The 111173-nt window shown below is 68.8% G+C and carries 116 protein-coding genes and 1 pseudogene (1 of these 117 running past the window's edge); 87 read left to right on the forward strand and 30 right to left on the reverse strand.

Annotated elements, in window-relative coordinates:
- From rpoB to AB0B61_RS13005, 40 genes are all read left to right on the forward strand, one after another.
- On the forward strand, positions 1-3058 hold a 3058-nt coding region (rpoB, locus tag AB0B61_RS12810; protein WP_358431402.1), incomplete at its 5' end, for a DNA-directed RNA polymerase subunit beta.
- A gap of 17 nt (positions 3059-3075) precedes the next feature.
- Positions 3076-6951, forward strand: a complete 3876-nt coding sequence (locus AB0B61_RS12815; protein ID WP_358431403.1) for a DNA-directed RNA polymerase subunit beta' — start codon at positions 3076-3078, stop codon at positions 6949-6951.
- Positions 6952-7512: 561 nt separating this feature from the next.
- Positions 7513-7887: a 30S ribosomal protein S12 gene (rpsL, locus tag AB0B61_RS12820; protein WP_214633169.1), complete on the forward strand. Its 375-nt coding sequence runs from the start codon at positions 7513-7515 to the stop codon at positions 7885-7887.
- Positions 7888-7889: 2 nt separating this feature from the next.
- On the forward strand, positions 7890-8360 hold the full coding sequence (rpsG, locus tag AB0B61_RS12825) for a 30S ribosomal protein S7 (RefSeq protein ID WP_138670613.1): 471 nt from the start codon (positions 7890-7892) through the stop codon (positions 8358-8360).
- Positions 8361-8399: 39 nt separating this feature from the next.
- Positions 8400-10499 (forward strand): elongation factor G, encoded by a 2100-nt coding sequence (gene fusA / locus AB0B61_RS12830; RefSeq protein WP_358431405.1) that lies wholly within the window; start codon positions 8400-8402, stop codon positions 10497-10499.
- A 150-nt stretch (positions 10500-10649) separates the two neighbouring features.
- Complete coding sequence (tuf, locus tag AB0B61_RS12835) at positions 10650-11843, forward strand: elongation factor Tu (protein ID WP_358431407.1); 1194 nt, start codon at positions 10650-10652, stop codon at positions 11841-11843.
- Between the two features lie 271 nt (positions 11844-12114).
- Positions 12115-12423, forward strand: coding sequence for a 30S ribosomal protein S10 (gene rpsJ, locus AB0B61_RS12840; RefSeq protein ID WP_012887830.1), 309 nt, complete (start codon positions 12115-12117; stop codon positions 12421-12423).
- Positions 12424-12437: 14 nt separating this feature from the next.
- The gene (gene rplC, locus AB0B61_RS12845) at positions 12438-13091 is read left to right on the forward strand and encodes a 50S ribosomal protein L3 (RefSeq protein ID WP_225293952.1); all 654 of its coding nucleotides are present in this window, start codon (positions 12438-12440) and stop codon (positions 13089-13091) included.
- Complete coding sequence (gene rplD / locus AB0B61_RS12850; protein ID WP_225293950.1) at positions 13088-13765, forward strand: 50S ribosomal protein L4; 678 nt, start codon at positions 13088-13090, stop codon at positions 13763-13765. The genes rplC and rplD overlap by 4 nt, the downstream gene beginning before the upstream one ends.
- Positions 13765-14067 carry a 50S ribosomal protein L23 gene (gene rplW, locus AB0B61_RS12855; protein ID WP_221519391.1) on the forward strand — a complete coding sequence of 101 codons (303 nt, stop codon included), beginning with the start codon at positions 13765-13767 and terminating at the stop codon, positions 14065-14067. Before rplD ends, rplW begins: the two co-directional genes overlap by 1 nt.
- 104 nt (positions 14068-14171) lie before the next feature.
- On the forward strand, positions 14172-15008 hold the full coding sequence (gene rplB, locus AB0B61_RS12860) for a 50S ribosomal protein L2 (protein ID WP_225293948.1): 837 nt from the start codon (positions 14172-14174) through the stop codon (positions 15006-15008).
- An 11-nt stretch (positions 15009-15019) separates the two neighbouring features.
- Positions 15020-15298, forward strand: a complete 279-nt coding sequence (gene rpsS / locus AB0B61_RS12865) for a 30S ribosomal protein S19 (protein WP_357650645.1) — start codon at positions 15020-15022, stop codon at positions 15296-15298.
- A 32-nt stretch (positions 15299-15330) separates the two neighbouring features.
- Complete coding sequence (gene rplV, locus AB0B61_RS12870) at positions 15331-15684, forward strand: 50S ribosomal protein L22 (RefSeq protein ID WP_219539598.1); 354 nt, start codon at positions 15331-15333, stop codon at positions 15682-15684.
- Positions 15684-16541 carry a 30S ribosomal protein S3 gene (gene rpsC / locus AB0B61_RS12875; protein WP_358431409.1) on the forward strand — a complete coding sequence of 286 codons (858 nt, stop codon included), beginning with the start codon at positions 15684-15686 and terminating at the stop codon, positions 16539-16541. Before rplV ends, rpsC begins: the two co-directional genes overlap by 1 nt.
- 2 nt (positions 16542-16543) lie before the next feature.
- Positions 16544-16963 (forward strand): 50S ribosomal protein L16, encoded by a 420-nt coding sequence (rplP, locus tag AB0B61_RS12880; protein ID WP_214633179.1) that lies wholly within the window; start codon positions 16544-16546, stop codon positions 16961-16963.
- Positions 16963-17199, forward strand: a complete 237-nt coding sequence (rpmC, locus tag AB0B61_RS12885) for a 50S ribosomal protein L29 (protein WP_214633180.1) — start codon at positions 16963-16965, stop codon at positions 17197-17199. The genes rplP and rpmC overlap by 1 nt, the downstream gene beginning before the upstream one ends.
- Positions 17192-17488 (forward strand): 30S ribosomal protein S17, encoded by a 297-nt coding sequence (gene rpsQ / locus AB0B61_RS12890; RefSeq protein ID WP_219539595.1) that lies wholly within the window; start codon positions 17192-17194, stop codon positions 17486-17488. The genes rpmC and rpsQ overlap by 8 nt, the downstream gene beginning before the upstream one ends.
- A 192-nt stretch (positions 17489-17680) precedes the next feature.
- On the forward strand, positions 17681-18052 hold the full coding sequence (gene rplN / locus AB0B61_RS12895; RefSeq protein WP_225293942.1) for a 50S ribosomal protein L14: 372 nt from the start codon (positions 17681-17683) through the stop codon (positions 18050-18052).
- 8 nt (positions 18053-18060) lie between these two features.
- Positions 18061-18363 carry a 50S ribosomal protein L24 gene (gene rplX / locus AB0B61_RS12900; RefSeq protein WP_225293984.1) on the forward strand — a complete coding sequence of 101 codons (303 nt, stop codon included), beginning with the start codon at positions 18061-18063 and terminating at the stop codon, positions 18361-18363.
- Positions 18363-18938 (forward strand): 50S ribosomal protein L5, encoded by a 576-nt coding sequence (gene rplE, locus AB0B61_RS12905; protein WP_225293940.1) that lies wholly within the window; start codon positions 18363-18365, stop codon positions 18936-18938. Before rplX ends, rplE begins: the two co-directional genes overlap by 1 nt.
- A 2-nt stretch (positions 18939-18940) precedes the next feature.
- On the forward strand, positions 18941-19126 hold the full coding sequence (locus AB0B61_RS12910; RefSeq protein WP_090769707.1) for a type Z 30S ribosomal protein S14: 186 nt from the start codon (positions 18941-18943) through the stop codon (positions 19124-19126).
- A gap of 168 nt (positions 19127-19294) precedes the next feature.
- The gene (gene rpsH, locus AB0B61_RS12915; RefSeq protein ID WP_192789898.1) at positions 19295-19693 is read left to right on the forward strand and encodes a 30S ribosomal protein S8; all 399 of its coding nucleotides are present in this window, start codon (positions 19295-19297) and stop codon (positions 19691-19693) included.
- Positions 19694-19709: 16 nt separating this feature from the next.
- Complete coding sequence (gene rplF, locus AB0B61_RS12920; protein ID WP_225293938.1) at positions 19710-20252, forward strand: 50S ribosomal protein L6; 543 nt, start codon at positions 19710-19712, stop codon at positions 20250-20252.
- A 2-nt stretch (positions 20253-20254) separates the two neighbouring features.
- Entirely contained in the window at positions 20255-20638 is a 384-nt protein-coding gene (rplR, locus tag AB0B61_RS12925) for a 50S ribosomal protein L18 (protein WP_225293936.1), read from the forward strand.
- 27 nt (positions 20639-20665) lie between these two features.
- Positions 20666-21295: a 30S ribosomal protein S5 gene (gene rpsE / locus AB0B61_RS12930; protein ID WP_049572667.1), complete on the forward strand. Its 630-nt coding sequence runs from the start codon at positions 20666-20668 to the stop codon at positions 21293-21295.
- A 2-nt stretch (positions 21296-21297) separates the two neighbouring features.
- On the forward strand, positions 21298-21480 hold the full coding sequence (rpmD, locus tag AB0B61_RS12935) for a 50S ribosomal protein L30 (RefSeq protein WP_080043226.1): 183 nt from the start codon (positions 21298-21300) through the stop codon (positions 21478-21480).
- A gap of 2 nt (positions 21481-21482) precedes the next feature.
- Positions 21483-21938, forward strand: coding sequence for a 50S ribosomal protein L15 (gene rplO / locus AB0B61_RS12940; RefSeq protein ID WP_358431411.1), 456 nt, complete (start codon positions 21483-21485; stop codon positions 21936-21938).
- A gap of 169 nt (positions 21939-22107) precedes the next feature.
- Positions 22108-23418, forward strand: a complete 1311-nt coding sequence (gene secY / locus AB0B61_RS12945; RefSeq protein WP_225293931.1) for a preprotein translocase subunit SecY — start codon at positions 22108-22110, stop codon at positions 23416-23418.
- Positions 23418-24068 carry an adenylate kinase gene (locus AB0B61_RS12950; protein WP_225293929.1) on the forward strand — a complete coding sequence of 217 codons (651 nt, stop codon included), beginning with the start codon at positions 23418-23420 and terminating at the stop codon, positions 24066-24068. Before secY ends, AB0B61_RS12950 begins: the two co-directional genes overlap by 1 nt.
- A gap of 109 nt (positions 24069-24177) precedes the next feature.
- On the forward strand, positions 24178-24981 hold the full coding sequence (gene map / locus AB0B61_RS12955) for a type I methionyl aminopeptidase (RefSeq protein ID WP_357948177.1): 804 nt from the start codon (positions 24178-24180) through the stop codon (positions 24979-24981).
- Between the two features lie 20 nt (positions 24982-25001).
- Positions 25002-25430, forward strand: a complete 429-nt coding sequence (locus AB0B61_RS12960; protein WP_358431413.1) for a DUF1707 domain-containing protein — start codon at positions 25002-25004, stop codon at positions 25428-25430.
- Between the two features lie 138 nt (positions 25431-25568).
- Positions 25569-26018 (forward strand): hypothetical protein, encoded by a 450-nt coding sequence (locus AB0B61_RS12965; RefSeq protein ID WP_358431415.1) that lies wholly within the window; start codon positions 25569-25571, stop codon positions 26016-26018.
- A gap of 362 nt (positions 26019-26380) precedes the next feature.
- Positions 26381-26602, forward strand: coding sequence for a translation initiation factor IF-1 (gene infA, locus AB0B61_RS12970; protein WP_012887858.1), 222 nt, complete (start codon positions 26381-26383; stop codon positions 26600-26602).
- Between the two features lie 24 nt (positions 26603-26626).
- The gene (gene rpmJ / locus AB0B61_RS12975) at positions 26627-26740 is read left to right on the forward strand and encodes a 50S ribosomal protein L36 (protein WP_003956441.1); all 114 of its coding nucleotides are present in this window, start codon (positions 26627-26629) and stop codon (positions 26738-26740) included.
- 219 nt (positions 26741-26959) lie between these two features.
- Positions 26960-27340 (forward strand): 30S ribosomal protein S13, encoded by a 381-nt coding sequence (gene rpsM, locus AB0B61_RS12980; protein WP_214633192.1) that lies wholly within the window; start codon positions 26960-26962, stop codon positions 27338-27340.
- Between the two features lie 45 nt (positions 27341-27385).
- Positions 27386-27790 carry a 30S ribosomal protein S11 gene (gene rpsK, locus AB0B61_RS12985; protein ID WP_020542285.1) on the forward strand — a complete coding sequence of 135 codons (405 nt, stop codon included), beginning with the start codon at positions 27386-27388 and terminating at the stop codon, positions 27788-27790.
- A gap of 20 nt (positions 27791-27810) precedes the next feature.
- Positions 27811-28437 (forward strand): 30S ribosomal protein S4, encoded by a 627-nt coding sequence (gene rpsD / locus AB0B61_RS12990; RefSeq protein ID WP_219539586.1) that lies wholly within the window; start codon positions 27811-27813, stop codon positions 28435-28437.
- Positions 28438-28530: 93 nt separating this feature from the next.
- Complete coding sequence (locus AB0B61_RS12995) at positions 28531-29547, forward strand: DNA-directed RNA polymerase subunit alpha (RefSeq protein ID WP_214633194.1); 1017 nt, start codon at positions 28531-28533, stop codon at positions 29545-29547.
- A 157-nt stretch (positions 29548-29704) separates the two neighbouring features.
- Positions 29705-30256, forward strand: a complete 552-nt coding sequence (rplQ, locus tag AB0B61_RS13000; protein ID WP_358431417.1) for a 50S ribosomal protein L17 — start codon at positions 29705-29707, stop codon at positions 30254-30256.
- A gap of 129 nt (positions 30257-30385) precedes the next feature.
- The gene (locus AB0B61_RS13005; protein WP_358431418.1) at positions 30386-31387 is read left to right on the forward strand and encodes a tRNA pseudouridine synthase A; all 1002 of its coding nucleotides are present in this window, start codon (positions 30386-30388) and stop codon (positions 31385-31387) included.
- A 134-nt stretch (positions 31388-31521) separates the two neighbouring features.
- Here the strand turns inward: AB0B61_RS13005 and AB0B61_RS13010 are convergent, their stop codons facing one another.
- The 3 genes from AB0B61_RS13010 to AB0B61_RS13020 all read right to left on the reverse strand — a co-directional run bounded on the left by AB0B61_RS13010 (position 31522) and on the right by AB0B61_RS13020 (position 35874).
- Positions 31522-33912 (reverse strand): hypothetical protein, encoded by a 2391-nt coding sequence (locus AB0B61_RS13010; RefSeq protein WP_358431419.1) that lies wholly within the window; start codon positions 33910-33912, stop codon positions 31522-31524.
- A gap of 336 nt (positions 33913-34248) precedes the next feature.
- A complete protein-coding gene (locus AB0B61_RS13015; RefSeq protein ID WP_358431420.1) occupies positions 34249-35172 on the reverse strand; it encodes a hypothetical protein in 924 nt (307 codons plus the stop codon).
- A 24-nt stretch (positions 35173-35196) separates the two neighbouring features.
- Positions 35197-35874: a CAP domain-containing protein gene (locus AB0B61_RS13020; RefSeq protein ID WP_358431421.1), complete on the reverse strand. Its 678-nt coding sequence runs from the start codon at positions 35872-35874 to the stop codon at positions 35197-35199.
- Positions 35875-36273: 399 nt separating this feature from the next.
- Between AB0B61_RS13020 and rplM the strand changes: the two genes are divergently transcribed.
- Genes rplM through AB0B61_RS13050 form a run of 6 tightly spaced genes read left to right on the forward strand, consistent with a single transcriptional unit; the run spans position 36274 to position 42436 of the window.
- Complete coding sequence (rplM, locus tag AB0B61_RS13025) at positions 36274-36717, forward strand: 50S ribosomal protein L13 (RefSeq protein ID WP_225293910.1); 444 nt, start codon at positions 36274-36276, stop codon at positions 36715-36717.
- 26 nt (positions 36718-36743) lie between these two features.
- Positions 36744-37265: a 30S ribosomal protein S9 gene (gene rpsI / locus AB0B61_RS13030; protein WP_358431422.1), complete on the forward strand. Its 522-nt coding sequence runs from the start codon at positions 36744-36746 to the stop codon at positions 37263-37265.
- A gap of 1 nt (position 37266) precedes the next feature.
- Positions 37267-38613 carry a phosphoglucosamine mutase gene (gene glmM, locus AB0B61_RS13035; protein ID WP_358431424.1) on the forward strand — a complete coding sequence of 449 codons (1347 nt, stop codon included), beginning with the start codon at positions 37267-37269 and terminating at the stop codon, positions 38611-38613.
- Between the two features lie 57 nt (positions 38614-38670).
- Positions 38671-39780 (forward strand): ATP-grasp domain-containing protein, encoded by a 1110-nt coding sequence (locus tag AB0B61_RS13040; RefSeq protein ID WP_358431426.1) that lies wholly within the window; start codon positions 38671-38673, stop codon positions 39778-39780.
- Complete coding sequence (locus AB0B61_RS13045; protein WP_358431427.1) at positions 39696-40880, forward strand: GNAT family N-acetyltransferase; 1185 nt, start codon at positions 39696-39698, stop codon at positions 40878-40880. The genes AB0B61_RS13040 and AB0B61_RS13045 overlap by 85 nt, the downstream gene beginning before the upstream one ends.
- Positions 40881-40900: 20 nt before the next feature.
- Positions 40901-42436: a class I adenylate-forming enzyme family protein gene (locus tag AB0B61_RS13050; protein ID WP_358431429.1), complete on the forward strand. Its 1536-nt coding sequence runs from the start codon at positions 40901-40903 to the stop codon at positions 42434-42436.
- 54 nt (positions 42437-42490) lie between these two features.
- Here AB0B61_RS13050 and AB0B61_RS13055 read toward each other — a convergent pair whose 3' ends face one another.
- From AB0B61_RS13055 to AB0B61_RS13075, 5 genes are all read right to left on the reverse strand, one after another.
- Positions 42491-43207, reverse strand: a complete 717-nt coding sequence (locus AB0B61_RS13055; protein ID WP_358431431.1) for an ABC transporter permease subunit — start codon at positions 43205-43207, stop codon at positions 42491-42493.
- Between the two features lie 115 nt (positions 43208-43322).
- Positions 43323-44237, reverse strand: a complete 915-nt coding sequence (locus tag AB0B61_RS13060; RefSeq protein ID WP_358431432.1) for an ABC transporter ATP-binding protein — start codon at positions 44235-44237, stop codon at positions 43323-43325.
- Positions 44234-45091, reverse strand: coding sequence for an ABC transporter permease subunit (locus tag AB0B61_RS13065; protein ID WP_358431433.1), 858 nt, complete (start codon positions 45089-45091; stop codon positions 44234-44236). Before AB0B61_RS13065 ends, AB0B61_RS13060 begins: the two co-directional genes overlap by 4 nt.
- Positions 45084-45995, reverse strand: coding sequence for an ABC transporter ATP-binding protein (locus tag AB0B61_RS13070; protein ID WP_357948223.1), 912 nt, complete (start codon positions 45993-45995; stop codon positions 45084-45086). Before AB0B61_RS13070 ends, AB0B61_RS13065 begins: the two co-directional genes overlap by 8 nt.
- Positions 45996-46035: 40 nt before the next feature.
- Positions 46036-46962 (reverse strand): DUF389 domain-containing protein, encoded by a 927-nt coding sequence (locus tag AB0B61_RS13075; RefSeq protein ID WP_358431434.1) that lies wholly within the window; start codon positions 46960-46962, stop codon positions 46036-46038.
- 63 nt (positions 46963-47025) lie between these two features.
- Between AB0B61_RS13075 and AB0B61_RS13080 the strand changes: the two genes are divergently transcribed.
- A complete protein-coding gene (locus tag AB0B61_RS13080; protein WP_225293890.1) occupies positions 47026-47163 on the forward strand; it encodes a hypothetical protein in 138 nt (45 codons plus the stop codon).
- On the opposite strand, the gene coaA is transcribed toward AB0B61_RS13080, so the two are convergent.
- Positions 47135-48052 (reverse strand): type I pantothenate kinase, encoded by a 918-nt coding sequence (coaA, locus tag AB0B61_RS13085; RefSeq protein ID WP_358431435.1) that lies wholly within the window; start codon positions 48050-48052, stop codon positions 47135-47137. The genes AB0B61_RS13080 and coaA overlap by 29 nt on opposite strands.
- Before the next feature lie 199 nt (positions 48053-48251).
- Between coaA and AB0B61_RS13090 the strand changes: the two genes are divergently transcribed.
- Entirely contained in the window at positions 48252-49670 is a 1419-nt protein-coding gene (locus AB0B61_RS13090) for an alkaline phosphatase PhoX (protein ID WP_358431437.1), read from the forward strand.
- On the opposite strand, the gene AB0B61_RS13095 is transcribed toward AB0B61_RS13090, so the two are convergent.
- A complete protein-coding gene (locus AB0B61_RS13095; protein ID WP_358431438.1) occupies positions 49667-50890 on the reverse strand; it encodes an aminotransferase class V-fold PLP-dependent enzyme in 1224 nt (407 codons plus the stop codon). The genes AB0B61_RS13090 and AB0B61_RS13095 overlap by 4 nt on opposite strands.
- Between AB0B61_RS13095 and AB0B61_RS13100 the strand changes: the two genes are divergently transcribed.
- The 13 genes from AB0B61_RS13100 to tsaD all read left to right on the forward strand — a co-directional run bounded on the left by AB0B61_RS13100 (position 50889) and on the right by tsaD (position 61979).
- On the forward strand, positions 50889-52277 hold the full coding sequence (locus AB0B61_RS13100) for a PLP-dependent aminotransferase family protein (RefSeq protein WP_358431439.1): 1389 nt from the start codon (positions 50889-50891) through the stop codon (positions 52275-52277). The genes AB0B61_RS13095 and AB0B61_RS13100 overlap by 2 nt on opposite strands.
- Positions 52278-52405: 128 nt before the next feature.
- Entirely contained in the window at positions 52406-52945 is a 540-nt protein-coding gene (locus AB0B61_RS13105) for a hypothetical protein (RefSeq protein WP_358431440.1), read from the forward strand.
- A 25-nt stretch (positions 52946-52970) separates the two neighbouring features.
- Positions 52971-53321 carry a holo-ACP synthase gene (locus tag AB0B61_RS13110; protein WP_225293879.1) on the forward strand — a complete coding sequence of 117 codons (351 nt, stop codon included), beginning with the start codon at positions 52971-52973 and terminating at the stop codon, positions 53319-53321.
- Positions 53322-53330: 9 nt separating this feature from the next.
- A complete protein-coding gene (locus AB0B61_RS13115; protein WP_358431441.1) occupies positions 53331-54782 on the forward strand; it encodes an NAD(P)H-hydrate dehydratase in 1452 nt (483 codons plus the stop codon).
- Positions 54783-54867: 85 nt separating this feature from the next.
- Entirely contained in the window at positions 54868-56010 is a 1143-nt protein-coding gene (alr, locus tag AB0B61_RS13120; protein ID WP_358431442.1) for an alanine racemase, read from the forward strand.
- Positions 56007-57056, forward strand: a complete 1050-nt coding sequence (locus AB0B61_RS13125) for an alpha/beta hydrolase (protein ID WP_358431444.1) — start codon at positions 56007-56009, stop codon at positions 57054-57056. Before alr ends, AB0B61_RS13125 begins: the two co-directional genes overlap by 4 nt.
- A complete protein-coding gene (gene tsaE / locus AB0B61_RS13130; protein WP_358431446.1) occupies positions 57056-57520 on the forward strand; it encodes a tRNA (adenosine(37)-N6)-threonylcarbamoyltransferase complex ATPase subunit type 1 TsaE in 465 nt (154 codons plus the stop codon). The genes AB0B61_RS13125 and tsaE overlap by 1 nt, the downstream gene beginning before the upstream one ends.
- 137 nt (positions 57521-57657) lie before the next feature.
- A complete protein-coding gene (locus AB0B61_RS13135) occupies positions 57658-58353 on the forward strand; it encodes a hypothetical protein (RefSeq protein WP_358431448.1) in 696 nt (231 codons plus the stop codon).
- Between the two features lie 3 nt (positions 58354-58356).
- Positions 58357-58893: a class F sortase gene (locus AB0B61_RS13140; RefSeq protein ID WP_358431450.1), complete on the forward strand. Its 537-nt coding sequence runs from the start codon at positions 58357-58359 to the stop codon at positions 58891-58893.
- Entirely contained in the window at positions 58890-59819 is a 930-nt protein-coding gene (locus tag AB0B61_RS13145) for an aminoglycoside phosphotransferase family protein (RefSeq protein WP_358431452.1), read from the forward strand. Before AB0B61_RS13140 ends, AB0B61_RS13145 begins: the two co-directional genes overlap by 4 nt.
- 27 nt (positions 59820-59846) lie before the next feature.
- Complete coding sequence (gene tsaB, locus AB0B61_RS13150) at positions 59847-60491, forward strand: tRNA (adenosine(37)-N6)-threonylcarbamoyltransferase complex dimerization subunit type 1 TsaB (protein ID WP_358431454.1); 645 nt, start codon at positions 59847-59849, stop codon at positions 60489-60491.
- Positions 60488-60955 carry a ribosomal protein S18-alanine N-acetyltransferase gene (gene rimI, locus AB0B61_RS13155; protein ID WP_358431456.1) on the forward strand — a complete coding sequence of 156 codons (468 nt, stop codon included), beginning with the start codon at positions 60488-60490 and terminating at the stop codon, positions 60953-60955. The genes tsaB and rimI overlap by 4 nt, the downstream gene beginning before the upstream one ends.
- Entirely contained in the window at positions 60948-61979 is a 1032-nt protein-coding gene (tsaD, locus tag AB0B61_RS13160) for a tRNA (adenosine(37)-N6)-threonylcarbamoyltransferase complex transferase subunit TsaD (RefSeq protein WP_358431457.1), read from the forward strand. The genes rimI and tsaD overlap by 8 nt, the downstream gene beginning before the upstream one ends.
- Here tsaD and AB0B61_RS13165 read toward each other — a convergent pair.
- A complete protein-coding gene (locus tag AB0B61_RS13165) occupies positions 61960-62883 on the reverse strand; it encodes an NAD(P)-dependent oxidoreductase (RefSeq protein WP_358431458.1) in 924 nt (307 codons plus the stop codon). The two genes, tsaD and AB0B61_RS13165, sit on opposite strands and share 20 nt — an antisense overlap.
- A gap of 196 nt (positions 62884-63079) precedes the next feature.
- Between AB0B61_RS13165 and sigJ the strand changes: the two genes are divergently transcribed.
- Positions 63080-63949, forward strand: coding sequence for an RNA polymerase sigma factor SigJ (gene sigJ / locus AB0B61_RS13170; RefSeq protein ID WP_358431460.1), 870 nt, complete (start codon positions 63080-63082; stop codon positions 63947-63949).
- Positions 63950-63982: 33 nt separating this feature from the next.
- Here the strand turns inward: sigJ and AB0B61_RS13175 are convergent, their stop codons facing one another.
- Both AB0B61_RS13175 and AB0B61_RS13180 read right to left on the reverse strand, forming a co-directional pair.
- On the reverse strand, positions 63983-65794 hold the full coding sequence (locus tag AB0B61_RS13175) for a hypothetical protein (protein WP_358431461.1): 1812 nt from the start codon (positions 65792-65794) through the stop codon (positions 63983-63985).
- Positions 65795-65973: 179 nt separating this feature from the next.
- Positions 65974-67161 carry a methyltransferase domain-containing protein gene (locus AB0B61_RS13180; RefSeq protein ID WP_358431463.1) on the reverse strand — a complete coding sequence of 396 codons (1188 nt, stop codon included), beginning with the start codon at positions 67159-67161 and terminating at the stop codon, positions 65974-65976.
- Between the two features lie 314 nt (positions 67162-67475).
- Here AB0B61_RS13180 and groES point away from each other — a divergent pair, with 314 nt between their 5' ends.
- From groES to AB0B61_RS13200, 4 genes are all read left to right on the forward strand, one after another.
- The gene (gene groES / locus AB0B61_RS13185) at positions 67476-67790 is read left to right on the forward strand and encodes a co-chaperone GroES (protein ID WP_214633886.1); all 315 of its coding nucleotides are present in this window, start codon (positions 67476-67478) and stop codon (positions 67788-67790) included.
- A gap of 82 nt (positions 67791-67872) precedes the next feature.
- Entirely contained in the window at positions 67873-69492 is a 1620-nt protein-coding gene (gene groL / locus AB0B61_RS13190) for a chaperonin GroEL (RefSeq protein WP_358431465.1), read from the forward strand.
- Positions 69493-69860: 368 nt separating this feature from the next.
- A complete protein-coding gene (locus tag AB0B61_RS13195; protein WP_358431912.1) occupies positions 69861-70496 on the forward strand; it encodes a sigma-70 family RNA polymerase sigma factor in 636 nt (211 codons plus the stop codon).
- Positions 70493-70645, forward strand: coding sequence for a hypothetical protein (locus AB0B61_RS13200; protein WP_357650738.1), 153 nt, complete (start codon positions 70493-70495; stop codon positions 70643-70645). The genes AB0B61_RS13195 and AB0B61_RS13200 overlap by 4 nt, the downstream gene beginning before the upstream one ends.
- Here the strand turns inward: AB0B61_RS13200 and AB0B61_RS13205 are convergent.
- Positions 70606-70983, reverse strand: coding sequence for a DUF5319 domain-containing protein (locus AB0B61_RS13205; protein ID WP_225293853.1), 378 nt, complete (start codon positions 70981-70983; stop codon positions 70606-70608). The two genes, AB0B61_RS13200 and AB0B61_RS13205, sit on opposite strands and share 40 nt — an antisense overlap.
- A gap of 39 nt (positions 70984-71022) precedes the next feature.
- Positions 71023-72039, reverse strand: coding sequence for a LuxR C-terminal-related transcriptional regulator (locus AB0B61_RS13210; protein WP_358431466.1), 1017 nt, complete (start codon positions 72037-72039; stop codon positions 71023-71025).
- Positions 72040-72449: 410 nt separating this feature from the next.
- On the opposite strand from AB0B61_RS13210, the gene guaB reads away from it, so the two are divergent.
- Both guaB and AB0B61_RS13220 read left to right on the forward strand, forming a co-directional pair.
- Complete coding sequence (gene guaB, locus AB0B61_RS13215) at positions 72450-73931, forward strand: IMP dehydrogenase (RefSeq protein ID WP_358431467.1); 1482 nt, start codon at positions 72450-72452, stop codon at positions 73929-73931.
- Between the two features lie 3 nt (positions 73932-73934).
- A complete protein-coding gene (locus tag AB0B61_RS13220) occupies positions 73935-75056 on the forward strand; it encodes a GuaB3 family IMP dehydrogenase-related protein (RefSeq protein ID WP_358431468.1) in 1122 nt (373 codons plus the stop codon).
- Positions 75057-75559: 503 nt separating this feature from the next.
- Here the strand turns inward: AB0B61_RS13220 and AB0B61_RS13225 are convergent.
- The gene (locus tag AB0B61_RS13225) at positions 75560-76198 is read right to left on the reverse strand and encodes a TetR/AcrR family transcriptional regulator (protein ID WP_358431469.1); all 639 of its coding nucleotides are present in this window, start codon (positions 76196-76198) and stop codon (positions 75560-75562) included.
- 61 nt (positions 76199-76259) lie between these two features.
- Here AB0B61_RS13225 and AB0B61_RS13230 point away from each other — a divergent pair, with 61 nt between their 5' ends.
- From AB0B61_RS13230 to AB0B61_RS13245, 4 genes are all read left to right on the forward strand, one after another.
- Positions 76260-76928: a class I SAM-dependent methyltransferase gene (locus tag AB0B61_RS13230; protein WP_358431471.1), complete on the forward strand. Its 669-nt coding sequence runs from the start codon at positions 76260-76262 to the stop codon at positions 76926-76928.
- 193 nt (positions 76929-77121) lie between these two features.
- Complete coding sequence (locus AB0B61_RS13235) at positions 77122-77442, forward strand: nuclear transport factor 2 family protein (protein ID WP_358431913.1); 321 nt, start codon at positions 77122-77124, stop codon at positions 77440-77442.
- A gap of 6 nt (positions 77443-77448) precedes the next feature.
- Positions 77449-78030, forward strand: coding sequence for a TetR/AcrR family transcriptional regulator (locus AB0B61_RS13240; protein WP_358431472.1), 582 nt, complete (start codon positions 77449-77451; stop codon positions 78028-78030).
- Positions 78031-78855: 825 nt separating this feature from the next.
- Complete coding sequence (locus AB0B61_RS13245; RefSeq protein ID WP_358431474.1) at positions 78856-80289, forward strand: serine hydrolase; 1434 nt, start codon at positions 78856-78858, stop codon at positions 80287-80289.
- 306 nt (positions 80290-80595) lie between these two features.
- Here AB0B61_RS13245 and pip read toward each other — a convergent pair whose 3' ends face one another.
- Together pip and AB0B61_RS13255 are read right to left on the reverse strand one after the other, a co-directional pair.
- Positions 80596-81558, reverse strand: coding sequence for a prolyl aminopeptidase (gene pip / locus AB0B61_RS13250; RefSeq protein ID WP_358431476.1), 963 nt, complete (start codon positions 81556-81558; stop codon positions 80596-80598).
- 104 nt (positions 81559-81662) lie between these two features.
- Positions 81663-82940 carry a S1 family peptidase gene (locus AB0B61_RS13255; RefSeq protein WP_358431478.1) on the reverse strand — a complete coding sequence of 426 codons (1278 nt, stop codon included), beginning with the start codon at positions 82938-82940 and terminating at the stop codon, positions 81663-81665.
- Positions 82941-83096: 156 nt separating this feature from the next.
- Here AB0B61_RS13255 and AB0B61_RS13260 point away from each other — a divergent pair, with 156 nt between their 5' ends.
- Positions 83097-83777 (forward strand): SDR family oxidoreductase, encoded by a 681-nt coding sequence (locus AB0B61_RS13260; protein ID WP_358431480.1) that lies wholly within the window; start codon positions 83097-83099, stop codon positions 83775-83777.
- Positions 83778-83785: 8 nt separating this feature from the next.
- Here the strand turns inward: AB0B61_RS13260 and AB0B61_RS13265 are convergent, their stop codons facing one another.
- Positions 83786-84520, reverse strand: coding sequence for a TetR/AcrR family transcriptional regulator (locus AB0B61_RS13265; RefSeq protein WP_358431482.1), 735 nt, complete (start codon positions 84518-84520; stop codon positions 83786-83788).
- A gap of 107 nt (positions 84521-84627) precedes the next feature.
- Here AB0B61_RS13265 and AB0B61_RS13270 point away from each other — a divergent pair, with 107 nt between their 5' ends.
- Positions 84628-85053 carry a nuclear transport factor 2 family protein gene (locus tag AB0B61_RS13270; protein ID WP_358431484.1) on the forward strand — a complete coding sequence of 142 codons (426 nt, stop codon included), beginning with the start codon at positions 84628-84630 and terminating at the stop codon, positions 85051-85053.
- Here the strand turns inward: AB0B61_RS13270 and AB0B61_RS13275 are convergent.
- Positions 85050-85619 (reverse strand): dihydrofolate reductase family protein, encoded by a 570-nt coding sequence (locus AB0B61_RS13275; protein WP_358431914.1) that lies wholly within the window; start codon positions 85617-85619, stop codon positions 85050-85052. The genes AB0B61_RS13270 and AB0B61_RS13275 overlap by 4 nt on opposite strands.
- Before the next feature lie 90 nt (positions 85620-85709).
- On the opposite strand from AB0B61_RS13275, the gene AB0B61_RS13280 reads away from it, so the two are divergent.
- A complete protein-coding gene (locus tag AB0B61_RS13280) occupies positions 85710-86144 on the forward strand; it encodes a GNAT family N-acetyltransferase (protein ID WP_358431486.1) in 435 nt (144 codons plus the stop codon).
- Between the two features lie 7 nt (positions 86145-86151).
- Here the strand turns inward: AB0B61_RS13280 and AB0B61_RS13285 are convergent, their stop codons facing one another.
- The 4 genes from AB0B61_RS13285 to AB0B61_RS13300 all read right to left on the reverse strand — a co-directional run bounded on the left by AB0B61_RS13285 (position 86152) and on the right by AB0B61_RS13300 (position 90016).
- Positions 86152-86976 carry a class II fructose-bisphosphate aldolase gene (locus AB0B61_RS13285; RefSeq protein ID WP_358431488.1) on the reverse strand — a complete coding sequence of 275 codons (825 nt, stop codon included), beginning with the start codon at positions 86974-86976 and terminating at the stop codon, positions 86152-86154.
- A 99-nt stretch (positions 86977-87075) separates the two neighbouring features.
- Positions 87076-88014, reverse strand: a complete 939-nt coding sequence (locus AB0B61_RS13290) for a 1-phosphofructokinase family hexose kinase (protein WP_358431490.1) — start codon at positions 88012-88014, stop codon at positions 87076-87078.
- A complete protein-coding gene (gene nagA, locus AB0B61_RS13295; RefSeq protein WP_358431492.1) occupies positions 88014-89147 on the reverse strand; it encodes an N-acetylglucosamine-6-phosphate deacetylase in 1134 nt (377 codons plus the stop codon). The genes AB0B61_RS13290 and nagA overlap by 1 nt, the downstream gene beginning before the upstream one ends.
- Positions 89144-90016 carry a sugar isomerase gene (locus tag AB0B61_RS13300; RefSeq protein ID WP_358431494.1) on the reverse strand — a complete coding sequence of 291 codons (873 nt, stop codon included), beginning with the start codon at positions 90014-90016 and terminating at the stop codon, positions 89144-89146. Before AB0B61_RS13300 ends, nagA begins: the two co-directional genes overlap by 4 nt.
- A gap of 128 nt (positions 90017-90144) precedes the next feature.
- On the opposite strand from AB0B61_RS13300, the gene AB0B61_RS13305 reads away from it, so the two are divergent.
- Entirely contained in the window at positions 90145-90915 is a 771-nt protein-coding gene (locus AB0B61_RS13305) for a DeoR/GlpR family DNA-binding transcription regulator (RefSeq protein ID WP_358431496.1), read from the forward strand.
- A 225-nt stretch (positions 90916-91140) separates the two neighbouring features.
- Entirely contained in the window at positions 91141-92877 is a 1737-nt protein-coding gene (locus tag AB0B61_RS13310) for a glycerol-3-phosphate dehydrogenase/oxidase (protein ID WP_358431498.1), read from the forward strand.
- A gap of 53 nt (positions 92878-92930) precedes the next feature.
- On the opposite strand, the gene AB0B61_RS13315 is transcribed toward AB0B61_RS13310, so the two are convergent.
- Both AB0B61_RS13315 and AB0B61_RS13320 read right to left on the reverse strand, forming a co-directional pair.
- Positions 92931-94934, reverse strand: a complete 2004-nt coding sequence (locus AB0B61_RS13315) for a beta-propeller domain-containing protein (RefSeq protein WP_358431500.1) — start codon at positions 94932-94934, stop codon at positions 92931-92933.
- Positions 94935-94972: 38 nt separating this feature from the next.
- Positions 94973-97105 carry a serine/threonine-protein kinase gene (locus tag AB0B61_RS13320; protein ID WP_358431502.1) on the reverse strand — a complete coding sequence of 711 codons (2133 nt, stop codon included), beginning with the start codon at positions 97103-97105 and terminating at the stop codon, positions 94973-94975.
- A gap of 73 nt (positions 97106-97178) precedes the next feature.
- Here AB0B61_RS13320 and AB0B61_RS13325 point away from each other — a divergent pair, with 73 nt between their 5' ends.
- The 3 genes and pseudogenes from AB0B61_RS13325 to AB0B61_RS13335 all read left to right on the forward strand — a co-directional run bounded on the left by AB0B61_RS13325 (position 97179) and on the right by AB0B61_RS13335 (position 98723).
- Positions 97179-97382 (forward strand): aldehyde dehydrogenase family protein, encoded by a 204-nt coding sequence (locus AB0B61_RS13325; RefSeq protein WP_358431504.1) that lies wholly within the window; start codon positions 97179-97181, stop codon positions 97380-97382.
- A 123-nt stretch (positions 97383-97505) separates the two neighbouring features.
- Positions 97506-97925 (forward strand): annotated as a pseudogene (locus tag AB0B61_RS13330) (aldehyde dehydrogenase family protein); the annotation flags it as partial.
- A 39-nt stretch (positions 97926-97964) separates the two neighbouring features.
- Positions 97965-98723 carry an MBL fold metallo-hydrolase gene (locus AB0B61_RS13335; RefSeq protein WP_358431505.1) on the forward strand — a complete coding sequence of 253 codons (759 nt, stop codon included), beginning with the start codon at positions 97965-97967 and terminating at the stop codon, positions 98721-98723.
- Positions 98724-98731: 8 nt separating this feature from the next.
- Here AB0B61_RS13335 and AB0B61_RS13340 read toward each other — a convergent pair whose 3' ends face one another.
- Both AB0B61_RS13340 and AB0B61_RS13345 read right to left on the reverse strand, forming a co-directional pair.
- Complete coding sequence (locus AB0B61_RS13340; RefSeq protein ID WP_358431506.1) at positions 98732-99475, reverse strand: N-acetyltransferase; 744 nt, start codon at positions 99473-99475, stop codon at positions 98732-98734.
- A gap of 33 nt (positions 99476-99508) precedes the next feature.
- A complete protein-coding gene (locus tag AB0B61_RS13345) occupies positions 99509-99985 on the reverse strand; it encodes an Lrp/AsnC family transcriptional regulator (protein WP_357948368.1) in 477 nt (158 codons plus the stop codon).
- Positions 99986-100049: 64 nt separating this feature from the next.
- On the opposite strand from AB0B61_RS13345, the gene AB0B61_RS13350 reads away from it, so the two are divergent.
- The 6 genes from AB0B61_RS13350 to AB0B61_RS13375 all read left to right on the forward strand — a co-directional run bounded on the left by AB0B61_RS13350 (position 100050) and on the right by AB0B61_RS13375 (position 106540).
- Positions 100050-101408, forward strand: coding sequence for a pyridoxal-dependent decarboxylase (locus AB0B61_RS13350; protein ID WP_358431508.1), 1359 nt, complete (start codon positions 100050-100052; stop codon positions 101406-101408).
- Positions 101409-101451: 43 nt separating this feature from the next.
- Positions 101452-102945 (forward strand): DUF885 family protein, encoded by a 1494-nt coding sequence (locus AB0B61_RS13355; RefSeq protein WP_358431509.1) that lies wholly within the window; start codon positions 101452-101454, stop codon positions 102943-102945.
- Positions 102946-103037: 92 nt separating this feature from the next.
- Positions 103038-104585: a glutamine-hydrolyzing GMP synthase gene (gene guaA, locus AB0B61_RS13360; protein ID WP_358431510.1), complete on the forward strand. Its 1548-nt coding sequence runs from the start codon at positions 103038-103040 to the stop codon at positions 104583-104585.
- Between the two features lie 131 nt (positions 104586-104716).
- Positions 104717-105622: a DNA-processing protein DprA gene (locus AB0B61_RS13365; protein WP_358431511.1), complete on the forward strand. Its 906-nt coding sequence runs from the start codon at positions 104717-104719 to the stop codon at positions 105620-105622.
- 238 nt (positions 105623-105860) lie between these two features.
- Entirely contained in the window at positions 105861-106430 is a 570-nt protein-coding gene (locus AB0B61_RS13370; protein WP_358431512.1) for a hypothetical protein, read from the forward strand.
- A gap of 17 nt (positions 106431-106447) precedes the next feature.
- On the forward strand, positions 106448-106540 hold the full coding sequence (locus tag AB0B61_RS13375) for a hypothetical protein (protein WP_358431513.1): 93 nt from the start codon (positions 106448-106450) through the stop codon (positions 106538-106540).
- A 27-nt stretch (positions 106541-106567) separates the two neighbouring features.
- Here the strand turns inward: AB0B61_RS13375 and AB0B61_RS13380 are convergent, their stop codons facing one another.
- Together AB0B61_RS13380 and AB0B61_RS13385 are read right to left on the reverse strand one after the other, a co-directional pair.
- A complete protein-coding gene (locus AB0B61_RS13380; protein ID WP_358431514.1) occupies positions 106568-107062 on the reverse strand; it encodes an RICIN domain-containing protein in 495 nt (164 codons plus the stop codon).
- Positions 107063-107494: 432 nt separating this feature from the next.
- Positions 107495-110332, reverse strand: coding sequence for a hypothetical protein (locus tag AB0B61_RS13385; RefSeq protein WP_358431515.1), 2838 nt, complete (start codon positions 110330-110332; stop codon positions 107495-107497).
- Positions 110333-110635: 303 nt separating this feature from the next.
- Between AB0B61_RS13385 and AB0B61_RS13390 the strand changes: the two genes are divergently transcribed.
- A protein-coding gene (locus tag AB0B61_RS13390) for a hypothetical protein (protein ID WP_358431516.1) crosses the window boundary here: on the forward strand, positions 110636-111173 show its 5' portion. 332 nt of this gene lie beyond the right edge of the window; 538 of the gene's 870 nt are visible here — the first part of the coding sequence; the start codon lies at positions 110636-110638; the stop codon falls past the right edge of the window.

Below are 111173 nucleotides of genomic sequence, written 5' to 3' on the forward strand. Positions count from 1 at the left end.
GCTCATGACGCCGAAGGGCACCTTCATCATCAACGGCACCGAGCGTGTCGTGGTCTCGCAGCTCGTCCGCTCCCCCGGCGTCTACTTCGAACGCAACGTCGACAAGACCTCGGACAAGGACCTGTACGGCTGCAAGGTCATCCCGTCGCGGGGTGCCTGGCTGGAGTTCGAGATCGACAAGCGCGACAGCGTCGGTGTGCGCATCGACCGTAAGCGCAAGCAGGCCGTCACCGTGCTTCTCAAGGCACTGGGATGGACCAGTGAGGCGATTCTGGAGCGGTTCGGCCAGTACGAGTCGATGCGCGCCACCCTGGAGAAGGACCACACGGCCGGCCAGGACGACGCGCTGCTGGACATCTATCGCAAGCTGCGGCCGGGTGAGCCGCCGACCAAGGAGTCGGCGCAGACCCTGCTGGAGAACTTGTACTTCAACCCCAAGCGCTACGACCTGGCCAAGGTCGGCCGCTACAAGATCAACAAGAAGCTCGGGGTCGGCAGTGAGATCCAGCAGGGGACGCTGACCGAAGAGGACGTCGTCGCCACGATCGAATACATCGTCCGGCTGCACGCGGGCGAGGAGTCGATGCCGGCCGCCGCCGAGGCGCCGATCGACACCGTGATCGTCGAGGTCGACGACATCGACCACTTCGGCAACCGCCGCCTGCGCAGCGTCGGCGAGCTCATCCAGAACCAGGTCCGCCTGGGCCTGGCCCGTATGGAGCGCGTCGTGCGCGAGCGGATGACGACTCAGGACGTCGAGGCGATCACGCCGCAGACCCTGATCAACATCCGCCCGGTCGTCGCGTCGATCAAGGAGTTCTTCGGCACCTCGCAGCTGTCGCAGTTCATGGACCAGACCAACCCGCTGGCCGGCTTGACGCACAAGAGGCGTCTGTCCGCGCTGGGTCCGGGTGGTCTGTCGCGTGAGCGGGCCGGCTTCGAGGTTCGTGACGTGCACCCGTCCCACTACGGCCGGATGTGCCCGATCGAGACGCCGGAAGGCCCGAACATCGGCCTGATCGGCTCGCTGGCCTCTTATGGCCGGATCAACGCCTTCGGTTTCGTCGAGACGCCGTACCGCAAGGTCGTCGACGGCAAGGTGACCGAGCAGATCGACTACCTGACCGCCGATGAGGAAGACCGTTTCGTCAAGGCGCAGGCCAACACGATCCTCAACCCGGACGGCACGTTCGCCGACGCGCGGGTCCTGGTCCGCACCAAGGGCGGCGAGACCGAGCTGGCGCGGGCCGACGAGGTCGACTACATCGACGTGTCGCCGCGTCAGATGGTGTCGGTCGCCACCGCGATGATCCCGTTCCTGGAGCACGACGACGCCAACCGCGCGCTCATGGGCTCCAACATGCAGAGGCAGTCCGTGCCGCTGCTCAAGAGCGAGGCGCCGCTGGTCGGCACCGGCATGGAATACCGTGCCGCGACCGACGCGGGCGACGTCATCAGCGCCGAGAAGGCGGGTGTGGTCGAGGAGGTCTCCGCCGACTACGTCACCGTGATGAACGACGACGGCACCCGTACGACTTACCGAGTCGCCAAGTTCAAGCGTTCCAACCAGGGCACGAGCTTCAACCAGAAGCCCATCGTGGCCGAAGGCGACCGGGTCGAGGTCAACCAGGTCATCGCCGACGGTCCCTGCACCGACAGCGGTGAGATGGCCCTCGGTAAGAACCTGCTCGTGGCGTTCATGCCATGGGAAGGCCACAACTACGAAGACGCGATCATCCTGTCCCAGCGACTGGTCCAGGACGACGTCCTGTCCTCGATTCACATCGAGGAGCACGAGGTCGACGCCCGCGACACCAAGCTGGGCCCGGAGGAGATCACCCGGGACATCCCCAACGTCTCCGAAGAGGTCCTGGCCGACCTGGACGAGCGCGGCATCATCCGCATCGGCGCCGAGGTCGTACCCGGCGACATCCTGGTCGGCAAGGTCACGCCCAAGGGCGAGACCGAGCTGACCCCGGAAGAGCGGCTGCTGCGCGCGATCTTCGGTGAGAAGGCCCGCGAAGTCCGCGACACCTCGCTGAAGGTGCCGCACGGCGAGCAGGGCAAGGTCATCGGCGTCCGCGTCTTCTCCCGCGAGGAGGGCGACGAGCTGCCGCCGGGTGTGAACGAGCTGGTCCGTGTCTATGTGGCCCAGAAGCGTAAGATCACCGACGGCGACAAGCTGGCCGGCCGGCACGGCAACAAGGGCGTCATCTCCAAGATCCTGCCGGTCGAGGACATGCCGTTCCTGGAGGACGGCACCCCGGTCGACATCATCCTCAACCCGCTGGGCGTGCCCGGCCGGATGAACGTCGGCCAGGTGCTGGAGACCCACCTCGGCTGGATCGCCGCCCGCGGCTGGGACATCTCCGGCGTCCAGGAGGCCTGGGCCGAACGGCTGCGTGACAAGGGCTTCGACAAGGTCGCCCCGCGCACCAACATGGCCACCCCGGTCTTCGACGGCGCCCACGAAGAAGAAATCGTCGGGCTGCTCGACAACACCATCGCCAACCGCGACGGGGACCGCATGGTCCAGCAGAGCGGTAAGGCCAAGCTGTTCGACGGCCGCTCCGGCGAGCCGTTCCCGTACCCGATCTCGGTCGGCTACATCTACATCCTCAAGCTGCTCCACCTGGTCGACGACAAGATCCACGCACGTTCGACCGGCCCCTACTCCATGATCACCCAGCAGCCGCTCGGCGGTAAGGCCCAGTTCGGTGGCCAGCGCTTCGGTGAGATGGAGGTGTGGGCTCTGGAGGCCTACGGCGCCGCCTACGCCCTCCAGGAGCTGCTGACGATCAAGTCCGACGACGTCCTCGGCCGCGTGAAGGTCTACGAGGCGATCGTCAAGGGCGAGAACATCCCCGAGCCGGGAATCCCCGAGTCCTTCAAGGTCCTCATCAAGGAAATGCAGTCGCTGTGCCTCAACGTCGAGGTGCTCTCCAGCGACGGCATGTCCATCGAGATGCGCGACACCGACGAGGACGTCTTCCGCGCCGCGGAAGAGCTCGGCATCGATCTGTCCCGGCGTGAGCCGAGCAGCGTGGAAGAAGTCTGAGGGGGAGATCGCACAAAATGCTAGACGTCAACTTCTTCGACGAGCTCAGGATCGGCCTCGCGACGGCCGACGACATCCGTCAGTGGTCGCACGGCGAGGTGAAGAAGCCAGAGACCATCAACTACCGCACCCTCAAGCCGGAAAAGGACGGGCTCTTCTGCGAGAAGATCTTCGGTCCGACCCGCGACTGGGAGTGCTACTGCGGCAAGTACAAGCGCGTCCGGTTCAAGGGCATCATCTGTGAGCGCTGTGGCGTCGAGGTGACTCGCGCCAAGGTGCGTCGTGAGCGGATGGGCCACATCGAGCTGGCCGCGCCCGTCACGCACATCTGGTACTTCAAGGGCGTCCCGTCGCGCCTTGGCTACCTGCTCGACCTCGCCCCGAAGGACCTGGAGAAGGTCATCTACTTCGCGGCGTACATGATCACGCATGTCGACACCGAGATGCGTGAGCGTGACCTGCCGTCGCTGGAGGCGAAGATCTCCGTCGAGCGGCAGCACATCGAGCAGCGCCGTGACGCCGACGTCGAGGCCCGGCAGAAGAAGCTCGAAGGCGACCTGGGCGAGCTTGAGGCCGCGGGCGCCAAGGGCGACCAGCGCCGCAAGGTTCGTGAGGGCGCCGAGCGCGAGATGCGTCAGCTTCGCGACCGGGCCCAGCGCGAGCTGGACCGGCTCGACGAGGTCTGGAGCCGCTTCAAGAACCTCAAGGTCCAGGACCTTGAGGGCGACGAGCTGCTCTACCGAGAGATGCGCGACCGCTTCGGCCGCTACTTCAAGGGCGGCATGGGCGCGCAGGCGATCCAGGACCGCCTGATCAGCTTCGACCTCGACGTCGAGTCTGAGAACCTGCGCGAGACGATCCGCAGCGGCAAGGGCCAGAAGAAGGCCCGTGCGCTCAAGCGGCTCAAGGTCGTGTCGGCGTTCCTCAACACCACCAACTCGCCGCGCGGCATGGTGCTCGACTGCATTCCGGTCATCCCGCCGGACCTGCGCCCGATGGTGCAGCTCGACGGTGGCCGGTTCGCGACCTCGGACCTGAACGATCTCTACCGCCGGGTCATCAACCGGAACAACCGCCTCAAGCGTCTGCTCGACCTCGGCGCCCCCGAGATCATCGTGAACAACGAGAAGCGGATGCTCCAGGAGGCCGTCGACGCGCTGTTCGACAACGGCCGTCGCGGTCGCCCGGTCACCGGTCCCGGCAACCGTCCGCTCAAGTCCCTCAGCGACATGCTGAAGGGCAAGCAGGGCCGCTTCCGCCAGAACCTGCTGGGCAAGCGAGTCGACTACTCCGGCCGTTCGGTCATCGTCGTCGGCCCGCAGCTCAAGCTGCACCAGTGCGGTCTGCCCAAGCAGATGGCGCTGGAGCTGTTCAAGCCGTTCGTGATGAAGAGGCTGGTCGATCTCAACCACGCCCAGAACATCAAGTCGGCCAAGCGGATGGTCGAGCGGGCGCGTCCGGTCGTGTGGGACGTGCTCGAAGAGGTCATCACCGAGCACCCCGTGCTGCTCAACCGCGCTCCGACGCTCCACCGCCTGGGTATCCAGGCGTTCGAGCCGCAGCTGGTCGAGGGCAAGGCCATCCAGATCCACCCGCTCGTCTGCACCGCGTTCAACGCGGACTTCGACGGTGACCAGATGGCCGTGCACCTGCCGCTGTCGGCTGAGGCCCAGGCCGAGGCACGCATCCTGATGCTCTCGACCAACAACATCCTCAAGCCGGCCGACGGCAAGCCCGTGACGATGCCCACCCAGGACATGGTCATCGGCCTCTACTGGCTGACCACCCACAAGGACGGCGCCACGGGTGAGGGCCGGGTCTTCGGCTCGATCGCCGAGGCCCAGATGGCCTTCGACCGCCACGAGCTGGACATTCAGGCGAAGATCCAGATCAGGCTCAAGGACGTCCTGCCGCCCCGTGAGTGGGTCGCGCCGGAGGGCTGGGAGCAGGGTGACCCGATCCGCCTGGAGACGACGTTCGGCCGGTGCCTGTTCAACCAGACGCTCCCGGCGAGCTACCCGTTCGTCAACTTCCAGGTCGGCAAGAAGCAGCTGTCCACGATCGTGAACGAGCTGGCCGAGACCTACCCCAAGGTCGACGTGGCCAACTCGCTCGACGCGCTCAAGGACGCCGGCTTCCGCTGGGCGACCCGTTCCGGCGTCACGATCTCGATCGACGACGTCGTCGCGCCGCCGAACAAGGCCGACATCATGGAGAACTACGAGCGCCGGGCCGACAAGGTCCAGCGCGAGTACGAGCGCGGCCTGATCACCGACGAGGAGCGCCGTCAGGAGCTCATCGAGATCTGGACGCACGCCACGGCCGACGTCGAGACCGACATGGTCAACGCCTTCCCGGCGACCAACCCGGTCTGGATGATGGTCAACTCCGGTGCCCGAGGCAACAAGATGCAGGTGCGTCAGATCGCCGGCATCCGTGGCCTGGTGTCCAACACCAAGGGTGAGACGATCCCGCGTCCGATCAAGGCCTCGTTCCGCGAGGGCCTGTCGGTGCTGGAGTACTTCATCTCCACCCACGGACAGCGGAAGGGTCTGGCCGACACCGCCCTGCGTACCGCCGACTCGGGTTACCTGACCCGTCGTCTGGTGGACGTCGCGCAGGACGTCATCGTGCGTGAGATCGACTGCGGCACCGACCGCGCGGTCCCGCTGCACGTCGGCGAGCGGGACTCTTCGGGCAACCTGGTCAAGGCGGAGAACGCCGAGTCCAACGTGCACGGCCGCATCCTGGCCGAGGACGTCGAGGTCGACGGCAAGGTCATCGTGGCGGCGGGTGTCGACATCAACGACATCCACGTCACCGCGCTGGTCGAGGCCGGCATCGAGACCGTCCGCACGCGGAGCGCGCTCGTCTGCGAGGCCAAGATCGGCGTCTGCGCGACCTGCTACGGCCGCTCGCTGGCGACCGGCAAGCTCGTCGACGTCGGCGAGGCGGTCGGCATCATCGCCGCCCAGTCGATCGGCGAGCCGGGCACGCAGCTGACGATGCGTACCTTCCACACCGGTGGTGTGGCGGGCGCGGACATCACCCACGGTCTGCCCCGTGTCCAGGAGCTCTTCGAGGCGCGCATCCCCAAGGGTGTCGCCCCGATCTCCGAGGCCGAGGGCAGGGTCCGCATCGACGAGACGGACAAGTCGCGCAAGCTCGTCATCACTCCGGACGACGGTTCGGAGGAGATCGCCTACCCGGTCTCGATGCGTTCGCGCCTGCAGGTCTCCGACGGCCAGCGTGTGACGGTCGGCCAGCAGCTGGTCGCCGGTGCGGTCAACCCCAACGAGGTGCTGCGCATCCTCGGCCCGCGGGCCGTGCAGCTGCACCTGGTGGCGGAGGTCCAGCAGGTCTACCGCTCGCAGGGTGTGTCGATCCACGACAAGCACATCGAGATCATCGTGCGGCAGATGCTCAAGCGCGTGAACGTGCTGGAGTCCGGCGAGACCGACCTGCTGCCCGGCGAGCTCGTCGAGCGCCCGCGCTTCGAGCAGATGAACCGCGAGACGGTGGCGGAGGGCGGCGCTCCGGCCGCCGGTCGTCCGGTGCTCATGGGCATCACGAAGGCGTCGCTCGCCACCGAGTCGTGGCTGTCGGCGGCCTCCTTCCAGGAGACGACCAGGGTCCTGACGGACGCGGCGATCCACGCCAAGTCCGACTCGCTCCTGGGCCTGAAGGAGAACGTCATCATCGGTAAGCTCATCCCGGCCGGTACGGGCATGCCCCAGTACCGCAACATCCGGGTCGAGCCGACCGAAGAGGCCAAGGCGGCCATGTACACCGTTGGTGGATACGACGGTTCCGCGGCCGACTACACCTTCGGCACCGGTAGCGGCGAGGCCGTTCCGCTGGAGGAGTACGACTTCGGGCAGTACAACCGCTAGTCGCTCTTTGCGGCACCGCGCCCGGATCTTCGCGATCCGGGCGCGGTGCTTTTTTGTCAGCACGGTGGTTGTGCGCCGCTACGTGTGCTCTCTGGGCCGTTTGGGGGGTTGGAGGGTGTGCCGGGATCGCCACGCCGGTCCAGGGGCGCGGTGCGCCGGTGCAGCGCCGCGCGCGGCATCCTGGCGAACCGCGACGAAACACTCCGCGGGCCGGATATGATAGGCGCGGAGCAGTAGCCGGGCATGCATCGAAGAGGCCCAGCGACCAGCAGTAGTGGCAGAAGCGTTGTCCGCTTTGTCGCGCTGCTTTGACGTGTCGCGTGGGCCTGGGTAGTCTAGAGCATCGTGCCCGTCGTTAGCGGGCTCTCGGCTGTGCGCTCATATATGGGAGCGCCGGACGGCTTCCTGGCTCCAAGTCCCTGCGGATGTGTCTGTGCGAAGTGCGCGACACGCCCGAGCGCGGGGGCGCCGAGACGGGGAAAACCAGCAGGTCATGACACCGGCAGAACCTGCGAATGAACAACAGACGTATTACCGGCCAAGGCACGAAACGGAGTGGCAGTGCCCACTATTCAGCAGTTGGTCCGCAAGGGCCGGCAGGACAAGGTCGCCAAGACCAAGACTCCTGCCCTAAGGGCGAATCCGCAGCGGCGAGGTGTTTGCCAGCGCGTTTACACCACGACCCCTAAGAAGCCCAACTCGGCACTGCGCAAGGTGGCCCGTGTGCGGCTCACCAACGGCATCGAGGTCACGGCGTACATCCCGGGTGTGGGCCACAACCTGCAGGAGCACTCCATCGTGCTCGTGCGCGGCGGTCGTGTGAAGGACCTGCCGGGTGTCCGCTACAAGATCATTCGCGGTTCGCTGGACACCCAGGGTGTCCGCAACCGCAAGCAGGCTCGCAGCAAGTACGGCGCGAAGAGGGAGAAGAGCTAACTATGCCTCGCAAGGGTTCTCCCGGCCGCCGTCAGCTCATGTCTGACCCGGTTTACAGCTCGCCCCTGGTCACCGCTCTGATCAACAAGGTGCTCCTGGACGGCAAGCGTTCCATCGCGCAGTCGATCGTGTACGGCGCCCTTGAGGGCTGCAGGGACAAGACGGGCAACGACCCGGTCGTCACCCTGAAGCGCGCGCTTGACAACGTCAAGCCGACCCTCGAGGTCCGCAGCCGTCGCGTTGGTGGCGCGACCTACCAGGTGCCGGTCGAGGTGCGCGCCGCGCGCAGCACGACCCTGGCCCTGCGCTGGCTGGTGCAGTACTCCCGCGCCCGCCGCGAGAAGACCATGACCGAGCGCCTCATGAACGAGCTCCTCGACGCCAGCAACGGCCTCGGGGCGAGCGTCAAGAAGCGCGAGGACACCCACAAGATGGCCGAGTCCAACAAGGCCTTCGCCCACTACCGCTGGTAACCCCGGCGGGTTCGACGAGACGACGAGGACGCGAGAGAAGTGGCCGCAACGACCGCCCTTGACCTGGCGAAGGTCCGAAACATCGGGATCATCGCCCATATTGACGCGGGTAAGACCACCACGACTGAGCGCATCCTGTTCTACACCGGCATCAACTACAAGATCGGTGAAGTCCACGACGGCGCAGCCACCATGGACTGGATGGAGCAGGAGCAGGAGCGTGGCATCACGATCACGTCTGCCGCGACGACCTGCGAGTGGGCCGGTCACACGATCAACCTGATCGACACCCCGGGCCACGTCGACTTCACCATCGAGGTCGAGCGCAACCTTCGTGTCCTCGACGGTGCGGTCACCGTGTTCGACGGTGTCGCGGGCGTCGAGCCGCAGTCAGAGACGGTGTGGCGTCAGGCCGACCGCTACAACGTCCCCCGCATCTGCTTCGTGAACAAGATGGACCGCGTCGGCGCGGAGTTCCACCGCTGCGTCGACATGATGGTCACCCGTCTTGCCGCGACTCCCGCGGTCATCCAGCTTCCCTGGGGCGTCGAGGCCGGCTTCCGCGGCGTCATCGACCTGGTGAAGATGAAGGGCCTGCTCTGGAGCGAGGACGCGGCCAAGGGCGAGATGTACGACGTCGTCGACATCCCGGCCGACCACGCCGAAGCCGCTCGCGAGTGGCGTGACAAGCTCGTCGAGACCGTCGCCGAGAACGACGACGAGATGATGGAGCTCTTCCTCGAGGCCATCGAGCCCACCGAGGAGCAGCTGGTCGCGGCCATCCGCCGCGCGACGCTGTCCAGCGCCATCAACCCGGTTCTCACGGGCACCGCGTTCAAGAACAAGGGCGTGCAGCCCCTGCTCGACGCGGTGATCGCCTACCTCCCCGCGCCGACCGACATCCCCGCCTTCGAGGGCCACGCGGTCGGCAACGAGGAGAAGGTCGTCGTACGTCACGCGGACCCGGCCGAGCCGTTCTCCGCTCTCGCCTTCAAGATCGCGAGCGACCCGCACCTGGGCAAGATCACCTACATCCGCATCTACTCCGGCACGCTCGAGTCGGGTTCACAGGTCGTGAACTCGGTGAAGGGCAAGAAGGAGCGGATCGGCAAGATCTACCAGATGCACGCGAACAAGCGTGAGGAGCGCCCGGTGGCCTCCGCCGGTCAGATCGTCGCCGTCATGGGTCTCAAGGACACCACGACCGGCGACACCCTGTCCGACCCGGCCAACCAGGTCGTGCTCGAGTCGATGACGTTCCCGGCTCCGGTCATCAACGTCGCGATCGAGCCCAAGACCAAGGGCGACCAGGAGAAGCTGTCGACCGCGATCCAGCGGCTGGCCGAGGAGGACCCGTCCTTCCAGGTCCGTCGTGACGAGGAGACCGGCCAGACGGTCATCTGGGGCATGGGCGAGCTTCACCTGGAGATCCTCGTCGACCGTATGCGTCGCGAGTTCAAGGTCGAGGCCAACGTCGGTCGTCCGCAGGTGGCCTACCGCGAGACCATCCGCCGCACGGTGGACAAGCTCGACTACACCCACAAGAAGCAGACGGGTGGGTCCGGCCAGTTCGCGCGGGTCATCATCAAGCTCGAGCCGCTGGGCGAAGGCAACGACGGCTACGAGTTCGAGAACAAGGTCACGGGTGGTCGTGTCCCGAGGGAGTACATCCCCTCGGTCGACGCGGGTGCCCAGGAGGCCGCCGAGTTCGGCGTGCTGGCCGGCTACCCGATGGTGGGCGTGAAGGTGACGCTGATCGACGGTGCCGCGCACGACGTCGACTCCTCGGAAATGGCCTTCAAGATCGCCGGCTCGATGGCCTTCAAGGAGGCCGCTCGCAAGGCCGACGCTGTACTCCTCGAGCCGATGATGGCCGTTGAGGTCACCACGCCCGAGGACTACATGGGTGACGTCATCGGAGACCTCAACGGTCGCCGCGGGCAGATCCAGGCGATGGACGAGCGGGCTGGCGCCCGTGTCGTCTCGGCGCTCGTACCGCTTTCTGAGATGTTCGGCTACGTGGGCGACCTGCGTAGCAAGACGCAGGGGCGCGCGAGCTACAGCATGCAGTTCGACTCCTACTCGGAGGTGCCCCCGGGCATCGCCAAGGAGATCGTCGCGAAGGCCCGGGGCGAATAGTCCCGGGACCCCCGGCTGGGCCTCGCCCAGCCGTCAAGGGGCTTCGGCCTCTGGTGGGGCGGTGCGAGCCGCCTCATCGCTTAGGGGTTCGGGATCACCCGGGCCCGAGTGTGTAGACGAAAGTCAGACAGATTCTCAAGGAGAGAACCAGTGGGCAAGGCCAAGTTCGAGCGGAACAAGCCGCACATGAACATCGGCACCATTGGGCACATCGACCACGGTAAGACCACGCTCACCGCGGCGATCACCAAGGTGCTTCACGACCGTTTCCCCGAGCTGAACAAGGCGACGCCGTTCGACAAGATCGACAAGGCGCCCGAGGAGAAGGCCCGCGGGATCACGATCTCCATCGCGCACGTCGAGTACCAGACCGAGAAGCGCCACTACGCCCACGTGGACTGCCCCGGTCACGCCGACTACGTGAAGAACATGATCACGGGTGCCGCGCAGATGGACGGTGCGATCCTCGTGGTCGCCGCCACTGACGGCCCGATGCCGCAGACGAAGGAGCACGTCCTCCTGGCCCGCCAGGTCGGCGTCCCCTACATCGTCGTGGCGCTCAACAAGTCCGACATGGTCGACGACGAGGAGATCCTGGAGCTCGTCGAGCTCGAGGTTCGTGAGCTCCTGTCCGCTCAGGAGTTCCCCGGCGACGACCTGCCTGTCATCCGCGTCTCCGCGCTCAAGGCTCTTGAGGGCGACCAGAAGTGGGCCGACAGCATCATCGAGCTGATGGACGCGGTCGACGAGAACGTGCCCGAGCCGCCCCGTGAGACGGAGAAGCCGTTCCTCATGCCGGTCGAGGACGTCTTCTCGATCACCGGTCGTGGCACGGTCGTCACCGGTCGTATCGAGCGCGGCATCGTCAAGGTCAACGAGCAGGTCGACATCATCGGCATCAAGGCCGAGAAGACGACCACCACCGTCACCAGCATCGAGATGTTCAACAAGATGCTCGACGAGGGTCAGGCCGGCGACAACGCCGCTCTGCTGCTCCGCGGCATCAAGCGGGACGACGTCGAGCGCGGCCAGTGCATCATCAAGCCGGGCACGACCACCCCGCACACCGAGTTCGACGGCCAGGTCTACATCCTGTCGAAGGACGAGGGCGGCCGCCACACGCCGTTCTTCAACAACTACCGCCCGCAGTTCTACTTCCGTACGACTGACGTGACCGGTGTCGTGCACCTCCCCGAGGGCACCGAGATGGTCATGCCGGGCGACAACACCGAAATGCGCGTTGAGCTGATCCAGCCCATCGCCATGGAGGACGGTCTGAAGTTCGCGATCCGTGAGGGTGGCCGCACCGTCGGCGCCGGCCGGGTCATCAAGATCATCAAGTAGTACGATCGCGGGGCGGCGGCCGGCCCTCGGAAGAAGGCCGACCGCCGCGCCACGAGGGCAGGAGTCCCTACGGCTTCCGCCCTCAGGCTCCACGGGAAAGCCGTGATCTCGCAGTGGCTTCGGAGTGACCGAAGTAACTGCCGGATCACGGAAGAAAACGGCAGATCGACAACGTCTGTCACGTGGGGCCGTGCGGGTTCGACCCGCACGAACAGCGGCAACAGGCCGCACGATACTTTTTCAGACGACAGCGAAGGACACCGAGGCCACTATGGCGGGACAAAAGATCCGCATCCGGCTTAAGGCCTATGACCACGAGGTCATCGACAGCTCGGCCAAGAAGATCGTCGAGACGGTGACGCGGACTGGCGCGAAGGTCGCGGGCCCGGTGCCGCTGCCGACCGAGAAGAACGTGTACTGCGTCATCCGCTCGCCGCACAAGTACAAGGACAGCCGCGAGCACTTTGAGATGCGCACGCACAAGCGGCTGATTGACATCATCGACCCGACGCCCAAGACCGTCGACTCGCTCATGCGGCTCGACCTCCCCGCGGGCGTCGACATTTCGATCAAGCTCTGAGGGAACGCACTGACATGGCTAAGACGATCAAGGGCGTCCTGGGCAAGAAGCTCGGCATGACCCAGGTCTTCGACGCGGACAACCGGATGGTTCCGGTGACCGTGGTGGAGGCCGGTCCGTGCGTGGTGACCAGGGTCCGCACCGCCGACAAGGATGGCTATTCGGCCGTTCAGCTCGGCTTCGGACAGGTCGACCCGCGGAAGGTCAACAAGCCGCTCGGCGACTACCTGCGTAAGCACGACATCACCCCGCGCCGTTACTTCGCGGAGATCCGCACCGACGACGCGAGCGACTACACCCTGGGCCAGGAGCTGCTGGCCGACACCTTCGAGGCCGGCCAGTTCGTCGATGTGACGGGCAAGAGCAAGGGCAAGGGCTTCGCCGGTGTCATGAAGCGGCACGGCTTCAAGGGTCTGGGCGCGTCGCACGGTACGCAGCGCAAGCACCGCTCGCCGGGTTCCATCGGTGGCTGCGCCACCCCGGGCCGCGTATTCAAGGGTCTGCGCATGGCTGGTCGGATGGGTAACGTCCGCACCACCGTGCAGAGCCTCAAGGTTCACGCCATCGACGTCGAGAACGGTCTCATCCTGATCAAGGGTGCGATCCCCGGCGCCAATGGCAGCCTGGTCCTCGTCCGTACCGCTGCCAAGAAGGGGGCTGCCAAGTGACCAGCAATCGCGTAAACAGCATTGACGTCCTCGACGCCAGCGGTAGCAAGGCCGGCACCGTCGACCTGCCCGAAGACATCTTCGGCGCCAAGGTCAACATTCCGCTGATCCACCAGGTGGTCGTGGCCCAGCTCGCCGCTCGCCGGCAGGGCACCCACAAGGCCAAGACCCGTGGTGAGGTCAGGGGCGGCGGCAAGAAGCCGTACCGCCAGAAGGGCACCGGTCGCGCCCGTCAGGGCTCGACCCGCGCGCCGCAGTTCACCGGTGGTGGCGTCGTCCACGGCCCGGTGCCGCGCGACTACTCGCAGCGGACGCCCAAGAAGATGAAGGTCGCCGCTCTGCGTGGCGCCCTGTCTGACCGGGCCGGCGGCGGTCGCGTGCACGTGGTGAGCGGTCTGGTCACCGGCGAGACGCCGAAGACCAAGGCGGCTCTCGAGGCCCTGCGTAAGATCACCCAGTCCAGGACCGTCCTCCTCGTCGTCGACGAGGCCGACGAGCTGACCTGGCTGAGCCTGCGCAACGCTCCCGAGGTCCACCTGCTGGACTCCGGGCAGCTCAACACCTACGACGTGCTCTGCCACGACGACGTGGTCTTCACCCAGGAGGCGTACGACCAGGTCGTGGCGCGTTTGTCGGCAGGGTCGGCCAATTCGAGTGAAGGGGCAGACGCCTGATGGAGAAGATCGCCGACCCGCGCGACGTCATCATCAAGCCGGTCGTCTCTGAGAAGAGCTACGGCCTGATCGATGAGAACAACAAGTACACGTTCCTGGTGAAGAAGACCGCGAACAAGACCCAGGTCAAGATCGCCGTCGAGCAGATCTTCGGGGTCAAGGTCACCAGCGTGAACACGATCAACCGGCAGGGCAAGCGCAAGCGCACCCGCACCGGTTTCGGCAAGCGTCCCGACACCAAGCGCGCGATTGTGAGCCTGGTCGAGGGCGATCGGATCGACATCTTCGGTCAGATCGGCTAGCAGCCATAGAAGTAGGCGGGCCGTACAGCCTGCCAGGGGTCGAGACCGTCGCACGCCCGTGCGGCGGGCTCACCCATGTAACCGACGAAGGATGAACGAAAAAGATGGGCATCCGTAAGTACAAGCCGACGACTCCGGGTCGCCGCGGCTCGAGTGTCTCGGACTTCTCCGAGATCACCCGCAGCACGCCCGAGAAGTCGTTGCTTGCGCCCCTTCATGGCAAGGGCGGCCGCAACGTACACGGCCGGGTCACCGCGCGCCACCAAGGCGGCGGTCACAAGCGCGCCTACCGGATCATTGACTTCCGTAGGCATGACAAGGACGGCATCCCGGCGAAGGTCGCTCACATCGAGTACGACCCCAACCGCACCGCCAACATCGCTCTGCTGCACTACGCCGACGGCGAGAAGCGCTACATCATCGCGCCGACCGGCCTCAAGCAGGGCGACCGCATCGAGAACGGCGCCGGGGCCGACATCAAGCCGGGCAACTGCCTGCCGCTGCGCAACATCCCGACGGGTACCTTCATCCACGCGGTGGAGCTCCGTCCGGGCGGCGGCGCCAAGCTCGGCCGCTCCGCGGGCGCTCAGATCCAGCTGCTCGCCAAGGAAGGCCAGTACGCCACGCTGCGTATGCCGTCCGGCGAAATGCGCATGGTCGACGTGCGCTGCCGGGCGTCGGTGGGTCAGGTCGGTAACGCCGAGCAGGCCAACATCAACTGGGGCAAGGCCGGCCGTATGCGGTGGAAGGGCAAGCGCCCGACCGTCCGTGGTGTCGCCATGAACCCCGTTGACCACCCGCACGGTGGTGGTGAGGGTAAGACCTCCGGTGGTCGCCACCCGGTGAACCCGAAGGGCAAGCCCGAGGGCCGCACCCGCCAGGCCAACAAGTCCAGCGACCGGCTGATCATCCGCCGCCGGAGCAAGAGGAAGAAGCGGTAGGAGCAGCCGATATGCCACGTAGCCTTAAGAAGGGTCCCTTCGTGGACGGCCACCTCGCCAAGAAGGTGGATGTCCAGAACGAGAAGGGCACCAAGACCGTCATCAAGACGTGGTCGCGGCGCTCCATGATCGTGCCTGACATGCTCGGGCACACGATCGCCGTACACGATGGCCGCAAGCACGTCCCGGTGTTCGTCACCGAGTCGATGATCGGCCACAAGCTGGGAGAGTTCGCCCCGACGCGCACCTTCCGCAGCCACGTCAAGGAAGACCGCCGCAGCCGGCGATAGACGCCTTCAGAAGCAGTTAAGAGGAGTAAGCGATGGAAGCCAGGGCTCAGGCGCGGTTCGTCCGCGTCACGCCCCTCAAGGCCCGCCGCGTGGTGGACCTTATTCGCGGGCTGCCCGCTTCGGAGGCGCAGGCCGTGCTGCAGTTCGCTCCCCAGTCGGCGAGCGAGCCGATCTACAAGGTGCTCTCGAGCGCCATGGCAAATGCAGAGCACAACTTCGATCTCGACCCCCAGACGCTCTTCGTGAGCCGGGCGTGGGTCGACGAGGGCCCGACGCTGAAGCGGTTCCGTCCGCGTGCCCAGGGTCGTGCCTATCGGATCAACAAGCGGACGAGCCACATCACCGTGATCGTGGAGTCCCGCGAGCCGAAGGGAAGGACCCGATAGTGGGCCAGAAGGTTAACCCGCACGGGTTCCGCCTCGGCATCACGACCGACTTCAAGAGCCGGTGGTACGCCGACAAGCTGTACAAGTCGTACGTCGCCGAGGACGTGTCGATCCGTCGCATGCTGCAGAAGGGCATGGAGCGGGCCGGTATCTCCAAGGTGGAGATCGAGCGCACGACCGACCGCGTTCAGGTCGACATCCACACCGCCCGGCCGGGCATCGTCATCGGCCGTCGCGGCGCGGAGGCCGACCGGATCCGCGGCGACCTGGAGAAGCTGACCAAGAAGCAGGTCCAGCTCAACATCCTCGAGGTGAAGAACCCCGAGATCGACGCCCAGCTCGTCGCGCAGGGTGTCGCCGAGCAGCTCTCCAGCCGTGTCTCGTTCCGCCGCGCCATGCGCAAGGCGATGCAGTCGGCCATGAAGAGCGGCGCCAAGGGCATCCGGGTGCAGTGCTCCGGTCGTCTTGGCGGCGCCGAGATGTCGAGGTCGGAGTTCTACCGCGAGGGCCGGGTGCCGCTGCACACGCTCCGCGCGGACATCGACTACGGCTTCTACGAGGCCCGCACCACCTTCGGCCGCATCGGCGTGAAGGTGTGGATCTACAAGGGCGAGGCCCCCACCAGCCGCGCCGAGCGCGAGGCGGCCGCTGCCGGCGCCCGTGCCGGCCAGCGTCGTGACCGTGACGACCGTCGCGGTGGCGGCGGCGGTGGCGGCGGCGACCGTCCGCGCCGTGGTGGCGCCGGTGGCGCCCGTCGCGGTGGCGGTCGTGGCGACCGCGCCCCCAGGACTGAGGCGGCCTCTCAGGCTGCCCCCGAGACCGGCCCGGCTGCGCAGCCGGGTGCTGAAGGGAGCTGACCATGCTGATCCCGCGCAGGGTCAAGCACCGCAAGCAGCACCGGCCCGACCGCAGCGGTGCCGCCAAGGGCGGCACCAGGGTCGTGTTCGGCGAGTTCGGCATCCAGGCGATTGAGCACTCCTACGTGACCAACCGCCAGATCGAGTCGGCTCGTATTGCGATGACCCGTCACATCAAGCGTGGTGGAAAGGTGTGGATCAACATCTACCCCGACCGCCCGCTGACCAAGAAGCCGGCTGAGACCCGCATGGGTTCCGGTAAGGGTTCGCCCGAGTGGTGGATCGCCAACGTCAAGCCGGGTCGCGTCATGTTCGAGCTTTCCGGTGTCGCCGAGTCGGTTGCCCGCGAGGCGCTCACTCGCGCGATCCACAAGCTGCCCATGAAGTGCAAGATCGTTAAGCGTGAAGTTGGTGAGGCGTGATGGCTAAGGGCCTGACCGCCGGCGAGCTGCGAGTCGAGGACGAGGACACCCTGGTCCAGAAGCTCAAGGAAGCCAAGGAGGAGCTGTTCAACCTCCGCTTCCAGGCAGCGACCGGACAGTTGGAGAGCCACGGGCGGCTGCGCGCCGTCCGCCGCGAGATCGCCCGTATCTACACCGTGATGCGCGAGCGCGAGCTTGGCATCATCACGGTCGAGAAGGAGACGAGCGATGGCTGAGACCGAGACCACAGAGACCACCGAGACGAACGACGACGCGCGGAACTTCCGCAAGGTCCGTGAGGGCCTGGTCGTCAGCGACAAGATGGACAAGACCGTCGTCGTCGCCGTCGAGGACCGTGTCAAGCACCGGCTGTACGGCAAGGTCATCCGCCGTACGACCAAGTACAAGGCGCACGACGAGGCCAACGCCTGTGGCGTCGGCGACCGCGTGCTGCTGATGGAGACCCGCCCCCTCTCCGCCACCAAGCGGTGGAGGGTCGTGGAGATCCTCGAGAAGGCCAAGTAACCTAACGGCTTCTCGGATATAACGCGCCTCGTGGGGGCTTCCAGGCCCCCATGACGGTGTCCAAGGACGCGAGGCTCCGGCCTCGCGTCGCCTGCGGTGCGGCTCCAGGGCTGTGGCCGGAGGAAAAAGACCATACAAGTTCCGCCAGGCTCGGCATCGACGAGAACCGGCGCGACTAATCAGGAGAAAACAGTGATCCAGCAGGAGTCGCGGCTCAAGGTCGCCGACAACACGGGTGCCAAGGAGATTCTTTGCATCCGCGTTCTCGGTGGCTCGGGCCGACGCTACGCCGGTATCGGCGACGTCATCGTCGCCACCGTCAAGGATGCCCTGCCCGGTAGCACCGGCGTCAAGAAGGGCGACGTGGTCAAGGCCGTCATCGTCCGCACGGCCAAGGAGCGCCGCCGGCCGGACGGCTCCTACATCCGCTTCGACGAGAACGCCGCCGTCATCATCAAGGACAGCGGTGACCCTCGTGGCACCCGTATCTTCGGCCCGGTGGGCCGTGAGCTGCGCGACAAGAAGTTCATGCGCATCATCTCGCTCGCGCCGGAGGTGCTGTAATGCCGAAGCTGCATGTGAAGAAGGGTGACCTCGTTCAGGTCATCACCGGCAAGGACAAGGGTGCCAAGGGTCATGTCATCGCCACCCTCCCGCGGGAAGACCGCGTGGTGGTCGAGGGCGTCAACATGATCAAGAAGCACACCAAGGAGACCCACCAGGGCCCGCGTGGCGCCAAGACCGGCGGCGTGCAGACCATGGAGGCTCCCATTCACGTGAGCAACGTGAAGAAGCTCAAGGACGAGAAGCGCGAGGACAAGCCCGCCGACAAGAAGGCCGAGGACAAGGCCGACGAGACGGGTGAGGACAGCTGATGACTGCCACGACCACTGAGACCGAGCGCCCGACGCCGCGCCTCAAGACGAAGTACCGCGAGGAGATCGCGGCCAAGCTTCGCGAGGACTTCGGCATCGAGAACGTCATGCAGATCCCCGGCCTGGTGAAGATCAAGGTCAACATGGGTGTCGGCGAGGCGGCTCGCGACTCGAAGCTCATCGAGGGCGCTGTTCGCGACCTCACCGTGATCACCGGCCAGAAGCCGGCCGTCGTCCGGGCGCGCAAGTCCATCGCCCAGTTCAAGCTGCGCGAGGGCATGCCGATCGGCGCGCACGTCACGCTCCGCGGCGACCGGATGTGGGAGTTCCTCGACAGGTTGCTGTCGCTGGCGCTGCCCCGCATCAGGGACTTCCGTGGCCTGTCGCCCAAGCAGTTCGACGGCAACGGTAACTACACGTTCGGTCTGACCGAGCAGGTCATGTTCCACGAGGTCGACCAGGACAAGGTCGACCGCCCGCGGGGCATGGACATCACGGTCGTGACCACCGCGAAGACCGACGACCAGGGCCGGGCGCTGCTGAAGCTCCTCGGGTTCCCCTTCAAGGAGGCCTGATCATGGCGAAGAAGTCGCTGATCGCCAAGGCAGGGCGTAAGCAGAAGTTCGAAGTCCGGGCGTACACCCGTTGCACGCGTTGTGGCCGGCCCCGCGCCGTCTACCGCAAGTTCGGGCTCTGCCGCGTGTGCTTCCGTGAGATGGCGCACCGGGGCGAGCTGCCCGGCATCACCAAGTCCAGCTGGTAGTTACCCTAGGGGGCGGCCATGTGTCGCCCCCGTGGGGGCTGCTCGCCGTACATATGTAGAACTGTCAAACCGGGTGCTCTCCTAGAGGGCGCCCATGACCGCGCCGAAGGTCCACCGGTAGAGCTCCGCTTCACCGACTGGAAACCGCGGCGAGGAAGGCCACTGGCCATGACGATGACCGACCCGATCGCAGACATGCTGACGCGTCTGCGTAATGCGAACTCGGCGTATCACGACAGCGTGACCATGCCGTATTCGAAGATCAAGGCGCACATCGCCGAGATCCTCCAGCAGGAGGGTTACATCCAGGCTTGGACCGTCGAAGACGCCAAGGTTGGCAAGAACCTCGTGGTGGAGCTCAAGTTCGGGCCTACCCGTGAGCGGTCGCTCGCGGGGCTGCGCCGGGTGTCGAAGCCCGGTCTGCGGGTGTATGCGAAGAAGGACAACCTGCCTCGCGTTCTGGGAGGGCTGGGTGTCGCGATCATCTCGACGTCCGCCGGTCTCATGACCGACAAGCAGGCCGGCAAGCGTGGCGTGGGCGGGGAAGTCCTCGCCTACGTCTGGTAGAGGGGAGGAACACAGCATGTCGAGAATCGGACGGCTGCCCATCCCTGTGCCGAGCGGCGTTGACATCGCGATCAGCGGCCAGGATGTCCAGGTCAAGGGCCCGAAGGGCACGCTTTCTCATACAGTCGCGGATCCCATCACGGTGGGTCGCGATGACGACGGCGCTATCGCCGTCACCCGGCCCAACGACGAGAACAAGGTCCGTGCGCTGCACGGCCTGTCCCGGACGCTGATCGCCAACATGGTGCAGGGCGTCACGCAGGGCTACTCCAAGACCTTGGAGATCGTCGGCGTCGGTTACCGCGTTCAGGCCAAGGGCCCGACGCAGCTGGAGTTCGCACTGGGCTTCAGTCACCCGGTCATCGTCGACGCCCCCGAGGGCGTCACCTTCCGCGTCGAGAAGCCGACCCTGTTCCACGTGGACGGCATCGACAAGCAGAAGGTCGGCGAGGTCGCGGCCAACATCCGCAAGTTGCGCAAGCCTGACCCGTACAAGGGCAAGGGCGTGCGTTACCAGGGCGAACAGATCCGCCGCAAGGTCGGAAAGGCTGGTAAGTAGGCATGGCTCCGAAGACTGCGTTCGGCAAGCACACGGCTGCCCGCACCGTCTCGCGGGCCCGCCGTCACCGCCGCGTCCGCAAGAACGTCGTCGGTACGGCCGCGCGTCCGCGCTTGGTCGTCAACCGTTCGACTCGTCACCTGTTCGTGCAGATCGTGGACGACTCCGTCGGCCACACGCTGGTGAGCGCGTCCACCATGGACTCCGCGCTGCGCACGCTCGAGGCTGACAAGACCGAGAAGGCCAAGAAGGTCGGCGAGCTCCTCGCTCAGCGGGCCAAGGAAGCCGGGATCACGGCGGTCGTGTTCGACCGCGGTGGCAACCGCTACGCCGGGCGCATCGCCGCTCTGGCGGACAGCGCCCGCGAAGGTGGGCTCGAGTTCTGATATGGCAACTGAGATGAGGAACCACTGATGGCTGCAGCTCCGCGTCGCGGTGGCGGCACCGGTGGCGAGCGGCGGGACCGTCGTGACGATCGCCGCGGTGGCGCCGCCGACAAGGGCGTCTCGTACATCGAGCGCGTAGTGAAGATCAACCGAGTGGCCAAGGTCGTGAAGGGTGGTCGTCGCTTCAGCTTCACCGCCCTCGTCGTCGTCGGTGACGGCAACGGCCTGGTCGGCGTCGGCTATGGCAAGGCCAAGGAAGTCCCCGCGGCCATCGCCAAGGGCGTCGAAGAGGCCAAGAAGCACTTCTTCAAGGTCCCGAGGATCCAGGGCACCATCCCGCACACCGTGCAGGGTGAGGAGGCGGCCGGTGTCGTCTTCCTGCGTCCGGCTTCCGCCGGTACCGGCGTCATCGCCGGTGGTCCGGTGCGCGCCGTTCTGGAGTGCGCCGGCATCCACGACGTCCTGTCCAAGTCGCTCGGCTCGGACAACCCGATCAACATCGTGCACGCCACGGTGGCGGCTCTGAAGGGTCTTTCCCGGCCCGAGGAGATCGCCGCCCGTCGTGGTCTGCCGATCGAGGACGTCGCTCCGGCCCGGATGCTGAAGGCTCAGCGCGAAGGCATCGCCGAAGCGGCGGCCGCCAAGGCGGTGAGCTAGTCATGGCACGCCTGAAGATCACTCAGGTTCGCTCGAAGATCGGTGGCAAGCAGAACCAGCGTGACTCGCTGCGTTCGCTTGGCCTGAAGCGAATCGGCGATGTCGTCGTCAAGGAGGACCGGCCCGAGATTCGCGGCATGGTCTCCGTGGTGACGCACCTCGTCGAGGTGGAAGAGGTCGACTAGTCATGACTGACAAGGCTCCGCTCAAGATTCACGACCTGCGTCCGGCCCCCGGCGCCAACAAGGCCAAGATCCGCAAGGGTCGCGGCGAGGCGTCCAAGGGTAAGACGGCCGGTCGCGGCACCAAGGGCAGCCACGCCCGTACGACGGTCCCCCTCGGTTTCGAGGGTGGCCAGGTGCCGCTGCAGAGGCGTCTGCCGAAGCTCAAGGGCTTCTCCAACGCGCTCTTCAAGACGACCTACCAGGTCGTCAACCTGGACAGGCTCGGCGAGCTGTTCCCCGAGGGTGGCGAGGTCACCGTCGAGACGCTGGTCGCCAAGGGTGCTGTCCGCAAGAACCAGCTGGTGAAGGTTCTCGGCACCGGCGAGATCTCGGTCGCGGTCAACGTGCGGGCGCATGCCTTCTCGTCCGCCGCGAAGGAGAAAATCGCCGCTGCTGGGGGTTCCGTTACCGAGCTGTAAGAGCTATTACGAGGCGTGGGGGCTCCGACCATGGGCCCCCACGCCCGTAGTGCGTTAGAGTTCGCGAGACGGCAGGATTCTGTCCGGCTCGTTTTGACCTGAGACTTCTGATGGCAGATCCCCGCACCATCGCATACTCACACCGCCTTTTAGGCGCGCAGGAGGGACCGTGCTGACCGCGTTTACCCGGGCGTTCCGGACGCCGGATCTGCGCAAGAAGTTGCTCTTCACTCTGGGCATCATCGCGCTGTTCCGACTCGGCTCGGTTCTTCCGACTCCGGGAGTTCACGTCCAGAACCTTGCGTCCTGTTTTGATCAGGTCCGCAACGGTGAAAACGGCAATATCTACGGGATGGTGCAGCTGTTCAGCGGCGGCGCGCTCCTGAAGCTGTCGGTGTTCGCTCTGGGCATCATGCCGTACATCACCGCCAGCATCATTCTCCAACTTCTCGTCGTCGTGATCCCACGCCTCGAAGCCCTCAAGAAGGAGGGGCAGGCCGGTCAGACGAAGATCACACAATATACGCGTTATCTGACGATCGGTCTGGGCATCCTGCAGTCGACGGCGTTCATCGCGCTGGCGCGCTCCGGGCAGCTCTTCCAGGGCTGTGACAAGGACGTCCTGCTCGACCCCGACAACATCTTCATGATCGTCACGATGGTCGTCATCATGACGGCCGGCACCTCGGTCATCATGTGGCTGGGCGAGCTCATCACCGACCGTGGTGTGGGCAACGGCATGTCGATCCTCATCTTCACGCAGGTCGTCGCGGTCTTCCCGTCCGAGCTGGCCAGCATCTTCCAGGCCAACAAGTTCACCTTCGCCGTCGTCATGGTGGTAGGCGTCTTCATGATCGCCGCGGTGGTCTTCGTCGAGCAGGCGCAGCGCCGCATTCCGGTGCAGTACGCCAAGCGGATGGTCGGACGCAGGATGTACGGCGGCACGTCCACCTACATCCCGCTGAAGGTCAACCAGGCCGGCATCATCCCGGTCATCTTCGCGTCCTCGCTGCTCTATCTGCCGCAGCTGCTGACCTCGCTGTTCGCCAACGCGGAGAACCCCAACGCGGTCGTGCAGTGGATTTCCGCGAACCTCACCAAGGGCGACACGCCCATCTACATGATCACGTTCTTCGTCCTGATCGTGTTCTTCACCTACTTCTACGTGTCCATCACTTTCAACCCCACTGAAGTGGCCGACAACATGAAGAAGTACGGTGGGTTCATTCCGGGCATCCGTCCGGGACGGCCGACGGCTGGATACCTGAGTTTCGTGCTCACCCGTCTGACCGCCCCCGGCGCGCTCTATCTGGGTCTGATCGCCATGATCCCGATCGTCGCGCTCGCGGTGGCCGGAGCGAGCCAGAACTTCCCGTTCGGAGGGACGAGCATTCTGATCATGGTTGGCGTCGGCCTGGACACGGTCAAGCAGATCGAGAGCCAGTTGCAGCAGCGTAATTACGAAGGCTTCCTGCGGTAGTGCGTCTCGTTCTGGTCGGGCCCCCCGGAGCGGGTAAGGGGACACAGGCCCAGTACATCGCGTCGAACCTGTCCATCCCGAAGATCTCGACAGGTGACATCTTCCGTGCCAACGTCTCCGGGGGCACGGAGCTCGGCAAGCTCGCCAAGACGTTCATGGACCGCGGCGACCTGGTGCCCGACAAGGTCACCATCGCCATGGTCCGTGACCGTCTCGCCGAGGACGACGCGCAGGACGGCTTCCTGCTCGACGGCTTCCCCAGGAACGTGGCTCAGGCCGAGATCCTGCGCGACATGCTGAAGGAGTGGGGCCAGGCGCTCGACCTGGTCCTGGAGCTGGTAGTGGACGACGACGAGGTGGTCAGGCGGCTAGCCGGCCGCCGCACCTGCAGCCAGTGCGGTCGCATCTGGCACGTCGAGTTCGATGACAAGAAGGACGATCGGTGCGACGCCTGCGGCGGCACGCTGTTCCAGCGTGACGACGACAAAGAGGAGACGGTCAGGCATCGCCTGGAGGTCTACCAGGAGCAGACGGCGCCGCTGGTGTCCTACTACGCGGACGAGGGCATCCTCGTGGGTGTCGACGCGACCGGTCCGGTCGAGGAGGTCACCCAGCGGGCCATGGAGGCCATCCGCCCTTTCATGGGGTAAGCCCGATGGCCGACTGCGGAGGTGGCACGGATTTCCGTGCCACCTCGCGGCTATTGTGAGGGAATTGGGCTCCCACATCTGCCCGTTGAGACCCCGGGGGGTGCCACACGTGTTCAAGAAGAACCGGCATGGAATCCAGATCAAGACGCCCGAGCAGCTCGACAAGATGCGGGCGGCCGGTCTGGTGGTCGGGCGAACGCTCGATCTGTTGAAGCGCTCCGTCGAGCCGGGGATGACACCCCTGGACCTCGACGCCATCGCCGAGAAGGCGATCAGGGATGAGGGCGCCATCCCGTCGTTCAAGGGCTACCAGGGGTTTCCCGCCACGATCTGCGCCTCGGTCAACGAGGAAGTGGTCCACGGCATCCCGACGAGCGCCCGCGCGCTGCGCGAAGGCGACGTCATTTCCATCGACTGCGGTGCCATCCTCGACGGCTGGCACGGCGACTCGGCGGTCACGGTGCCGGTGGGGGAGGTGGACCCGAAGCTCACCGAGCTCATGCGGATCACCGAGGAGTCGATGTGGCGCGGCATCGCCGCGCTGACCGTCGGCCGCCACCTGTCGGACATCGGGTACGAGGTGGAGCGCTACATCAAGTCGCAGGGCCGCTTCGGCATCCCTCCCGAGTACGGCGGCCACGGCATCGGCACCGAGATGCACATGGACCCCTGGATCGCCAACCACGGCCGTCCCGGCAGGGGGCCCGTGCTGGAGGCCGGGATGTGCCTGGCCATCGAGCCCATGGTCAACCTGGGCACGGAGCGCACGCGCGTACTGGCCGACGATTGGACCGTCGTGACGATCGACGGCAAGCAGTCCGCACACTTCGAACACAGCGTCGCGGTGACACATAATGGTCCTTGGGTGCTAACCGCCCTCGATGGGGGCGAAGAGCGCTTGGCGCAGCCGTAGACGAGCCGGGAGTGGTGGGTATGGCGCAGAGCCCCGAGATGCGTGCCTCGGACGTCGATCGCGATCGGGTGGCCGCCGTGCTCCGGGAGCACACCGCGCAGGGCCGCATCACGATGGACGAGTTCAACGAGCGGCTCGAACAGCTCTACCAGAGCAAGACCTACGGTGAGCTGGCCCGGTTGACCGCGGACCTGCCGGACGTGGACCTGCGCAACCGGCCGGCCAAGCTGACCGAGTCCACCCCGGCGCCCAAGAGCGGCATGCACTCGGGGATGCGCGCGGCCTGGAGCGCCTGGGCCGCGGCGAGCTCGATCAACTGGGTGATCTGGCTGATCGTGAGCGTCACCTCCGGGCACATGATCTATCCCTGGCCGCTGTGGGTGATGGGTCCCTGGGGTGCGATTCTGCTGATCAGCACCATCTTCGGAACCGGTCCGAAGCGTCAGTGAGTGTGTAGTACTGCACTGTGTGCATTCGTCCGCAGAAGGCGGGAGATGTTCTTCCTAACGTAAGCGGTGCCGGACAACAGAGGGGCTCACCCGAGCAGTCCCGGTCTGGTACGGGGAACCGTCTTACAGGAGGACACAGTGGGTATTCGTCACCTTCTCGCGGGCACCGCTCTCGCCGGCTCGATGGTCGCCGGGGCGCTGGCCATCGCTCCCGCCGCCCAGGCCGACACCGCGACCGCCACCCAGGCACAGAGCGCCCAGGCCAGCCCGAGGCACTTCTTCGGCCCGTACTTCTCCAACGGCTCCGAGAACGGCGGCCACGAGTCGTACTTCAAGGGCTACTGGCAGAAGCGCGGAGGCAGCTACTACTTCTACGGCGACCTGTACGACCGTCACCACAACGACGGTGACTACAGCTACGTGTGGTTCAAGTACTACGACAGCCACGGCAACTTCCACCGCAACTGGTACCGGTCCGACGACCGCCGTCACTTCGACAGCATCCGCTTCAAGAGGGACTTCAAGATCCAGGTGTGCGAGGGCGGCTCGCGCAACAGCGGCTGCGGCAGCTGGCACGACGTCTTCTAAGCACATCAGGCTCATAAGCACATCAGGGGGGAGTCATCCCAGGGGGTGTGCTGACTCGCAGGGGCCCGCCGGTTCGCCGGCGGGCCTTTCGCTGTGCCACCCCGAAGCGCTGTGCCGCCCGAATCGCTGTGCCGCTCGGCCCATACGGGTTCGCGGGTGGGGTAAGCTGACTCGTGGTTGTGTCAGGACACCTGACACGCGTTTCGCGTTTTTGTCTCAGGTGTCGTACACTCCTTACTCGGCTCACTATGACTATCACGCGTCGGCGCCCGTTGCCGGTCGCCGCTCTCTTCGAAGCGTGAGGTCGCGGCTGCTTAGTGAACCGGAGCCTCAGACGATCGATCAGTGAAACGCGAGGAATTTTGGCCAAAAAAGACGGCGCCATCGAGATCGAGGGCACTGTGGTCGAGTCGCTCCCGAACGCTATGTTCCGGGTGCAGCTTGACAACGGCCATAAGGTCCTGGCCCACATCAGCGGACGGATGCGGATGCACTACATCCGGATCCTGCCCGACGACCGGGTAGTCGTGGAACTGAGCCCCTACGACCTGAGTCGTGGGCGGATCGTCTACCGATACAAGTAAGACGTCTGAGGAACACGAAGGACAATGAAGGTAAAGCCGAGCGTCAAGAAGATCTGCGACAAGTGCAAGGTGATCCGCCGGCACGGTCGCGTCATGGTGATCTGCGACAACCTGCGCCACAAGCAGCGTCAGGGTTAGTCGCCGTAAGGCTTCTCCGAGTCCGCCCCAGATTAGGGAGCGGGCTCGACGCATGAGAAGCCTGAGACAGTAATCGCGCGTCACACCTGAGCAGGCGGCCTGATTTCCGGGCCGTACCACCCAGGAGACCCCCGGTCGGAGGCCGGGGCCCTCACCCCGGGCATGGGGAGGGGTCGTGAGGCGCAAGACCTCCGCCACAACGAAGGAGAATGCCCGACCATGGCTCGCCTGGTTGGCGTCGACCTCCCCCGCGAAAAGCGGCTGGAGATCGCTCTCACCTACATTTACGGAATCGGCCGCACCCGTGCGCTGGAGGTCCTCGAGGCCACCGGTGTCAGCGGCGACACCCGCGTGCACCAGCTCACCGACGCTGAGCTCGTCCCGATGCGTGACTACATCGAGGCGAACTTCAAGATCGAGGGTGACCTGCGCCGCGAGGTTCAGGCCGACATTCGTCGCAAGATCGAGATTGGGTGCTACCAGGGCATTCGGCACCGCAAGGGCCTGCCTGTCCACGGTCAGCGCACGCAGACCAACGCGCGCACCCGCAAGGGCAAGAAGAAGACCGTGGCCGGCAAGAAGAAGCCCGGTAAGAAGTAGTCCACGCAGCCGCGGGACCGAACACCTCAGGAGTGAAGGCAAAGGATGCCTCCTAAGAGCCGTCAGGGTGCGCCCAAGAAGGTGCGCCGCAAGGAAAAGAAGAACGTCGCTCATGGGCACGCCCACATCAAGAGCACGTTCAACAACACGATCGTTTCGATCACCGACCCCAACGGGAACGTGATCTCCTGGGCCAGCGCCGGCCACGTGGGTTTCAAGGGCTCCCGTAAGTCCACCCCGTTCGCCGCTCAGATGGCCGCCGAGAACGCCGCCCGCCGCGCCATGGAGCACGGCATGCGCAAGGTTGACGTCTTCGTCAAGGGTCCCGGCTCCGGCCGTGAGACCGCGATCCGTTCCCTTCAGGCCACCGGCCTCGAAGTGGGCTCGATCCAGGACGTCACCCCGGTTCCGCACAACGGCTGCCGTCCGCCGAAGCGCCGCCGCGTCTGACACCCAGGAGAATCTGAGAAATGGCTCGTTACACGGGTGCGGACTGCAAGCTCTGCCGCCGGGAGAAGACCAAGCTCTTCCTCAAGGGCAGCAAGTGCGAGTCCGCGAAGTGCCCCATCGAGATCCGTCCTTACCCGCCGGGTGAGCACGGCCGCGGACGTCCCAAGGAGTCCGAGTACCAGCTTCAGCTTCGTGAGAAGCAGAAGACCCGCCGCATCTACGGCGTCCTCGAGAAGCAGTTCCACAACTACTACGAGGAAGCCTCCCGCAAGAGCGGCAAGACCGGTGAGGCGCTGCTCCAGATTCTGGAGAGCCGTCTCGACAACGTGGTCTACCGCGCCGGGTTCGCCCAGTCGCGCGACGCCGCTCGCCAGCAGGTCCGTCACGGACACTTCCTGGTCAACGGCAAGAAGGTCGACATCCCCTCGTACCGCGTGCGTGAGCACGACATCATCGAGGTGCGTGAGACCAAGCGCAACCTGCTGCCCTACGAGGTGGCTCGCGCCACCGCCGGTGACCGCTCGGTCCCCGCGTGGCTCGGCGTCGTGCCGGACAAGATCCGCGTCCTGATCCACCAGCTGCCGGTCCGCCAGCAGATCGACACCCAGGTTCAGGAACAGCTGATCGTCGAGTACTACTCGAAGTAAGTAGTGGTTGGGGTGCGGTTCGCCGCACCTCAACTAGGCTTGTATCGGAGTGGCGTCATATAGCGGGCGCCACACGAAAAGGGGAGACCCCGCATGCTGATCGCTCAGCGCCCGACTCTTCTCGAAGAGTCGATCGACGACACCCGATCCCGATTCGTCATCGAGCCGCTGGAGCCGGGTTTCGGCTACACCATCGGCAACTCGGTCCGCCGCACGCTGCTGTCGTCCATTCCGGGCGCGGCCGTGACGAGCATCCGGATCGAGGGCGTGCTGCACGAGTTCTCGACGGTTCCCGGGGTCAAGGAAGATGTCACCGACATCATCCTCAACCTCAAGGAGCTCGTCGTCTCCTCCGAGCACGACGAGCCGGTCGTGATGTACCTGCGCAAGCAGGGCCCGGGTGAGGTCACCGCCGCCGACATCGCGCCGCCCGCCGGTGTCGAGGTGCACAACCCCGAGCTGCGCATCGCCACGCTCAACGGCAAGGCGAAGCTGGAGATGGAGCTGACCGTCGAGCGCGGTCGCGGCTACGTCTCCGCCGCGCAGAACAAGCAGCCGGGTCAGGAGATCGGCCGTATTCCGATCGACTCGATCTACTCCCCGGTGCTCAAGGTCACCTACAAGGTCGAGGCGACCCGAGTCGAGCAGCGTACCGACTTCGACCGTCTGATCCTCGACGTCGAGACCAAGCCGGCCATGAAGCCCCGCGACGCGGTGGCCTCCGCCGGTAAGACCCTCGTCGAGCTCTTCGGCCTGGCCCGTGAGCTCAACGTCGAGGCCGAGGGCATCGACATCGGCCCGTCGCCGACCGACGCCGCCCTGGCCGCCGACCTGGCGCTGCCGATCGAGGAGCTGAACCTCACCGTTCGCTCCTACAACTGCCTCAAGCGCGAGGGCATCCACACCGTGGGTGAGCTCGTCGCCCGCAGCGAGCAGGACCTGCTCGACATAAGGAATTTCGGCGCCAAGTCGATCGAAGAGGTCAAGCAGAAGCTGCACGAGATGACGCTGGCGCTCAAGGACTCCCCGCCCGGGTTCGACCCGAGCGCGGTGGCCGGCGCCGGTTACGACGACGACGACAGCGCGTACGTCGAGACCGAGCAGTACTAAGCCATCGCGAGGGCTCTGCCTCGCGACTCCCCGCGCCGAGCGGTTCCCGCTCGGCGCGGGCGACGGTAACGGCTCGCATCGCCCCTAGAGCGACTGCGACCGGCCCGACTCCGGTACCTGGTACGGCCGGGGCGGGTTAACTCACAAGGAGAACGCAATGCCCAAGCCCACCAAGGGTGCACGTCTTGGCGGTAGCCCGGCGCACGAGCGGCTGATCCTGGCGAACCTCGCCACGGACCTGTTCCGCCACGGCAAGATCCGCACCACGGTTACCAAGGCCAAGCGCGTCCGTCCGCTGGCGGAGCGCCTGATCACCAAGGCGAAGAAGGGCGACATCCACAACCGTCGCCAGGTGCTCACGGTCGTCAAGGACAAGGGCGTCGTCCACCACCTGTTCACGGACCTCGCGGTGACGTTCGCCGAGCGTCCCGGCGGTTACACCCGGATCACCAAGGTGGGCGCCCGTAAGGGTGACAACGCCCCCATGGCGGTGATCGAGCTGGTGACCGAGCCGCTCAACCCGGTTCGCGTGTCGCGCACGGAGGCTCCCGCCGCCGCCGCTCCGGCTCCCGCCGCTGAGACCGAGGCTGAGACCGAGGCGCCGGCTGCTTCGGAGACCGCCGAGTCGGATGAGGCCACCACGGCTGAGGCCGCTGACTCGGGCTCGGCCGAAGCTGAGGCCGGCGAGGCGAAGAAGGACGAGGCCTGATCCGTCAGGTCGGCTGCATCGGGCCCAGGCCCCCGCTGTGCGGGGATTCCGGGCCCAGTTGAATCGGGCTCGGGCCCCTCTCGCGGGGGTTCGGGCCTGTTCGCGTTTTTGGGCGCTCTGGGGAGAGTGATGGTGGTACGGCTCCGGCTTGATCTCGGCTACGACGGGACCGACTTCTCCGGGTGGGCCAGGCAGCCGGGGCTGCGTACGGTCCAGGGGGAGATCGAGCGGGCGCTCGGCAGGATCCTGCGGCTGGCCGAGCCACCGGCGCTGACCGTCGCCGGGCGTACGGATGCCGGGGTGCACGCGCGTGGGCAGGTGGCGCACGTGGATCTTCCCGTGGAGGCGTTCTCCGCCCTTGACCGCAACCACCGGCGATCCGCCGGGCCCGAGCCTGTAGCGGCCTCTGCGGCGGCTTTTCCGGCTGCCGACTCTGCGGCTGTCCCTCCGGGTGTCGGCTTTGCGGCAGTCGGCTCCGTGGGGGTCGGCGCGGTGTTGCCGCTGGACGTGGATGAGCGGCTCGCTACACTCCTGCGGCGGCTGGCCGGGGTACTGGACTCAGATGTACGTGTTCATCGGGTCTGCGTGGCTTCTGAGGGCTTTGACGCACGGTTCTCCGCACTGTCACGCCGGTACGCGTACCGGGTCAGTGACGCGGCCGGTGGGGTGGATCCGTTGCGGCGCCGGGAGGTGGTCTGGCACAACCGGCCGCTGGACCTGGACGCGCTGAACGAGGCGGCCGCGCACCTGCTCGGCGAGCACGACTTCGCCGCCTTCTGCAAGAAGCGTGAGGGAGCCACCACGATCCGGCGGCTGCAACGGCTCGACTGGGTGCGGGAGGGCGACGGGGTGCTGGTCGCCACTGTGGTCGCCGACGCGTTCTGCCACTCGATGGTGCGGTCGCTGGTGGGCTCCCTCCTGTCGGCCGCCGATGGGCGCCGGCCCGTCGAGTGGCCTGGGCAGGTGCTGGGGCGGGCCGTACGGGACTCCGGGGTGCACGTGGCGCCCGCGCACGGCCTGTGCTTGGAAGAGGTGACCTACCCGCCGGCCACGGAGCTCGCCGCGCGCGCCCTCGCGACCCGGCGCGTCCGCACGCTGGGCGATGATCCGCCCGCGGTCGACGCGCCGTAGCTCTGGCCTGTCCGTACGTCGGCTGGTGATCCGCCTGCGGTTGACGAGTCGATCCGCCTGCTGTCGGCGAATTGTGGCCCGGGACGTCGATCCGCCTTTTGTCAGCGAGTCCTAGTCCCGTGCCGAGCGGGTCGTCAGTCGTTGGTGAGGCGGCGTTCCAAGGCCTGTGAGGTCTGGTCGCGGAAGGCGCCGCTGACCTTGCCGAGTGTCTTCTCCTTGGTGCCGGGCGTGTGGCCGTCGGCGTAGGTGGCGTAGCTGAAGACGATGTAGCGGCCCCAGACCAGCCCCGCGGCGTAGCCGCCCGCGATCTCCACGCGTTCGCCGCCGGTGCCCGCCGCTGAGGGGAGGCCGCGGAACCAGACGTTGCGGCCGAGGTTCTTGGCCTTGTCGGCGCTCATGGCGGCCTCTTTGGTCGGCAGCACCGCGATGCCGGTCGTCACGGCGTAGCGGCGCTTGGTGTCGACGTACGTCGCCCGTACGATCCGGCTGCACTTCTGCTCGCGCAGCGCGTCGGCGAAAGGACCGGAGGCGGCCTTCTCGCAGCTCCCCGTCATGTCCGTCTTGACCTTGGCGAACACGGCTCCCTCCGCCTCGATCTTCTTCTTCGGGAACGCCTCGGAGAGCGACATCTTGCGCGGGTCGGTCTGCTCGGAGTTGAGGATCGAGGTGGCGGGGACGACCGGGGTCGTCGAGGCGTCGGGGCTGACGATGGCCGGGGGTGCCGTCGTCGGCGGCTGCTTGGCGGCCGTCGTGGCGGCGGGCGATGACGGGGCGCTCACCGATTTGTAGGCGAAGAAGCCGCCCGTGGCGACGCCTGCCAGCGCGAGGACACCCAGGGTGATGAAGAGTGCTTTCCGGCCCGCCGGCTTGCCGGGCTGGCCGGTGGCGGGCGGTGTCGCCTGGAACGGCGACTGCTTGAACGGTCCCTGCCCGTAGGGGGCGGGGAGTCCCTGGGGTGGTGTGGAGCGGTCCTGCGAGGCCGGGACGGGCAGGGCGGCGGTGGGTTTCTGGCCCCATACCTCGAACGGGAGGTCGGGGACGTTGCCCTTCTGCTCGGGTCCGCCAGGGGGGATCGGCGGCCAGACCGGGACATCGCTCGGCTCGACCGGGTGCCCGGCGGCGTTCGGGTCGAAGGCGGGCGGCGTGGTGCCTGGGTCGAAGGCGGTGGGCGGGGTGCTGGCGTCGAAGGCGTGCGGGCGGGCGTAGGGGGCCGTCGCGCCGGACTCGGGCGCAAAGGTGTTCGCGCCGGACTCGGGCGCAAAGGTGTTCGCGCCGGACTCGGGCGCAAAGGTGTTCGCGCCGGACTCGGGCGCGGTGGTGTTGGGGTCGAAGGCCGGTGGGGCCGTCTCGTTGGCGGCGAAGGGGCGGGCGGACGCGCCCCTCGCGTCGAAGGGGGCGGTCAGGTTCGGGTCGGTCTGGTAGTCCTCCCCGTCCTTTGAGGGGTCGGCCTCTTCGTAGTCGGCCGCGGGCTGTCCGAACGCGGGGCCCTTGGTCGTCGGCCCGCCGTACACGGAGCTCTTGGGCGCGGGGTCGCTGTCGCCGGACGTGGGGAGCCCGGGCGGGATGATGCCCCCCGGACGGGTGTCGGCGTCGTCCGGTGGCGGGCTGTCCGATGGGACGTTCCAGGGCGATGCCGGGCCTGACACGTCGTCGGCGTCAGGCTCCACGGCGAGCTCGCCCGTGGCGGCGGGCCAGGGCGGCATGGCGGGCGGGTCGGCGACGGGGGCGGGCCATACCTGCATGCCCGCGGCCGCGGCGGTGAAGGCCGGTGGCGGCTCCCACGACGGCGCGCCGGGCACCACGGGGTCGACCGCCCAGGTGGCGGGCTCCTCCGGGGCCCAGGTCGCGGGCTCTTCCGGGATGGGTGCGGGCCAGGCGCCGGCCGCAGGGGACCATCCGGCGCCGGGCTGGCCGGGAGCCGGGGCGTCCTGCTCCGACTCGGCGCGCTGCCACGAGGGCTGGGGGCCGGAGGTCTGACTGCCCGATTCGGACCCGGCGGCCTGCCATGGAGGCTGAGCGCCTGGCCCACCGGTGTGTGACGGAGGTTGAGCGCCTAGCCCGGCGGAGTGTGAAGGAGGCGGAGCGCCTGGTGCCGGGCTGTGCGATGGAAGCTGGGCGCCCGGTCCCGGGGTCTGCGACGGAGGTTGGGCGCCCGGTCCCGGAGCGGTGGGCGCTTGTGCGGCCGCGGACCCGGCAGACGGAGGGCCCGCGGCAGGAGGTCGCGGAGACGGGGACGGGGTGCCGGGCTGGGCGCCGAGGTTGCGGGGCAGGCGGCCGCGCATGGGGCGGGGTGGGCCCTGGGGGTCGGCGAACCAGTCGTACGGCGCGGCGTCGTCGCCCGCCACCTCCCATGGCTGCGCGCCGGGAAAGGCCGGCAGGCCGGGAAGGTCGGACTGGTCCTCGGCCGAGGCCGGGTCCGATGGCTGTGGTTCGAACGGCTGCCACTCGGCCGGCGAGTCGGAGCCCGATGCCCCGGTCATCGTCTGCTCGGCGTCCGGTGGCGTGCCCGGGAAAGCGGGCAGCATGTCATGACCGGCGTCGTCATAATCGGCACTCCCATAACCGGCGCTGTCAGAGCCGGAGTCAGCGCCCGCGCCGGGCTCCGGCGGCGATGCTGGAGTAGATCCGGGCGCCTCGTGAGACGCCCGTGACTCGGGATATTGAAGGGGCTGGCCGAAGCTCGGCGGTGGCGTCGCCGGTGCGGCCGAGCCGTCAGATTCCCTACGATCGTTGTCAGACCCAGGTTCCTGGCCACGCATAAGGGGGAGCCTAGCGAGAGTCGCGAGATCGTTATGCCGGTATGGGCGTTCCCGACTGGATCATCGATGCCGTTTGGGTACGTATGAAAAGGTTTGAGGCTTTCAGCTGCCCGGGTGGCCGGTCAGAGTCCGGGAGTCAAGGGCCTTGAAGACGGTGGCCTTGGTGATGTCGTCGACCGCCTGGAAGAGCGACTTCTGCCCCTTCTTGTCGGGCTTGTTGCCGTCCTTGTTCTGGAACCAGATCATGACGGCGTAGTGGCCGTACATCCACATCTGGGTGCCGCCGCTGCCGGTGCCGAGGCTCTTGGTGAGTGAGTCCTTGCCGGTCAGCGGCTTGACGTAGTTGGCCTTGCTGCCGACCGACTGCACCTTGGTCGCGGTCTTGCTGGACTTGAGGTTGGCCACGCCGACCGTGCCCATCAGCTTGCCGGCCTTGTCGCGGAAGCTCGCGCGGATGATCTGCGTACACTTGCCGGCCTTGAGGGCCTTCTGGAGCTTGTCGCCGACGGCTGCGTCGGAGCACTTCTTGACCTTGCTGGTGACCGTCATCGTGTACGAGCGGCCGGCGACGGAGATCTTCTTGGTCGCGAACAGCTCCTTGACCGTGAGCGGCTCGGGGTCGGTCTTGCGCTCGCCCGCGTAGCTGTACTTGCCGGGCGGCGACGACGGCAGCGGCGCGGAGGTGCGGCGGGCCGCCAGCGTCTCGGCGGCCTCCCCGGAGCCGCCTGACTTGAACATCACCACGAGACCCGCGACGAACAGGCCGAGCACCGCGACACCGCCGAGCGTGAACCAGAGCGGCCCACGCGAGCGTTTGCCCTCGTCGTAGGGGCTCCACGTCGTGCTGCGGCGCACCGGCTCGGTGGGCGGCTGGGCCGCCGCCGGCTCCTTGGCCTTGCGACCGGCGGCAGCCCCGACCGGTTCGAAGGGGTTGCGGGAGCCGCCGGGTTCGGCCGTGTCGCGGGCCCTGCGAGAACGGCGGGGGGTGCTCTCCGTGCTGGTGTCACGTTCGTCGGGAAAACCCATGCGGCGACATTACCGTGAAGGTGGTCATGAGTAACCGAAGTCCTGCGTCCACCACGGACCGCCGGGACCTGCCACCACGCCGACGCCGATGGACTCGATGCGGCAGTTGAGGATGTTCTGGCGGTGGTCGTTGCTGTCGAGCCAGCCGCGGACCGCCTCGTCGGGGGAGGTGTAGCCGCGGCCGATGTTCTCGGCGGCGCCCGCGCGGTATCCGGCGCGCTCCATCCGGTCCCACGGCGACGAGCCGTCGGGGGAGTCGTGGGTGAAGCGGCCGCTGCGCGCCATCTCAAGGGAGTGCACGCGGGCCGAGCGGGTCAGTCTCGCGTCGGTACGGAGGCGGCCGCAGCCGCGCTTGACCCTGGCGGCGTTGGTGAGGCTGACGACCCTGGCCGCCATCGCCGGCGACATCTCGGCGGTCTGCTCGCCGAGCACCCGCGTGGGGTCCTCGGCGGTGTAGCCGGGCACCATGTTGCCGTCCGGGCTCTTGGTGGGCTTGGCCCTGACGCTGCCGCGCGGGACCCCGGCGGTGCTCTCTCTGGGGATGCGCCCGGCGTACGGCTGCTTCTTGGCAGTCGGCGTGACCGTGGGCTTGGCCTTGGCCGCGGCGGCGGGCGGGGCCGTCTCATTGAGGTAGATGTGGCCGGTTTCTTCGACGTTGTCCGTCAACCGCCCGATCAGCACACCCGTGAACAGAACCGCCATAAGACAGGCGAGCACCCCCAGATGGTTCCGGCGCCGTGCGCTCCGCTGGGTGTGCCGGGTGAGAGAGGTGTGCCACATGCCACACCCAACGATAGAGATGTCTGGTCCTGGGAAAGAAGGGATCCCAGGGAACCGAAATCGAACCGTTCTGTGTCGGGTAGACTGATCGCAGGTTACCGGTCTTTTGACCAGCACCCTTAAATGCGGGTAGCCTAATCAATCGTTGTGTGCATAGGTCCAGCGCGACCGATGCGCGGCGCGTCCGGCGTCATCTCCCATCATCAGCCCATCGGGCCAGGGAGACGGAAGGTCCGGGCTGCCGTGTGCCCGCACCGACCGACCCTAGAGCTGTCGCTTCCCGACAGCGCCGAAGACGCGAGCATAAAGAAGGCTACGACCGTGCGCACGTACTCACCGAAGCCCGCCGACGTTCAGCGTCAGTGGTACGTCATCGACGCGACCGATGTCGTGCTGGGCCGGCTGGCCAGCCACGTCGCGATCCTGCTCCGCGGCAAGCACAAGCCGATCTTCGCCAACCACGTCGACACCGGCGACTTCGTCGTCATCATCAACGCGGACAAGATCGCGCTCACCGGCAACAAGCGTGAGCAGAAGAAGGCCTACCGCCACTCGGGTTACCCGGGCGGTCTGCGTTCCGTCAGTTATGGCGAGCTCATGGACAAGCGGCCGGACAAGGCCGTCGAAAAGGCCGTCAAGGGCATGCTGCCGAAGAACTCCCTCGGCCGGAAGATGGCCAAGAAGCTCAAGGTCTACGCGGGGTCCGAGCACCCGCACCAGGCCCAGCAGCCGGTGCCGTTCGAGATCACCCAGATCGCCCAGTAGTAGTCCGAAAGATTTAGAGGAGAACCGTGGCTGAGCCCACCGGTGTCGAGACGGCCGTCGAGGCCGAGGTGGAAGAATTCTCCGGCGAGGAGTTCCCTTCCGAGTACACCACCGAGTCCACCGCCAGCGCTGACGCTCCCGTGCGCAAGCCCGTCACCACGGGCAACTCGTACGGCACCGGCCGCCGTAAGGAGGCGATCGCCCGCGTGCGCATCGTCCCCGGCACCGGCAAGTGGACGATCAACGGTCGTTCGCTGGACGTCTACTTCCCCAACAAGGTCCACCAGCAGATCGTCAACGAGCCCTTCGTGGTGCTCGGCGCCGAAGAGGCGTTCGACGTCATCGCGCGCATCGACGGTGGCGGCGTGACCGGCCAGGCCGGCGCGCTGCGCATGGGCCTGTCCCGTGCGCTGTCGATCCTTGATGTCGAGACCAACCGAGCGCCTCTGAAGAAGGCCGGCTTCCTCACCCGTGACGCCCGCGCCACGGAGCGGAAGAAGTACGGCCTCAAGAAGGCCCGTAAGGCTCCGCAGTACAGCAAGCGCTAAATTGGCGCGTCTTTTCGGCACCGACGGGGTTCGTGGGGTCGCTGGTCGCGACCTCACGGCGGAGCTCGCCATGGACCTCTCGGTCGCGGCGGCTCACGTCCTCGGCGATGCGGGCGCGTTCACGGCCACAGGACGTCGTCCTGTGGCCGTCGTAGGCCGGGACCCGCGTGCCTCGGGGGAGTTCCTCGAGGCCGCAGTGGTCGCCGGCCTTGCGTCGTCCGGAGTGGATGTGCTGCGCCTCGGCGTGCTGCCCACCCCGGCCGTCGCCTACCTCACCGCGGCGCTCGGCGCCGACATCGGCGTCATGCTGTCGGCCTCGCACAACGCGGCGCCGGACAACGGCATCAAGTTCCTGGCCCGGGGCGGCTTCAAGCTGTCCGACGCGGTCGAGGACGAGATCGAGCGGCGGCTCGGCGAGGACTGGACCTTTCCCGTCGGCTCCGCCGTGGGCCGGGTGCGTGACGCCTACGGTGAGGCCGACCGTTACATCTCCCATGTGCTGACCACGGTCAGTGGCCGGCTCGACGGCCTCGACATCGTCGTCGACTGCGCTCACGGCGCCGCACACATGGTCGCCCCCGAGGCGTTGGTGCGATCCGGAGCCAGGGTGGAGGCCATCGGCGCGCGGCCCGACGGCCTCAACATCAACGCCGGCTACGGTTCCACCCACCTGCCCAAGCTGCAGCAGGTCGTCGTCTCGCGCGGCGCCGACCTCGGCATCGCCTACGACGGCGACGCCGACCGCTGCCTGGCGGTCGACCACACCGGCGCGATCATCGACGGTGACCAGATCATGGCGATCCTCGCGGCCGACATGCACGCCGAGGGCACGCTGGCCAAGGACACCGTGGTCGCGACCGTGATGTCCAACCTGGGCTTCAAGCTGGCGATGCGCGATGCGGGCATCCACGTCGTGGAGACCGCGGTGGGCGACCGCTACGTGCTGGAGCGCATGAAGTCCGACGGCTACAACCTGGGCGGTGAGCAGTCGGGTCACGTCATCATGCTCGACCACGCCACCACCGGAGACGGCCTGCTCACCTCGCTGCACCTGCTCTCGGTCGTGGCCAGGTCGGGCAAGTCGCTGCGCGAGCTGGCCGCGGTGATGACGCCGCTGCCGCAGATCCTGATCAACGTCAAGGACGTGGACCGGGGCAAGGCGTCGGTGCCGGAGCTCACCGAGGCCGTGGCGCTGGCGGAGAAGGAGCTGGGTGAGACGGGCCGGGTGCTGATCCGGCCCAGCGGCACCGAGCCGATGATCCGCGTGATGGTCGAGGCTTCGTCCGAGGAGCACGCCTCCGAGGTCGCCGGCCGGCTGGCCGACGTGGTCCGGGCCGCCTGCGTCTGAGGCTTTTCCGGTGAGGGGCACGGCACTGCCGTGCCCCTCACGCGTATCCTGCGGCTGGTGAGCGTGACTGTGCTGATCACCGGTGGGCGGGCGCCCGTGGCGCTGGACCTGGCCAGGAAGTTCGCCAGGTCGGGTGCGCGGGTCGTGGTGGCCGAGAGCTCGCGGGCGCAGCTCTGCGCGCGGTCCTCGGCCGTGGCGGTCAGCTATCGGGTGCCGCCGCCCAACCGGGCGCCTGAGGCGTTCGCCGACGCGCTGGCCGACATCGTCAAGCTGGAGGGCGTGCGGCTGGTCGTGCCCACCTGCGAGGAGATCTTCTGGGTGGCGCGGGGGCGGAAGCGGTTGCCCTGCGAGGTGCTGGCCGAGCCGCTCGGGACGCTGCGGGCGTTGCACAGCAAGTGGGAGTTCGTCCAGCTGGCGAAGGGGTTCGGGCTGCCGGTGCCCGAGACCGTGCTGGTGACATCGCAGGCTGACCTGGCCGGGATCCGGCGCCCGTTCATCCTTAAGCCTGTTTTTTCGCGCTTTGGTACGAAAGTGCGGGTTGTACGGGGAAATGTCGCGTTAAGGCCGGGCGAGGGGCCCTGGGTGGCTCAGGAGTTGCTCGGCGGGACGCAGATCTGCACCTACTCCGTGGCGGTGAAGGGGCGATTGGTGGCTCATGCCGCCTACGCGGTGGAGTTCACGGCTTCCGGGGCTTGTGTGAGTTTCGAGCCGGTGGAGCAGGCCGAGGTGGACGCCTGGGTGACGGAGTTCGTGGCGCGGGTCGGGTTCAGCGGGCAGATCGCCTTCGACTTCATGGCCGGCGACCGGGTGTTGCCGCTGGAGTGCAATCCACGGGCCACCAGCGGGGTCCATCTCCTGGGCGACGAGCTGGCCGGGGTGTTGCTCGGTGACGTACCCGACCGGCCGCTGCGGCCCGCACCGGGCGCGCGGGCGATGATCGGGCTGGCGATGCTGGGCTTCGGCCTGGCGGGGGTACGGTCCTGGCCGGAGTTGCGCCGGTGGGTGAGCGTGGTGTCGGCCGCTGACGACGTGATCGCGGTGGACGGGGATCGGGGGCCGTTCCTGGCGCAGTTCGGGGTGCTGTGGGAGAACTGGATCCGCTCGTTGTGGACGCGGCGGTCACTGATCGAGTGCTCGACGTACGACATCGAGTGGGACGGCCGGTGAAGGCCGAGCTGTTCACGAAGGACACCCTCGGCGAGCTGCCCTGGCCCGACACCGAGGACGGCGCCTACGCACGTGACTACCTGGTGCCGCTGGTCGAGGACGGGACCGAGGCGTTCGTCGGCAATGTGGTCACGACCTACGGGGTGCTGCTGGTGGACGGGCGCATTGTCCTGCCGGTGTCGGTCAACGACGGTGAGCAGGGGAACGCGTGGGTGTGCTCGCCGTACACGCACTATGTGACCTATGCCGGTGAGGAGCTGCGCGTGCTCGGCAGCCGGGTGCTGCGCGCGGTGCTGGCGGCGGCGCTGTCCGCGCTGGGCGCGCTGTGCCGGTGGGCGGAGCTGGACCGGGTGGTGCTGGTCAACAACTGGCTGCTGTCCACGAACCTCTATCCGGCCATCGAACCCGCCCATGAGCGGGCCGCCATCCGCTTCCTGCGGGAGCGGTTCCCCGGGCACGCCGTCGGGTTCTGCTCGGTGAACCGGCGGATCGACGGCTGTGTGATGGTGCCGGGGCGGCGGGTCTATCTGGTGCGGCCGGGGGAGCAGGAGGCCCGCCATCGCAAGCGGTGGCGGCGCGATCTGCGGCTGGTCGGGCGCAGGGGGTATGAGGTGGTGCGGCCGGGCGAGGGCGATGCGGCTCGGGTGGTCGAGCTTTATGACCTGCTTTATCTGGATAAGTACTCACGGAACAATCCGCAGTTCACCGAGCGGTTCGTCCGCGAGACCATGCGGGCGGGGACGATCACCTATTGGGCGCTGGCCAGGGACGGGCGGATCGACGGGGTGCTCGGCTACTTCCACCGCGACGGGACGCTGACCACGCCGATCTTCGGCTACGACACCGCGCTGCCGCAGGGGATCGGGCTGTACCGGATGCTGAGCGCGCTGGTCTACCAGATCGCCGTGGACGAGGGGCTGTCGGTCAACGACAGTGCGGGTGCGGGGGAGTTCAAGCGGCTGCGTGGGGCGGTGCCGGAGATCGAGTATCGGGCCGTGTACGTCGGGCATCTGCCGTGGCGGCGGCGTACGGGGTGGGTGGTGCTGGCCTGGCTGCTCGACCGGGTCGCGGTGCCGGTCATGCGGCGTTACGAGCTTTGAGGGCTTTTGAGGGGAGTGGGATGCGGAGTGATCTGCTGGCTCAGGTGTTCGCCGCCTGCGAGCGTACGCCCCGGGCGACGGCGATCGTGGGGGCGCGCGGGCAGGAGCTGACGTTCGGCGGGCTGCGCGAGCGGGCGCTGCGCATCCGCGACCGGCTGGCGGCGGAGGGACTTGAGCGTGGAGACGGTGTGCTGTACGCCGTCGAGCCCTCGCCGGACGCGATCGCCGTGGCGCTGGGCGTGGTCGCCGCGGGCGGGGTGCTGGTGCTGGCCGATCCCGGCCTCGCGCCGGAGATCCTGCGGGCCCGGCTCCGGCTGGCCCGGCCGCGCTGGGTGGTGGCGGGGTCGCTGCTGTACGCCGTCACGTCGTTCGCGCCGCTGCGCGCGCTGGCCAGGCGCCGGGGCGTGCTCCTGCCCGGCCTCCGCGATCCGCTGCCGGAGCTGGAACTGCGCCACGCCTACACCGGCCGGTGGCTGCCCGGCGTGCCCAGAGCGGCGGTACGGTTACGCGGCCTGGACGGCTCGCCGCCCCACACCAGCCCCGGCCCTGGTCCGGACGTGGGCGCGGATGCGGCAGGCGCGATCGGTGCGAGCCGGGGCGAGGTGGATGATCCGGCGGCGGTGATCTTCACTTCCGGCACCACCGCGCACCCCAGGGCCGTCGTCCACACCCGCGCGTCCCTCGCCGCCGGGCTGGAGATCTTCAGGGACCGTTTCCCCGTCGAGCCCGGCGACGTCGTTCACACCGACGGCCTCATGCTCGGCCTGCCCGCGCTCATCGGCGGCGCCACCTGGTCGATGCCCGGCCCGGCCAAGCTGATCTTCGAGCGCCGGGTGACCCATCTGTACTGCGTGCCGGTCGAGCTGGCCGGGCTCGTCACCCGGGTGGAACGGCTGCCGGACGGCCTGCGTCACCTGCTGCTCGGCTCGGCCCCCGCGCCCCCGGCCCTACTGCGGAAGGCGATCGCCGCCGCGCCCGGTGCGGAGGTGCTGAGCGTTTACGCGATGACGGAGGCGCTGCCGATCGCGCTGGCCGGCGCGGCCGAGAAGCTGGCCTGCGCCGAGGGAGACCTGCTCGGCGCGCCGCTGCCGGGAGTCGGCGTGCGGTTCACCGAGGACCAGGAGCTGGTCGTCAGCGGGCCGCACGTGGCGCGCGGCTACCTGGGCGAGCCGCCGCACGACGAGGTGGCCACCGGCGACCTGGTCCGCCTGGACGGCGATGAGCGCCTCGTCCTGCTCGGCCGGAAGAAGGACATGATCCTTCGCGATGGGTTCAACATCTACCCGAGCCTGTACGAACCGGCCATCGCCGCGTTGCCCGGCGTGGCCGACGCGGCCATCGTCGGCCTGGCCGATCCGGTCACCGGGGACGAGGAGGTCGTACTGGCGCTGGTGCCCGGCGACGGCTTCCAGGAGGCGGCGGTACGCGCCCGGCTGCCCGCGCTGGTCGACGCGGGCGCGCTGCCCGACCGGATCGCGGTGCTCCCGGACTTCCCGCGATCCAGCAGGCGCAAGCTCGACCGCGCGGCGCTGCGCGCGGCCATCGGCCGCCCGTGAGCTGTTCGTCACCCGTGAGCGACGCCCTTGGGCGTCGCTCACGGGAACGAGGAGCTATTCGTCGCCCGTCAGTGTGAAGACGCGCAGTCGCTGTCCCGCCCAGAGCACCGCGCCGAGCGTCACGATGATCAGCGCCGGTACGGCGAAGCCGAGCGTCACGTTGGCCGTCAGGAACGGGTTGTCGGAGATCTGGTGGGCGATCGTCAGAGCCCACTGCTGGATGGAGAACTTCTGCGCCCCCGGCACGAACGAGCCGACCAGCGTCTCCCACAGCAGCGCGTAGATGATCCCGATCGTGACCGCGTGCCGGGTCAGGATGCCGAGCAGCAGGAACACCGCGGCGTAGGCGATGCCCGCGACCAGCGCGCCGAGCGCGAAGCCCGCCGCGAGACCGTCCTCGTTGCCCACCAGCAGCCAGGCCGCGAAGTATGTCGGGACCGCCGCGAACACCGCCAGCAGCGAGGCGGCCACCAGGAACTTCGTCTGCGCGATGACCGGCCGGGAGATCGGCTTGGACATCAGGTGGATGATCGTGCCGTCGTCGATCTCCGGGGCGATCACCCCGGTGCCCGCGATGAGGCCGAGCAGCGGAAGCATCGTGCCGACGGCGAACTTGGCCATCAGCACTTCGGCCGAGTGCGGGTCGTGGCCGCCGAACACCCGCAGCATGACGGCCAACCCGATCAGCGCCAGCGGCAGCAGAAGCAGAAGGAAGATCCTCCGCCTACCCAGCAAGGCCCGATAAGTAATACCTGCAACGACTGTATTCATTGCCTCACTCCGTTCGGCGGCTCGGTCGCCTGGATGCCGCCGCCTTCCCCCGTCGCTCTGGTCGCTTCGCTCCCGGCGCTCCTCCTCCAGGCGACGGCGCTCCTTCGCGGGTTCATCAAGTGCTCCTGTTGATCAAGTAGGCGAAGACGCTCTCCAGGTCCTCGTCGGCGGGGGAGACCTCGTGCAGGCGGATCCCTTCGGTGCGGGCGACGCGCGGTAGCAGCCGCGCGAAGCGCCGGAATTCGACCGCCTGGACCTCCAGTCCGCCCGCGCCGAGCGAGACGCCGCCCGCCGAGTCGTCGAGCATGAGGGCGGCGGCGAGCTTCCTGTCGTCGCTCGACCGGATCCTGAACAGGTGCGGCCGGTCGGTCATCAGGCGGCGGATCTCGCGGAAGTTGCCCGAGGCGGCGTGCCGGCCCGCGACCAGTACCTCGATCTGCTGGGCGACCCGCTCGACCTCCTCCAGGATGTGCGAGCTGAACAGGATCGTCTTGCCCGCCGTGCCCATCGAGCGGATCAGGTCCATCAGGTGCAGCCGCTGGCGCGGGTCCATGCCGTTGAACGGCTCGTCGAGCAGCAGCACCGGCGGGTCGTGGACGAGCGCGGCGGCGACCTTCACCCGCTGGCGCATGCCCTTGGAGTAGGTCTCGACGCGGCGGTCCTTGGGCTCCTCCATCTCGACCGTGGCCAGCGCCTTGCGGGCGGCCTCGATCGGATCGGGCAGACCGTGGAGCCGGGCGGCGGACAGGACGAACTGCCAGCCGGTGAGGAACCCGTAGACACCCTCCCGTTCAGGAACCAGGCCGATGTTCTTATAGATGTGGTGGTTTTTCCAGATCTGGGTGCCGTCCATCGTCACCGTGCCGCCCGAGGGGGCCAGGAACCCGGCCATCAGGTGCAGCAGCGTCGACTTGCCCGCGCCGTTGGGGCCGAGCAGGCCGGTGACGCCGGGACCGATCGTCATCGTGACGTCGTTGACCGCCACTACGTTGCCGTACCAGCGAGAGACCTGTGCGAGCTCGATGTTCATTGGGCAGCCGCCTTCCGATAGCGGGCCGCGAGCGCCGCCAGGCCGATCCCGATGAGCACGAGCACGAGGACCGCCGGGACGGGCCCCGGCGGGTAGCCGCCGTCCGGAACGTTGGGCGTGGTGCTGAACAGCCACACCTGTACGGCGTCGACCAGCCAGAACGGGTTGAGCAGCCAGGCCCACGCGGCTCCCGACTCGTTGCCCGCCGAGTACAGCGTGCCGTAGATGACCGGGACGGCGGCCGAGGTGAGCAGGTAAAGGGCGATGACGGAGGCGACGCCGAGCCCGCGCCTGGGCGTCAGCGAGGCGATGGCCAGGCCGAACGACGACAGCAGGAGCGCGAGCACCAGCGCCATGACCAGGGCCCCGAGGTATTCCTTGGTCTGCGGCGGGCCTTTGAGGTCGATGACCAGCTCGCTCACATAGATCAGCGTGAGCGGCACGGCGAGCAGCAGGAACAGCGCCGCGGTCATGGCGATGACCTTGGCTGCCACGTACTCGGCGATCGTGACCGGACGTGACAGGTACAGCGGCAGCACCCGGAAGCGCAGGTCGGGTGCGACGACCGTCGGCGCCTGCGCGGCCAGGAAGATGGCCACGACCGGCTGCATGTAGGTCGCGAAGCCGCTGTAGGCCATGCCGTGCCGGCTCATCAGGGCCATCATCGCGATCGACACGACCGCGGGCAGCAGCATGATGACGCCCAGGGCGAACGGTATGATCTTGCTGCGCGCCGTACGCCCGAGGCCGAAGACGCCGCGCAGGCTGTGGACGGTGAGCGCGCGCGTCGCGTAGCCGCGACCGAGTCGCGGACCGTCGTAATGGCGGTAACCGATGTCATAGATCTCAGACACCCGCGTCGACCTCCTCTCTGAAGACGTCCTCGATGCGGTGGCGGCCCTGTTCCAGCCGGATCAGGCAGAGGTCGAGATCGACGGCCGCGTCGCGGATCGCGTCGAACGTCTCCGGGCCCGCCACCTTGACCAGCAGCAGGCGGCCGTGCTGGACGGCGCTGTGGCCGAGCTCGGACAGCCGCTCGGCGAGCGGCTGCGTGCCCTCCTCGACCTCGACCGTGACGGTCTGCGTGGCCTGGGTGAACTCGGCGATCGCCGACGAGCGCAGCAGCCGGCCCGCGTCGATGACGATCACGTGGTCGCAGATCCGCTCCAGCTCGCCGAGCAGGTGCGAGGTGACGAGCACGCTGATGCCGAAGTCGGTGCCGATGCGCCTGATCAGCGCCAGCATCTCGTCCCGGCCGCGCGGGTCGAGCCCGTTGGTCGGTTCGTCGAGGAAGACCAGCTTGGGGTCGTGCACGAGCGCCTGGGCCAGTTTGACCCGCTGCTTCATGCCGGTGGAGTAGCCGCCGATGGCGCGGTAGCGCTCCTCGGCCAGGCCGACGTGGCGCAGCACGTCGGCGGCGCGCTCGCGGGCGGCCGTACGCGGCAACCCGGACATCTGGGCGAGATGGACGACCAGCTCGGTGGCGGACACGTCAGGGGGGAGGCAGTCGTGCTCGGGCATGTAGCCCACGAACCTGCGGATCTCGGCGCCCTGCGTGGTCACGTCGAGATCGAGCACCCGCGCGCCGCCCCCGGTCGGGGGCAGCAGGCCCAGCAGGATCTTGATCAGCGTCGACTTGCCGGCGCCGTTCGCCCCGACCAGGCCGGTGACACCGGATCCGACGGTGACCGTCAGCTGGTCGAGCGCCGTGACGGTCGGGAAGCGTTTGGTCAGCCCCTCGGTAGCGAGGATGTGCATGACCCGGACCCTACCGGCCGGGTATGGGGTGTGGCCTCGTTCACACGGATGAACGATGTCCTACTTGAGGCCAGAATTTCCGCTGGATGGCCAGGGTGACGGTGCCCGAGATGAGCATGCCGGCGATGTTCAGCGCGAGTTGCGCGACGGACCCGCCGACCTCGGCCCAATCGCTGAGCGCCAGCGCCACGGCCACGTAGCCGGCGGCGGGGACCGTGGTGACCGAGATGAAGACGCCGATCAGGGCCGAGGACTTGCCCGCCGTGATCGACAGCACCCCGGCGGCGCCCGCCAGCAGCGCCACGATGAACGACCAGCGGTCGGGCTTGACGATGAACTGGACCTCCTCGTTCACGCGCAGATTGCTCAGGTCGATCCAGCCCATCCAGCGCGAGACCAGCGCGCAGGCGAACGTGATCGCGATCGCCACCGTGAACCCGACGACCAGGGTCTTGAGCGAGGAGATGATCAGCCGGCCCCGGCCGCGGAGCAGGCCGAAGCAGATGGCCGCGATGGCGCCGAACTCGGGGCCGAGCACCATCGCGCCGACGATCAGGATGGGCGAGTTCTGCAGGACGCCGATGCCCGCGAGCTGCGTGGCGATCGCGAGGAAGGCCAGGTACGCCCACGTGATGCGCGACTCGGCCCGCACCTTTTGGGCGAGCTCCGCCCAGATGACCGCGTCGTCGGGGTCGCCGGGAGCCTCCTCGACGGCGTCCGCGGCGACCTTGGACAGGGCCAGGTGCACCTGCTCGACGGCGATCGACCCCTCGTCCTGCACCCATTTGAGCCGGTCGATCACCTCGTTGGCCGCCTCGCGCGCGACGTCGCAGAGGATCAGATCGCCCTTGGGCTCGCGGGCCGCGCCGGGCAGCACGGCGACGTTGGTGACGCCCGTGCACTCGTCGAGCACGGCCGTCACCTCCTCCGTACGGGTGGACGGAGTGATCAATCGCAGATGTAGCACTGGGTCATTCTTGTCCATTGGATGTTGATGGGGTGTTGACTACCGTACGCGAGGGTCTCTCACATGAGGCAGACGTTCAGGTGTCACGAGGACGGCGAGGACTGCTGGTTCGCCGACATAGACGATCAGGGGTGCGCGGGCAGGTTCGCGACCTACCTGTTCGAGGAGGTGTTCAGGTACGGCGAAGCCGTACCCGCCTGACGGAGTGGTCGGCGCCCTTCTGCATGACCAGGCCGGCGCGGCCACGGGTGGGGGCGATGTTCTCGACCAGGTTGCGCTCGTTGATGTCGCGCCAGACGTTGACCGCGAACTCCGTCGCCTCCTCGTCGGAGAGGTCGGCGATGTACTTGAAGTACGACTTGGGGTCCTCGAAGGCGGTGCGGCGGAGCTTGTGGAAGCGGTCGACGTACCAGGCTCGGATGTCCTCCACCTTGGCGTCGACGTAGATCGAGAAGTCGAAGTAGTCGTTGACCGCCAGGGAGGTGGGCGGAGCGGGCTGCAGCACGTTCAACCCCTCAATGATCAAGATGTCCGGACTTTTCACTACTTGTTTGGCGCCGGGGACGATGTCGTATTCGAGGTGGCTGTAGATCGGGGCCTGCACCTCCGGCAGCCCGGCCTTGACCTCGGCGACGAACCTGACCAGCGCCCTGCGGTCGTAGCTCTCGGGGAAGCCCTTGCGATGCATGATCCCCTTGGACTCCAGCACCGCGTTGGGATAGAGGAAGCTGTCGGTGGTGAGCAGCTCCACGTGCGGGTGCTCGGGCCAGCGGGCCAGCAGCGTGTGCAGCAGCCGCGCCGTCGTCGACTTCCCGACCGCGACACTGCCCGCGATGCCCAGGATGTACGGCACACGCTGCCCGGGATGCCCGAGAAACGCGCTCAGCACGCTACTGCGTTGTTTGGACCCGGTGAAGTGGAGGTTCAGCAGCCGGGTCAGGGGGAGGTAGATATCGGTGACCTCGGCGAGGTCGATGGGGTCGTCGACGCCACGCAGCTCTTCCAGCTCTGCCTCGGTGAGAGTCAAGGGCGTGTTCTTGCGGAGTTCGCTCCACTGCTCCCTGCTCAGTTCAACGTAGCCGTTGTTCACCTTGGCAGCGTATCGACGGCCGACAAACGCGCTCTCGACCGGGTGGCACTCTCTATCCACAGCCTGTGGATAAATACTTGGGATTACTTATGACCAGTTTGGGGTAAGGCTGTGGCCCGCGCCCGGGGATCTCAGCAAACCGGGCATGCGGCGATTTGTCAGCGGCTACTGTTCGGAGACCTGACCTTCGGGAGGGCTTGTGGACCGTCGTCGCTTTCTGACCAGAGCAGGGCTGGCCGCCGCGGCCGGCATCACCGGGCCGTTCGCCGGGGTGGCCTGCGCGGGCGCCAGGGGCGGGGTCACGCGGGCGACCGGCTACGGGCCGCTGAAGGCGGTGCGCGACGCGCGTGACGGCAAGGTCAGGCTGCACCTGCCCGACGGGTTCAAATACCGCTCCTTCAGCCCGGCGGGCAGCAAATACTCCGACGGCTCCATCGTGCCGGGCAGGCACGACGGGATGGGCGCGTTCCGTGGGCCGCGCGACACCGCGATCCTGGTACGCAACCACGAGGTCAGCGGAGCGGTCGGCGCCTTCGGCGACAAGGACAAGGCCTACGACCCCGCGGCCGGCGGCGGCACCTCGACCCTTCACGTCACCCGCTACGGCGAGGTGCTCAAGAGCGCCCCGTCGCTCAACGGCACCATGATGAACTGCTCCGGCGGCCCGATGCCCTGGAACGCCTGGGTGAGCTGCGAGGAGACCGTCAACGGCCCCGACGTGGCCAACGACTTCTCCGGCGGCGACAACGGCAAGCTGACCCGCAAGCACGGCTACATCTTCGAGGTGCCGGTGTCGGGCACCTCCAACGCCAAGCCGATCAAGGCCGCCGGCCGGTTCGCGCACGAGTCGGCCGCGTTCGACCCGCAGGCGGGGGCGCTCTACCTGACCGAGGACTGCTTCGCGTTCGCCTCCGGCTTCTACCGCTACACGCCGCCGAAGCACCCGCTCAAGGCCGGGCGGCTGCTCGACGGCGGGCGGCTGCAGATGCTCGCGATCAAGGGCTCGCCGCGCAAGGACCTGTCCAAGGGGCAGCGGCCCGGCGCGACGTACAACACGGTATGGGTGACCATCGACGACCCCGACCCCACCTTCACCGGCAAGCCGTCGAACGACGAGGCCGTCCAGGCCGTGGGCAAGCAGGGGCGGGCCGAGGGCGCGGCGATCTTCTCCAGGCTCGAAGGGGCCATCTACCACCAGGGCACCGTGTACTTCTGCTCCACCCAGGGCGGCGCCACCGCCGAAGGTGACACGCCGCCGTCCGGGTTCGGCAAGGGGCGCGGGCAGGTGTGGGCGTACGAGACGTGGACCGGGCGGCTCCGGCTGGTGTACGAGTCGCCGCGCTCGTCGGTGCTGGACCTGCCCGACAACGTGACGGCCAGCACCCGCGGCACGCTGGTGCTCTGCGAGGACGGCGACGGCGACAACTTCCTGCGCGGCCTCACCAAGCAGGGCCAGATCTTCGACTTCTGCCGCCTGGAGCCGGTGGCGGGCGACCCCGGCGCGGAGTTCGCGGGCTCCACCTTCGGCCCCGGCGGTCACACCCTGTACGTCAACGTCCAGTCCAAAGAGGGCACCTCGTTCGCCATCTGGGGACCCTGGCAGCGGGGCTCGTTCTAGCCGGCCAGCTCCGCGACCGCCTCGGCCACCAGGTCCACCTCCTCCTCGGTGTTGTAGTAGTGCGGTGACAGGCGCAGGCACCAGTCGACGTCCTTGTCGCCGAAGTCGAACTGCGCGAACTCCCGGAAGCTGAGCGCCGAGTTGATCCCCTTCGCGTCCATGGCCGCCTTGAACGGCTCCGGCCGCCACCCCTCGATGGTGAAGGTGACGATGGCGCCCAGCTCGGGGCCCTTCTCGAGCACGCGTACCCCTGGAACGGCGTCGAGCAGGACACGCAGCCGGGCGGCCAGCGCGGGCGAGCGGCGCGCGATGGCCTCGACGCCGACCTCGCGGGCGTAGCGGGCGGCGGCCGCGCAGCCCAGCACGGTCGCGTACGGGAACTCCCACCCCTCGAACCGCGCGGCGGACTCGGCGGGCTGGTAGTGGCCCGGCCCGGTCCAGCGGGCGCCGCGCATGTCGATGAACAGCGGCTCGTACCCCGCCTTCAGCATCCGGTCCGACACGTAGAGGAAGCCGGAGCCACGCGGGCCGCGCAGGAACTTCCGGCAGGTGGCGGTGAGCAGGTCGCAGCCGATCGCGGCCACGTCGATGGGGTACTGGCCGATCGACTGGCACGCGTCGACCATGTACAGCAGGTCCAGCTCGCGGCAGTGGCGGCCGATCTCGGCGACCGGCTGGACCAGCCCGGAGTTGGTGGGGATGTGGGTGGCGCTCACCAGCCGGGGCCGGTGCTCCCGCATGAGCGCGGCCATCGCCGCCACGTCCACGCCGCCCTCCGGCGCGTCCGGCGCGTGCACGACGCGCACGCCGAAGCGCTCGCGCAGGGACAGGAACGCGATCTGGTTGGAGATGAAGTCGTTGCGCGTGGTCAGGATGACGTCGCCGGCCTCGAACGGGATCGAGGACAGGGCGGTGGCGAAGGCGTGGGTGGCGCTACCGGCGAACGCGATGTTTCCGGGAGCGCAGTTGATCAGGGCGGCGAGCTCGTCGTAGAACTCGCGGACCTGGACGGCCCGGGCCGCCGCCGCCTCATAGCCGCCGATCTGGGCTTCCAGTCGCAGGTGGTCGAGCATCGTGGCCAGCACCGGAGCGGCCAGCAGCCCGCATCCGGCGTTGTTGAAGTGCACGACCTCCGCGCACCCGGGGGTGTCGGCCCGGAGGCTCTCGACGTCCAGTAGCGATCCCGAGTCGAGGGTGAAAGCGCTATTATCCAGTCTCATGTCGGATAGTAGCAGTTCGTCGGAACTGGCAGTGCGGCTGCGTGCCCTGCTGTCCGGGATGGCCCCGGGCGACCGCCTGCCCAGCAGCCGCGACCTGGTCCAGCGCTACCGGGTGGGCCCCGTCACCGTGTCGCAGGCCATCGCCGCCCTGGCCGCCGAGGGCGCGGTGATCACCCGTCCGGGCAGCGGCACGTTCGTGGCGCCGCGTGCCAGGGCGGGCACCGAGGTCGCCGACACCGCCTGGCAGACGGTCGCGCTCACCGACCGGGCCGTGGACACCCGCTCGCTGACCGACGCGCTCGGCCCGCCGCCCGCCGGGACGATCACTCTGGACGGCGGCTACCTGCATCGGTCGCTGCAGCCGACGCGGGCCATGGCCGCGGCGCTGGGCCGCGCGGCCCGTCGGCCCGACGCCTGGGACCGGGCGCCCGCGATCGGCCTGTCGCCGCTGCGTGCCGTGTTCGCCACCATGGCGGGCGGCGGCATCACACCGGAGGACGTGCTGATCACCGCGGGCGGGCAGAGCTCGCTGTCGATGGCGTTCCGCGCCATCGCCGGACCCGGCAATCCGGTCCTGATGGAGTCGCCCACCTATCCCGGCGCCATAGCCGCCGCCCGCGCGGCCGGGCTCAGCCCGGTGCCGGTGCCCATGGACGCCGACGGGCTGCGGCCGGACCTGCTGGCCGAGGCGTTCGAGCTGACTCGCGCGCGGGTGCTGTACTGCCAGCCGGTCCACCACAATCCGACCGGCGCGGTGCTGACGCCCGAGCGCCGCCGCCAGGTCGTCGAGGTGGCCAGGGCGGCGGGCGCGTTCGTGATCGAGGACGACTTCGCCCGGTACCTGGGCCACGGCGGGCCCGTGCCGCCGCCGCTGGTGGCCGACGACCGTGACGGCACCGTCGTCTACCTGACCTCGCTCACCAAGCCGGCCGCGCCGAGCCTGCGCATCGGGGCGCTGGTGGCGCGCGGTCCGGTGATGGCGCGGCTGCGGGCCATCCGCCTGGTCGACGACCTCTTCATCTCCCGCCCGCTCCAGGAGGCCGCGCTGGAGCTGGTCAGCTCGCCGTCCTGGGAACGGCACCTCCGTACGCTGGCCACGGCCCTGCGCGAGCGGCGCGCGGAACTGGCCGCCGCCCTCGCGCGCGAGCTGCCCGGCTGGAGCGTCGCGCGGCAGCCCGCCGGCGGGCTGCACCTGTGGGCGCGGCTGCCCGACGGGTTGAGCGACACGGCGGTGGCCGGAGCCGCCCGGCAGCTCGGGGTCGCGGTCAGCGCGGGCAGCCGCTACTTCGCCACCGAGGTGCCGGCCGCGTGGCTGCGCCTCGGGTTCGCCGAGACGGCGGACACCGCCGAGCTGGTCGAGGGCGTACGGCGGCTGGCCCGCGTCTGAGACCGACCCTACGCAGGCTGAGACCGACCCCGCGTACGGCGGAGATCCGTTGGCTGAGGCCCCCTGATTGAAGCTGCCCAGGAGGTTGTCGATACTCGAAGAGGACACTCGCGACAGGAGGGCTCCTCGTGCTGTACATCTTCGGCTTCGAGCGGATCGGCGTAGCCGTGAGCGATCTCTACTTCGTCGACCCCAAGCCGATCAAGGGCCAGGAGGGCGCCGAGCACGGCGTCCGCCTCGAAGTACGGATGCTCGAACCAGGGCAGCTGAAGGGTTCCATCTATTCGGCGCGGCCCATCAACCTCGACCGGCCCATCTGGCGCGTCGACCTCCTGGAATCGGTCGACGGCCGTCCCGGCAGCTTCGACCGCACCCATCACCATCCGGTCTTCACCGGATGGGATCCGGGCCCGCGCGTCTTCGACCGGGAGCTGTCGAGCGATCCGCTTCAGTGGCTGGCGGGCAAGCTGGCGGACCTGGACGCCGTACTCGAAAGGGCGGGGGTGGAGCGCGACGAGTCGATCGCCGCGGACGTGGCCGAGCTGCGCGGGTGCGTCCCCGAGATCGTCGAGAGCGTCAGCCGCCTGCTCACCAGGGTGACGAAGGGCGAGCTCGGCAGGGCTCCCGGTGACGGGCCGGCCGACAGCGTGCGGGCCAGCTGGCTGTAGGGACGCGCCCGGTTAACCTGAGGGGATGATCCTGGGCATCGGCGTGGACGTGGTCGACATCGCGCGGTTCGAGTCGGCGCTGGAACGCACGCCGGGGCTGCGCGAGCGGCTGTTCACCGAGGTCGAGCGGCCGCTCGCCGTGCACTCGCTGGCGGCCAGATTCGCCGCCAAGGAGGCCGTCGCCAAGGCGCTCGGCGCGCCGAAGGGGCTCGGGCACCTGGAGGCCGAGGTGCGCTGCGACGAGAGCGGCAAGCCCGAGCTGCGCGTCACCGGCAAGGCCGCCGAGGTCGCCTACGGCCTGGGGGTCAAGCGCTGGCACATCTCGCTCAGCCATGACGCGGGTGTGGCGATGGCCTACGTGATCGCGGAGGGATAGCTTCAGATCATGCGTACCGCCTACACCGCCGACCAGATCAGGACCGCCGAACGCGCGCTGATGGCGCGGCTGCCCGACGGCACGCTCATGGACCGCGCCGCCACCGGGCTCGCCGCCGTCTGCGCCGGGCTCCTCGGCAGGGTGTACGGCACGCGCGTGCTGCTGCTCGTCGGCAGCGGCGACAACGGCGGCGACGCCCTGTACGCCGGGGCCCGGCTGGCCGGGCGCGGAGCCCGGGTCGAGGCAGTCCTGGCGGGCTCCAAGACCCATGAGGCCGGGCTGGAGGCGTTCCGCCGGGCGGGCGGCACGATCGCCGGGCCGGACGCCGTGGACCGGGCCGAGCTGATCGTCGACGGGCTGGTGGGGATCGGGGCGACCGGGGCGCTGCGGGAGCCGTACGCGGGGCTGGCCGAGGCGGCCAACGCCGCGCCCGGCCTGGTCGTCGCGGTGGACGTGCCCAGCGGCGTGGACGCGAGCACCGGTCAGGTGGACGGGGCGGCCATCGCGGCGCAGGTGACCGTGACCATGGGCGCTCCCAAGGCCGGGCTGCTCGTCGATCCGGGCGCGAGCAAGGTGGGCGAGATCGAGCTGATCGACATCGGGCTCGCGCCCTACCTGCCCGATCCCGACGTCGTGGCGTTCACCCACCGCGACGTCGCCGGGCGGCTGAAGTCGCCGATGGGCGAGTCCGACAAATACCGCAGGGGCGTTCTGGGCGTCGCGGCGGGCAGCGACCGTTACACGGGCGCCGCCGTGCTCGCCGTGGGCGGCGCGCTGCGCGCGGGCGCGGGGATGGTGCGTTACGTGGGGCCGGGTGAGCCGGTGGCCCAGGTACGCACCCACTGGCCCGAGGCGGTCATCACCGAGCTGAGCGAGCCGTCGATCGACGAGGTCGGCCGGGTGCAGGCATGGGTGCTGGGGCCCGGTCTGGGCACCGGTGACTGGGCGCACGAGCTGGCCGCCAGAGTGCTCGCCAGTGACGTGCCCGTCCTGGTCGACGCCGACGCCCTGACCCTGGTCGCCCGTGACCGGGCGCTGCTCCGGCGTACCGCCCCGGTGCTGATCACGCCGCACGCGGGCGAGCTGTCGCGGCTGCTGGAGGTGGACCGCGAGGCGATCGAGGCGGGCCGGCTCCGGTACGCCCGCCAGGCGGCGGCGGAGCTGGGCGTGACCGTCCTGCTCAAGGGCTCGACCACGGTCGTGGCCGAGCAGGGCCTGCCCGTACGGGTCAACCCGACCGGCACGGCCTGGCTGGCCACCGGCGGCACGGGGGACGTGCTCTCCGGGGTGGCCGGCGCGCTGCTCGCCCAGGGGCTCGACCCCTACGACGCGGGCTCGTGCGGCGCCTACCTGCACGGGCTGGCCGGCCGGATCGCGGCCGAGGACGCGCCCCTGACGGCCGCGGACGTGGCCTCGGCGGTTCCGGCGGCGATCCGTACGCTGCGCGACTCATCCAGGTGAGTCGGGTCCGCCCGGCGGACCTCAAGCGGACCTCAACAGGGGCGATTCGCGCTCGACCACGTGAGCGAGCTGCCAGACTGGAGGGATGACATCCCCGATGGCGACGCCCGCGGAGGCGCGGGTCGATCTGGCCGCGATCAGGCACAATGTGGCGCTGCTCAAGGAGCGCGCGGGCGGCGCCGAAGTGCTGGGGGCCGTCAAGGCCGACGCCTACGGGCACGGGCTCGTCCCGACCTCCGAGGCCGTGTTGCGGGGCGGCGCGAGCAGGCTCGGCACCGCCTACATCCGTGAGGCGCTCGCGCTGCGCGCCGGTGGCATCACCGCGCCGCTGCTGTCGTGGATCATCACGCCCGGAGAGCCGCTGGACGAGGCGCTCGAAGCCGAGATCGAGCTGTCGGCGGCCGACGCGCCGCTGCTCGACGAGATCGCCGCCGCCGCCAGGCGGACTGGGCGGACCGCCAGAATGCACCTGGAGGCCGACACCGGCATGAGCAGGGGCGGCGCCCCGCTCGCCGCCTGGCCGGAACTGCTGGCCAGGGCGCTCGCCCTCCAGGCCGAGGGCGTCATCGAGATCGCCGGCCTGTGGTCCCACTTCGCCTGCGCGGACATGCCGGGGCATGGCTCGATCGACCGGCAGATCGAGGCGTTCGAGGCGGCGCTCAAGCAGGCCGAGCAGGCCGGCGCGGCCGGGTCCCACGTCATCAGGCACCTGGCCAACTCCGCCGCGATCCTGACGCTGCCGCGGACCCACTACGACATGGTCCGGCCAGGCATCGCCATGTACGGGCTCAGCCCGGTCCCCGAGCTGGGCGACTTCGGGCTGCGACCGGCGATGACGCTCGTGGCGCGGATCGCCCTGGCCAAGCGGGTGCCGGAGAGCTCTGGAGTGTCCTATGGGCACCTTTATGTCACGAGTTCCGAGACCACGCTTGGGCTGGTGCCGCTCGGGTACGCCGACGGGATCCTCCGGCACGCGACGGGGCGGGCAGAGGTTCTGGCGGGAGGTCGCCGAAGGGCGATAGCCGGCCGGGTGTGCATGGACCAGTTCATGATCGACATGGGCGACGAGCCGCTCGCCACAGGGGACGAGGTCATCCTGTTCGGGCCTGGTGGGAGGGGTGAGCCGACCGCTCAGGAGTGGGCGGATAACCTCGGCACGATTACGCATGAGATCGTGACCAGGATCGGTTCGCGGGTGCCGCGGGTGTATAGGGGATCAGGGACATGACGACGACAACACGGCGGAAGGTCGGGATCGCCGGCGCCATCGTCGGCGCCGCTTCGGCCGGTGTCGCGGCGGCGGCGCTGGCCAAGCGCTACGCGGTGGGCCGCATGAGGCTGCGCCCCGACGCCGAGGCGAGCGAGCGGTTCGGCGAGCTGCGCGGCAGGGACCTCACGCTGGTCACCTCCGACAACACGGAGCTGCACGTCGAGATCGACGGGCCCGAGGACGCGCCGCTGACCATCGTGTTCTGCCACGGCTACTGCCTCAGCCTGGAGTCGTGGCACTACCAGCGCCGCGACCTGCGCGACACCTACCGCATGGTGCTGTGGGACCAGCGCTCACACGGCCGCTCGCAGCGCGCCACCGCCGAGGACTGCACGATCGACCGGCTGGGCGACGACCTGGCCGAGGTGATCGAACGCCTCGTGCCCGGCCCGTGCGTGCTGGTCGGCCACTCCATGGGCGGCATGACGATCATGGCGCTGGCCGACCGCCACCCCGAGCTGTTCGGTGACAAGATTCGCGCGGTGTCCCTCATCGCCACCTCGGCGGGCAAGCTGGCCGAGCTCACCCTGGGCCTGCCGGCGCTGCTGTCCAAGGCCGTGCACAAGCTCGCCCCCTCGACGATCTCGCTGCTGGGCCGGCGGGGCGCGTTCGTCGACAAGACCCGCAGCGCGGGCAGCGAGATCGCGTTCCTGATGACCCGCTACATGGGCTTCGGCGACTCCAAGAACGTCAGCCCCACCCTGGTCGACTTCGCCGAGACGATGATCAGGGCGACGCCGACCGAGGTGTTCGCCAACTTCTACCCCGCGCTGATGAACCACGACAAGCTGGCCGCCCTGGACGTGCTCGACCCCGTGCCGACCGCGATCCTGGTCGGCGACAAGGACTGGCTCACCCCGCCCGAGCACAGCAAGGCGATCGCCGCCGCACTGCCCAACGCCCAGCTCACCGAGGTGCCCGACACCTCGCACCTGATCCAGCTGGAGCGCCCGGGCGTGGTCAACGACGCGCTGCGCGACCTGATCAAGCGAGTGGAGTTGTAGTGGCCGAAAGGCTTCCGACCGCCGAGGACATGCGCGCCTACGGCGCCCGGCTGGCCGCCGGGCTGCGGGCGGGCGACCTGCTGATCCTGTCCGGCCCGCTCGGCGCGGGCAAGACCACGCTCGTGCAGGGCATCGCCGAAGGGCTCAAGGTACGCGGCCCGATCACCTCGCCCACGTTCGTGATCGCCAGAGTGCACCCGTCGCTGCGCCAGGGTCCGCCGCTCGTCCACGCCGACGCCTACCGGCTGGGCGGTGACCTGGAGGTCGACGACCTCGACCTCGACGCCTCGCTCGAGGAGTCGGTGACGGTCGTGGAGTGGGGCGAGGGACTCGTCGAGGGGCTGTCCGACGACCGCCTGGAGATCCACATCGACCGTGAGGGCGGAGACGACGCCCGCCTCGTGACGCTGCGCGGCGTCGGCGCGCGGTGGGCCGACACGCCGTCCGAACCTGCGGAAAAGTAAATTCCGCCCTGTCTTCCGGCAAAGCTGCCACCCTTGACGTACCTCACCATCGATAGAAATCATGATCATTGGTAAGGGTTCGCCCAGAAAAACTGGGTATCAGGAGGGGCGGCGTCCGCTTTTTTGGTGGATGCTTGGTGAAGGACGGCGCGGAGTGGGGTGCGGCGGTGCTCAGGGTCAGGCGAGTCGCGTACGCGGGAGCCATCGTCATGATCGGTGCGGTCGGCTGCTCGGCCTCCGCGCAGACCACATCGACTCCCACACCCTCGGCCTCGGCCACCGGCTCGGTCAGCGCCACGCCGACCGCCACCGTGAGCAGGAAACCCATCCTGGTCGAGCTCAGCCCCGCCAAGGTCACCGCGGGTGAGACCTCGAAGGTGTGGATCTTAGCCAATTGCCCCGTCCCCAGCGGCGGCCCCGCGCACACCGGCACCGCCACGTCCAAGGCGTTCATCAACGGTGTGTCGCTGACCACCGCGCCGACGTCCTCGACGGCCACGCCCGCCCCGACCGGCACCGCGGCCGGCAACCCGTGGGTACGCGGCGAGGCGCAGGTGTCGGGCACGGTCAAGCGCGGCACCTACCCGGTCGAGGTGAAGTGCGACGGCACCAACGACACCGGTAAGGCCACCCTGCGCGTTGTCAGCGCGACCGCTGACACCTCCGACGACAGCTCCACCAAGGCGCCCACGAAGGCGCCCAGAGCGGGCGGCGGCGGCACCTTCGGCAAGGACGTGGACGAGGGCTCGGGGATGCCGGTCGGCGGCGTACTGGTCGGCGCGGCCGTGCTGGCGGCGGCCGGGCTGCTGATCAAGCGCCGCGTCCGGGGCTAGCCGATGGCCCGCCCTGGACGGGTGGTCATCGCGGGCGCCGTCACCGGCTTGGTGCTGGTCGCGTTCGGCAAGACCTATCAGGAAACCACCAAGACGGCCGGCTCCGTCGTGCCCGAGAGCATCGACATCCCGTCGATCGAGGTCGAGGCGCCGCTGATGAAGCTCGGCCTGAGCAAGGACGGCGAGGTCGAACTGCCGCCGTACGAGAAGCCCAAGATGGCCGGCTGGTACACCGGCAGCGCGGTGCCCGGCGACAAGGGCGCCTCGGTCATCATCGGCCACGTCGACACCAAGACGGCACCGGCGGTGTTCTTCAAGCTCAGGCAGGTACGCAAGGGCGAGATCGTCAAGGTCGAGCGGAGTGACGGCAAGGTCGTCAAGTACAAGGTCGACTCGGTAGAGCAGGTGTCGAAGGACCACTTCCCGGCCAAGCGGGTCTACATCGAGGACGGCCTCAAGCTGGTGACCTGCGGCGGCAAGTTCGACTACGCCAAGGGCGAATACGTCGACAACATCATCGTCTACGCTTCCAGAGCGTGAGCGAGCAGACCCATCCGCCCGCGTCGGGCGCGCGCGTTCCCTGGCCGGAGGTGCACCCGGCGGCCCGGGCGGCCGTCGAGGAGTTCCTCGGCGCGCCCGTGACCGAGGCCGTGACGCAGACGGGCGGGTTCTCGCCCGCGGCGGCCGTACGGCTGCGCGCCGCGAACGGCCGGCGCGTTTTCGTCAAGGCCGTCGGCCCGGAGCCGAACCCCGACAGCGTCCGCATCTACCAGGCCGAGCGCAGAATCGCCGCCGCCCTTCCCGAGTCCGTGCCCGCGCCGCGGCTGCTGACCTCCTTCGAGATCGAGGACTGGGTGGTGCTCGTCTTCGAGGACGTCGAGGGCCGCCACCCCGAGCTGCCCTGGCGCCGCGCCGAGCTCGACCGGGTGATGGCGGCCGTGCGGCGCATGTCGGCCGCGCTCACGCCCGCGCCGATCGAGGCGCCGCCGGTCGCGGAGGTGTTCGGCGAGGCGTTCCGGGGCTGGCGCGAGCTGCTTGGCGAGGACACCAAAGGCCTCGATCCGTGGGCGCTGCGTCACCTGGACGCGCTGGCCGAGCTGGAGTCCGGCTGGGCCGCCGCTGCCGCCGGCGACACGCTGCTCCACGCCGACCTGCGGGCCGACAACATGCTGCTCACCGAGGAGCGCGTCTACGTGGTCGACTGGCCGTGGGCCTGCGTCGGCGTGGCCTGGTTCGACTTCCTGGGCATGCTGCCCTCGGTCGCCATGCAGGGCGGCCCGCCACCGCAGGAGCTCTTCCCCGACCCCGATCCGGCCGCCACGGCGGTGATCGCCGCGTTCGCCGGCTACCTGGTACGGCAGAGCCGGCAGCCGCCGCCACCCGGCCTGCCCACGGTCAGGGCGTTCCAGCGGGCGCAGGGCGTCGTGTCGCTCGACTGGCTGAAACAGCGCACCGGCTGGGCGTGACCCGGCGGGCGGGTAGGCTAAACAGTCGTGCTGGTCCTGGCCTTTGATACCGCGACGCCCGCCGTCACGGCCGCGCTCCACGACGGGCGGCGTGTCCTCGCCGAGTCGACGACGATCGACGCCCGGCGACACGGTGAGCTGCTCATCCCCACCATCGAGACCGTGCTGCGCGAGGCGGGTGCGGCCCTGTCCGAGGTGACCGCCGTCGTGGCGGGCAGCGGACCGGGCCCCTACACCGGGCTACGCGTCGGGCTGATGACCGCGCAGGGGCTGGCCACCACGCTGGCCGTCCCCGCGTACGGCATCTGCACCCTCGACGCCGTCGCCTACGGCAGCGGGTTCGCCGAGCCGTTCCTGGTCGCCACCGACGCGCGGCGCAAGGAGGTGTTCTGGGCCCGCTACTCCGACGCGCGCACCCGGCTCGACGGGCCGTTCGTCGACCGGCCTGCGGATGTGCCGGTGGAGGGCCTGCCCGTGGTGGGTGCCGGTGCCGGGCTCTACCCCGACCTGCTGGGGCAATCCGACGCTCCGCCGTACCCTTATGCGGGATTCCTGGCCGCCCTGGCGGCCGAGCGCATCGCCGCGGGGGAGCCGCTCGGCCCGCCGCGCCCGATCTACCTGCGGCGGCCCGACGCGGTGGTGCCCGGCGCCCCCAAGAGGGTGACGGCGTGAAACCCCGGCAGGTGGACGTGCGGCTGCGGCAGATGACCGAGGCCGACCTGCCCGCGGTCATGGCGATCGAGCGCGACACGTTCCCGCTCGACGCGTGGAGTGAGGCCATGCTCCGCGGCGAGCTGGCCGACCAGCCCCGGACCAGGCATTACGTGGTGGCCCTCGTCGACCAGGAGATCGTCGGCTACGCGGGTCTGGCCGCCGCGGCCGACCAGGCCGACGTCCAGACCATCGCGGTCGTCCAACCGCACCAGGGCACCGGCATCGGCGGCGCGATGCTGGCGGAGCTGCTGGCCGAGGCCGGCCGGCGCGCGGCACGGGAGATCTTCCTCGAAGTACGGGCCGACAACCCGCAGGCGCGGGGGGTTTATGAGCACTTCGAGTTCGAGGTGATCGGCCGGCGCCGCCGCTACTACGACGACGGCACCGACGCGATCATGATGAGAAGGAAGCTGGATGGCTGACGCACCGCTGGTTCTGGGCATCGAGACGTCCTGTGACGAGACCGGCATCGGCATCGTCAGGGGTCACACGCTGCTGGCCAACACCATCGCCTCCAGCATGGAAGAGCACGCCAGGTTCGGCGGTGTCGTGCCGGAGGTCGCCTCGCGGGCCCACCTGGAGGCGATGACGCCGACGGTGGAGGCCGCGCTGGCGCAGGCCGGGCTGAAGTTCTCCGACATCGACGCGATAGCCGTCACCGCCGGTCCCGGGCTGGCCGGGGCGCTGCTCGTCGGCGTCGCCGCGGCCAAGTCCTACTCGCTCGGCCTCGGTGTGCCCCTCTACGGCGTCAACCACCTGGCCGCCCACGTCGCCGTCGACCAGCTCGAACACGGCCCGCTGCCCAAGCCGTGCATCGCCCTGCTGGTCTCGGGCGGCCACTCGTCCCTGCTGCTCGTGCCCGACGTGGCCGAAGACGTGATCTCGCTCGGCTCCACCGTCGACGACGCGGCCGGGGAGGCGTTCGACAAGGTGGCGCGGGTGCTCGGCCTGCCGTTCCCCGGTGGCCCGCACATCGACAAGGCCGCCACCTCCGGGTCGGGCACGGCCGTCGCCTTCCCCCGGGGCAAGATCGACGACGGCACGCTCGACTTCTCCTTCTCCGGGCTGAAGACCGCCGTGGCGCGCTGGGTGGAGGCCCGCGAGTCGGCCGGCGAGTCCATTCACGTGCCCGACGTGGCGGCATCCTTCCAGGAGGCCGTGGTCGACGTGCTGACCCGCAAGGCGCTCCAGGCCTGCCGCAAGTACGACGTGCGTGACCTGCTGATCGGCGGGGGCGTCGCGGCCAACTCCCGGCTGCGCGCCCTGGCCCAGGAGCGGTGCGACGCGGCGGGCGTACGTCTGCGCGTGCCCCGGCCCGGACTGTGCACCGACAACGGCGCCATGGTCGCCGCCCTGGGCTCCGACCTGGTCGCGGCGGGCATCACCCCGTCGCGGCTGGACATCCCCGCCGACTCGTCGATGCCGATCACGACCGTTCACGTTTGAGCCCCGCGCGATAGGTGGGGTAGGCGGGGGTCCAGCCGAGTTCCTGTTTCGCGCGGTCGCTGGAGAGCCGGATGCGTACGCCGGTCATGAAGGCGTGGATGTACGGCGTCGGCCGCAGCAGCCAGCCGGGCACCCGTAGCGGCGCGGGCGCCTTCGCCGCCTCGGCCAGCGCCCGGACATACGCGTCGAAGCTCACCGGCTCGTCGTCCGCGATGTTGTACGCCCGCCCGCCCCGGCCCCGGTCCAGCGCGGCGACGGCGGCCGAGGCGGCGTCGTGGACGTGCACGAGCGAGAGGACGCCGGCCGGGTGGACCTCCGGCAGCATCCGCCGCCGCGCCATGGCCATCATCTTCCGCGTCGTCACCTCGGGGCCGTAGAACAGGCCGTAGCGCAGGGAGACACCGTCGATGCCCGGCGTGTTGAACACCTGCTCCTCGTTGGCCCGAATCGTCCTCATATGCACGCCGAAGGGGCCCCTGGCGGGCTCGGCGAACGGCCGGTCCTCGGTCACCGGCTCCGGGCCGTGGTCGCGGTAGCCGTACCCGAGGAAGAACGACTGCGTGACGAAGCGGTGCGCGCCGATCTCCTTGGCGGCCGCGATCAGGTTGGCCGTGCCCCGGTCGCGCAGCGCGCCCGTCGGATACAGCTGGCGGTGGAACAGCGGCAGGCCGGTGATCGCCGTGGCCTGGTGCATCACCGCGTCGGCCTGGTGACCCTTCACCGCGGCGAGCAGGGCGTCGCGGTCCATCATGTCCGCGACCAGGCCCGTCGCGCCCGCCTCCGCCAGCTTGGCGGCGCCCCGCTCGGAACGGGTGAGGCCGAGCACCTCATGGCCGGCGGCGAGCAGCTGGGGGATCAGCTCGGTGCCGACGGTGCCGGTGGCTCCTGCCAGAAGTACTTTCATGCCTCTCCTTGTCGTCTGGTGGTGTCCTCCTGCAACGGATGCGTGGCGGGGTGCCGGATGTGACATGCCGAGCTGTCGTGCGGCCCAGATGTCCGTTGCGCGTGTGGCTCACGTGCCCGTTGCGCGTCTGGTCCACGTGCCCGTTACGGTGGGCCGAAACCGTCTCCTGGGGACCGCCGGGGGATCTGGAGGGGCCGTGGCCGATGCTGAGGCGGTGTTCGCGGAGCACCGGAGCCTGCTGTTCACCCTGGCCTACGACATGCTCGGCAGCGTGGCCGACGCCGAGGACGTCGTGCAGGACACCTGGCTGCGCTGGGCCGGTGTCGACCTGTCCCAGGTGGGCAATCCGCGGGCCTACCTGATCCGCATCGCCGTCCGGCGGTCCCTGGAACGGCTGCGCGGCCTGCGCGCCGCCAGAGAGGACTACACCGGCCCGTGGCTGCCCGAGCCGCTGGTGAGCGCCGACTACCCGGTGACGGCCGCTGAGAACGTCACCACGGGCCTGCTGGTCGTACTGGAGACGCTGTCACCTCTCGAACGGGCGGCGTTCGTGCTGCGGGAGGCGTTCGGGTTCGAGCACGCCGAGATCGCCCGCATCCTCGACCGCACACCGGCGGCGGCGCGCCAGCTCGCCCGCCGGGCCCGCGAACACGTCCGCGCCCGCCGCCCGCGCTACCCGGCCGACCCCCGGGTGGCGCGCGAGGTGGCGGAGCGCTTCGTCGCGGCGATGGCGGGCGGCAGCCTCGCCGACCTGCTGGCCGTGCTGTCTCCGGACGTCACCATGTGGAACGACGGGGGTGGCCGCGTGCACGCGTCCCTACGCCCGATTCACGGCTCGGACCGGGTGTCCCGCGTCCTCATGGGGATCGGGCCCAGGTACGTGGACCTGGACCTCCTCTGGACGGCTGGGCCGACGTTCCTGCTGCTGGCCGGGGGCCAGCTCCGCGTCGCGCTCACCGTGGAACCGGAGGAGACGGGCACTCAGGTGGGCGGGCTGTACGCGCTGGTCAACCCGGACAAGCTTGCACATGTGCGTCGACCTGCTCGCGTTCAGGACCGGCCATGAGGTCGCGCGCCATGGCTGTGCCGGACGGGTAGCTCAGTCTTTTCGCGTAGGGCGGAGGAGGGCCTCGGCGAGGGCGAGCATGGTCTCCTCCAGCGCGCCCAGGCGCCTGGTGAGGTCGGTGGTGGCGGGCTCGACGATGTCGGTCACCGTCTGGGTGAGCTCGGTGCGGTCGGGACGGGCTGCGACCAGCTCCGTGAGCACCGCCGCGGCGGCGGCCAGGCGCTCGCCCTGGTGGGTGGTCTGGGAGTCGAGGAGCTCGCCCACCCGCTCGCCGATGCTGAGCGTCGCGGGCAGCTGGCCGATGCGCTGGTTGACGGCCTCGATCCGGTCGTCGACCGCTTCGAGGTGCTCGCCCGCCTGCTCGGCGCGTTGGGCGAGGCCGGTCAGGTTGCTCTCCACGCCGTTGAGCTGGTTGCCGAGACCGTCGAAGCGGGTGGTCACCCGCTCCTCCACCTCGCCCAGGCGTTCGTCGAGCGTGTCCATGCCGTTGTCGAGCTGGTTGAAGCGGCCCTCGTTGCGGGTGGCGGAGTCGATGAGGTGGCGGTCGGCGGCGGCCAGGCGTTCGTCGAGCCGGATGAAGTGGCCGTCGACGCGGCCGTCCAGTGTGTCGAAGCGGTTGTCGTGGCGGGACAGGTGGCCGTTCACGGTGGTCAGATGGCCGCTGACCGTGGTCAGGTGGCCGTTGACGGTGGTGAGGTGCTCGTCGACGCCGCCCAGCCGGTTGTCGAGCGCGCCGTGGACGTCGAGGAGCTTGGCGTCGACGCCGTCGAGGCGCCCGGCCACGCGCTGTTCGGTCTCGTCCAGGCGGCCCGCCAGGCGCTGTTCGGTCTGGTCGAGGCGGCTTGTCGCGCTCTGGCGGGTGTCGTCCAGGTGTTCGGTCAGGGTTTGCCCTGTTTCGTGGAGCCGGGCGGTCAGCGCCTGCTCGGCCTCGTCGAGGCGGTCGGCCAGGCCCTGCTCGGACTCGCCCAGACGGGCGCTGAGCCCCTTTTCGGCCCGGTCGAGGTGCGTGGTCAGGCTCTGCTCGGTCCTGTCCAGGTGGCCGGTGAGCCGCTGGTCCAGGTCGGTCAGGAGGTCCTCGGTCTCGCCGAGGCGTACGGAGAGGCGCTGTTCGGCGCCGTCCACCTGGGCGCCGAGCCGGTCCGTCGCGGCGGTGAGCTTGCTGTCGAGCTGCTCGGCGTTGGCGGCGAGCTTGCCGTCGAAGGTGTCGGGCAGCTCCAGCAGCGCGCCTTCGATGCGGTCCGTACGGGCGCTCAGCTCGGCGAGCGACTTGTCGATGCGGCTGAAGCGGCCGGCGGCGGCCTCCATGCCCGTGTTGAGGTGGCCCAGCCTGACGCCCAGGTCGCTCATCCGCTTGGTGATGCCCTCCGTGAAGTCGAGGACCGCCTGCAGCTTCTTGAGCACCTCGTCCACATTGTCGCCGACGGTGCCGACCTCGGCCCACAGCCCCGGCAACTCCGCCACCGGCGCGACCCGCTGGTGAACCGACTCCACATGCGCGTCGACGGTGCCCACCTGCTCGCCGACGGCGTCGACGTGGTCGCGTACCGCCTCGACATGCTGGGCCAGACCCTCCGCCCACATCGGCGGCTTGGCCGCGATCTCGTCAAGTCGTCCGCTCACCGTCTCGAGCGTGCCGCTCAGACCCCCCAGCTCCCGCTCGCGAACCTCCCGGAGCAGCCACTCCATACCCTCAAGGCGCTGGCGGATCTCGTCGAGGACGGCACCCTGGGTCCGCTGCTCGTAGACGTGGTCCTGAGACGCACGCGCGAGCAGGTCCCGCATCCTTTCGGAGATGGCGGAATCGCCGCCTGCCTGGAGAAGGGTGGTGTGGTTGGAGTGATCCACCGAAAGGCTCCTTCGCTCGCCGACGGTCTGCCGCGCAGCGGTGGGACAGGTCCGGTTTGCAGATGAAACGAGAACGCGGCTAACCGCCAAAGGGGGAGGACTCCCGCGTGCTCACCTTAGCCGCTCGATCAAGGTTCGTCAGGAGCGAAGTAAAAGATCGGGGTTGGCCCGAGAACGTCCTACTTTGTCATTTGCGCAGGTGGGGATGGGTGACAAATCAGGACGGAAGGCTTATCCATGATTCGGGTAAGCATGATTACCGCAGATTTGTCACCCGAAAGTCGCAGGTCATTTCTGAGCCGTTCGATGTCTACCGCTGAGGCTCGCTTCTTGATGACGACATTTCCGACTTGCCGCTCGCGGAGGGTGGCGCGGAGGCGCTTCAGCGAGAATGGCAGCACGTCTTCCACCGCGTACCGCGCGGCCCATGGGGTGTCGAACGGCTCGTCGCCGGTGATGTAGGCGATCATCGGGTCGGGGAGGCGGCCGCCGACCATCTCGGCGACCTCTCCGACGAGGTGCGCGCGGATCGCGGCCCCGTCGGGTTCGTACATGAACCGACCGACGGGGCCGGTCGGCGCCTCGGCCCCGCGCGCGACGAGTGTCTCCCCGCCGGGCAGCAAGGTCGCCCGTCGCACCGCCCCTTCGGTGGGGCCGGTCCAGAGGGCTGCCTCCTTCACCTCGCCCTTGTACGACACCCACTCGGCCTCGGCCTCGTCCGGGATGAATTCGTACGGGATGCCCGGAGCCACCTTCAAGCAGGCCCGTCCGGCCCTGGCGACCAGGTCGAGCACGACCGGCCACGGCGGCGAGTAGGCCATGGGGTCGAACGTCCTGCCCCGGCTCGTCCGGCGGGCGGGGTCGGCGAACAGCCAGTCGTAGTCCTCCGGCGAGACCGTCGCCGCGTCGGCCTCGCGTACGGTGACCCGATCCGCCAGCCCGAGCGCCTCCGCGTTGGCCCGGGCGACGGCGACGGTCAGCGGGTCGAGGTCCACGGCGTCCACGACGCAACCGGCGCGGGCCAGGGCGAGGAAGTCGCCGCCGATGCCGCAGCAGACGTCCACGACCCGCGTCCCACCGGCGGGTCCGGCCAGGCGGCGGGCCCGGTGGGCGCCGACCTCGGCTCGGGTGGCCTGCTCCAGGCCGTGCGGAGTGAAGTACATGAGTGCCGCGTCGGCGCCGAACTTGGCCTTGGCGCGCTCGCGCAGCGCCGCCTGGGTGAGCGCAGCCGAGGTGAGGGCGGCGTCGTACGACCTGCGCAGCCTCGTCGCCGCGGCCACCGGATCGGCTCCCACCACCTCGACGGCCTCGGCGAGTGCGCGCTGCCCGCGCGGGGTGAGCAACTCGGTGAAGGCGTCGAGATCCACGTCACCCGACGTTAGCGTCTCCCCGCCGCACTCCAGCCTGCCGGTGGGCGCGTACGGTGGCAGGTGGAGGGGCACGTCTGCCCTGCGCCAACAGTGCGTGTCACCCCAATTAGCCTCAACCTTGGGCAAGCTCTTGGGCCTTATCGCTCTGAGCAGACGCGTTCGTGTTGACTGTCAAGCCCCTCTTGCATATGTTTCCTGTTGGCACTCTCCCCTTGAGAGTGCCAACGTGCGACGAGGCAGGTCTGACACCCGCGACGGCAGGCCCCGCTGGTCGCCTCTTCTAGATCATTCAAATCTGAAGGGGAGGTCCGATCGTGACGACCGCCACCAAGGTTCCCGTTAAGCCGCTCGGCGACCGCATCGTGGTTCAGCCGCTTGAGGCCGAGCAGACGACCGCTTCCGGCCTTGTCATTCCTGACACCGCCAAGGAGAAGCCGCAAGAGGGCAAGGTCCTCGCGGTGGGCCCGGGCAACTGGGATGAGGACGGCGACAAGCGTATTCCGCTCGACGTCGCTGAGGGCGACATCGTCCTCTACAGCAAGTACGGCGGCACTGAGGTCAAGTACGGCGGCGAGGAGTACCTCGTGCTCTCCGCCCGCGACGTTCTCGCGATCATCGAGAAGTAAGCCGGATGCGTCGGGCCCCGGGCGCGCGTCTCGTCTGAGCGCGTGCGGCCGGGGCTTTCGACGCTAGGAGAGGACTTTCAGCATGGCGAAGATCCTAGCGTTCGACGAGGACGCACGCCGCGCGCTTGAGCGTGGCGTCAACGCCCTCGCGGACGCCGTGAAGGTAACCCTCGGCCCCCGTGGCCGTAACGTCGTCATCGACAAGAAGTTCGGTGCTCCGACGATCACGAACGACGGCGTGACAATCGCTCGTGAGATCGAGCTGGAGGAGCGTTACGAGAACCTCGGCGCCCAGCTCGCCAAGGAAGTCGCCACCAAGACCAACGACGTCGCTGGTGACGGCACCACCACCGCGACCGTCCTGGCTCAGGCGATGGTCCGCGAGGGCCTGCGCAACGTGGCCGCCGGCGCCTCGCCGCTGTCGCTGAAGCGCGGCATCGACAAGGCCGCCAAGGCGGTCAGCGACAAGCTGCTGGCCAGCGCGCGCCCGGTGGAGGACAAGAAGGAGATCGCGAACGTCGCGACCATCTCCGCCCAGGACGCCAAGATCGGCGACCTGATCGCCGAGGCGTTCGACAAGGTGGGCAAGGACGGTGTTCTCACCGTCGAAGAGTCCAACGCCATGGGCATGGAGCTCGAGTTCACCGAGGGCATGCAGTTCGACAAGGGCTACCTGTCGGCGTACATGGTGACCGACCCCGAGCGCATGGAGGCCGTCCTCGAGGACGCCTACATCCTGCTCACCCAGGGCAAGATCTCCTCGATCTCCGACTTCCTGCCGCTGCTCGAGCAGATCGCCCAGACCAAGAAGCCGCTGCTCGTGGTCGCCGAGGACGTCGAGGGCGAAGCCCTGGCCGTCCTGGTCACCAACAAGATCCGCGGCACGTTCACCTCGGTCGCCGTCAAGGCTCCGGGCTTCGGCGACCGCCGTAAGGCCATGCTGCAGGACATCGCCATCCTCACCGGTGGCCAGGTCGTGAGCGAGGAGGTCGGCCTCAAGCTCGAGAACGTCGGCCTCGAGGTGCTCGGCAACGCCCGCCGCATCGTCGTGACGAAGGACAACACGACCATCGTCGACGGCGGCGGCGACCAGCAGGCGATCGAGGACCGGGTCAAGGAGATCAAGATTGCCATCGAGCAGTCTGACTCCGACTGGGACCGCGAGAAGCTGCAGGAGCGCCTGGCGAAGCTGGCCGGCGGCGTGTGCGTGCTGCGCGTCGGTGCCGCCACCGAGGTGGAGCTCAAGGAGAAGAAGCACCGCCTCGAGGACGCGATCTCCGCTACGCGGGCCGCGATCGAGGAGGGCATCGTCTCCGGCGGTGGCTCCGCGCTGATCCACGTCGCCAAGGACCTCGACGACCTGGGCCTGACGGGCGACGAGGCGACCGGTGTCGCCATCGTCCGCCGCTCGCTGGTCGAGCCGACGCGCTGGATCGCCGAGAACGCCGGCCTCGAGGGCTACGTGGTCACCCACAAGGTCTCGGAGCTGTCGGCTGGCAACGGCCTCAACGCCGCCACGGGCGAGTACGGCAACCTGCTCGACCAGGGCGTCATCGACCCGGTCAAGGTCACCCGTTCGGCCGTCCAGAACGCCGCGTCGATCGCCGGCATGCTCCTCACCACCGAGGCGCTCGTCGTCGAGAAGCCGGAGGAGGAGCCGGCCGCCGCCGGCCAGGGCCACGGTCACGGCCACGGCCACTGAGCCGTTCCGTCCTCACCCGACCCGCGCCTGATTCCAGGTGCGGGTCGTGTGCTTTCTCCGGTGTACCCCTGGCCTCGTACCCCCGCAAAGCCATGTATGGCATATGACATACGGGCAATCCAGGCGATGCTGCTGAGAGGGTGCGCGAAGGGTGATGAACCGGGAAAGTGGTTTATTCGGGTAAACCGGATGTGTGGCTTAAGCGTCTAGGCGTCTGACAATTTCTGCACATTTGGGGTTATGGGATGAAATATTCTTCCGCAATAAAGGCTTAGTGTTGCCGGTCGATTACTGCCCGTTATCGCCGCGTCAATGTGACCAATCCGTAGCCGTTCGCGATGACGACAGGCCCGATCAGTGCGGGCATCATGCCTAACGTGAGCGAGGGAAGCGTCGCCGACGCCAAAATTGGGGTAAGGCTCGCGTCGAGACTTCCGGCACGGACGGATGACTCCGACCTAAGGGAACTGACGAGCCTCGCCGTACAGGGAGATCGCACTGCGATCGAATCCCTGCTCGGCGAGTTGCGTCCGATGGTGGTGCGCTATTGCCGCGCCAGGCTGGGCAGGGTTTCAGGGCAATATCACATTGCCGATGACGTAGCCCAGGAGGTGTGCATCGCGGTCCTGTCCGCGCTGCCGCGATACCGCGACATGGGACGGCCTTTCGCCTCCTTCGTCTTCGGTATCGCCTCGCACAAGGTGGCCGACGCGTTGCGGAGTTCGGTCCGCTCGGCCGTACCGACTCAGGATCTACCGGATGGGCCCGACGACGGACCGGGGCCCGAGGAGACGGTGGTCCGCTACATCGAGGTGGAGTATGCCCGCAGGCTGCTCGCCAGGCTCCCCGACAACCAGCGCGAGTTGCTGTTGTTGCGGGTGGTGTCGGGACTGTCGGCGGAGGAGACCGGTAATGTACTCGGTATGTCACCAGGTGCGGTCCGTGTTGCCCAGCATCGAGCGCTGGCGAGGCTGCGGCAGATGGCCGAACTGGAGTCGGCTTGACGCCGGAGGAGCAGACTGACGCGCTCCTCGACGTGCTGGCCCGCGGCGAGTTGCCCGATTCTCGCGATCCGGCCGCGCGGCTGCTCGCCGCGCTGCTGGACGACGTGGATCAGCGGCGCTCCTCGGTGTCGATGACACCGTCGACGTAGCCTCTGGCGTATTCCCAGGTCACGTAGTCGGCCGGGTCAGGATGAAAGGCCGGCTCGTGCATCTGGGGCTGGCCTTTGTCGATCATCTGGCGCAGATTGCCGCGCAGCAGCTCCCAGTCGAAGAAGTGCTGCTCGCCGCATTCCGGGCAGTCGAGCACCAGGCCCAGCACTCCCTGCTGCTCTAACAAGGAGCGGAAGACCTCGACGTCGGCCAGGTCGGTGATGGCCTCGTCGCGCTCGGAGGCGGTCAGCGGTTCGGCGTCGTCGAGCTCGCCCATCGCTGAGGAAGGGTCGTTCGGGTCGTCCGCGAACGGGTCGCGGGGGACGTCTTCCAGCACCTTCCCACCATATGACCGATGCGGCCACCGCGGTGGTGATTAGCTCAGCCATCCCCGCCGGGCGGCTTCCACACCTGCGTGAAAGCGTGATTGCGCGCCAAGCTGAACCATCGCGTCGGCAAATCTTGCCCGTACCGTGCGTACGGAGACACCGAGCTGGCGGGCTATCGAGTCATCGCACATGCCCTGCGCGGCGAGCCGCAGCACCTGCACCACGCTCTCGCCCCGGCGACCCCACGGCAGGGGTACGGCCCGGCCCCACAACTCCTCGAAGAGCGACCGGAGCATGCCCACGACGATCGGCGTCCGTACCAGGTAGAAGTTGTAGGCGTGGTCGGGCAGGTTGCCGCCCCACAGCGCGGGCAGGCCGGCGGCGTCGGGGCCGGCGGTCATGAACCAGCTCGGCACCCGGTCCAGCGTGCGTACGGTCCCGCCGGTGGCCAGCAGTCTGGTCAGCTGGTCGCGTACGCCGGGCAGGGTCAGGGTGGAGACCGGGATGACGGCCCGCACGTTCAGGAGTTTCCGCTGCTGTGCATCGATCCAAGGATCGGCAAATTTTCGTACGAAGTCTGCCATCGTGCGCTCGTCGGGTATCGCGGTGAGTAAGCGCATCGGCGGGGACTGGGACTGCACCGCCATGCCCACCACGCTCTCGTAGAGCACGTCGGCGCCGCTCACCATCTCAACCCGGAACGCGCCGTTCTGGTAGTCGTGCCCCACGTCGTAGTCGCGGATCAGCCCGCGGATCGAGCCGAGCGCGGAGTCGATGCGCCTGCTCTCCTCGGCCAGCCGGTCGAGGCGCTCGGCGATCAGCCGGCCGAGCGCGGCGGCGGGGTGCCGGGCGAGGTATTCGCCCGATTGCTCGTCGATCACCCCCAGCCTGACGAGGTCGTCGAGCTGCCTGCTCACCTTGTCGATGGGGTTGTCCATGGCCTCGGCCAGTTCGGTACGCGTGGCCCTGTGCAGGCGCAGCACCGCCGTGTAGAGCGCGGTCTGAGCCGGGTCGAGGCCCAGCGTCGCGAGGGGATCGGACACGGTGGGTGACTCGCTGCGCATATAAGGGGCTCCGTAGGGGGGACACGGGCGTGTCGTGAGAATAACTCGGCGATACGTCCTTGTCCGCTCCTTGCGTGGACTCCTTGGCCACATGTGCAACTTCGTGCAATTGCACGTTTTCACATTGCGGTGTGCCGATGAGTAACGCAGGCTTAACCCAGCGTCGGCATCCACTTGAGCTGGCAGCGCTTGCCATCAGGACGCGGAGGGGGGTTCGGTGGCGCTTTATGCGCTTCCGCCCGGATGTCGGTGGCCGGAGGATGGGGCGGATCACCGACCGCCCCATCCTCCGGCTCTTTCGGATGCCGGGGGTACGACGGGCCGTGGGGGTCATCGTGCTCCCGGCCTCGGGACGTTTTGCATGTAGGCCCTAGACTTGCCTCATCAGCATCGGCAGGAGGGGCCGCAGCATGTCCAAGTTCACCGAGACGGGTCTGACCTTCGACGACGTGTTGCTCGTCCCAAGCTATTCAGATCTGCAACCTGGTGACGCGGACACCGGTTCGCGCCTGTCGCGCGGCATCAACCTGTCGATCCCGCTGGTCTCCGCCGCGATGGACACCGTCACCGAGGCGCGCATGGCCGTCGCCATGGCCCGCCAGGGCGGCATCGGCATCCTGCACCGCAACCTGTCGGTGGAGGAGCAGGCCCAGCAGGTCGACCTGGTCAAACGGTCCGAGGCCGGGATGGTCACCAACCCGGTCACCTGCACTCCCGACGACACCCTGGCCGACGTGGAGCGGCTGTGCGCGACGTACCGGATCTCCGGGGTGCCCGTCACCGACCTGTCCGGCGTACTCGTCGGCATCGTGACCAACCGCGACATGCGCTTCGAGACCGACCAGTCCCGGCCCGTGCGTGAAGTCATGACCCCGATGCCGCTGGTCACCGCCCCGGTCGGGGTGTCGCGTGACCGCGCGTTCGAGCTGCTGCGGCAGAACAAGATCGAGAAGCTGCCCCTGGTCGATCCCGACGGCCGGCTGCGCGGCCTGATCACGGTGAAAGACTTCACCAAGAGCGAGCAATATCCGCTGGCCACCAAGGACGCGGACGGCCGCCTGGTCGTCGGCGCCGCCGTGGGCGTCGGCGGTGACGCGGAGCTGCGGGCCAAGGCGCTGATCGAGGCGGGCGTCGACGTGGTGGTGGTCGACGTCGCGCACGGCCACTCCAAGGGCCTGGCCGACATGGTCGCCAAGCTCAAGGCCAACAGCAAGGTCGACGTCATCGGCGGCAACATCGCGACCAGGGCGGGCGCCCAGATGCTCGTCGACGCGGGCGCCGACGCGGTCAAGGTCGGCGTGGGCCCCGGCTCCATCTGCACCACCCGCGTCGTGGCCGGCGTGGGCGCGCCGCAGGTCACCGCCATCTACCAGGCGTCGCTGGCGTGCGGGCCGGCCGGTGTGCCGGTCATCGGCGACGGCGGCCTGCAATACTCCGGCGACATCGTCAAGGCCATCGCCGCCGGCGCCGACACGGTCATGCTCGGCTCGCTGCTGGCCGGCTGCGAGGAGTCGCCCGGTGAGCTGATCTTCATCAACGGCAAGCAGTTCAAGTCGTACCGGGGCATGGGCTCGCTCGGCGCGGTCCGCAACCGCGAGCGCGGCGGCATGTCCTTCAGCAAGGACCGCTACGCGCAGGCCGACATCGGCGGCGAGGACAAATACATCCCCGAGGGCATCGAAGGCCAGGTCCCCTTCCGGGGACCGGTCGCGGCGGTCGCCCACCAGCTCGTCGGCGGCCTGCGCCAGGGCATGTGGTACGCCGGCTGCCGCACGATCACGCAGATGCACACCGACTGTGAGCTCATGCCGATCACGGCGGCGGGACTCACCGAGAGCCATCCCCACGACATTCAGATGACCGTGGAAGCCCCGAACTATCACAGAAGGTAAGACATGACTCAGCAGGTGGAGATCGGCCGGGGCAAGACCGGTCGCCGGGCCTACGCGCTCGACGAGATCGGCCTCGTACCCTCCCGGCGCACTCGTGACCCGGAGGAGGTCTCGATCGCCTGGCAGATCGACGCTTACCGGTTCGAACTACCCGTGGTCGTCGCCCCCATGGACAGCGTGGTCTCGCCCGCCACCGCGATCGAGATCGGCCGCCTCGGCGGCCTGGCGCCCCTCGACCTCGAAGGGCTCTGGACCCGCTACGACGACCCGTCGCCGCTGCTGGAGGAGTGCGCCTCGCTCGACGCCGAGGCGGCGACCAAGCGGCTGCAGGAGATCTACACGGCGCCGATCAAGGAAGAGCTGATCGGCCGCCGGATCGCGGAGATCCGGGAGTCCGGCGTGACCACGGCGGTCCGCCTGTCTCCGCAGCGTACGGTGCAGTATCACAAGGCCGTCATCGACGCGGGCGTGGACATCTTCGTCATCCGCGGCACCACGGTCTCGGCCGAGCACGTCTCGGGCCGGGCCGAGCCGCTGAACCTCAAGCAGTTCATCTACGAGCTCGACGTACCGGTCATCGTGGGCGGCTGCGCCACCTACACGGCCGCCCTGCACCTCATGCGCACCGGCGCGGCGGGCGTCCTGGTCGGCTTCGGCGGCGGCGCCTCCCACACCACCCGCAACGTGCTGGGCGTGGCCGTACCGATGGCCACCGCGATCTCCGACGTCGCCGCGGCCCGCCGCGACTACATGGACGAATCAGGCGGCCGCTACGTCCACGTGATCGCCGACGGCGGCATGGGCACGTCGGGCGACATCGCCAAGGCCATCGCCTGCGGCGCCGACGCGGTCATGGTCGGCTCCCCGCTCGCCCGCGCGGCGGAAGCCCCTGGCCATGGCTTCCACTGGGGCTCGGAGGCACACCACCCGGACCTGCCTCGGGGCCGGCGGGTGGCCTTTGACACGGTGGGCAGCCTGGAGCAGATCCTGCACGGGCCGTCCAGCGTGGCCGACGGGTCCATGAACCTGATGGGGGCGTTGAAGCGGACGATGGCTTCGACGGGCTACTCGGACATCAAGGAGTTCCAGCGCGTCGAGGTCGTGGTCGCTCCTACCCAGCGCTGACCATTTGGGCGCCCACCCGCTTCCGGCCCAAAGGGCTTCGCGGGTGGGCGCTTCGCGCTTCGGGGGCAGACGTTGTTCCCAGTCGGGCCGAGGGCCCGACCCCTGAAGGACCTCGCTCCGCTCGGACGCCCTTCTGAGGCGCGGCTCCGCCGCGCGCTTCGCCCACGGCATACCGATGGCCCCCAAGCTACCCATGATCGGACGGCCGATAGCGTCATCGGTGATGACCGGCTACGGCCTGGGCACCCATCTGGACAAGGCCAGTGGCGCTGTGCCCCGCCAGCCAAAAAGGATCCTGGATAGGGCGTCGTCGGGACGGGGTCGGAGTTTTGTCTGTCGTGGTCGGCCCACCGGCCCCGGGGCTTGGGTGGCCGGGGTGATCTGGTCGGCGGAGGCCCGGTATGGGTGTCGGCCAGGTTGTCCGACCCGGCCCCCGCAGGAGATCGGCCAGGTGGTTGGCCACCAGCATTGCGGGCTGGAGAACCATCGTGACGGCCGTCCGCTCAGCCGGGGTCGGCGCAGAGTTGGGAGGTCAAGGCGGTGCGGGCCCATTCTTCCCACGTGTCCGGTGACCAGTCGCGGTCGCGGACGAAGATCAGGTAGAGCTGCGGGCTGAGCAGGCCGAACAGCAGGTCCGCCGCCATCTCGATGGACAGGCCGGGACGGATGTCGGGCTTGCGGGCCAGGGCTTCGGCCGCCGCGTACTGCACGGTGTAACGCGGGTCGGGGCCGTCCGGCCACTGTGCGGCGATCTCCGGGTCGGTGGCCGCGGCAGCCGCGATCAGCGGCATGATCGGGGCGACCCGGCCCAGGGTCTCGCGGGTGCCGTGGACGTGCGCGCGCAGTTGCCCGGCTGCGGTGGGTTCGGCGCACGCGGCGCGAAACCACTCACGATCCATGGTGGCGACCGGCTCGGTATCCCCGGCGATGGATGTGTCGACGACGTCCTTGAACAGCGTGCGCTTGTTGCGGAAGACGAAATAGACCGTCTGGACGGCCACGCCCGCCCGGTCCGCGACCTCCTGCAGGCTCGTCGCCCCGTAACCCTGCGCGACGAACAGCTCGCGAGCCGCCTCGACGACCTTTTCACGGGTGCGGCGTGAGCGCTCGGCTCGCTTGTCCGGCCGCTTGACGTTGTCCATATTGCGAGTATAACTCTAGAGTACGCCACTAGAGTTCAACTCTATATTCTTGGAGGAGACGATGGACCAGCCCAACGCCATCCAGAAGCCGGAACCGGACCTGGCCTCAACGCGGCGAGACGCGGAGGAGGAGTCCGTCCACCGCGCGCTGGAGGGCTACTACCGCACCGGCAAGCCACCGTGGGACACCGGCGTCACGCCGCCCGAGCTGGTCGCCCTGGTAGAGGGGGACGGCGCGCTGCCGCCCGGCCGCGCCCTCGAACTCGGCTGCGGCACGGGGACCAACGCCACCTACCTCGCACGGCACGGCTGGGAGGTGGCGGCCGTCGACCTGATCGACCGCGCCGTCGACCAGGCACGGGAGAAGGCCGCGGAGGCGGGAGTCGCGGTACGGCTGCTGCACGGAGACGCCACCCGCCTCGACGAGCTGGACGTGCCGGGCCCCTTCGACCTGTTCTTCGACCTGAGCTGCTACTGCGGGGTCCCGCTGCACCGCCGCGACGCCTACGCCGCCGGGCTCACCCACCGCGCCGCTCCTGGAGCGCGGTTGCTGATGTTCGGGTACGGCCCCGAGCCGCTCGGTAATCCGATCCCCGAGGTCACGTCGTGGGCGGCGGGCGTCACAGCTGATGAGCTCCGCGCCAGGTTCCCCGGCTGGGAATTGCTCGACGTCACACCGGGTACCAACTCGGTGCCGACCTTCTGGTTCACGCTGCGCCGCGACGCCTAGCCATCTCCGGTCGCGGGTTTCTGTAGGTTCGTGTCAAGTTTCACGCCGCCCGAGCAAGTCGAGCTTGGGCGGCGTGGTGGTCCACGTGCCGGGTGGTGGCCCTGCGCGCAGGTGGCGTTTGAGGCTGATCGGTCGCGGTGAGTGCCGCCTAATCGGAGGGCGACTAGAGATGCCAGCATTCGCGCCGGTCGGCATGCCTCAACGGGTGACGGGGCGAGACGCACTGCTGGCGCACATGAGTAGCTTTCCCGAGACCTTCGACGTAGAGTTCGTCGACCTGGTGTTCCACCCGACGGTCGATCCGGGTCTCGTGATCGCCGAATTCCGCTCGACGGGCACCGCACTGCCGACGGGCAAGCCGTACGAGCAGAGGTGCGTCTCCGTCGTCCGGACCGATGACGACGCGCGCATCACCCACTACCTGGACTACTGGAACCCGTTGGTGGCGATCGAGGCACTCACACCCCACGACGTGCCGTCCGACCCTGAGCTCAGCGTGACGTTCGGAGGTTGAGGATCCATGCCCGCCGCAGGCACCAGCACGAAGAGCGACGAACGACGTCGGACCATCGTGGCCGCCGCGATGGAGTGTTTCGCGCAGAAGGGTTTCTACGGTACGACGACGCACGAGCTGGCCGAGCGGGTCGGCATCTCTCAGCCGTATCTCTATCGCCTGTACCCGAACAAGGAAGCGCTGTTCGCGGCGGTGGTCGACCACGTGTCCGTCGTGATGACCGAAACCTTGGTCGCGCACTCGCCGGCGTCGGATGGGGCCGGGCTGACGTCCGAGGTGGCGTCGGGTGGGGCCGGGCCGGCGTCCGAGGCGGCGTTGGATGCGGCACGCGGTGCCTACGCCGCGCTCATCGCGGACCGGACCATCCTGCGTTTCCTCATGCACGCGAACTGTGCCACCGGCGAGCCGCTGGTAGGGCAGGCCGTACGTCGGTGCTACGCCAAGCAGGTTGACACCGTTCGGCGGCTGCTGGGCGACGACGACGCCGTGCGGCGCTGGTTCGGCGCCGGAATGCTCGACAACGTGGTCGCCGTGCTGGGTCTGGCCCACATCGATGAGCCGTGGGCGCACGTACTCGCCGCTCGATGACCGAACACCGGGATACGCGACTTATCTCAAGCACCCTCCAAGCGGGCAGGCCCCACGAGGGGCCGTCGGGATTGCCCAGCCACACCTTCTGCCCCTGCCGGGTGGTCCGGACAGGGAGCTTCTGGCGGCCTCGGCCATGACCCCCTCGGCTTGCGTGACCCATGTCCGGTTCCCGTAGACCATGCGCAGCCACCGTTCGTGGGACATCCTCGCGCGCTGCCACGGCGTGAACTCGAAGGCTGCTTCGTGGCAATACTGATGAGGATCCAGCTGATGAGAGGTATGCATGAGCTCAGGTAGTGGCCTGGTGGACGCAGCCAGGTTCCCGGAAGGCCGCCCGCGATCACCGATCTGATTCGTATCGGGATCCCGCCGAAAACCTGAGGGATGGGGATGCCTGGGCGGTTCCTGCCCGTTCGCGGTCCGATGGGGCGTGCGTGACGGTGGCCTGGTCCAGCCTGGCGCGGCGGGTGAAGTCGAAGGGGCCGGAAATCCGAAACCAAGATCCAGACTGTGTTAAGGTCACGAACCTGCATCGGGGGATGTCATGGCGAGGCGCAGATGCCATCGAGCGGCGGGTGATGAGCCGCGAAGGGCTCTGAGGTCGTCACCTATGAGCGGGCTCGACGGGTGAGCTCACGGGGATAACCCCCGGCCATGTGGCGCGATCACCCTCGCCGGGGGCTGGCCGTGTGACGGTTGCCCCTCTGAGTGCTCTTTCCATGGACGAGCGAGCCCGTTGCTCGCCGCGTTCGAGGTCCGCGTCATCTGCCGACAAACCTGGACTCCCTCATCAGGGACGTCTACCAAGGAGGATTACACATCGTGTCCATTTTCCGAACCAGAACGAGTCGTGCCGTGGTCGCGCTGTCCACCGCATCGGTGCTGTTAGCCGCCGCGACGCCGCCGGCCCAGGCCACCACCGATGGCGGCGGCGTCGCCGCCTTCCTGCGGGACACCATGGACGATCTGCGCTTCGAGCAGGTCCTCGACCTGGCGCCGCCGACGTCCCCGCAGGCTCGGACGCTTTCCGGCGTGGTCGACAAGGACGCGAAGACGGCCGCTGACTACGCCCGGCTGTTCGCCAATGTGGCCGACCCCAAACCCATCGTCCAGCAGCCGCAACTCGACGTGACCGTACTGGAACTGGACCGGCGTGGCCGGCCGGTGTCGTCCGGGACGGTCCTGATGAGCCCGCAGTATCCCAACGGGATCGTCGTGCCGGTGGACCAGAACTTCCACACCAATCAGGTGCGGTGGCGGCAGTGGGACGACGCGGGATGGTACGCCAACCAGGGCAAGGGCACCATCGACATCGTGCCGGGCCGGGAGAACGCGCCCATCGACTTCATGCTTCCCTACCCGGCCTCCGTCCTGAAGCTGATGGTCAACTTCGGGGTGCTGCGCCTGGTGGACAAGGGCGTGATCAAGCTTGACGACACCTACGACTACCAGCCGACCACGGTCAGCTCACTGTGCGGCGGAGCGTCGAGCAACACCATCAGCGCCTACATGGACGCCTCGATCACCTCCTCCTCCAACGCCGCGTCCTGCGCGCTGGTGAAGCTGCTGCACGACAAGGGCGCGGTGGACGAGCTCAACCAGACCTTCCAGGACCTGGGTCTGGAGACCATGCAGCTGAAGAACACCAACCCCGCCAACGGCGGTCGCTGGTCCAACCCGGTCACGATGAACTCGTTGGACACGGCCAAGCTGCTCGCGCTGGTCGACGGCGTACAGGGCACGGCGTGGACCGCCCCCAACGGTTCACCGGTCACCGGCGCGGTGCTGAGCCCCACCTCCCGCCAGGTCTTCAAGAAGCTGCTCGGCGAGCAGGGCTTCAACGACATGCTCTCCACCACCAACCGGTGCGGCAGCGCGTACCCCGCCGCGGGCATCCCGCAGCGGGTGGCTTCGCGGTGGGTGGCCGCCGACGGCACGGTGACGGTCGAGGGCAACAAGTTCGGCAAGGACGTCCGGCCCTGCAACAAGCAGGCGCAGGTCACGTTCGCGCACAAGACCGGCTGGGTCGGCAACTCGGGAGCTGACGCGGGCATCGTGCGGTCCCTGCCGGGCAAGGCGGGCCGCCACTACGTCGTCGTGGCCTTCACCAACCTGGGCACCCAGTACGTGGACGCCAACCGGCCGGCGACCGAGCCCGGCGTCTACCCCGTCGCCTACACCGAGAAGCTGGCCCAGCTGGGCTCGGCGATCGACCGGTACGAGGCGGCCTGGCTCGCCCGCAGTACCAAGAACTGATCATCCGCATGGGCCTACCGCGTTGACGGCGGGCCCATGACCAATGTTCCCGGCCCGCGACCGTCGCGTGCCGGGAACATTGGCCTCTCTGCTCCCTCTCATAACGCTTTTTCGGCAGCTGACCAAGAAGGGAGGTAATCGACGAAGGGAGCTGGCCGGTGCGTCGCAGACAGTCGGACATCGCCACAGACCCGGAGGCTTTCGAAGCCTTCTACCGGCGCCACATCGACGCGATCACGCGCTTCCTGGCTCGCCGGGTCGATGATCCGCACACGGTCGCCGATCTGGTCCGCCCGGCGGTGGCGCTCAACCGAGGGAGGCGCGGTAGCCGTCCGTGGCCTCGATGAGCTCATGCAGCGTGCCGGGTTCGGCGCCCGCGTGGCCGGCGTCCTCGACGATCCGCAGCTCCGCCTCCGGCCAGGCCAGATGCAGGTCCAACGCCGCGTCAGGCGGCGTCTTCATGTCATAGCGGCCGTTCACGATCACGCACGGGATGTGCCGGATCGCGGCCACGTCGAGCAGTTCGCCCTCCCGCAGGAAGCACCCCTGGCTGAAGTAGTGCGCCTCGATGCGGGAGAAGCCCACCAGCTCCCGGTCGTCCAGAGGTGGCGGCGGGGCGGGGAGCAGGGTGTTCGCCGACAGCTCCCAGGCCGCCCAGGCCCGCGCGGCCGGTACGTGCACCTCCGGGTCCTGGTCGGACAACCGGCGGTGGTAGGCGGCGACCAGGTCGTCCCGCTCCGCCTCCGGGATGAAGCCGCGGAAGGCCGCCCACTCCCGCGGGAACAGCCGGGCCGACCCGCTACCGGTGAACGCCCACGCGTCATCGGCCTTGCTCGCCAGGTAGACGCCGCGCAGCACCAGCTCGCTCACCCGCTCCGGGTGCCGCCGCGCGTACGCCAGCGCGAGCGTCGACCCCCACGAGCCGCCGAACACCTGCCAGCGCTCGATGCCGAGGTGCTGCCTGAGCCGCTCTATGTCCGCCACGAGGTGCCAGGTCGTGTTGGTCTCCAGCGACACCCCGGGGTCGGCCGCGTGCGGTCGGCTGCGCCCGCAGTTGCGCTGGTCGAACAGGACGATGCGGTACGCCTCGGGATCGAAGAACCGCCGCTGCGGCGGTAACGTCCCCCCGCCGGGGCCGCCATGGAGGAAGACGACAGGTTTGCCGTCCGGGTTGCCGCTGACCTCCCAATAGATCTCGTTCCCGTCGCCCACGTCGAGCATCCCGGTCTCGTACGGCTCAATCGGTGGATAAAACGTTTTTTGTCCCATGGCTATCAGACATACACGCCGACGCCATTCGACGCGCACGCCGCCCACCCCGACACCTGGTCGGGGTGGGCGGGCGTTCCTGTCCTTCAGAAATCCGGCGAGGGCTACCAGACCTGTAGCAAGGCGCCGAATTCCAGGTCCACGTCCCAGACGCGGGAGAATACGATCACGGATCCGCCATCGGCGGCGCCGCAGTACACCTTCTTGCTGACGGCCGAGGTGATGCCCTGGGCGGCGACCTCGTCGAACCAGTTGGTGTAGGAGTAGATCGGGCCCCCGCTGTCACCGTGTGCGACGGCGCAGCCGCCGACCACGCTTTTGGCGCGGACCATGTGCTTGACGTACTGACCGTTGGTGTACGTGCCGCTCCAGCCGGTCTCGGTCACCTTGATCAGGCAGTTCTCGCCCAGGGTGGCCCCGGAGTTGCAGACGAAGTTGCCCACGTACGCCTTCCACAGCGCCACCACCTTGTTACTGGTGGAGGCGGTGCTGCTGCCGTCGAAGACGTTGGCGGTCGCGTCGGCGAGCACGATCGCGGCGTCTCGCTTGGCGACGCGCCAGGACAGCTGACCCATGTAGTTCGCCGGGCTGATGCCGCCGCCGTCGTAGAACTGGTCCCAGACATTGCCGCAGTGAGCGGCGGTGAGGAACCCCGGGGTGCCGTACTTGTCGACGACCGCGAAGCCGGAGCTGCAGCCTGCTCCCGACTGCTGGTTCCAGGTCCGGCCGCCCGCGTAGTAGCTGGGTACGTCGTCCTGCCTGCTGTAGGCCGGGCTGAACTCCTCTCCTCTCTCCAGTGTGATCGGCGCGGTCGTGCCGCTGGGCCGCTGCAACTGCTGCGGCTCGGTGTCCTCCCCGGTGACCGAGAGCCGGATGCCGCTGCCGTCCGGCTGCGGCGCCGCGCCGCTCGCCTGGCCGGCCTCGGCCCACTTCTCGGCCTCCTGCAGGAGTTGCGCGTTGGTGTAGGCGGCCGGAAGTACGGCCACCGGAGCCGTCTGCCGTCCCTGGTCGATCGTGGTCTGTACGGCCGGCGGCACCGTGCCCCGCCAGTACAGGCGTACCTCGTGATTCTCCGGTGCGACGACGATCCCCGCGTAGCCCTCGGCGTTCTCGGCCGACTCGGTGATGCGGTCGGCCACCCCGTTCAGCCGAGTCTGCTCCGAGAACAGCGCCTTCCAGTCGGCGAACCCGCCCGGCACCGCCCCCCGCGGCCCCGTCGCGTCCCTGTCCGGCGTCTTGCCGCCCGGGTCGTCGGTGGCCCGCGTGGTCATGGCCGGGTCGTCGATGGCGGTCTGCGCCGTGGCTGCCCCCGCGCCCAGAAAGGGCAGCAGCGCACAGGCGGTGCTGAGGATGGTCAGGCGTAAGCGGACTTTCTTCTGCATGAGTGAAACCCCCGTGTCTGTGACAAACGCGAGTCATCACAGCATGGGGATCACGGTTTGTTCCGCGTCCAATTACGGGGGCGGTCTGTGTACCTCGCCCTTGTGCCTGATCAAGGTCAGGCTCAGGGAGTGGGTCCCGTGGGTAGGGTCGTACGAATGAATCGCGTCTGCCTGGTCACCGGGGCCAACCGGGGCATCGGATTGGAGGTCTCTCGCCAGCTCGCGCTGGCTGGGGACACCGTCATCCTGACCGCCAGGGATCTGGGGAAGGCGGAGAAGGCGGCGAGTGGGCTGCGCGGGAGCGTGGAGCCGCGGCAGCTGGATGTCGGTGATCCGGACTCGGTGCGCCGGTTCGTCGAGGAGTTGCCGTACGAGAAGGTAGATGTCCTGGTCAACAATGCCGCCATCCACTACGACACCTGGCAGCGAGCCGAGAACGCCGACCTCGACGTCGTGCGGGAGGCGCTGGAGACGAACCTGCTGGGGACCTGGCGGGTGACGTTGGCGCTGCTGCCGTCGTTGCGGGCCGGCGATCATGGGCGGGTGGTCAACGTCTCCAGCGAGGCCGGGTCGCTGGCCGTCATGGGCGGCGGCACCCCGGCGTACACCGTGTCGAAGACCGCGCTCAACGCGCTGACCAGGATGCTGGCCGCCGAGCTGCGCGAGGATCGGATCCTGGTGAACTCCGTCTGCCCTGGATGGGTGGCCACCGACATGGGCGGGGCCGGCGGGCGGCCGGTCGCCGAGGGGGCTCGGAGCGTGCTGTGGGCGGTGAATCTGCCGGATGGCGGGCCTACCGGCGGGTTCTTCCGTGATGGCGAGGCTCTGGCCTGGTAGTCCGCTCGTCAGCCGGTGTTCCGGCGGCGGTGGGCCTTCTGCCTGCAGGCGCCGCCGCAGAAGCGGGGTGGGCGGCCGGTGCGGGAGGTGTCGATGATGGTGCCACACTCCTCGCAGCGGGCCGCGGGATCCGTGCGGGTTTCGTTACTGGTCTCCTGTTTCGTCACAGGTTTCGTTACGGTGGGCAGCCGGGAGCGTCCGGTGCGGAGGCCGTCCAGGACGAGGGCGGTGGGCCTGCCGGGAGTGGTGCTCTGCGCCTCCATCGTGAGGCATCCCGCCATGAGCGCCATGACGTCCGTCAGTTGCGCGTCCGGTCGTACGGCGCCGGCCTGGCGGGCCCGGTCGAGCAGGGCGGCGAGGGCGAGGCCGTAACGTCGCCGGGCCTCCGGCGCCATCTCCGACTTGAGGCCCGAGGCGAAGGATTCGCAGAGCGCCTTGTTGAGTCCGGCCTGCTCGACGGTCGATGTGAAGGCGGTGAAGAACGCCTCTCCGGTCTCCGCTTCGCCGGTGGTCAGCAGGGCGGTGAGGTCGTCGGCCAGGCGTTCGATCCGGTCGTGGACCACCGCCTCGAACAGGGCCTCCTTACTGGGGAAATGCCGGTAGACCGTGCCCGCGCCGACGCCCGCGCGTCTGGCGATCACGTCGAGCGGCACTGACAGGCCCTCCGCGGCGAACGTCTCCTGGGCCGCCTCCAGCACGCGGGCGCGGTTGTGCCGGGCGTCCGCGCGAGCGGCGATCGTCATGTGGCCTCCCATGCGTCGGGCGGTGCCCGGATTGACAAGCGGAACGTGCGTTCCGTAGCGTCTAAGCGGGTTGACCGTTCCGATTCTACGCAGAACGAGGAGTTCGCATGACCGTACCCCCATACCCGACCGCCCGAGAGGTCGTCGATCGCTTCCTGCGGGCGTCCGTGGACGGCGGGCTGGCCGACCTGTACGCCCCCGACGTCGTGATCGAAATACCGTTCGCCCCGGCCGGCATCCCTCGGCGCACGCAGGGACGTGAGGAACTGCGGGCCAGGTTCGAGGCCGCCAGAGGCGTGCTGCGCTGGGAGCGGACGGACAACGTGCTGGTCCACGAGACCGCGGACCCCGAGGTGGTCATCGTGGAGTTCGAACTCCACGGCTCTCTCGTCGCCTCGGGGCGGCCTGTCGTCTCGACGTACATCATGGTCGTCCGGGTGCGCGAGGGCTTGATCGTCCATTCCCGGGACTATGGGAACCCCATGGCCATGGAGGAGTACCGCGAGGAGCTGATGGGCGCGCTGAACTCCTAACGCGCGTACCTCATGAGGACCGTGCCGTTGTCGAACGTGCGCGTCGCGGTCAGGTTGAACAGGGTCGGGCGGAACTCGCCGTGGAAGGCGGGAATGCCCGACCCGGCCACCACCGGGTAGGCCTTGACGATCAGCTCGTCGATCTCCGGCAGCAGCGTGCCGGCCAACTGGCCGCCGCCGCAGAGCCAGATGCCGAGGCCGTCGTCCTCTGCCTTCAGCCGGCGGACCAGCGCGAGAGGGTCGCTGGAGACGAGCTCCACCGCCGGGTCGGCGATCTCCGGAGTTGTGGTGGAGATGACGTACTGCCGCAGGTGGGCGTAGGGGCTGGTCACGCCGACGTCGAGGCCCGGCTGGTAGGCGCCCCGGCCCATGAGCACGGTGTCGAAGCTCTTGTTGGGGGCCTCGAAGCCGATCTGCTTCCGGATGTGGGTGGGGACGGTCTCGGGGAACTCCTCGTTGGCGTAGGCGGCCAGGTCATCGGACAGGGGGTAGAAGTCGAACTCGCCGTTCGGGCCGGCGATGTAGCCGTCGATGGACGTCGCGACGTAGTAGGTGAGCTTTCGCAATCGAGTCACTCCATTTGTAGTACTTAGATCGAAGTGATGTAACCGTAGTACTACGTCTAGAGTGGTGTCAAGGCTGCGACGATGGAGGACATGAGGCTCGCGAAAGAGACGGACAGGGGTGCGGTCGAGGAGCTCGTACAGGCGGCCTACCAGCCGTGGGTGGCCGTCATCGGCGCGCGGCCCCGCCCTATGGAGGCCGACTACGCCGCGCTCATCTCCGAGGGCCGGGTATACGTGACAGGCGACGACCTCGACGGGCTCATCGTGCTGATCCCCGAGAACGGGGTGCTCTACGTCGACAACGTCGCGGTACGCCCCGGCCTCCACGGCAAGGGCATCGGCCGGAGCCTGCTGGCCTTCGCCGAGCAGGAGGCGCGGCGGCTCGGCCTGCCCGCCCTGCGCCTCTACACCAACGTCAAAATGGCCAGGAACATCGCCCTCTACGAGTCGCTCGGCTACGTCGTGACCGGCCACAAGGAACGCGAGGGCCGCACGGTCGTGGCCATGCGCAAACAGCTTCCGTGACGGTGGCTCAGCCCGTGAGGACACCCAGGAGGTGGGTCACCTCGCGGGCCACCGCGTCGCGGCCCGCCCGCAGGTACTTGCGCGAGTCGACCACCTTCTCGTCGCCGGCCAGGTAGTCGCGTACCGCGCCGGTGAACGCCTTGTTCAGGTGCGTGGCGATGTTGATCTTCTTCATGCCGTGCCGTACGGCCGCGCGAAGGGTGTCGTCGGGCACTCCCGACGAGCCGTGCAGCACCAGCGGGACCGCCACGGCGGCGCGGAGCTCGGCGATGAGGTCCAGGTCGAGCACGGCGTCCTTGGTGGTCATCGCGTGCGAGGTGCCCACGGCGACGGCCAGCGCGTCGACGCCGGTGCGTGCCACGTAGTCCACCGCCTCGTGCGGCTTGGTACGCGCCCCCGGCGCGTGCACACCGTCCTTGCCGCCCACCTCGCCCAGCTCGGCCTCCACCCACACGCCGCGCTCGTGGCACCAGGCGGCCACCTCGGCGGTGGCGGCCACGTTCTCCTCGTCGGGCAGCGCCGACGCGTCGAACATCACCGAGCCGACGCCCAGCTCCACCGCCTCTTCAACTAGGGCGCGATCGGTGGCGTGGTCGAGATGCACCGCCACCGGCACCGCCGCGCCCCTGGCGACCGCGAGGCAGGCGAGCGCGATGGGTTCGAGCGCGCCGTGGTAGCGGACGCAGTTCTCGCTGATCTGCAGGACGACCGGCAGGCCCAGGGCCTCGGCGCCCGCGACGATGGCGGTGGCGTGCTCCAGCTGGATCACGTTGAACGCGCCCACTCCCGCGGGTGATTCGCGGACGATGTCGCCGATTCGGGCGAGGGGCATGACGGCTCCTTTGACGATTCCTCAGAGGGTTCCTCAGGCGGTTCTTCGGGTGGTGAAGACGGTTGCTCAGGCGATTCTTCGGACGGTGAAGGCGGTTGCTCAGGCGATGACGATGCGGGGGTGGATGTCGGCGTAGACGTCGCGGTCGAAGTCGCCCGCCACGGGCGCCGCGACCGCCGCGGCGCCCAGCGCCGCCGCCCTGGTGAGCCGCTCGGGCCACGGGGACCGCTCCACGAGCCCCAGCGCCAGCCCGGCGACCAGCGAGTCCCCGGCTCCGGTTGGGTTGCCCTCCACCTTGTACGGCATGCGCGCCCGGAAGATCCCCTCAGGCGTGACGGCCAGCAGACCGTCGGCGCCCATCGACACGACCACCGACTCGGCCCCGCGACCGCGCAGCGCCTGCGCGCCCTCCTCGGGACCGCCTTCCGGAACGGCCCGCGCGAGCTCCTCGGCGTTCGGCTTGACGATCGAGGGCCGGCCGCCGGGCGCGTGCCGCAGCGGCTCGCCGTCGGCGTCCACGATGGCGGGCACGCCGTGGTCGGCGGCGATGGCGGCCAGCGTCGCGTACGCGTCGAGCGGCACACCTCTGGGCAGGCTGCCCGAGAGGACGACCGCCTCCGCCGTGGCCAGCAGGTCGGTGAAACGGCCGACCATCCGCCCGAACTCGGCCGCCGTGACCTCCGGCCCCGGCTCGTTGAACAGCGCGGTCTGGCCTCCGAAACCCCGCTCGTCGCCCGCCACGGCCTGGCCGGAATCCGCGACCACCAGCGTCGTGCGGGAGTCGGCCGCGATCCGCACGAAGGCGTGCGGCAGTCCGGCCGTCTGGAGGTCGGTCTCGATGGCCTGGCCGGTCGGGCCGCCCGTGAGGCCGGTGACCAGCACGTCCTGGCCGAGCGCGGCCAGGACGCGGGCCACGTTGACGCCCTTGCCGCCGGCCCGCCGGTGTACGGCGGCGACGCGGTTGACCCCGTCCCAGTCGACGCGGGGCACCTGGTAGGTGACGTCGAGGGCGGCGTTGAGCGTCACGGTGAGGATCATCAGGGCTCCACGACCCAGGCTCCGCGCTTCATCACGCCGGCCACCTCCAACTCGTCGGACAGAACCACCAGGTCGGCCGCCTTGCCCACGGCGATCGAGCCGGCGCGGTCGGCGACGCCCAGCACGCGGGCCGGCGTCAGCGAGGTGAGCTGGACCGCCTCGGACAGCGTCAGGCCCACCTCCTGGACGGCGCGGCGGAAGGCGACGTCCATGGTGAGCGTGCTGCCCGCGATCGAGTCGCCTTCGGCCAGCCTGGCGACGCCGTCGGTGACGATCACGTCCATGGAGCCCAGCACGTACGTACCGTCGCCCATGCCGGCGGCGGCCATCGCGTCGGTGATCAGCGCGGTCCTGGCGGGCCCGGCCACCTCGTAGGCCAGCCGCAGCATGGCCGGGTGCACGTGCACGCCGTCGTTGATCAGCTCGATCGTGACGCGCTCGTCCTCCAGCAGCGCGGCGATGGGGCCGGGGGCGCGGTGGCCGAGCGCTGGCAGCGCGTTGTAGAGGTGCGTGGCGACGGTCGCGCCCGCCTCGATGCCGGCCAGCGTCTGCTCATAGGTGGCGTCGCTGTGGCCGAGCGCGGCGAGCACGCCCTCGGCGGCGGCCATGCGGATCGTCTCAAGGGCCCCGGGCAGCTCAGGGGCGATGGTCAGCATGCGTACGTGCCCGCGTCCGGCCTTCAGCAGCTCACCGAACTCCCGAGGAGACGGCTCACGCAGCAGCCCGGGGTTGTGGGCGCCGCAGCGGGCCCGTGAGATGTACGGGCCCTCGAAATGGATGCCGGCCAGCAGGCCGTCGTCGCACAGCTCGGCCAGTGACGACGTGGCGCGGGCCAGGTCGTCGAGCGCGCCGGTCACCAGGCTGGCCACCATCGTCGTGGTGCCGTGGCGCTCGTGCAGCGCCACGGCGTCACGCGCTTGGTCCTGCTCGCCGGTCGGGAACGAGCCGCCCGCTCCGCCGTGGTTGTGCAGGTCGACGAAGCCGGGCACCACGTGCCGCCCGCCCAGGCCGTGGCCCGCGCGGGGGGCGGGTCCGTGCCCGACGTGCGTGATGCGGCCGTCTTCGATGGTCAACCACCCGTCGTGAACTCCCTCGGGAGTCACGATGCGGGCGTCGGCAAGAGTAAGGCTCATGAAGAAAGGATCACAGATCGGGTGAGGTGCAGGGGCTCGTCCGGGTCGAGACCCCTGGCGAACGCCCTGGCGACCGCGACCCGCTGCGCCCTGATCAGCTCGGCCATCGGGTCGAGGCCGGTCTGGAAGAACGTGCCGCCGGTCTCCTCGACCTGCTCGCGCAGGCCCTCGGGGGCGGTGCCGAGCATCCAGGTGACGCGGCCGGGGCCGGCGATGCTGATGGGGCCGTGACGGTATTCCATCGCCGGGTACGCCTCGGTCCACGACCGTGACGCCTCGCGCATCTTCAGCGCGGCCTCCTGGGCCAGGCCGACCGACCAGCCGATGCCGAGGAAGCTGAACTGTTCCGCGTCGGTGAGCTCGGCCGGGAGCGGGGCCGCCACGGCCTGCTCGGCGTCGGCGATCGCCTGGGTGAGGTCCTCGCCCAGGCTGGCGCGGAGCATGGCCAGCTGCGTGGTGGCGAACCGGGTCTGCACGACCGACCGCTCGTCGGCGTAGTCGAGCACGATGACGTCGTCCGCGGCCGTCATGACCGGCGTGTTCGGGTCGGCGGTGATGGCCGTGGTCCTGGCGTCGGTCCTGCGCAGGAGTTCGAGCACCTCGGTCGTGGTGCCGGAGCGCGTCAGGGCGAGCACGCGGTCGTACGAGCGGCCGGTGGGGGCCTCCGAGGCGGCGAACGCGTCGGTCTCGCCCAGCCCCGCGCGCTCGCGCAGGGTGGCGTAGGCCATCGCGATGAACCACGACGTCCCGCAGCCGACGACGGCGACCCGCTCACCGGGGCGGGGCAGCGCGTCGACGGGTACGTCCGCGACGGCGCGACGCCAGCACTCGGGCTGGGAGCCGATCTCGGCCTCGGTGTGGGTGGTCACCACTTGCCTCCCCGTGCTTGATTATTTCTGCTGTTTTTATAGCATAAAGGAGCAGAAATTTGCACCGGTGGCTTGACCTCCCAGGTTGTGCCACGCTTGGCCCCGACGGATCTCAAAGGGGAGGCATCGTGTCCCGCTACGATCGTTGGAACGCGATTCTCGAGCTGCTCGCGCAGGAAGGACGGCTCTCCGTCGAGGAGGCCGCCCAAGAGCTCGACGTCTCCACCGCCACGATCCGCCGTGACTTCGACCAGCTCGCGCAGCAGCAGATGCTCATGCGCACGCGGGGCGGGGCCGTCGCCCAGAGCGTCAGCTACGACCTCCCGCTGCGCTACAAGACCGCCCGGCACGCCGACGAGAAGCACGTCATCGCCGCGGCGGCCGCCGAGCTGGTCTCGCCGGGTGCCGTGATCGGGCTCAACGGCGGCACCACGACCTCCGAGCTGGCCCGCACGCTGGCCACCAACCCGGCGCTCGAATCGGGCTTCACCATCGTCACCAACGCCCTGAACATCGCCTCGGAGCTCACGGTCCGCCAGCACGTCAAGATCGTGGTCACCGGCGGCGTGGCCAGGCCGCAGTCCTACGAGCTCATCGGCCCGCTGGCGTCGGGCGTGCTCGAACAGGTGACGCTCGACGTGGCCTTCCTCGGCGTGGACGCGCTCGACGTGGAGCTGGGCGCCTCGGCCCACCACGAGGGGGAGGCCAGCGTCAACCACCTGCTCATCAGCCGGGCCGCGCAGATCGTGGTGGTGGCGGACTCCTCCAAGGTCGGTAAGCGGGCGTTCTCCCGCATCTGCCCCACCTACCAGATCGACACGCTCGTCACCGACGCCCAGCTCTCCGACTCCCTCGCCGGCGAGCTGACCGACGCGGGGGTCAAGGTCATCCGCGCCTGACGCCCCCGCGTTCCCGCCTCCGCCTCCGCCTCAGCGTGTTCCCCAACACTTCCGCGGGCCGTAACGGCGCTCGGCCACCATCCGGTCAGAGGCCGTCTCCTGGAGGCCCCCAGGCATGGTCGGCGGGTGGCGGGTAACCCATGCGTGCCGTACAAGAAAAGAGTGGAGTTTGTCGCAGGAGAGCCTGCGGCGGGTAAGAGGCCTGCGGCGGGTAAGAGGAGGGGCATGGCGGGAAGGGGAATCGCCCGGCTTGGGCCTGGAGAGCGGACCTCGGCGCTGGATTGGATGGGGGCACAGGAACTCGACGTGGTCGTGGTCGGCGGGGGAGTCGTCGGCGCGGGGATCGCGCTCGACGCCGTCACCCGAGGGCTCGACGTCGGCCTGGTGGAGGCGCGCGACTTCGCCTCCGGCACGTCGTCGCGATCCTCCAAGCTGATCCACGGCGGCCTGCGCTACCTGGAGCAGCTCAATTTCGAGCTGGTCCGAGAGGCGCTGCAGGAGCGGGCGCTGCTGTTGCAGCGGATCGCGCCGCATCTGGTCCGGCCGGTGCCGTTCCTGTTTCCGATGACCCACCTCGGGTGGGAACGCCCGTACGTGGGGGCGGGGGTCGCCCTCTACGACACACTGGGGTTCGCGACGGGGCTGGCCCGCGGGGTGCCGGGGCATCGGCACCTGTCCAGGAGCAGGGCGTTGCGGCTGGCGCCCGCGTTGAAGCGGACCGCGTTCACCGGCGCGGTGCAGTACTGGGACGCGCAGGTCGATGACGCGCGCTACGTGATGACGATGCTGCGGACGGCGGCCACCTACGGCGCGCACGTGGCGCCGCGCGCCCAGGTCGTGGGGTTCCTGCGCGAGGGGGAGCGGGTCACCGGGGTGCGGGTGCGTGACCTGGAGAGCGGCGCCGAGCTGGACGTACGCGCCCGGCAGGTGGTCAACGCGACCGGCGTGTGGAGCGACGACATCCAGGAGCTGGTGGGCGGCCGGGGACAGATCCATGTACGGGCCTCCAAGGGGGTCCACCTGCTGGTGCCGCGAGACCGGATCCACTCGCTCACCGGAATCATCCTTCGCACCGAAAAATCCGTACTTTTCGTGATTCCGTGGGGGCGGCACTGGATCATCGGGACCACCGACACCGAGTGGAAGCTGGACAAGGCGCACCCCGTGGCGTCGCGGGTCGACATCGACTACCTCCTCGACCACGTGAACGCCGTCCTGTCCGTGCCGCTGACGCGGGACGACGTCGAGGGCGTCTACGCGGGGCTGCGGCCGCTGCTGTCAGGGGAGTCGGAGGAGACGTCGAAGCTGTCGCGTGAGCACGTGGTGGCGCATCCGGTTCCCGGTCTGGTGATGATCGCTGGCGGGAAATATACGACTTATCGGGTTATGGCAAAGGACGCCGTCGACGCCGTCGCCCACGGGCTCGACCAGCGGGTGCCGAGGTCGTGCACGGACCGCATCCCGCTCGTGGGCGCCGAGGGCTACCAGGCGCGCTGGAACGCCAGGTACCGGCTCGCGCACACCTCGGGCCTGCACGTGGCCCGCATCGAGCACCTGCTCCAGCGGTACGGCTCGCTCGTCGACGAGGTCCTGGAGCTGATCGACCACGACAGGTCGCTGGCCCGGCCGCTCGGCGGGGCCGACGACTACCTGCGCGCGGAGATCGTCTACGCGGCCACCCACGAGGGCGCCCGGCATCTCAACGACGTACTGACCAGGCGGACGCACATCTCGATCGAGACCTTCCACCGCGGCCTGGCCAGCGCCCACGAGGCCGCCGAACTCCTCGCCCAGCCGCTCGGCTGGGACGGCGAGCAGGTCAAGCGCGAGGTCGAATACTTCACCAAGCGCGTCGAGGCCGAACGCCTGTCCCAGGAGCAGGACACCGACCAGGAGGCCGACGCGATCAGACTCGGCGCGCCCGAGATCGTGCCGGTCGCCCTCCCGGACCGCGACGCCTAGCGGAGTGGGATGCCTGTAGCGGAGTGGAATGCCTTCAGCGGAGCGGGATGCCTTTAGCGGAGCGGGATGTACGCCTGCTCGGCCAGCGTGGTCGCGTCGTTGACCTGGACGCCGTCCGTGGAGACGGTCCAGATCGAGTCGCCGATGACCATCGCGCGCTGGATGCTCGGCTGGTACGCCCCGTCCTTCGGCCGCTGGACCGGATGCTTGATCATGCCGAGCTTCGTCACCGCGGAGTCGTCGATCTTCAAGACCACCGCGCCGATCTCCTCCTTGTTCTCCTCGTAGGTGTTGAGCGGAATCACCGACAGGCCGGTCTTGGGCCAGTACAGGAACGCGTGCGGGTCCCATTCCGCCTCGGAGCCCGAGTTCTTCTGGAACATCTGCGACAGCCGCTTCGGGTTCGCCGGGTCGCTGACGTCGAAGAGCGAGATCTGCGTGCCGAGCGTCCGGCCCTTCTCGCTGGCCTCCTGCCCGATCCCGATCAGCCGGCCGTCGTTGCCGGGGTGGAGGTAGGCGGAGTAGCCGGTGATCTTCAGCTCGCCGGTCACCTTGGGCGCGGCCGGGTCGCGCAGGTCGAGCGTGTAGAGCGGGTCTACCTGCTTGAACGTGACGCAGTAGCCGACCGGGCCGATGAACCTGACCGAGTAGATGCGCTCGCCCTCACCCAGGCCGCCCACTTCGCCGACCTTGTCCAGGGTGTCGGCCTTGAGCACGTACACGCTGCTGGTGCTGGTCTTCTGGGCCTCGGAGTTGAGCGTGGTGGCGACGCGCAGGTTGCCGTCGTACTCCGACAGCGAGTACTGGTTCAGCAGCCGTCCCGGCACCTTGCCCGAGGCCACATAAGAGGGCGGACCCGGCTTGCCGATGTCGAAACGGTGGACCTCGGTCTCCTCGGGCGGAGCGGTCGGTGTCGGCGTGGGCTCGGGGCTGAGGGTGGTTGGGGAAGAGGGGCTGGGGTCGGTCGGCTCGGGGCTGAGCGTGACCTTGGCCGAGGGGCTGGGTTCGGTCGGGTCGGGCTCGGTGGCGGGGGCCTGGGGCGTGTCCTCCACGGCCGCCATCGGCACCGGCCACCACCAGCGCGGATTGCTGGTCACGTACAGACTCTGGCCGGTCCCGTAGACCGTGTCGCCGTCGGCCGCCAGGCTGATCGGGTCGGTGCCCGCCTCCGTGAGGCCCTGGGCCAGGTCGATGGTGTGCACGGTCAGCAGCGAGGTGCCGGTGTAGTCGGCCGGATGGCTGACCCGCGCGCAGTCGACCGTCTTCTTGGTGACGGTCCCGGCCGCGTCCGTGATCTGGATCTTGGGCAGCCAGGCGTCGAGCGGCGCCCGGCGTACCGCGTCCGCGTTCGCCTTCTTCATCTCGGCCTCGGAGGCGTTCTCCTTCGGCTGCGGGAAGGTGATGTCCGGCTGGCTGCGGGTGACGAGCCGGACGGTCGAGCCGACCATCCGGGCGTCCACGTACGTGCCCTGCGGCTTGATCGTCCCGAGCACCTTGGGCTCACCGGACAGGTCCACCAGTAGGTATCTGGTCTCGCCGACGGGCGCGAATCCCTTGTACATGATGTCGCCCCCGCGATACATCACCAGCGCGCGATCGCCCGAGACGAGCAGGTCGGCGGGGGCGTAGGCGGGCTCGTCGGCCTTGGTGAGCTTGACGGACCCGGTGACCTTCCTGGTGGCCGTGTCGATGATCCGCAGCGTGCCGCCCGCGACCGTGATGATCCGGTTGCCGTCCGTCTTGACCAGGTCGGGCTCGTCCACTCCCGCTTCGTGGGTGTTGGTCGTGGAGTGCTCCGGGGCGGTGTCGGCGGTCGCCTCCATGGACTTCTGGCGGGTCATGTACATGGGCACCGGGCCGCCGAAGCCCCACTGGCCGACGTTGCTCGCCGCGTGCTCGCGCAGCCCGGCGAGCATGTCGTCGCACCCGTTGTAGGAGACCAGGCGCACCTGCAGGCGCTGCTTCACGGGCGCGGTGCCCCCCGGCGCGGAGGTGCAGGCGGAGATGGCCGTCGCGAGGGCCGCCCCGGCCACGACCGTACGGATCAGCGTCTTCATGACCTCATTGACGGATCTCCGCGCCGAGCGGTTCACGATCATCCAGGGGGGTCGACCGTGAAGACCGGGCTGAAGTCGAGGTTCTCGGGGATGTCGAGCAGCTTGCGCACGAGTTTGCCCTGGAAGTTCGCCACCTGGATCTCGTCCCTGGAGGCGTTGTCCTGCTCCCAGCAGTAGACGTGGGTCTCGTCGTACCAGCCGAGGACCTTGTCGCAGTCGGAGGTGAACCGGCGGACCCGGTCGCCGCTCTCGGTGTTCCAGACGCAGTGGTCGCCGTCTCCGCCCTTGGGGCAGTTCGTGATGAACACCTTGCCGGAGGGGGAGAAGATGTCCTGCGTGCCGGAGGCCAGCGAGCCGATGTTCGCCATGGTGCGGGTGGTCTTGCCGCTCGTGTCGTAGAAGCGCAGGCCCCGCCCGGGGGACATGTTGACCACGCCCTCCTCCTCGCCGTCCCAGCCGAAGGCGGTCTTGCGGATCGAGGTGTCGGCCACGGTGACCACCTTGGCGTCCTCCGCGGCCACGTCCACGATGACGAAGCCGAGGTAGAGCCAGTCCTTGCCCGACTCCTTCTCGATGTTGAGCAGGATCTTCTTGCCGTCCTTCGACCAGGCGCGAATGCTGCTGATCAGCGGCTTGCGCACGGTCTTGATCGAGGTCCTGTCGCCCGTCCGCCGGTCGGTGATGATCACCGAGTCGTAGTCGTCGGAGGTGTAGTTGCGGCCGCGGCCGACCATGGAGTGGCCGTCGGGCGAGACCAGCGTCTCCCAGTTGCCGGAGTATTTCGTGAACGTCCCGCGCAGTGAGTTGCGGGCGTAGTCGATCCAGTCGTCGGCCTTCTTGTTGTAGACCTCGTACGAGGTCAGCGTGATCGGGTCGGCCGCATTCTCGTACAGCGAGATCGCGCCGCCGGGTATGGCCCGCTTCGTGCCCGTCCGCGGCACGCCCGTCGGCCTGGGGTCGGGCTGCCTGGCGGTCGCCGTGGTGGCGGTGCGGCTGTTGGCGGTCGGTGTGGTGGCCAGGGGCTTGGTCTGGCTGATGACCACGCCGACGGCGGCCAGCACGAGCAGCGCGACGGCCACGGTCATGCCGATGACGATGGGCGCCCGGCTCTTCTTCCGCTGGGAGTGTCCGGGGGTGTACGGGCTCGGGTGCGTCGGCCGGTGGTCGCCCGTGTGCGGGTATCCGCCGCCCATGGACGGCGGTCCGTGGTGGTGGCCGGGCGCCGAAGGCGGCCCGCCGGGCATGGAGGGCGGCCCCATGTGAGGGGGCTGACCGTTCACGGGCGGCTGGCCGTAGGGCGCCTGCCAGGGCTCCGCCGGGGCGGCCGCCGCCGCGGCCTGGGCGAGCATGCCGGAGTTGGGCACCGGGTGCTGGAGCAGGCGCATGATCACCTGCTCCGCCGTCGGCCGCTGCGCCGGATCCTTGGCCAGGCACGCGGCCACCACGTCGAGCAGCGGACCGTGCAGCCCGTTCATGTCCGGCTGGTGGTTCAGCACCCGGTTGATCACCGCGGGCATTGTGTCGCTGCCGAACGGCGAGCGTCCCGAGGCGGCGAACACGATCGTGCTCCCCCACGAGAACAGGTCGGCCGCCGGCCCGACGGTGTGGCCCATGACCTGCTCGGGCGGCATGTACGAGGGCGTGCCCACCGGCATGCTGCTGATCGTCGAGGTGGCGTTGAGCGCCCTGGCGATGCCGAAGTCGATCACCCGCGGCCCGTCGGCGCCGATGATCACGTTGGCCGGTTTGAAGTCACGGTGCACGATCCCGGCCTGGTGGATCGCGGCCAGCGCGGTCGCCGTGCCGATGGCCAGGCGGTGCAGGGCCGTGCCGGTGCGCGGGCCCTCCTCCTGGACGATCCGCTGGAGGGAGGGGCCCTCGATGAACTCGCTGACGATGTACGGGCGGTCGTGCTCGATGCCGGTGCCGAGCACCGCGGCGGTACAGAACGGCGCCACCTGCTGGGCGACCTGGACCTCGCGCAGGAACCGGCCCACGCTCACCTCGTCGCCGGCCTGGTCGGGGCGCAGCCACTTGACCGCCACGTGCGTGCCGGCCGGGTCTCTGGCCAGGTAGACGACGCCTTGGCCGCCCTCACCCAGCCGGCCTAGGAGAGGCAGACCTCCGAGCCTCTCGGGGTCTCCCGGTCTGAGTGGCGCGAAGGAAGGCATGAAGGGATTCTGTCCCCATGCCATGGATTGGCAAAAACTACCCGCCGGTAGCGATCCGGAATACCCTGCTGCCATGCACGTGACGTCCAGCGGCAAGACGACCGAGATCACCGCACCGTTCACCGGCGAACCCCTCGCCGACCTGCCCGTTTCCGGGGTGGATGACGTACATGAGGCATATAGGAAGGCGCGGGCGGCGCAGGCGGAATGGGCCGCGCTCCCGGCCTGCTCGCCCCGCGCCGGCGCGCCGGCATCTTCCCCGTGGCCACCCGGGTGACGGAGCTGCGCCGACCCAAGGGCGTGGTCGCGCTGATCACGCCGTGGAACTACCCGCTCTCCCTGGGCGTCACCGACGCCGTGCCCGCGCTGCTCGCCGGCAACGCCATCGTGCACAAGCCCGACACGGGTGTGCCGCAACGAGACGTTCGGCCCGGTGGTCGGCCTCTACCGGTTCTCCTCGGACGAGGAGGCGGTGGCGCTGGCCAACGACACCATCTATGGGCTCAATGCCTCCGTCTGGACCTCCGACCTGGCGCGGGGCCGCGCGCTCGCCGCCTGGATCAAGGCGGGCACGGTCAACATCAACGAGGGGTACGGCTCGGCGTACGCCTCCTATGACGCGCCGATGGGCGGCATGAAGGCGTCCGGGCTGGGCCGCCGGCACGGAGCCGAGGGCCTGCTCCGCTACACCGAGGCGCAGACGGTCGCCTCGCAGGCCACGTGGCTGGGTTTCGAGCCGCCCTTCGGCATGACGTACGACAAGTGGGCGGGCGTCCTGGTCACCACGCTCAAGGCGATGAAGAGGCTGCGCCTCAAGTAGGGGCGGAATACCGTGTCCGGCGCGGGTGTCATGATCTCCATGGAGATTCGTTACGTCGGCGGCCCGACCGCGGTCCTGGAGATCGGCGGGGTACGGCTGCTGACCGACCCCACGTTCGACCCGCCCGGCGACTACCCGATCGGGAACCGGGCGCTGGTCAAGACGGCCGGACCGGCGTTCGAGCCGGACGACGCCGGGACCGTGGACGCCGTCCTGCTCTCCCACGACCAGCATCCCGACAACCTCGACAAGGCCGGGCGCGCCTTCCTTGCCTCGGCGCCGGTGGTGCTGTCGACGGGCTCGGCGGCCGAGCGGATCGGCGAGCCGGTGCGGGCACTGCCGAACTGGACGCACACCGAGCTGGCACGCCCCGGCGGCGGCGCGCTGCGGATCACCGGCGTGCCCGCGCAGCACGGGCCCGACGGGAGCGAGCACCTGGTGGGCGAGGTGACCGGGTTCGTACTGAGCGGCGAGGCACTGCCCACCGTGTACGTGAGCGGCGACAACGCCTCCCTGGACGTGGTCAGGGACATCGCGGCGCGCGTCGGGCCGGTGGACGTGGCGGTGCTGTTCGCCGGTGGGGCGCGGACGCCGCTGGTGGGCGACGCGTACCTGACGCTGACCAGCGACGACGTGGCCGAGGCGGCCGAGATCCTGGGCGCCCGTCACGTGGTGCCGCTGCACTTCGAGCACTGGGGACACTTCACGCAAGGCCGCGACACGCTGGTCAAGTCCCTCGCGGGGCTCGGCGACCGCGCGCACCTGCTGGAGCCGGGCGAGCGGGTGACCCTCTCCTAAGGGTCGCGTCAGCTCAGCCGGTGGCTGACCCAGACGTTCGGCTCGATGTAGACGGCGTGGTCCTGGGCGACGTCGCAGTACACCGGGCTGAGCGCGCCGGGCACCTCGACCGGCCCGGTCCGGTCGAACGGCAGCCCGGTCCACTCGCGCCACTCGGCGAGCGTGCCCGGTATCACCATCGAGCGTGGCGCGACCTTGACGATCTCCCCGCCGGCCCGTACGTGCACGCGCAGCCAGGCGTCGTGCGGCAGGCCGTCCTCGCGGGGCCTGAAGGCGTACTCCGTCATGGGCGTGTGCGGTTCGAGGTGCTTCTGGTTCGGCCGGACCGGCGCCACCAGCTCCCGGAACCCCAGCCGCGCCGCGTGCTCGCGCATCCCGGCCACCATCGCCGGCGACACCCCCGAGCCCAGCAGGTCTTTCCTGACGGTGATCTCCAGCGCGGAGACGGCGTCAAGGGGGCGATCCAGCTTGCGGGCCAGCCACCCCTGGCGGATCACCCCGTCCCAGCCGTCGTCGGGCAGCTCGTCGTCCCTGGCCGGGAAGGGGATCATGCAGGCCCTGGCCACCATCCGGCCGGGCTCGGCGTCGTCATCGGCCACCAGCACGTAGTCGGCGTAGTCCGTCGCGGCGATGGGATAGAACAGATCGGCGATCGGGTCGTTGAACATGAAGACGCGCCACGAGTGATCCATCTCCCATAACGCGGACGCGAACTCGGGACGCTCGGCGAGCGTGGTGATCCGGAGTGACATGCGGCTCATTGTCACACCTGTCGCGATCTTCCTTCAGCCCATTTCGGCCGGCCGCTGGACGGGCTGGTGCTCGGTCTTGAAGATCAGGGTGGTGTGCAGGTGCACGATCTCCGTACGGATCAGGAACCGCTCCAGGGCCAGCCGGTGCAGGTGATCGGCGTCGGCCACGGCCACGTGCACCAGGAAGTCCTCGGTGCCCGCGACGTGGAACAGCGTGATCGTCTCCGGCAGCCCCAGCACGAACGTGCGCAACGGGTCCACGATCCGGCTGGTGTGCGGCCGTACGCGCAGGGCGAGCAGCGCCTGGAGCGGGCGGCCGAGCCGGGCCGTGTCGACGGCGGCGCGGAAGCCGGTGATGACCCCACGGCGGCGCAGCGAACGTACGCGTTCCAGCGCGGTGGAGGGCGCGACGCCGAGCCGCTCGGCGAGATCCTTGTTGGGCAGCCGGGCGTCCTTCTGCAACTCGGCCAGGATCGCCAGGTCGATCGAATCCAGTTCGGCGTTATGCACTATTACCGCCTCCCGATTCGGCAAGGCTAGTCGTACACCACCGAATTGTTGAGTATCTCGAAGTATGTGGAACATCGAGGAGTTCACCGAAGCCGCCGGGATTACGGCCGGCGAGCTGGCGGCCTACGTGGACCGCAGCCAGCGCGGTGACGAGCCCGTGATCAGCCGTCGCCCGCCCCGTGAGCTGGCCGAACGGCTGAGAATCGGTGAGCTGATCGCCAAGGGCGGTATGACGCCCGCGACCTACCGCGACTTCCTGCGGACCTATCTCGGCGAGGGGACCCGGCTGCACCACCCCGCCTACCTGGGCCACCAGAGCGCCTCGCCCGACTTCCCCGCCGCGCTGGCCGACTTCGTCCACGGCGCCACGAACAACCCGATGGCCATCTACGAGATGGGCGCGGCGGCGGCCACGGTGGAGTTCGAGGTGCTGAGGTGGATGCTGGCCAAGGTGGGGTTCCCGGCGGGCGGTGGGGTGCTCACCCATGGCGGCTCGCTGGCCAACCTCACGGCGCTGCTGGCGGCGCGGGCGCGGGCCGTACCTGAGGCATGGGAGGACGGTGTGCCCGGCGACCTGGTGATCCTCGCGCCCGCGTCGGCGCACTACTCGGTGTCGCGGGCGGCCTCGATCCTCGGGCTGGGGCAGCGGGCCATGGTGCCGCTGGCGACAGACCACCTCGGACGCATAGACGCCACAAAATTGCCGGATATTTCGGGACGTAGGGTGATGGCGCTGGTCGCGGCCGCCTGCGCCACGGGCACCGGTCTGTACGACGATCTGCGCGCCGTCGGAGAGTGGTGCCGCGAGCGGGGCGTCTGGTTCCACGTGGACGGCGCGCACGGCGCCTCCGCCCTGCTCGCCGAGGAGCACGCGCACCTGCTCGACGGCATCGAGCTGGCCGACTCGGTCATCTGGGACGCGCACAAGATGCTCCGTACCTCTTCCCTGGCCGCCGCCGTCCTCGTACGCAAGGAGAACGACCTCGACGCGGCCTTCAAGCAGGAGGCCAGCTACCTGTTCTACGGCGAGCGCGGCTTCGACCTCATCGGCCGTACGGTCGAGTGCACCAAGGCGGAGCTCGGACTCAAGATCTTCCTGAACCTGGCCTGGCGCGGCGAGCGCGGCCTGGGCGAGTACGTCTCACGCCAGTACGCCACGGCCCACCGCTTCTGGGAGCTGGCCCGCCGGCGGCCGGGGTTCGCGCTGCCGTACGAGCCGGAGAGCAACATCGTCTGCTTCCGGTACGGCGACGCCGACCAGGCGGACCTGCGCGAGCGTCTCATGGCCAACGGCGCCTTCTATCTCACCTCGACGGAGCTCGACGGCCTCCGCCACTTACGCGTCACGGTCATGGCCCCGGCCACGGACGACACCACGCTCGAAGGCCTGCTGGACGCGATCGAGGCCCTGCACAGCAGCTGATTGACCAGAGCCCGTCGGACTCCGGTGCGCTAGCGTCGGCGACATGACGGAACTCGACCCCAGGCTCCGCGCCATAACGGATCTGAACGTCGCCGACGCACGCGAGTCGGGCGGCAGGCACGAGTACGACGGCAAGATCCAGGATCTGTCGCCGGAAGGCGTACAGGCCGGACTGGCGCGGCTTGGAGAGGGCGCCGCACCCGCCGACCCGTACGACTCGGCGCATCTGCGGGTCTTCGAGGACGGCCTGCGTACCCAGTACGGCGAGCTGGAGCTGCACCGGAGCAATCCGCTGCCGCACCTGGCGAACCTCGACCTGGCCTGCTACGACCGCGACTACGCCCCGCAGGCCGAGCGCGAGGCCGCCAAGGCCGCGCACCTGGCGCGCTGGCCGGAGGCGGTGACGCACGCGATCGCCGCGCTCGACCGGGTCAGCGCGCCGGTCGCGAGGTCGCTGGTCGCACCCATACAGGGACTGTCCGCCGGTGTCACGGACCAGACCGCGCTCGACGCGCACGGGCTGCTGGTCGCGCACATCGAGCGGGCGGCGGCGGTCGGCGACCCCGACGCGTCGCTCGGCGGCGACGCGCTGGCCCGGCTGATGGGCGGCACCGAAGGGCTCCCCGTCGACCTCGGCAGGCTGGCCGAGCGCGCCGACGCCGAGCGCGACCGGCTCATGGCCCTGCTCACCGAGTCCTGCGCCAAGCTGGGGCGGCGGGGAGAGGCGCCGCTGGACGTCGTACGCGAGCTGGTCAAGCAGCACCCCGACGCCGACGGCGTCATCGAGGCGGCCAGGATCGGCACCGAGAAGGCCATCGCGTTCACCCGCGAGAAGGACCTGGTTCCCTACCACGACGGCGAGTGCCTGGTCGGCCTGGCGCCCGCGTCGCGCCGCTGGGGGATGGCGATGATGTCGTGGAACTCTCCCGGCGAACCGGAGGGCCCCTCCTGGTACCACATCACCCCGCCGGACCCCGCCTGGCCCGCGCAGGACGCCGAGGAGTGGCTGGAGGTGTTCAGCGACACCACGCTGCCCGCGATCAACGTGCACGAGGTCGCTCCCGGGCACTTCTCGCACGGCCGCGCCCTGCGCCGGGCCGGCTCGGACGTGCGGCGGCTGCTGCAGTCGATGTCGTTCGCCGAGGGCTGGGCGCATTACGCCGAGGAGCTCTGCGTCGAGGAGGGGTTCGAGGCCCAGGACCCGCGTTTCGAGATCGGGGTCTGGGTGGAGGCGCTGGTCCGGGTCACGCGGCTGGCCTGCGCCATCGGCGTACACACCGGGCAGATGACGGTCGAGGACGGCGCCAGGCGTTTCGAGTCCGACACCAACCTGGCCGGACCGGCCGCGCTGTCGGAGGCGAGGCGGGCCACGTTCGACCCCACCTATGGCCGCTACACCTGGGGCAAGCTGCTCATCCTCGACCTGCGCGAGCAGGCGCGCAAGGAATGGGGGGCGGGCTTCACGCTGCAGCGCTTCCACAAGGCCCTGCTCGACCTCGGCTCGCCGCCGTTGGGGCTGATCGGAAGCATCCTCTAGGGGCCGCGTCGGGACTGATGGGGAGCATCCTCTAGCTAGGGCAACCCCCCGATACACTTGGAGCACCGCATTCGCTTTGGGGGGTCCTCTCGGTGTCTGAGTTCGACACAGTGCTCGTCGTCGACTTCGGCGCGCAATACGCGCAGCTGATAGCCAGGCGGGTCCGTGAGTGCCACGTCTTCTCCGAGATCGTCCCCTCGACGATGCCGGTCGAGGAGATGCTGGCCAAGAAGCCGAAGGCGATCATCCTGTCCGGCGGGCCCTCCTCGGTCTACGCCGAGGGCGCCCCCGCCGTGCCCCAGGGGCTGTTCTCGACGGGGGTGCCGACGTTCGGCATCTGCTACGGCTTCCAGGCCATGGCCCAGGCGCTGGGCGGCGAGGTCGCCCAGACGGGCGTCGCCGAATACGGCGGCACCGACCTCGACGTGCTCAGCGAGGGCGTGATCTTCGCCGGGCTGCCCGCCGCGCAGAAGGTCTGGATGTCCCACGGCGACAGCGTGGCCACCGCCCCCGAGGGCTTCACGGTGACCGCCTCGACCCAGCAGACGCCCGTCGCCGCCTTCGAGGACACCGGGCGCGGACTCTACGGCGTGCAGTTCCACCCCGAGGTGCTCCACTCCGAGCACGGCCAGGCGGTGCTCAAGCACTTCCTCGACGCGGCGGGCTGCCGCCCGACCTGGACCATGCTCAACATCGTCGAAGACGCCGTCGAGGCGGTCCGTCAGCAGGTGGGCGACGGCCGCGCGATCTGCGCGTTGTCCGGCGGCGTCGACTCGGCGGTGGCCGGCGCGATGGTCCAGCGCGCCATCGGCGACCGGCTGACCTGCGTGTTCGTCGACCACGGCCTGCTCCGCAAGGGCGAGGCCGAGCAGGTCGAGCGCGACTTCGTCCGCGCCACGGGCGTCAAGCTCCGCGTCGTCGACGCCGCCGACCGCTTCCTCAAGGCCCTCGAAGGCGTCAGCGACCCCGAGGAGAAGCGCAAGATCATCGGCCGCGAGTTCATCCGGGTCTTCGAGGACGAACAGCGCGCCATCATGGCCGACGGCCCCGTCGACTTCCTGGTGCAGGGCACGCTCTACCCCGACGTGGTCGAATCCGGCGGCGGCACGGGCACCGCCAACATCAAGTCGCACCACAACGTCGGCGGCCTGCCGGATGACCTGCAGTTCACGCTCGTGGAGCCGCTGCGGACCCTGTTCAAGGACGAGGTACGCCGGGCGGGCGAGGAGCTCGGCCTGCCGACGGCGATGGTCTGGCGCCAGCCGTTCCCCGGCCCCGGCCTCGGCATCCGCATCGTCGGCGAGGTCACCCGCGAACGCCTCGACCTGCTGCGCGAGGCCGACGCGATCGCCCGCGAGGAGCTGTCGCGCGCCGGTCTCGACCGGGAGATCTGGCAGTGCCCGGTGGTGCTGCTGGCCGACGTGCGGTCGGTGGGTGTGCAGGGGGATGGGCGTACGTACGGGCATCCGGTGGTGCTGCGGCCGGTGACGTCCGAGGACGCGATGACGGCCGACTGGTCGCGGGTGCCCTATGACGTACTGTCCCGGATCTCCACCCGGATCACGAACGAGGTCCGCGACGTCAACCGGGTGGTGCTCGACGTGACGAGCAAGCCGCCGGGCACCATCGAGTGGGAGTAACGCCGCAGCGCTAATGCGGCTGCGTGCCTGCGAAGCCAAGGTCATGCCGACCGCCGGATACCCAAAGCAATCGGTACATGTGTTCGATGTCGGGGATGACGGAGGGCTGGTTGGGACACTACGCTGGCGGCGTGGGCCAGGGGGATGACAGGGAACGCGCCGCGACGGTGGCGCTGCTTTGCCGCACCTCCACCGAGAAGGGCGAGCGCGAGCTCGTTCAGCAACTTACCGAAGGGGCTTCAGCCGCGGCGCTGCTGCGCGAACGCCTCGCCCCCGTCGACCTGTTCTCCGATCCGGTTGAGGAAGCGATAACCCAGGCGAAGGACGAGATCGCTTCCTGGGAGCAAGGTGGCATCCAAGTCATCGCCTTGGGGGATGACCATTACCCGCACCGACTGCGGGATGTGTTCGATCGGCCCCTGCTGCTGTTCGCCCGCGGGACGGTCCTCGAGGAGGACGACGGGGTCGCCGTGGTCGGTTCTCGAACGGTCTCATCGGAAGGCCGGTTGATAGCGGCGGAGTTGGCCACGAGGCTCGTGGAGCGCGACCTCACAGTGGTTTCAGGTCTGGCCGCCGGTGTCGACACTGCCGCACACCGGGCAGCGCTCAAAGCAGGCGGCCGGACTGTGGCCGTCATCGGCACCGGGATCTGTCGACATTTCCCGCCAGAGAATCGCGACCTCCATCGAGAGGTTGCCGCGCAAGGCGCCGTATTCTCCCAGTTCTGGCCGGACAGAGCACCGGACAAGACGACGTTCCCCCTGCGCAACGGCACGATGTCGGGCTACAGTTTGGCGACGATCATCGTCGAGGCCAGCGAGAGAAGCGGCACCCGTATCCAGGCGCGCAAGGCTGTGGAGCACGGTCGGCCGGTGATCTTGATGCAGTCGGTGATCGATCGCACTCAGTGGGGGCGGGTCGCGGCAGGCAAACCCGATGTCCACGTGGCTCAGGACGCCGACGAGGCGATGACCATCGTCGACGACTTGCTGGACCGTCCCAAGCAGCTAGAGGATTTCCTTTCCAGGATTGGCTGACTCATTGGCGGAGACTTTTTCCGGGCTCCGGGAGATGATTCGCGAGCGACTTGGCGCGATCATGACAAATCCTCTCCGGATACCGAACGTCACATGCGATGTCTGTACAGGACCTGTCTCCTCGCAGTACACGAGGTGCTACCGCTGCAGTGTGGATGCCCGCCGGGGCGATGTGCCTGTCGCACGGCGCGTCGTTCCTTTGACCTACGCTGTCGTGGGCACGCAGGCGGATCGGGACATGTACCGCTACAAAGATCTAATTCCTGAAGCGCAGCGGATCCGCAACCCCTCTTATCAACGTCTACTCCTTCTCCTCATCGGATTCGCCGATGCCCATGCATCGTGCCTCGATATCGTTACGGCCAAGCCCGTCAGTGGCATGGCGGTGGTCCCCTCGCTTCGAGGGCGTGCCGGTGCTCATCCCCTCACTGCCTTGGCGGCCGTACTTCCAGATCATTGGGCACGGTTAGGACTCCAGGCCGCCCATGGCATTCCTGAGGCGCAGCGGCGTGAGGCGCGCTCTGATCACTTCATCGTGCTCGATTCGGCGGCTGTGGCCGGCAAGCACATCGTCGTGCTGGAGGACACTTGGGTTCAAGGCGGCCACGCGCAGTCCGCAGCCGCCACGCTCCTGCTCGCGGGAGCTTCGGAGGTGACCATCGTGGTGGTCGCACGCCGCATCCGCACCGACTTCCAGAGGTCGCTTGTGGAAGCATCCCTTCAGCGGATTCTCGCTGACCGGGAGTACTCCCTGGACATCTGTCCCGTCACAGGCGGCGACTGTCGACTGCCATCGGTGACGTCCTAGGCCTGGTCGCGCAGGACGTGCTGTCCCGGATCATGAGCGAGGTCCGCGAGGTGAACCGGGTGGTGCTCGACGTGACGAGCAAGCCGCCGGGCACCATCGAGTGGGAGTGACGCCGCACGTGCGCGCGTCCCGTGGTGTTAGCGCATCAGCCAGGCCTGGTCGGCGGAGTCCCGGCACGTCCACTGGATGATCCATTTGCCCGGCTTGCGTTCGGCCTTGCCGACCGCCAGGCACATGTCGGTGGCCCGGTTGCGCAGTCGCTGGTGCTCGTCGTAGATCCATTCCTGCTCGGACCCGCCATCGGTGCACGGCCACTGGATCGCGTACTTGCCCTTGACCTGGACGCCGCGGGCGATCGCCAGGCACATGCCGGTCTTGGCGTTGATGACCTTGCGCTTACGGTAGATCCACTGCTGGTCCTTGTTGGTGGAGCAGGTCCACTGGATGACCTTCTTGCCGGCCCGCACTTCGCTCTTGCCTACGGCTAGGCAGAGTTCGGTGGCGGCGTTCATCAGGCGCGACCTGCTCGCCCCGCTCGCCCCGCTCGCCGCCGAGGCGGGGGCGGCGGTCAGGGACAGCGCCATGACGGCTGTTGTGGCGATGGCGAAAAGCTTCTTGGGGGTGGCGACCATGTCGATGACCTTCCTGAGAGGTGTTGATCGCTATGACGCGCACAATTCCCGTTTTGTTGCGACAACTGGTAGCTCTCATGGGGACTTCGCGGATGGCCGCTTCGAGTCCCTCAGGCTCGGCGTTCTCCCCGGGGAGCAAGGTGGCCGCCTTGGAGGGATGACCCTTACCCGCACCGAGCGGCCCTCTGCCATGCCGAGGCTGACGGTGGTCGCGCGGGTCGCGGCCTCTCGCATGGCCTACAGCTTCTGGCCGGCGGCAGCAAGGGGTTTTCGATGGCGGCCATTTACCAAGGCCGAAAACCGTACAGTCCCTCGGCCGGTGTCGGCCCGGTGGCCGTACCGGCTAGAGAGAGCCGGATGCCCGGCTGGGGGGCATGTCCGGTTCGGCAGGTGTGGCCCCGGCGAAGTGGCGGGGCCACACGCAGGAGGCGGTCAGTATCGTTCGGCGAGGTTGGAGTTGATCTCGGTCAGGGCCAGGGTGTTGTCGGTGTAGCGGATCGTGTTCGGCAGGACGGGCAGCGCCAGGGTGGCTGCCGTGAAGCGGTAGGCGTCGGCGACCGTGTGGAGGCCGAGCCGTTCGATGGTGATCGTGTGGATGGCCGTGCCGGCGTTGATCCGGTGAGTGGCCAGGTTGAGCGCGGTGGCCAGCAGTTCGGCCCGCAGCGTGCGCGGCTGCAGAACCGGCAGCGTCAGGACGGCCGTGGCCTCCGCCTGGGACAGCGCCCCGTCCGGGGTGCTGCCGTCGGCCCCGTCGAAGCGGGTGTCCGTCGCCTGGACGCGGGCCAGCACCTCAGGGGTACGAAGGTCGCCGCGCAGCGCCCAGACCGTGGTGAGCTGTGGGTTCTTGGTGGGAGCCGGTTCGGTGACCTGGGTGGTGGCTTGGGCGGTGGCGGGGGTGAACGCGCAGCCGCTCTGCCCGCCGTACCGCAGGGCGGCCTGGACGGTGAGCGGCCCCGGCGGGGTCAGCAGGCTCGGCCGGGCGGTGATGGCGACGCTGCCCGAGGCGTCCGGGGCGAGGGTGCCCACGGTCCAGGTCAGCGTGGTGGTGCCGTCGGCGTTGCGGGTGACCGTTCCGGGGCGCGGGCCGGAGCCCTTGTCCAGCGCCTGGCTGTAGTACAGGCCGGCGGGCAGCGTCTGGGTCAGCGTGGCGCCGGTCGCCTGGGCGCTGCCGGTGTTGCGGTACGCCAGCGTGTACGTGATCGCGTCCCCGGGCTCGGCCGACGGCGTCGCGGTCTGCGACAGGGTCAGGACCGGGGCGTGGGCGGTGGTCGAGGCGGTGGCGGTGTTGTCCGCCAGGGTCGCCTCGACCTCGGGCCCGCCGGCGGCGTTGCGGCCGGAGATCTTCACGCTGTTGGTGAGCGTGCTGCCGTCCACCGCCGTACAGGGAACCTGGTAGGTGAAGGTCTCGGTGGCCGGCAGGGCGCCGACGGACCTCGTGATCGGCTCGCCGCTCGGCGGCGTGTCGGTGAGGGTGACCGAGGAGGCCTCGTTGGCGGACTTGTTCGTGCCTCGCACGGTGTACGTGAGCGTGTCGCCGGTCTGGGCGTCGCTCTTGTCCACGGTCTTGGTCACGGCCAGGTCGATGGAATGGACGCGCTCCAGGTCGGCGGCGGTGAGTTCGTCGATGGCCTGGCCGTGCGCGCCCTCGGAGAAGTATCTGCTGCTGGTGAAGTCGAACTGGAGCCGGTCCCAGTCGGTGTGGCTGAGCAGTGTGTCGCCGGGGCTGGCGGTGGCGCATTCGTTGCCGTAAGCGGGGATGAGGTTGACGTCCTCGGTGGCGTGGTCGGAGTAGGAGCCGTCCTCGCCGGCCCAATGGATGGCCCTGTTCGCCGGGTGGTTGGCGGACTTACCGCCCACGCCGTGGATGATCAGTCGCGAGCCGGCACGAGCGAGCGCGGGCGACCTGAGCTCGTCGAGCCCGCCGTTCTCCCTCAGCGTGTCCGTGGCGACCGTGGCCAGGTCCAGCGGGCGCGTGGTGTCGACGTCGGGGAACTGGTACAGGTAGTTCATCACGCTCAGGTAGTTGGGCTTGCAGTTGTGCAGGTCGAGGTCGCCGTTGTCGAAGCGGCCGCCGTGCCCCAGGCCGAGCGTGTGGCCCAGCTCGTGCAGGAACGTCGACTCCTCGGCCACCTTCCTGCCCCCGAGGGTGTTGATCAGCGGGGTCCCGAGGCCGTCCACCGCCACCACGAAGTCGTTGCTGCCGCGCTCGTCCAGCTCCGCCATTCCCGAGTTGAAGGTGGGCAGCGCGTGGATGAACATCCCGTACCGGAAGTGCAGCCGCTTGAACAGCATGATGTCATTGCACAGCGGGCTGGACCTGTCCTGCGCGGTGCCGAAGTGGCCGGTGGCGGTGGGACCGCACGCCCGCTCCGGGTTGCCGAGCTTGAGGTCGTCGAAGTCGTCCAGAGTGCCGGTGAGATGGTTGTTGAACTCCAGCGTGGCGACGTACGGCACCGCCTCGTCGGCCAGCAGGTGCAGCCCGATACCCGTCCGCTGCTGATTGTTGATCACGGGCGCGTTGTTGAAGACACCCTCGACGTCCTGCAGCACGCCCGTCTGCGGGTTCTCGCCCGTCATCCAGTCCACCTCGACGTAGACGTCCCTGCGCGCGGCGTCCGCGCCCGGTAGCGTCAGGTCGACCACGTTGTCGTTGTTGAAGTCCAGGCCCCGGTACTCCTCGTAGTCGGTGAACCCGTCCCCGTCGGTGTCCGCGCTGGGGTACGGCGTGATGTCCACGCAGACCTGGACCGAGGGCTTCGGGTCCGGCCCGAAGATTCCGCCGCCCGGCTCGCCGTTGCCCGCCACGCAGCCCGTTGAGGAGGTCAGGTCGCCGGTGACGGTGCCGTGGATGAGGTTCACGGTGAAGCGGGCGTACGGGTCGTCGTGGCGGGGTGAGGCGTCACCCCAGTCGTCGGGGCTGGTGTCGTCGTGGTCCTTGATCAGGACGCTGATCTTCTGCTCGGTCTTGGTGGTCGGGATCTGCTTGGTCAGCGACCAGTTCGGCGCGACCTGGACCTGGTCGTCCGGAGCTCTGGGGGTGGTGTAGGTGTCGAACCCGTCGAAGGTGATCTCGGCGTAGAAGTCCGGAGCGCTCTCGCCCGCGGCCTCCAGGCCCTCGTTGCGGCACGGGTCCACACAGTTCACCAGGAGCACGCGTAAGGTCAGCGGCTGGGTGGCCGTCTCGGCCCTGACCGGCGGCGAGGTCACGAACACCCCGGCCAGAGCCACGACCAGCGCGACCGCGTAGCGGATTGCTGGCTTGATCTGCATGCGGCCACTATCAGCGGCCACCGCGTGAGCCGCATGAGTAGGCGGTACTCAGACACGCGAGACAAGCCTCAAGCCACAAGCTGGCACCCCAATCGCGCATGAGCCGTCCAGACCTGAGAGCGTGGGTCGGGCACGTCGGTGACCGGCCAAAACATGAAGGTTTCTCTGGTTGTCGCCGTTCGGCACCCGTCTTCTTGACACATCGTTGTCACGATCATGGTGACAGATGGTCAAGTTTCGCTCATTCCCTGTTATGGTCGCTTCTTGTCCTGGTTTTGGGACAACCTTTACCTAAGGAGGACCATGAGGAACACTCCGAGAATCGTCGCTGTCACCACGGTGCTCGCGGCGGTCACGGCTCCCTTGCTGGCGCTTTCGTCTCCGGCGATGGCCGAGCAGCCCGCCAAGACCGTCCAGTCCGCCCAGAACCTGCCGCTGAGCTGGCTCTCCCTCCAGGGACTCACCGAGTCCGCCCACCTGCAGCGCATCAAGCAGTTGCTGGGGACGGGCTACGTTCCCTCGGCGTTGAGCGTGACCAACGCGGCCAACCCGGAGTACACCTCCGTATGGATCAAGGACGCCACCCGCAAGGTGAACGTCCTGCAGGACCTGTCGGTCACCGACCTGCCGAAGCGCATCACCGAACAGCAGAAGCTGGGCTTCCAGCCCACCATGATCACTGGTACGGGTGCGGGCACGGGCGCCATCTTCGCGGCGGTCTTCGAGAAGACCACGCGCAAGCTCCAGTCCAAGACCGACCTGACCAAGGAAGCCTTGGCGACCGTCAACACCCAGCTCGGCGCCGCCGGTTACCAGATTTCCTCACTGGACGTGTACGGCA

It is taken from the genome of Nonomuraea sp. NPDC049158 (assembly GCF_040648335.1).
Classification (GTDB): Bacteria; Actinomycetota; Actinomycetes; order Streptosporangiales; family Streptosporangiaceae; genus Nonomuraea.

Excerpts from the sequence above, each read along its gene's own strand:
- AB0B61_RS13350 (WP_358431508.1), top strand. The coding sequence starts at position 100,050 with ATGTGGAACATCGAGGAGTTCACCGAAGCCGCCGGGATTACGGCCGGC.
- AB0B61_RS13240 (WP_358431472.1), top strand. The coding sequence starts at position 77,449 with ATGCCCGCCGCAGGCACCAGCACGAAGAGCGACGAACGACGTCGGACC.
- rpsJ (WP_012887830.1), top strand. The coding sequence starts at position 12,115 with ATGGCGGGACAAAAGATCCGCATCCGGCTTAAGGCCTATGACCACGAG.
- AB0B61_RS13310 (WP_358431498.1), top strand. The coding sequence starts at position 91,141 with ATGGCGGGAAGGGGAATCGCCCGGCTTGGGCCTGGAGAGCGGACCTCG.
- AB0B61_RS13080 (WP_225293890.1), top strand. The coding sequence starts at position 47,026 with ATGAGGCAGACGTTCAGGTGTCACGAGGACGGCGAGGACTGCTGGTTC.
- AB0B61_RS13050 (WP_358431429.1), top strand. The coding sequence starts at position 40,901 with ATGCGGAGTGATCTGCTGGCTCAGGTGTTCGCCGCCTGCGAGCGTACG.
- AB0B61_RS13370 (WP_358431512.1), top strand. The coding sequence starts at position 105,861 with ATGTACCGCTACAAAGATCTAATTCCTGAAGCGCAGCGGATCCGCAAC.
- rpsQ (WP_219539595.1), top strand. The coding sequence starts at position 17,192 with ATGGCTGAGACCGAGACCACAGAGACCACCGAGACGAACGACGACGCG.
- AB0B61_RS13100 (WP_358431439.1), top strand. The coding sequence starts at position 50,889 with ATGTCGGATAGTAGCAGTTCGTCGGAACTGGCAGTGCGGCTGCGTGCC.
- AB0B61_RS13110 (WP_225293879.1), top strand. The coding sequence starts at position 52,971 with ATGATCCTGGGCATCGGCGTGGACGTGGTCGACATCGCGCGGTTCGAG.
- AB0B61_RS13255 (WP_358431478.1), bottom strand. The coding sequence starts at position 82,940 with ATGCAGAAGAAAGTCCGCTTACGCCTGACCATCCTCAGCACCGCCTGT.
- rpsK (WP_020542285.1), top strand. The coding sequence starts at position 27,386 with ATGCCTCCTAAGAGCCGTCAGGGTGCGCCCAAGAAGGTGCGCCGCAAG.
- AB0B61_RS13265 (WP_358431482.1), bottom strand. The coding sequence starts at position 84,520 with ATGACGATCGCCGCTCGCGCGGACGCCCGGCACAACCGCGCCCGCGTG.
- tsaD (WP_358431457.1), top strand. The coding sequence starts at position 60,948 with ATGGCTGACGCACCGCTGGTTCTGGGCATCGAGACGTCCTGTGACGAG.
- rplF (WP_225293938.1), top strand. The coding sequence starts at position 19,710 with ATGTCGAGAATCGGACGGCTGCCCATCCCTGTGCCGAGCGGCGTTGAC.
- AB0B61_RS13055 (WP_358431431.1), bottom strand. The coding sequence starts at position 43,207 with ATGAATACAGTCGTTGCAGGTATTACTTATCGGGCCTTGCTGGGTAGG.
- AB0B61_RS13140 (WP_358431450.1), top strand. The coding sequence starts at position 58,357 with ATGGCCCGCCCTGGACGGGTGGTCATCGCGGGCGCCGTCACCGGCTTG.
- AB0B61_RS13340 (WP_358431506.1), bottom strand. The coding sequence starts at position 99,475 with ATGTCACTCCGGATCACCACGCTCGCCGAGCGTCCCGAGTTCGCGTCC.
- rplQ (WP_358431417.1), top strand. The coding sequence starts at position 29,705 with ATGCCCAAGCCCACCAAGGGTGCACGTCTTGGCGGTAGCCCGGCGCAC.
- AB0B61_RS13005 (WP_358431418.1), top strand. The coding sequence starts at position 30,386 with ATGGTGGTACGGCTCCGGCTTGATCTCGGCTACGACGGGACCGACTTC.
- rpsM (WP_214633192.1), top strand. The coding sequence starts at position 26,960 with ATGGCTCGCCTGGTTGGCGTCGACCTCCCCCGCGAAAAGCGGCTGGAG.
- rplV (WP_219539598.1), top strand. The coding sequence starts at position 15,331 with ATGGAAGCCAGGGCTCAGGCGCGGTTCGTCCGCGTCACGCCCCTCAAG.
- AB0B61_RS13010 (WP_358431419.1), bottom strand. The coding sequence starts at position 33,912 with ATGCTGCCCGCTTTCCCGGGCACGCCACCGGACGCCGAGCAGACGATG.
- AB0B61_RS13225 (WP_358431469.1), bottom strand. The coding sequence starts at position 76,198 with ATGGACAACGTCAAGCGGCCGGACAAGCGAGCCGAGCGCTCACGCCGC.
- AB0B61_RS13235 (WP_358431913.1), top strand. The coding sequence starts at position 77,122 with ATGCCTCAACGGGTGACGGGGCGAGACGCACTGCTGGCGCACATGAGT.
- AB0B61_RS13355 (WP_358431509.1), top strand. The coding sequence starts at position 101,452 with ATGACGGAACTCGACCCCAGGCTCCGCGCCATAACGGATCTGAACGTC.
- groL (WP_358431465.1), top strand. The coding sequence starts at position 67,873 with ATGGCGAAGATCCTAGCGTTCGACGAGGACGCACGCCGCGCGCTTGAG.
- AB0B61_RS13290 (WP_358431490.1), bottom strand. The coding sequence starts at position 88,014 with ATGATCCTCACCGTGACGCTCAACGCCGCCCTCGACGTCACCTACCAG.
- AB0B61_RS13115 (WP_358431441.1), top strand. The coding sequence starts at position 53,331 with ATGCGTACCGCCTACACCGCCGACCAGATCAGGACCGCCGAACGCGCG.
- rplB (WP_225293948.1), top strand. The coding sequence starts at position 14,172 with ATGGGCATCCGTAAGTACAAGCCGACGACTCCGGGTCGCCGCGGCTCG.
- AB0B61_RS12995 (WP_214633194.1), top strand. The coding sequence starts at position 28,531 with ATGCTGATCGCTCAGCGCCCGACTCTTCTCGAAGAGTCGATCGACGAC.
- AB0B61_RS13165 (WP_358431458.1), bottom strand. The coding sequence starts at position 62,883 with ATGAAAGTACTTCTGGCAGGAGCCACCGGCACCGTCGGCACCGAGCTG.
- rplW (WP_221519391.1), top strand. The coding sequence starts at position 13,765 with ATGGAGAAGATCGCCGACCCGCGCGACGTCATCATCAAGCCGGTCGTC.
- rpmC (WP_214633180.1), top strand. The coding sequence starts at position 16,963 with ATGGCTAAGGGCCTGACCGCCGGCGAGCTGCGAGTCGAGGACGAGGAC.
- AB0B61_RS13270 (WP_358431484.1), top strand. The coding sequence starts at position 84,628 with ATGACCGTACCCCCATACCCGACCGCCCGAGAGGTCGTCGATCGCTTC.
- rpsG (WP_138670613.1), top strand. The coding sequence starts at position 7,890 with ATGCCTCGCAAGGGTTCTCCCGGCCGCCGTCAGCTCATGTCTGACCCG.
- pip (WP_358431476.1), bottom strand. The coding sequence starts at position 81,558 with ATGGGACAAAAAACGTTTTATCCACCGATTGAGCCGTACGAGACCGGG.
- AB0B61_RS12815 (WP_358431403.1), top strand. The coding sequence starts at position 3,076 with ATGCTAGACGTCAACTTCTTCGACGAGCTCAGGATCGGCCTCGCGACG.
- AB0B61_RS13015 (WP_358431420.1), bottom strand. The coding sequence starts at position 35,172 with ATGGGTTTTCCCGACGAACGTGACACCAGCACGGAGAGCACCCCCCGC.
- alr (WP_358431442.1), top strand. The coding sequence starts at position 54,868 with ATGACATCCCCGATGGCGACGCCCGCGGAGGCGCGGGTCGATCTGGCC.
- rpsH (WP_192789898.1), top strand. The coding sequence starts at position 19,295 with ATGACGATGACCGACCCGATCGCAGACATGCTGACGCGTCTGCGTAAT.
- AB0B61_RS13230 (WP_358431471.1), top strand. The coding sequence starts at position 76,260 with ATGGACCAGCCCAACGCCATCCAGAAGCCGGAACCGGACCTGGCCTCA.
- nagA (WP_358431492.1), bottom strand. The coding sequence starts at position 89,147 with ATGAGCCTTACTCTTGCCGACGCCCGCATCGTGACTCCCGAGGGAGTT.
- rpsE (WP_049572667.1), top strand. The coding sequence starts at position 20,666 with ATGGCTGCAGCTCCGCGTCGCGGTGGCGGCACCGGTGGCGAGCGGCGG.
- AB0B61_RS13095 (WP_358431438.1), bottom strand. The coding sequence starts at position 50,890 with ATGAGACTGGATAATAGCGCTTTCACCCTCGACTCGGGATCGCTACTG.
- AB0B61_RS13315 (WP_358431500.1), bottom strand. The coding sequence starts at position 94,934 with ATGAAGACGCTGATCCGTACGGTCGTGGCCGGGGCGGCCCTCGCGACG.
- AB0B61_RS12960 (WP_358431413.1), top strand. The coding sequence starts at position 25,002 with ATGGCGCAGAGCCCCGAGATGCGTGCCTCGGACGTCGATCGCGATCGG.
- AB0B61_RS13325 (WP_358431504.1), top strand. The coding sequence starts at position 97,179 with ATGCACGTGACGTCCAGCGGCAAGACGACCGAGATCACCGCACCGTTC.
- AB0B61_RS13380 (WP_358431514.1), bottom strand. The coding sequence starts at position 107,062 with ATGGTCGCCACCCCCAAGAAGCTTTTCGCCATCGCCACAACAGCCGTC.
- AB0B61_RS13260 (WP_358431480.1), top strand. The coding sequence starts at position 83,097 with ATGAATCGCGTCTGCCTGGTCACCGGGGCCAACCGGGGCATCGGATTG.
- rplO (WP_358431411.1), top strand. The coding sequence starts at position 21,483 with ATGACTGACAAGGCTCCGCTCAAGATTCACGACCTGCGTCCGGCCCCC.
- AB0B61_RS13210 (WP_358431466.1), bottom strand. The coding sequence starts at position 72,039 with ATGCGCAGCGAGTCACCCACCGTGTCCGATCCCCTCGCGACGCTGGGC.
- AB0B61_RS13070 (WP_357948223.1), bottom strand. The coding sequence starts at position 45,995 with ATGCACATCCTCGCTACCGAGGGGCTGACCAAACGCTTCCCGACCGTC.
- AB0B61_RS13125 (WP_358431444.1), top strand. The coding sequence starts at position 56,007 with ATGACGACGACAACACGGCGGAAGGTCGGGATCGCCGGCGCCATCGTC.
- AB0B61_RS13220 (WP_358431468.1), top strand. The coding sequence starts at position 73,935 with ATGACTCAGCAGGTGGAGATCGGCCGGGGCAAGACCGGTCGCCGGGCC.
- rplR (WP_225293936.1), top strand. The coding sequence starts at position 20,255 with ATGGCTCCGAAGACTGCGTTCGGCAAGCACACGGCTGCCCGCACCGTC.
- AB0B61_RS13280 (WP_358431486.1), top strand. The coding sequence starts at position 85,710 with ATGAGGCTCGCGAAAGAGACGGACAGGGGTGCGGTCGAGGAGCTCGTA.
- guaB (WP_358431467.1), top strand. The coding sequence starts at position 72,450 with ATGTCCAAGTTCACCGAGACGGGTCTGACCTTCGACGACGTGTTGCTC.
- rplC (WP_225293952.1), top strand. The coding sequence starts at position 12,438 with ATGGCTAAGACGATCAAGGGCGTCCTGGGCAAGAAGCTCGGCATGACC.
- rplE (WP_225293940.1), top strand. The coding sequence starts at position 18,363 with ATGACTGCCACGACCACTGAGACCGAGCGCCCGACGCCGCGCCTCAAG.
- rpsD (WP_219539586.1), top strand. The coding sequence starts at position 27,811 with ATGGCTCGTTACACGGGTGCGGACTGCAAGCTCTGCCGCCGGGAGAAG.
- AB0B61_RS13385 (WP_358431515.1), bottom strand. The coding sequence starts at position 110,332 with ATGCAGATCAAGCCAGCAATCCGCTACGCGGTCGCGCTGGTCGTGGCT.
- rpmJ (WP_003956441.1), top strand. The coding sequence starts at position 26,627 with ATGAAGGTAAAGCCGAGCGTCAAGAAGATCTGCGACAAGTGCAAGGTG.
- rpmD (WP_080043226.1), top strand. The coding sequence starts at position 21,298 with ATGGCACGCCTGAAGATCACTCAGGTTCGCTCGAAGATCGGTGGCAAG.
- AB0B61_RS13060 (WP_358431432.1), bottom strand. The coding sequence starts at position 44,237 with ATGAACATCGAGCTCGCACAGGTCTCTCGCTGGTACGGCAACGTAGTG.
- AB0B61_RS13320 (WP_358431502.1), bottom strand. The coding sequence starts at position 97,105 with ATGCCTTCCTTCGCGCCACTCAGACCGGGAGACCCCGAGAGGCTCGGA.
- rplP (WP_214633179.1), top strand. The coding sequence starts at position 16,544 with ATGCTGATCCCGCGCAGGGTCAAGCACCGCAAGCAGCACCGGCCCGAC.
- AB0B61_RS13020 (WP_358431421.1), bottom strand. The coding sequence starts at position 35,874 with ATGGCGGTTCTGTTCACGGGTGTGCTGATCGGGCGGTTGACGGACAAC.
- AB0B61_RS13335 (WP_358431505.1), top strand. The coding sequence starts at position 97,965 with ATGGAGATTCGTTACGTCGGCGGCCCGACCGCGGTCCTGGAGATCGGC.
- AB0B61_RS13285 (WP_358431488.1), bottom strand. The coding sequence starts at position 86,976 with ATGCCCCTCGCCCGAATCGGCGACATCGTCCGCGAATCACCCGCGGGA.
- rpsS (WP_357650645.1), top strand. The coding sequence starts at position 15,020 with ATGCCACGTAGCCTTAAGAAGGGTCCCTTCGTGGACGGCCACCTCGCC.
- AB0B61_RS13195 (WP_358431912.1), top strand. The coding sequence starts at position 69,861 with ATGCCTAACGTGAGCGAGGGAAGCGTCGCCGACGCCAAAATTGGGGTA.
- AB0B61_RS12910 (WP_090769707.1), top strand. The coding sequence starts at position 18,941 with ATGGCGAAGAAGTCGCTGATCGCCAAGGCAGGGCGTAAGCAGAAGTTC.